Origin of the sequence: Leifsonia aquatica, from assembly GCF_014190775.1 — a bacterium.
Lineage (GTDB): Bacteria > Actinomycetota > Actinomycetes > Actinomycetales > Microbacteriaceae > Leifsonia > Leifsonia aquatica.
In genome coordinates this window covers 113,080-224,882 of the sequence record NZ_JACHVP010000005.1, presented here as the reverse complement: position 1 = coordinate 224,882, position 111,803 = coordinate 113,080, and the positions used below count along the sequence as shown (strand labels likewise).

The following is a 111,803-nucleotide window of genomic DNA, read 5'->3' as shown; positions in this document are numbered from 1 at the left end:
GGTCGCCTTGGCGGCCGGGAGCTCGCGGATCTCGGCGAGCAGCGGCTCCGGGTCCTCGTAGCGGGTCCAGAGACCCTCGAGGTCGAGGACGCCCAGGCCGCCGAGCTGGCCCATCATGATCGCCGTGGTGGGCGAGACGACCGAGTCCATCGGGGCGGCGAGGAACGGGATGGAGAACTGGTAGGCGTCGATGCCCCAGGACACCGAGACGTCCTCGGGGTCGCGGGTGCGCCGGCTGGGCACCACCGCGATGTCGTCGAAGGCGTACACGCGGCGAGCGCGCTTGGCGCGCCCGATCTCAATCTCCATGCTCACCAGCCCAGTCTATGGCCCGCCCCTCGCCCGGCCCACCTGCCGCTTGTCGGGAGGGCCTGGCAGAGTGGAGGGATGACCGTCGACGCCGAGCCCCTGGACCGCCTCCGCCAGCGCACCAGCGAGAAGTGGCGCGCCTACCCCTCCGACGTGCTTCCGCTGTTCGTCGCCGAGATGGACTACCCGCTGGCGGAGCCGATCGCCGCCGCCCTGCACGCCGCGATCGACCGCTCCGACACGGGCTACGTCGGGCCCGAGCGCGGGATGGAGACGGCCTTCACCGAGCACGCCCGCGACGCGTGGGGGTGGGAGGTCGACCAGGCCCGCGTGCGGACCTCGACCGACATCGGCGTCGTGGTGGTCGAGGCCCTGCGCCGGCTGATCGCACCCGGGGACCGGGTCGTCATCACTCCTCCGGTCTATCCACCGTTCTTCTCCTACGTGCCGGAGGCCGGCGGAGTGGTCGCGGAGGTCCCTCTCGTCGACGACGGCACTACCTGGTCGCTCGACCTGCCGGGGCTGGAGCGCGCGTTCGCCGAGGGAGCGCGCGCGCTCCTCCTGTGCAACCCGCACAACCCGCTCGGCCTGGTGCACCCCCGTGAGGACCTCGTGGCGGTCGCCGAGCTCGCGGACCGGTACGGCGTCCGCGTCGTGAGCGACGAGGTGCACGCCTCGCTGACTCACCGCGACGCGACCTTCACCCCGTTCCTGAGCGTGTCGGACGCCGCGCGCCGCGTCGGCATCGCGGCCCACTCGGCCAGCAAGGCCTGGAACCTCGCCGGGCTCAAGTGCGCCTTCTTCGTGACGGCCGGCGACGAGATGGCGGCACTCGTGCGCGAGCTCCCCATCGAGATCGAGGAGCGCACGAGCCTGTTGGGCCGGATCGCGAGCGAGGCCGCCTACCGCGAGGGGATGCCGTGGCTCGACGGCGCGCTCGACGCGATCGAGGGCAACCGCCGCCTCCTCGCCGACCTGCTCGCCGAGCACGTCCCCGAGGCCCGATACCGCGAACCGCGCGCCAGCTATCTCGCCTGGGTCGACCTCAGCGCGCTCGGCTGGGGCGACGACCCCGCCCAGCGCATCCTCACCGAGATGAAGGTGGCGCTGGGCAACGGGCCGGCCTTCGGTAGGCCGGGCATCGGGTACGCACGGATCAACCTGGCGTGCTCCCCCGAGGTGCTGACCGAGGCCGTGACCCGGATCGGGCAGATGCGGGACTAGCGCGCCCGCGCGACCCGGGCCTCGTCCCAGACCGGCTCGTCCGCTTCGTAGACCTCGCCGTCGGCGCCGAACACCAGGAACCGGTCGAAACCGCGCGCGAACCAGCGGTCGTGCGTCACGGCGATGACGGTGCCCTCGTAATCGGCGAGACCCTCTTCGAGCGCCTCCGCCGACACGAGGTCGAGGTTGTCGGTCGGCTCGTCGAGCAGCAGCAAGGTCGCGCCCGACAGCTCGAGCAGGAGGATCTGCAGGCGCGCCTGCTGGCCGCCCGAGAGCGACTCGAAGTTCTGCTCGGCCGACGCCGCGAGTCCGTAGCGGTCGAGCACACGGCTCGCCGCCTCCCGCGGCATCCCGTCGCGGCGGTCGTCGCCGCGGTGCAGGATGTCGAGGAGGCTGCGGCCGACCAGTTCGGGATGCTCGTGCGCCTGGGCGAAGAGCCCCGGCGCCACGCGCGCGCCCAGCTTCGCCGCGCCGGTGTGCGGCACCGGAGCGCCCGCGTACGCCGCCGATGCCAGGTGCCCGGCCCCCGGGTCCGGGTCGGTCCCGCCCGCCGCGAGCAGCCGCAGGAAGTGCGACTTGCCCGAGCCGTTGGAGCCGAGCACGGCGACGCGCTCGCCGAACCAGATCTCGCCGTCGAACGGGCGCATGAGCCCGGTCAGTTCCAGGCGGTGCAACTCGGCGACCCGGCGCCCGGTGCGCGCGCCGGTGAGGCGCATCCGCACGTTCTGCTCGCGCGGGCGTGCCTCGGGCGGTCCTGCGGCCTCGAACTTCGCCAGGCGGGTCTGCGCCGCCTGGTACGCGTTCGCGAGATCGGAGTTGTACTTCGCCTTCTCTTTGAACCGCAGCACGAGCGCCTTCAGCTTGACGTGCTCCTCGTCCCAGCGCCGGCGCAGCTCCTCGAGTCGCGCCATGCGCTCCTCCCGCGCCTGGTGGTAGCCGCCGAAGCCGCCGCCGTGCGTCCACGTGCTGTTGCCCGCCGCGCCGAGCTCCAAGGTCACGATGCGGTCGGCCGCGTTCGCGAGCAGCTCACGGTCGTGCGAGACCAGCAGCACGGTCTTGGGCGTGGCCCGCAGCTGCTCCTCGAGCCATCGCTTCGCGGGCACATCGAGGTAGTTGTCGGGCTCGTCGAGCAGGAGCACCTGCTCAGGGCCGCGCAGCAGCGCCTCCAGCACCAGGCGTTTCTGCTCGCCCCCGGAGAGCGTGCGGACGGACCGGTACTGGGCGCGCTCGAACGGGAGCCCGAGCGCGGTGACCGTGCAGTTGTCCCAGACGACCTCCTGGTCGTAGCCGCCGGCGTCCGCGTACTCGGCGAGCGCGTTCGCGTAGCGCAGCTGGGTGTCGGTCTCGTCGCGCTCGATGATGGCCTCCTCGGCCGCCGTGAGCGCTTCGGCCGCGCGGCGGACCGCCGCCGGCGCGACTCCGACGAGCAGGTCGCGCACGGTGCGATCGTCGCGCACGTGTCCGACGAACTGGTCCATCACGCCGAGGCCGCCGTCGATCACGACGCCCCCGGACTCGGGGCGCAGGTCGCCGCGGATGATGCGCAGGAGCGTGGACTTGCCGGCGCCGTTCGCGCCGATCAGAGCGGAGACGGTGCCGTCGCCGACGCGGAACGAGACGTCGTCGAGCAGCGGCCGCCCGTCGGCGAGTGTGTACGAGACGCCGGAGACGTCGATGTGACCCACGGTGGAACTCCTGGAGGACTGGTGATGATGCGCCTCGCCGGTGGGCAAAGCCTTCCAGGATAGACGAAGCCGCCGCCCGCGTCGAGCGCGGGCGGCGGCTTACGGGGTGTGTCTCAGTGGCGGTAGTTCGGCGCTTCGGCGACCATCTGGATGTCGTGCGGGTGCGACTCCTTCAGACCGGCCGGGGTGATGCGGACGAACTTGCCCTTCTCCTTGAGCTCCGGGATGGTGCGCGCGCCGACGTAGAACATCGACTGGCGCAGCCCGCCGAGCAGCTGGTACGCGACGGCGGAGAGCGGGCCGCGGTACGGCACCTGCCCCTCGATGCCCTCGGCGATCAGCTGCTCGTCGCTCGGCACGTCCGCCTGGAAGTAGCGGTCGCGGGAGTACGAGGTCTTCTTGCCGCGGGTCTGCATCGCACCGAGCGATCCCATGCCGCGGTAGTTCTTGTACTGCTTGCCGTTGACGAAGACCAGGTCGCCGGGCGACTCGGTGGTTCCGGCCAGCAGCGAGCCGAGCATGACGCTGTCCGCACCGGCGACGAGGGCCTTGGCGATGTCACCCGAGTACTGGAGGCCGCCGTCCGCGATGAGCGGTACGCCCGCGGGGCGAGCGGCCAGCGAGGACTCGTAGACCGCAGTGACCTGCGGCACGCCGACACCGGCCACGACGCGGGTCGTGCAGATGGAGCCGGGGCCGACGCCGACCTTGATGGCGTCCGCACCGGCGTCGATCAGGGCCTGCGCGCCGGAGCGCGTCGCGGCCTGGCCGCCGATCACGTCGACGTGGGAAGCGCGCGGCTCGTGCTTGAGCCGGCTGATGATGTCGAGCACACCGCGGCTGTCGCCGTTCGCGGTGTCGACGACGATGACGTCGACCCCCGCGTCGATGAGGGTCATCGCGCGCTCCCAGCCGTCGCCGAAGAAGCCGATGGCCGCGCCGACGCGCAGGCGGCCCTCGTCGTCCTTGGTGGCGAACGGGTACTTCTCGCTCTTGTCGAAGTCCTTCACCGTGATGAGGCCGCGGAGCTTGCCGTCGGCGTCCACCAGGGGGAGCTTCTCGATCTTGTGCTCGGCGAAGATCGCGACCGCGGAGTCCGGGTCGATGCCGACCGGGGCCGTGATGAGCGGCTGCCGCGTCATGACGTCGCGCACGAGGGTCGTGGAGCGCTCGAACGGCGAGACGAACCGCATGTCGCGGTTGGTGATGATGCCGACGAGCGAGCCGTCGCTCTCGATCACCGGGAGACCGCTGACGCGGAACTGACCGCAGAGGATGTCGACCTCTTCGACCGTCGCGTCCGGCGTGGTCGTCACCGGGTTCGTGATCATGCCCGACTCCGAGCGCTTCACCTTGTCGACATGCGCCGCCTGGTCCTCGATGGAGAGGTTGCGGTGGATGATGCCGATGCCGCCCTGACGTGCCATCGCGACCGCCATGCGGGACTCGGTGACGGTGTCCATCGCGCTCGAGAGCAGCGGGGCGGCCAGTGAGATGCGCTTGGTCAGGCGCGTCGAGGTATCAGCCTCGCTCGGGATGACGTCGGTGTGCCCGGGGAGCAGCATGACGTCGTCGTAGGTCAAACCGATGAATCCGAACGGATCCGCCTGGTCCATTTCACCCCTATCAAGATGCGCGTATGTGGATGTCCCATGGTAACGGCTGCGCCTGGTCCTCTATTCCGAATCGGCTGAGCGCGGGCTCAGAGCACGCGGGAGAGGAAGTTGCGCGTGCGCGGGCTCGTCGCTCCGTCGACCGTGAGGCGGTCGGAGGCGCCCGTCTCGACGATGCGTCCCTCCTCCATGAACACGAACCGGTCGCACACCTCGCGGGCGAAGCCGATCTCGTGCGTGACGATCACCAGGGTCATGCCGGTGGACGCCAGACCCTTGATCACGTCGAGGACTTCGCTCACCAGCTCGGGGTCGAGCGCGCTGGTCGGCTCGTCGAAGAGCATGAGCTTGGGGTGCATCGCGAGGGCGCGGGCGATCGCGACGCGCTGCTGCTGACCGCCCGAGAGCTGCGCCGGGTAGGCGTCGGCCTTGTGGTCGAGTCCGACCTGGCGCAGCAGCTCGTGCGCCTCGGCGATCGCCTCCGCCTTCGGGCGTCTCAGCACGCCGACGGGAGCCTCGATCACGTTCTGCAGCACGGTGAGGTGGGCGAACAGGTTGAAGCTCTGGAACACCATCCCGATCTCCTGGCGCTGCCGGGCCTCGGCGCGGCCCGAGAGCTCGCGCATGACGCCCTTGCGAGGCTTCCAGCCGAGCTCCTCGCCGTCGAGCACGATGCGGCCGCGATCGATGCGCTCGAGCATGTTCATGCAGCGCAGGAGGGTGCTCTTGCCGGCACCCGACGGACCGAGCAGCACCACGGTCTCGCCGCGCTCGACCTCCAGGCTCACGTCGTCGATGACGGTCACGTCGTCGTAGCGCTTGGTGACGTCGGTCACCTGCAGGAAGGGGCTCATGCGCGGTTCTCCTTCGGCGTCGCGTCGGTGGGCGTCGCGCTCTCGGCGGCGGTGTCGTCCGGGGTGGCGGAGTCCGGGAGGACCGGCTCCACCTCGATGGTGCGCCGGCCGACGCGCGAGGGCGACGAACGCAGGGCGCGCTCGATGAAGTACTGCCCGACGGACAGGATCGAGACGACGATCATGTACCAGAGCGTCGCCACGATCAGCAGCGGCACGATGCGGAAGTTCGACGAGTAGATCTGCTGGACCGAGTACATCAGGTCGGGCACGGCGATGAAGGCGACGAGGGAGGTCGACTTCAGCAGGTTGATGGTGTCGTTCGCGATCGGCGGGAGTGCGACCCGGAACGCCTGGGGGAAGACGATCTTCATCATGGTGCGGGTGCGCGTCATCCCGAGCGCGACGGCCGCCTCGCGCTGACCGGCGGGCACCGACTGGATGGATGCCCGCAGCACCTCGGACGTGTACGCGGCCTGCTGCAGCGAGAACGTCACGATGGCGGCGACCAGCGGGTTGATGAGCTCCTGCGTGTTGATCGACAGGAACACCGGCCCGTACGGGATGCCGATGTCGATGGTCGGCCAGAGCAACGACAGGTTGAACGTCAGCACCAGCAGCACCAGCAGCGGGATCGACCGGAAGAACCAGACGTACAGCCAGGCGAGCCCGCGCAGCACCGGGTTGTCGGAGAGCCGCATCGTGGCGAGCAGTGCGCCCAGGATGACGGCGACGACGATGGAGATCGCGGTGATGAGCAGCGTGCGGCCGAGACCGGCCAGCACGTCGTAGTTCAGGAAGTACTGCCCGATGGTCGGCCAGTCCAGGGCCTGGTTGAACGCCAGGCCCTGGAGCCAGCCGAGCAGGAGGAGCACGAGCAGGGCGGCGACCACCCAGCGCATGATGTGGCGGTTGGGGATGTGCGGCGCGAGGGCCGCCGATCCCTGTTCGTGTTCGGGCATGAGGGTGCTGTTACTCTCCGACGTTGGGGTCCGGGTTGACTTCTGCCTTGTCGATGGCGTCGCCCTCGACCCCGTACTTCTTGAGGATCTTCGTGTACTCGCCGTTGGCGATGAGCTCGTTGATGGAGTCGGCGAGCGCCTGCGCCATCCCGTTGCCCTTCTTGGTGGCGATGCCGATGAGGACGAACTGGTACTTCGGGCCGCCGATCGAGAACTGGCCGGACGACTGCTTCGAAATGTACCCGAGGTTGGTCAGCGTCGCGGTCGTCGCGTCGACCTGCTTGCTGCTGACCGCGAGGGTCGCAGCGCCCTGGTCGGCGAAGGTCTGGACGTTGATCTCCTTCTTGCCCGCAGCGGTGCACTTCGTGGACTGCTCCTGCAGCACCGGGATGGCGCTGTCGGCCGCGACGACGGAGATCTTCAGGCCGCACAGGTCGTCCATGCTCGTGCCGAGGTCGGCGCCCTTGAGCCCCATGAACTGGTAGTGGTCCTCGAGGAAGGAGACCTGGTCGAACGTCTTCTCGCGCTCGGCGGTGACGTCGGCGCCGAACGCGCCGAAGTAGTTGCCGCTGTTGACGCCGAGGAGCGCGTTCTCGAAGGAGTCCTGCTTGAGGGTCACCTTGGTGCCCCAGGGTCCGCCGACGGCGGTGGCGAGGTCGGTGCTGATGCCGACGATCTTGCCGCCGTCGAGGTAGGCGTACGGCGGGTACCCGGTGACGGCGGGCGCCACCAGGTCCTTGCCCGCGAAGGAGGACGGCAGTTCGACCGTCGCCGTCGAGGGCGTGGAGGAGGCGGAGCCCGACGAGGATGCCGGGGTGCTGCTGCAGCCGGTGAGCAGCGCGGCCGCTGCCGCCGCGATGCCGATGCCCGCCGCGAGGGGGCCGCGGCGGAGGGAACGTGTGATCGTCATTCGATTCTCCCGATGGTGAGTTTCTTCAGTCCGATGGTGCGGGTCTCCTGGCACGCCGCCGCGAACTCCTCGAGTCCGCTGGTGATCGACGCCCAGATGGTGCAGGGGGTCCAGCCGAGCGGGCCGAAGATCCGGCCGCCCTTGCCGTAGAAGATGCCGACCTCCCACAGCTCGAAGTCCAGCCCGGCCATGAGCTCCTTGGGCTGGAAGAACCAGACCAGGTCGCCCGCGGCGGGGATGACCTGCTGGTTCTCCGCCGGGAGGGCGGTCGGGTCGAACGTCTGCGCGCTCTGCGGCAGCCCGAACATGATCTCGGGGCCGGCGTACATCGCGTGCATGACATCGTCGCTCACGGGCGACTCGAGTGCGCTCCAGATCGCCTCGGCGGTCTTCGGCGCGGCGTCGAGCAGCAGGGTCGCTTCGGCGCGCGGGCCGCCCTCGAACTCGAGGAAGATGCGCTTGGGGGTCGTGCTCACACGAACTCCTTGTCTCTAGGGGTGGATGCGGCACGCCGGCGGTATCCGTCGGCGGCCGCGATGAAGGGCGCGAGCAGGCGCGTCGCGTGGGCGCGCCCCTCCACGCCTGGCATCTTCTCCGGGTGCCACTGCACCGCCCGGAGGAAACGCGAGGTGTCGGTCCCGGCCACGGCCTCGATCGTGCCGTCCTCGGCGCGGGCGGCGATGGCCAGCCCGGCGCCGAGGCGGTCGATCGCCTGGTGGTGGATCGAGTTCACGACGCCGTCGTCGGGCAGGGAATCCGCGACCCAGCCGGCACCGTCCACGATCCGGTGCCGGCTGAGCCGCTCCTCCCCGCTCCCGACAGCGGGGTGGTCCGAGGTGTGCGGGAGGTCGGCGACGAGCGTGCCCCCGCGGTGGACGTTGAGGATCTGCAGGCCGCGGCAGATGCCGAAGACGGGCATGCCGATCCGCTGGGCCTCGGTGAGGATCGCGTGCTCGGTCGCGTCGCGGGGGCCGGAGGCCACGTCCTGGCCGCCCGAGAGGAGCACCCCGTCGACACGGGAGAGGAGTGCGCGCACGTCCGGGTCGACGACGTCGGGGACGAGCAGCGGGATGCCGCCGGCGGCCTGGACGCTGTCGGCGTACTCGCCGCCGAGCGTGTAGAGGTCGGTCTGCGCGCCGAGTCCCGTCGCGAGCGCGCGGCGCCAGACCGTGACGGCGATGATCGGGCCGGTCATGCGCCCAGCTCGATCCAGGTGCTCTTCACGTCGGTGTACTTGTCCACCGCGTGGGCGCCCTTGTCTCGGCCGTATCCGCTCGCACCGACACCGCCGAAGGGCATCGACATGTCGCCCTCCTCGTAGCAGTTGACCCAGACGGTCCCGGCCCGCAAGCGTCGGGAGACCAGGTGGGCGGCCGAGAGATCGCGCGTCCAGAGCCCGGCGCCCAACCCGAACGGCGTGCCGTTGGCCACCGCGACCGCCTCGTCGACGCTGTCGACCGCGATGACCGAGAGCACCGGGCCGAACACCTCGACCTGGGCGATCTCCATCTCCGGGCGGACGCCGGTGAGCACGATCGGGGCGATGTAGCTGCCGCGGCCGGTGCCGATGTCGTGGCGGGAGGTGGACCCCGCGGCGAGCGTCGCCCCGTCGGCGAGCGCGCGCTCCACGAAGCCCAGGATGCGCTCGAGCTGCCGCTCGCTCACCACGGCCCCACTCGGCGCCTCCCCGCTGAGCGGGTCGGCCGGCGCCATCGCCGCTGCCTGGGCGACCGCCGCCTCCACCGCCCGGTCGTGCACGTCGCGGAGGACGACCATGCGCGACGACGCACTGCACATCTGCCCCTGGTTGTAGAAGGCGCCCCACGCCGTCGAGCGGCCGGCGGCCTCCACGTCGGCATCGCTCAGGATGACGGAGGCGGACTTGCCGCCGAGCTCCGGCCAGACGCGCTTGCCGTTGGACTCCGCCGAGTAGACGAGGAAGCGGCGGCCGACGCCCACCGACCCGGTGAAGGTGAGCACGTCCACGTCGGGGTGGCGGCCGAGTGCCTCGCCGACCGTGTCGCCCCGGCCCGGGATGACGTTGAGCACCCCGGCGGGCAGTCCCGCCTCGAGCGCGAGCTCGCCGAGCCGGAGTGCCGAGACCGTGGTCTGCTCCGCGGGCTTGAGGACCACGCTGTTGCCGGCGACGAGGGCGGGGCCGAGCTTCCAGGCCGTCATCGTGAGGGGGAAGTTCCAGGGGACGACGGCGCCGACCACGCCGGCGGGCTCGCGGGTCACCAGGGCGAGCGCGTCGGGAGTGGCCTCCGGAGCCTCCCCCGGCAGCTTGTCGGCCAGCTGGCCGTACCAGCGCAGGCACTGGGCGACCGCACGCAGCTCGACGCCGAGGGCGTCCTGCACGGGCTTGCCCATCTCGAGCGAGATCCGCAGCGCGAGCTCGCGGGCGTTCTGCTCGACGAGGTCACCGAAGCGGATCAGCACGCGCCCGCGCTCGATCGCCGACCGCCGCGACCAGGCGCCGCTCTCGAAGGCGGCACGCGCCGAACGGACGGCGGCGTCGACGTCAGAGGCGGTCCCGTCGGCCACGACGGCCAGAACGGAGCCGTCGCGGGGGCTGACGAGGTCGAACCCGGTGGGGGCGTCGGAGAGGAGCCGGCGGCCGCCCACGAGCGGCGCGGTGTCCCAGTTCAGGTTCCCCGCCGCGTGCTGCCAGGTGTCTCGCATTGCCGCCCTCTCTCCATTGGTTGAAGTGAGGTTATGCGTTAACGGCCACTATCGCAATCACAAATTTAGGTTTCGGCCACTTCTGCAACAAGATGTTTACAAATCAGCCACATCCGGCAACTCGGCGACGAGCATCGGACCGCGGCGGACGGGAGCGAGCACGACCGACGTCTGCGCCGCCGTGACGCCCAGAGCGGCGACGTCCTCGGTGAGGAACCGGTACAGGGCGTGCTCGTCCTCGACGACGCAGTCGACCAGCAACTGGGTGGCCCCGGTGCAGGCGGCGCAGAAGCGCACGGAGGGATGCCGCCCGAGCGCCTCCCCCACCGCCTCCACGCGGTCGGGAGAGACCTGCAGCCAGGTGAGCGCCTCGACGCGCAACCCGTGCAGGGCGGGACTGATCTCGGTGCGCACGTGCAGCACGCCGGCGCCGAGCAGGGCGTCGAGCCGCCGCTTCACCGTCGGAGGGGTGACACCGATCCGCTCCGCCACGTCGCTCGCCGTGGCACGGCCGTCCTCGGCGAGCACTGCGACCAGCCGGTCGTCGTCCGCCGAGAGCGCCACACGCCCGCTCGCGCGCGGGGCCGGCTCCTCCCCGTTGCGGAGCTGCGCCAGCACGGCCGGCGGGAGCGGGATGGCCGTCCAGTCGAAGCCGGAGCGGAAGAACTTGAGCACCGTCCCGACGCGCACCGACACCAGGTGGTCGAGCTCGGGGAGCTCCTCCACCACCAGCCGGGCGCTCTCCTCCGGTGTGCGCGGCATGAGCTGGCAGATCACGTCTGCGCCGCTCTCGAGCACAGACACGCTCGACGCGTCGGGGCGCGTGGCGAGCGCCTGCGCAACCGCGACCGCCCGGCCCGGCCGGGTGCCGATCTGGATGACGAGCGGGCGCGCATCCCCCACCATCGTCGTATCGAGATAGGTGGAGACGCGCACGGCGCCCACGTCCAGCAAGCGCTGCCCGCGGCGCGCGATCGTGCGCACCGGAGCGTCGATCACCTTGGCGATGAGCCCCCAGCTGGCGCGCCCGTTCGCCTGGAGCGCCGCCGCGATGCGGGAGTCGAGTTCGTCGAAATCGGTGGAGATGGCCACGCCCCTACGCTAGCCGGGCATCCCGGCGCACGCCGCGAGCGGAGACGATCATGTCCACACTGAGCACGACGAGGGCCAGCCAGACGATCCCGAAGCCGAGCCACCGTTCGGGCGGCATCGCCTCGTGCAGCACGAACACGCCGACCATGAACTGGATGAGCGGCGTGACGTACTGCACGAACCCCATGTAGACGAGCGGGAGGCGCCGGGAGGCCGCGGCGAAGAACAGCAGCGGCACCGCCGTCACGACGCCCGCGCCGGCCAGCGCGATCGTGTGCCACGTGCCGTACGCGCCGAGGGTGATTCCCGTGGTCATCCCCACGATGACCAGCTGCACGATGGCGACCGGGGTGAGCCACATCGTCTCCAGCGTGAGCCCGGAGACCGCGTCGACCGAGGGCCCGACGCGCTTCTTGATGAGCCCGTAGAAGCCGAACGAGAACGCCAGCACCAGCGCGATCCACGGGAAGGCGCCGTAGCCGACCGCGAGGACGATCACGGCCACGGCGCTCAGCGCGACCGCGACCCACTGGGCCGGGCGCAGCCGCTCGCGCTGCACGAGGACGCCGAGGAGGACCGTGACGATCGGGTTGATGAAGTAGCCGAGGGCGGCCTCCACCACGTGCCCGGTCACCGTGGCGAGCACGTACGTCTGCCAGTTGACGTAGATCAGCGCGCCGGCGAGGGCCATCGTGAACAGGATGCGCGGCGAGCGGATCAGCGCGACGAGCGGACGCCACGCCCGCGTCACCGTGATCAGGAGGGCGCAGAACACCAGCGAGAAGACGACGCGCCAGGCGACGATCTCCCACGCCGTCGTGGGTGCCAGGGCGATGAAGTAGAGGGTGAGGACGCCCCACAGGACGTGCGCCGAGAGGGCGAAGACCAGTCCGGAGGTGCGGCGGTCGGTCGTGGGAGCAGGCGGTGTCACCCGACAGACTCTAGCGACCCCGGCCGACAGACGAGAACGGCCCGGATGCCAGAAGGCATCCGGGCCGGACGTGAGACGGGGTGCGTCAGCGGACGACGACCGCGAGCACGTCGCGGGCCGAGAGGACGAGGAGGTCCTCGCCGCCGAACTTGACCTCGGTGCCACCGTACTTGGAGTAGATGACCTTGTCGCCGACGGCGACGTCGAGGGGGATGCGGTTGCCGTTGTCGTCGATGCGGCCGGGGCCCACGGCGACGACTTCGCCCTCCTGCGGCTTCTCCTTGGCGGTGTCGGGGATGACCAGACCGGACGCAGTGGTCTGCTCAGCCTCGACCTGCTTGATGACGATGCGATCTTCGAGCGGCTTGATGGAGACCGACACGTTGACCCCTTTCCTATGACGAACGGTGTCTTGACAGAAGACGTGAGTTAGCAGCCTCGCACTGCGAGTGCTAACGAGAGTCTAGAGGGTGCGTTAGCAGTCACGCAACGTGAGTGCCAAGAGGTAGCGTGTGGGTCATGGAACGGTCCGAATTCGTCGAACTGCTGAGCTCGGAAGGGCTCCGCCTGCTCGACTCCCTGCCCCCGTACCGGACCGAGAAGGACGTGCTGCGTCTCGTCACCGACCTGCGCAAGCAGGGGCACTCCCCCGGCCTGGTCGCCGCCGTCCTCACCCAGTCGAAGCTGCGGCGCAAGGCCGTCGCGAAGTTCGGCGACTTCGCCTCCCGGATGCTCTTCACCGAGGCCGGCTTGGAGCAGGCGACGCGGCTCTCGGTGGCCGCCCGGCACGCCGGCCGCTTCCGCACGGCGGGCATCCGCCGCGTGGCCGACCTCGGCTGCGGGATCGGCGGCGACGCCCTCGCCTTCGCGGCCATCGACCTGGAGGTGACCGCCGTCGAAGCGGACGAGGTCACCGCGGCCATCGCCGCCTACAACCTCGCCCCGTTCCCGTCCGCGACCGTCGTGCACGGTCGCGCCGAGGAGACCGACCTGCGCGCCGTCGACGGCGTCTTCCTCGATCCCGCCCGCCGGACGGCGGGACACGCGCAGACCGAGCGGCTGACCGATCCCGACGACTACACGCCCTCCCTCGGCTTCGCCTACGAGATCGCAACCGGGCGCTCCGTCGGAATCAAGCTCGGTCCCGGATTCGACCGCGACCTCATCCCCTCGAACGCCGAGGCCCAGTGGATCTCGTCCGACGGCCAGGTGGTCGAGCTCGGCCTGTGGTTCGGTGCGCTCGCACGGAGCGGGACGCGCCGAGCGGCACTCGTGCTGCGCGGCGACGACGCCCACGAGCTGACGGCGGAGGCCGACAGCGAGGACGCCGAGACCGGCGACCTCGGCGACTACCTCTACGAGCCGGACGGCGCGGTGATCCGCGCTCGCCTGATCGGCGACCTGGCCCGCTCGCTCGGCGGACGCATGGTCGCCGACGGCATCGCGTACATCACGGCGGACGCCGCGGTGGAGACGCCGTTCGCCGCCGGGTTCCGGGTACTCGAGACCCTCCCGTACGGCGAGCGCGACCTCAAGCGCGCGCTGCGCGACCGCGGCATCGGCACCCTGGAGATCAAGAAGCGCGGCGTGGATGTCGACCCCGCCGCGCTCCGCAAGCGCCTGGCGCTCAGCGGCGACCGCTCGGCGACCCTGATTCTCACCAGGATCGCCGGTCGGCACACCGCGCTGCTGGCCGAGCGGCTCTGAGGCCGCCCGGCGCCGCGACCCGCGTCAGTACGTGTTGTAGTTGGCGGAGAAGCTCGCGAACAGAATCGCCAACCCGATCCAGACGATGATCGCGATCGCAATGCTCACGAAGCCCAGGATGAGGCCGGTGAGCCAGAATCCCTTCGCCTGCGGCTCCTTGCTCCGGCCGAGGAAGCCGAGCACGACCGCCGCGATGCCGAACAGCACGCCGATGCCCCAGGCGATGTTGAGCACGATGCCGACGATGCCGCCGATGAGCGAGAGGATGCTCAGGATGGGCGTCTTCGAGGGCGCCGCGTAGGGCTGGGCGTACCCGGGCGCAGGCTGACCGTAGGCCGGCGCGCCGTAGCCGGGAGCCGGGGGCTGCTGCCCGTACGGCTGCTGCGGCTGACCATACGGCTGCTGCGGCTGGCCGTAGGGCTGCTGGGGCTGTTGGCCGTACTGCGGCTGCTGCCCGTAGGGCTGCTGCGGCTGACCGTACGGCTGCTGCGGCTGCTGCGGCTGCTGGCCGTACGGGGCCTGCGGCTGCTGGCCGTAGGCGGGAGCGGCGGGCGGGGCGACCGGCGGCACGGATCCCGCGTCAGGGGCGGGTGCAGCAGGAGGGGCGGGCGGCGCTGCGGGAGCCGACTCGGTGGCCGGGGCCACGGGCTCCGCGGGCGGGACCGCTCCGTTCTGGGCGTCGGGGTCCGTGGGGCCGGCGGGCGCGTTCGGATCGGTCATGTTCCGCATCTCCTTCTAGCTACGGGAATTTCTGGGAACTCCCTGGGCCATCCCATCGTCCCAGCGGGGCCGCGGGGTGTCAACGACTAGCGGGCCACCTGGATCTCGGTGACGGGCAGCGTCGAGTCGGCGCCGAAGGTGAGCTCGCTCGGCTCGCGTCCGGCCATCACGAGCTGCGCGCCGAGGGCGGCGATCATCGCCCCGTTGTCGGTGCAGAGCGAGAGCGCCGGGATGCGCAGCGCGATGCCCGCCTCGCGGGTCCGTTCCGCCGCCAGCTGGCGCACGCGCGCGTTGGCGACGACGCCCCCGCCGAGCAACAGGCGCGGGACGCCGTGGTCGCGGCAGGCGGCGACGGCCTTGGTCAGCAGCACGTCGACGACGGCCTCGCGGAAGCTGGCGGCCACGTCGGAGACGGGCACCTCCTCCCCCGCGTCCTGCCGCTGCTCGACCCAGCGGGCGACCGCGGTCTTCAGCCCCGAGAACGAGAAGTCGTAGCGGTGCTGCTCGAGGTCCTTGGGCTTCGTGAGCCCGCGGGGGAACCGGATCGCGCGGGGGTCGCCGTCGGCGGCCACCCGGTCGATCTGCGGTCCACCCGGATACGGCAGCCCGAGCACGCGGGCCACCTTGTCGAAGGCCTCGCCCGCCGCGTCGTCGATGGTCTCGCCGAGCAACTGGACGTCCGAGACCAGATCGCGCACGAGGAGCAGGGAGGTGTGACCTCCCGAGACCAAGAGGGCGATCGTCGGCAGCTCCACCGGGTGGCCCGGGCCGCCCGACGCGTCCAGGAGATCGGCGCCGACGTGGCCGACGAGGTGGTTCACCGCGTACAGCGGTTTGCCGAGCGACACGGCGAGCGCCTTCGCCGCGCCGACCCCGACCATCAGCGCGCCCGAGAGGCCCGGTCCGCTGGTCACGGCGATCGCATCGACGTCCGCCAGCTCGATCCCGGCGTCCGCCACGGCCGTGCGGAGGGTCGGCGTCAGGGCCTCCAGGTGGGCGCGCGCAGCGACTTCGGGGACCACGCCGCCGTAGCGCGCGTGCTCGTCCATGGAGGACGCGATGGTGTTGGCGAGCAGCGTCGTGCCGCGCACGATCCCGACGCCGGTCTCGTCGCAGGAGGTCTCGATGCCGAGCACCAGGGGTTCGTCGCGGTTCATGCGATCGTCGTCTCCGGGGTCGGGACGGTGAGGCGCATCACGATGGCGTCCACGCCGTCCGGCTGGTAATACTGCGGCCGCACCCCGATCTCCTCGAAGCCGAGGGAGAGGTACAGCGCCTGCGCGCCCGGGTTGTCGGCGCGCACCTCGAGGAAGATCTCGCGGGCGCCGCGCGAACGCGCCTCGCCGATCAGCGCGTTCATGAGCGTCCGCGCTAGGCCGTGACGGCGGGCGTGGGGTGCGACGGCGATGGTCTGGATGTCGCCCTCGCCCGCGCCGCGCGGCGCCAGGAGCCCGGCGTAGGCGTCGATCTGCTCCGGCTCGCCGGGCGGGAACGCGACGAGGTAGTAGCCGTGCTGGCCGGTGACCTCGGAGCGCATCGACCGCTCGGACCACGCGTCGTTGACGAACAGCGCCCGCTCCAGCTCCATGATCGCCGGGACATCCGTCTCGGCGGCGCGGCGCAGCTCCCAGGCGGTCACGCGCTCACCCGCTTCGGCCCGGCGGAGAGCGTCACATCGGGCGAACGGAGGTAGAGGGGCTCGTCCGCGTCGAACGGCCGCTTGTTGGCGTAGCGGATCTCGGCGATCATCCCGAGCCGTCCCGCGCTCACCACGGTCGCGTCGACGCGGGCGATCCCGGAATGCGGGAGTTCGTCGGGCTTGCCGAGGCCCGGTCCGTCGAGCCGGATGGGGAGGCCGAGCTCGTCGACACCGCTGTAGGCCGTCCAGTACCGCTCGCGCCGGCGGGCGTCGGTCACCACCAGGAGCGGTCCCTCCTGACCCGCGGCGAATCGCTCCGCGGCGATGGCGTCGTGGCTGACGACGGGCACCAGCGGCCGCCCTGCGCCGATCGCGAAGGCCTTCGCCGCGGCGATGCCGACACGCAGGCCCGTGAACGGACCCGGCCCCATCCCCGCCACCACGCCCGAGAGCGCGGACACCGGTACGCCGGAGAGGTCGAGGGCCTCGCGGATCAGGGTGCCGATCACCTCGGCGTGCCGCATCGTGTCGGCCTCGACGACCTCGGACAGCACCCCGGCGTCCCGGTCGACCACGGCGACGCTCGTCCCGGAGGAGGTGTCGATGGCGAGAAGCATGCCTCCAGCCTAGGCGTCCTGCGCCCGCGTCACGCCGTCCAGCGCGGGCCGAACCCGGTGATACGGACGGTGCGAGGCTCGTCGGCATCGAGTTCGTCGTCGTCGAGTTCGTCGTCCTCGTCGTCCGTCGCGTCGACGTCCGACGCGCCCGCGCCGGTCGGCCGCTCGATGACGACCTCCAGCCACGATTCGGCGACGCCGTCGAGCATCCCGCTCCCCCACTCCACGACGACGACCGACCCGGCGAAGTCGATGTCGAGGTCGTCGAGCTCGAGCGCGCTCGACAACCGGTAGGCATCGACGTGGACGAGCGGTACGCCGCCGATCAGGCTGGGGTGCGTGCGGGCGAGCACGAAGGTCGGACTCGTGACGGGCCCGCGGACGTGGAGGCCTTCGCCGATCCCGCGGGTGAGCGTGGTCTTCCCGGCGCCGAGCGGTCCGGTCAGCACCAGGAGGTCACCCGGGCGCAGGATGGACGCCAGCTCGACGCCGAGCGCGTGCATCGCCTCCCGCGTCGCGACGACCCGCGTCGCGGGCGGCTCGACGGATTCGGCGACGGTCATCGTCCGCCCCGGAAGGTGCGCCGGACGCGGCCGTCGAGCCGGGTCACGATCTCCCAGCTGATGGTGCCGCACGCGTCGGCCCAGTCGTAGGCCGACGGGACGCCGGTCGCAGGATCCCCGAACAGCACGACCTCGTCGCCGACCGCGACCTCCAGGTCGCCGACGTCGACGACGAACTGATCCATCGCGACGCGGCCCGAGATGGTGAACGGACGCCCGGCGATCGCGACCGGCGCGACGTTCGAGGCGCTGCGCGGGATGCCTTCGGCATACCCGAGGGGGACGAGGGCGAGCGTGGTCTCGCGCTCCGTGCGATACGTGTAGTCGTAGGAGACGCCCTTGCCCGCGGGGACGCGACGCACGGCCGCGACCCGGCCGCGCACGGTCATCACGGGGCGGAGCCCGAGCGACCGCCCGGACTCGGCGCCGTAGGGCGAGAGGCCGTAGATCGACAGGCCGAGCCGCACGAGGTCGTAGCGGGACTCCGGGAGGGCGATCGCGGCGGCGCTGGCCGCGATGTGGCGCAGCTCCGGCTCGACGCCCGCCGCGGCGGCGCGGGCCAGGCCGCGCTCGAACACCGCGATCGCGGCGCGGTCGTCGTCGTCGGAGGCGTTGGACAGGTGGCTGAAGATGCCGCGGACGCGGATCACGCCCTCCTCCTCCAGCTCGTGCGCGCGCGTGAAGACCGCGTCCCACTCCTCCTCCGCGACGCCGTTGCGGCTGAGGCCGGTCTCGACCTTGATGTGCACGGCGAGCGGAGCGACGGTCCGAGCGGCGTCGGCCGCGACCTCCAACTGCGCCAGCGAGGAGATCCCCACATCCACGCCCGCGTCGGCCGCCAGGCGGAAGTCTTCATCGGGATCGTGCAGCCACGCCAGCACGGGCGCATCGATCCCCGCGTCGCGCAGCTGCAGTGCCTCGGTGAGGTCGGCCACGCCCAGCCAGTCCGCGCCGCCCGCGAGGGCCGCCCGGGCCGATGCGACAGCGCCGTGCCCGTACGCGTTCGCCTTGACCACCGCCATGACGTGCGGTGTGCCGACGTGCACGCGCATCCGCTCGACGTTCGCGGTCAGCGCGTCGAGGTCGACCTCGAGCTCACGGAACGCGCTCACGAGGCCGTCTCCGCGATGACGAACGCCGTCGCGATCCCGGCGTCGTGCGACATCGACACGTGGATGTGCGCGATCCCGCGCTCGCGCACCTGGCGCTCGACCACGTTGTGCAGCACGAATCCCGGGTTCCTCTCCTCGTCGGGCACGATCTCCATGTCGTGCCAGCGCACGCCCTCGGAGCCGCCCAGCGCCTTGATCAGCGCTTCTTTCGCAGCGAAGCGGGCCGCGAGCGAGTGCACGGGGAGCCCGCGCTCCGCCTCGGTGAAGAGGCGTTCGCGCAGCTTCGGCGTGCGCTCGAGCGACCGCGCGAACCGCGCCAGGTCGACGACGTCGACACCGATGCCGGCGATCACGTTGCGACCGCTTCCGCTTACTCGACCGTGACGGACTTGGCGAGGTTGCGCGGCTGGTCGACGTCCAGCCCCTTCGCCGCCGACAGCTCCATCGCGAAGATCTGCAGGGGCACCACCGCGAGCAGCGGCTCGAAGAGCGGCGCGGCCAGCGGGATGCGGATGACCTCGTCGGCGAACGGCAGCACGGCCGCGTCGCCCGCCTCGGCGATCGCGATGACGCGAGCGCCGCGGGCGCGGATCTCCTGGATGTTGGAGACGACCTTCTTGTGCAGCTCGTCCGACCAGCGCGGGCTCGGGACCACGACGAACACCGGCTGCCCCGGCTCGATCAGCGCGATCGGACCGTGCTTCAGTTCACCGGCGGCGAAGCCCTCGGCATGGATGTACGCGAGCTCCTTGAGCTTGAGCGCGCCCTCGAGGGCGATCGGGTAGCCGACGTGGCGACCGAGGAAGAGCACGGAACGGGTGTCCGACATCCAGCGCGCGAGCTGCGCGATGGTCTCGTGGGACTCGAGGACCGTGGCGATCTTCTCGGGGACCGCGCCCAGCTCCTCCACGGCGTCGCGCTGCTGCGCGTCGGAGAGGGTGCCGCGCACGCGCGCCAGGTGCAGGCCGAAGAGGTAGAGGGCCGTGATCTGCGCGACGAACGCTTTGGTCGACGCGACGGCGACCTCCGGGCCGGCATGCGTGTAGAGGGCGGCGTCGGACTCGCGCGGGATGGTCGCACCCTGCGTGTTGCAGACGGAGATGGCCTTGGCTCCCGCCTCACGGGCGTACTTCACCGCCATGAGGGTGTCCATGGTCTCGCCGGACTGGCTGATCGAGATGATCAGGGTGCCGTCGGTGATGACCGGCTCGCGGTAGCGGAACTCGTGGCTGAGCTCGACGGTGACGGGCACGCGCGCCCACTTCTCGATCGCGTAGGAGCCGACGAGGCCGGCGTACGCAGCCGTGCCGCAGGCCACGACGGTGATGCGGTCGATGCCGGTGAAGAAGTCGTCGCCGAGGGCGTCGAGCTCCGGGATGTGCACCTCGCCGTCGACGACGCGTCCGCGCAGCGTGTTGGCGACGGCGTCCGGCTCCTCGGCGATCTCCTTCGCCATGAACGAGGACCAGCCGCCCTTCTCGGCGGCGGAGGCGTCCCAGGCGACCTCGAACGGCTCGACCTCGACCGGGGCACCGGCGAAGTCGGTCACGGTGACGGCGTCGGGGGTGATCGTGACGATCTGGTCCTGGCCGATCGCCATCGCGCGGCGGGTGTGCTCCACGAACGCGGCGACGTCCGAGCCGAGGAAGTTCTCCCCGTCGCCCAGACCGATCACCAGCGGGGAGTTGCGGCGCGCACCGACGACGACATGCGGCTGGTCCTTGTGCAGGGCGAGGAGGGTGAACGCACCCTCGAGCCGCGACACGACGCGCTGGAAGGCCTGGCCCAGGTCACCGGTCGCCCGGTACTCGCGCCCGAGCAGCACGGCCGCGACCTCGGTGTCGGTCTCGGATTCGAACTCGAAGCCGTCGGCGAGCAGCTCGTCCTTGAGGGTCGCGAAGTTCTCGATGATGCCGTTGTGGATGACGGCGAGCTTGCCGTCGTCACCCAGGTGCGGGTGCGCGTTGCGATCGGTCGGTCCGCCGTGGGTCGCCCAGCGGGTGTGGCCGATGCCCGTGCTGCCGTTCGGGATGGGGTGCGCCTCGAGGTCGCCGGCGAGGACCGCCAGCTTGCCGGCCTTCTTGGCCGTGCCCAGACGTCCGTCCGGGCCGATGACGGCGATGCCGGCGGAGTCGTATCCGCGGTACTCCAGACGCTTGAGACCGCCGAGAAGCACCTCGAGGCTCTTATCGGTACCGACGTACCCCACGATTCCACACATGGACCCGATTCTAACCTGGGGCACGGCCTAGACTTGTCGCCTATGCGTGACAACGGCGCCGGTCGCGGCGAACCCACAGGCGGCGACTCCAGCACCCCCTTCGTCGAGTTGGACCGGGCCGATTGGGCCGAGCTCGCGCAGAACACGCAGCTTCCGTTGAAGGAGACCGAGATCGTGCAGCTGCGCGGTCTGGGCGACCCGCTCGACATGCGCGAGGTCGAGCAGGTCTACCTCCCGCTCAGCCGGCTCCTCAACCTCTACGTCGGCGGCGCGCGGCAGCTGCACCGGGTGACGAGCGACTTCCTCGGCGAGCGCTCGCAGCGCACGCCGTTCGTGATCGGGGTGGCGGGCTCCGTCGCGGTGGGCAAGTCGACCATCGCCCGCCTGCTCCGGGAACTCCTCTCCCGCTGGGAGGACACTCCGCGGGTCGAGCTCGTCACGACCGACGGATTCCTGCTGCCGAACGCCGAGCTCGAACGCCGGGGACTGATGGAGCGCAAGGGATTCCCGGAGTCGTACGACCGCCGCTCGCTCCTGCGGTTCGTGACCGAGATCAAGAGCGGTGCGCCCGAGGTGCGCGCGCCCTTCTACTCGCACCTCAGCTACGACATCGTCCCGGACGCGGAGGTCGTCGTGCGCCGACCGGACGTGCTGATCGTCGAAGGACTGAACGTCCTCCAACCGGCGGGTGGCGGCAACAGGCTCGCGGTGAGCGACCTGTTCGACTTCAGCGTCTACGTCGACGCACGCACCCGCGACATCGCCCGCTGGTACCAGGAGCGCTTCCTCAAGCTGCAGCGGGGCGCGTTCGCCAACCCGCAGTCGTACTTCCACCGCTTCGCCGACCTCACCGAGGAGGAGGCGCGGGCTCGTGCCTCCTCGATCTGGTCGCGGATCAACGAGCCGAACCTCCTCCAGAACATCCGGCCGACGCGCTCGCGGGCCAAGCTCGTGCTCCGCAAGGACGCCGACCACACGGTGAGTTCCGTCCTGCTCCGCAAACTCTGACCACGTGCCTGAGGCCCATGGCCCTCAGGCTCTCGAGGCTGACGTGCGGGCACTCTGGTCAGCCAGGGTCGGGTCGCGTAGTCATGAGGTATGGCAGCACCTCGATCACAGGCCGCCCGTCTTTTCGGCGAGCGCGTCCGCGCGGCACGACTCGCGCTCGGCCTGAGCCAGGAGGACATCGCGAACCTCGCCGAGATGCACGTCACCAACTACGGGCGGATCGAGCGCGGCGAAGCCAACTCCGAGCTGCACACCATCGTCCGGCTCGCCACGGCGCTCGACTCCGATCCCGCAGTCCTGCTGGCCGGGCTGTACGGCGACGGGATGCTGCCCGAGCGCGAGCGCGCCTACTCGGTCGCGGACTTCATCGCCGCGCGCCGGGCGCAGGAAAGCTGACCGCGTCGGCATTCGGGCATGAATGCCTCATGCCCACAGGCCTGGCGCGTCCATCCACTGGTCTGCAAGATCAGGGGAGCGGATGCTGAGAGCATGTCACGCGCGCGCTCCGAGGCCTCCCGCGTCTTCGGCGAGCGTCTGCGAGCGCGGCGACTCGAGCTCGGCTGCTCGCAGTACGACATCGCGCACCTGAGCGGCGTGGATCTCGCCAATTACGGGCGCCTCGAGCGCGGTGGCGGCAACCCGACACTGACGACCATCGTCCAGCTCGCGATGACGATGTCGCTCGACCCGGCCGCCCTCATGGCCGGACTCGCCGAGGAGGGGATGCTCCCCGAGAAGGACCGGCCGTACTCGGCGCTCGACTACATCGCCGCACGGCGGCAGCAGGACGGCCGCTGACGCGATCCGTCGTCGGCGGGTCCGATCAGACCGTGAGGCGGTCGCGCACGACGTCGGCGAGCTCGTTCGCCAGGCGCTCGGCGGTCGGCTGGTCGGCCGCCTCCACCATCACGCGCACCAGCGGCTCGGTGCCCGACGGGCGCAGCAGCACGCGGCCGCTCTCCCCCAGGGTCTGCTCGACCGACGCGACGGCGGCGCGCAGCTCTTCGTCGGTGTGGACGGCGTGGTGGTCCACACCCTTCACGTTGATCATCACCTGCGGGTAGATCGTCATGGCCTTCGCCAGCTCCGAGAGCGGCTTGCCCTGGCGCGCCATCTCGCTGAGGATGTGGAGGCCGGTGAGGATGCCGTCGCCGGTGGTGGCGAACTCGCTCATGATGACGTGGCCCGACTGCTCGCCGCCGAGGGAGTAGCCGTTCTTGTTCATCTCCTCGAGCACGTAGCGGTCACCGACCGCGGTCTCGACGACCCGGATGCCGGCGTCGCGCATCGCGAGCTTCAGCCCGAGGTTGCTCATGACGGTGGCGACGAGGGTGTCGTCCTTGAGCTTGCCGCGCTCCTTCATGCCGAGCGCGAGGATCGCCATGATCTGGTCGCCGTCGACCACGTTGCCGTCGGCGTCGATCGCGAGGCAGCGGTCGGCGTCGCCGTCGTGGGCGATGCCGACGTCGGCACCGGCCGCGAGGACCGCCTTGGCGAGGTTGTCGAGGTGGGTGGAGCCGACACCGTCGTTGATGTTCATGCCGTCCGGGGAGTCCCCGATGACGGTGACGCGAGCGCCCGCGTCGGTGAAGACCTCGGGCGAGATGCCGGCGGCGGCGCCGTGCGCGCAGTCGAGCACGACGTGGATGCCGTCGAGGCGGTGCGGGAGGCTGCCGAGCAGGTGGACCACGTACCGGTCCTCCGCGTCGGCGAAGCGGCGGATGCGGCCGACGCCGGCGCCCGTGGGCGTCAGCTTCTCGAGGCCCAGGTGCTCCTCGATGCGGTTCTCGACCTGGTCGGGGAGCTTGGTGCCACCACGAGCGAAGATCTTGATGCCGTTGTCCGGGGCCGGATTGTGCGAGGCCGAGACCATCACACCGAAGTCCGCGTCGAAGTCGGCGATGAGGAAGGCCGTGGCGGGCGTCGGGATGACACCCGCGTCGAACACGTCGATGCCAGAACTGGCGAGGCCCGCGGCGACCGCCGCAGACAGGAATTCGCCCGAGACGCGAGGGTCGCGGGCGACGATCGCCGTCGGCCGTTTGCCGGCGGCACGCCGCTCCTCGGCGCTGCGGCCTCGCGTCAGGACAGCAGCTGCTGCCTGAGCGAGGCCGAGCGCGAGGTCGGCGGTGAGGCTACCGTTGGCGAGTCCACGGACTCCATCGGTTCCGAAAAGACGTGGCATATCGGCAGCCTAAACGCTCGGAGTCGTTAGCGCTTGGAGAACTGCGACGCCTTGCGGGCCTTCTTGAGACCAGCCTTCTTGCGCTCGGTGACGCGGGCGTCACGAGTGAGGAAGCCGGCCTTCTTCAGGTTCGGACGGTTGTTCTCGCGGTCGATCTCGTTGAGAGCGCGCGCGATGGCCAGACGCAGGGCGCCGGCCTGACCCGAGGGGCCGCCGCCGGTGATGCGTGCGACGACGTCGTAGGAGCCGAGCAGGTCGAGAACCTTGAACGGGTCGTTGATCAGCTGCTGGTGCAGCTTGTTCGGGAAGTAGTCGGCGAACGCACGGCCGTTGACCGTGATGGTGCCGGAACCGGGGACCAGGCGCGCACGCGCGATGGCCTCCTTGCGTCGGCCGACGGCCGCGCCCGGAACGGAGAGGACGGCGCGCGGGGCGGCCGGGGCCTCAGTGGCCGGGGTCTCGGTCGAGTAGGACTCGACGTTCTCGGCCGGGGCCGACTCGATGCTGTCTGCGATCTTCGCCACGATGGTGATAATCCTTTGTCTCTGTCAGTCGTGAAGGTCTGGAATCGCCTACTGGGCGACCTGGCCGAGCGTGTACTGCTTCGGCTGCTGGGCGGCGTGCGGGTGCTCGTTTCCGGTGTAGACCTTCAGCTTGCGGAGCTGGGCGCGACCGATGGAGTTCTTCGGGAGCATGCCGCGGACGGCCTTCTCGACGGCGCGGATCGGGTTCTTCTCCAGGAGCTCGGAGTAGGTGGTGGCCTTGAGGCCGCCCGGGTAGCCCGAGTGGCGGTACGCCTTCTTCTGCTCGGCCTTCTGGCCGGTCAGGGCGACCTTGTCCGCGTTGATGATGATGACGAAGTCGCCCGAGTCCAGGTGGGGGGCGAACGTCGCCTTGTGCTTGCCGCGCAGGAGGGCGGCGGTGTGGCTGGCGAGACGGCCGAGCACGACGTCGGTCGCGTCGATGACGACCCAGTCGCGCTGGATCTCGTCTGCCTTCGGGGAATAAGTGCGCGTCACAGTAGTGGCTGCTTTCTGTATCGAACGGAGGAGTTCGTGAATCCCACTCCGATGGGGGTTCTCGTCTCGATGAGAGTCGAACCGTGCCGGTGGAGGGCTCACGTTCGCATGCCGCACCGCAGGAGGCGCGGACACCAAAAGTCAATACTACGCGACACGCCCGGATGCGGTCAAACCGGTGCGCCTTCTGGGCTGCACCGTTCCGCCCTGGGGAGGATTTCGGGCGGTATCGCTCGTCGGGACGCGCCACCGATCCTAGGTTGAGGAGCATGAAGAACGTCATCGTCTCCGCACGGCCGCTGTTCGAGCCTGTGATCGGGATGGTCTGGTTCGCCCTGTGGGCAGTGGGCGAAGTCGGCCGGAACCCGATCGCGGGAGACGAGCCGGCAGCGGTGCTGTTCTGGGCCGTGCTGCTCCTCCAGTCGCTCGCCATCGCGCTCTCCCGGCTACTGCCTCTGACCGCGCTCGCACTGGGCGCGTCGGCGCTCGCGGTGCAGTTCATCCCGCCCATCACTGCTTTCGATCCGGCACTCTACGTCGGCAACGTCATCGTCGTCGTCGTGACCGCGGCGACTCTGCCCGGCAAGCGTCGCCTGTTCCCGCTCGCCTATGCTCTCGGCGGAGGCGCGCTGATCGCCTGGATGCTGTGCTGGGGGTACGGCGTCGATCGGGCGGATCCGGCCATGCGCCCCGTCCTTCTCGTCAGCCTGCCGCTCGCCGGCCTCGCGTCGTGGTCCGTCGGCATCCTGATCGGCGCACGCCGGAGGATCGCCGCGCAGGAGAGGGCCCTCGCCGCGGCGCGGGAGGACGTGCTCCGGGCCGAGACCGAGACGATCGTCGCCGGCGAGCGCGAGCGGATCGCTCAGGATGTGCACGACATCATGGCGCACTCCCTCTCGGTCATCCTGGCGCAGGCGGACGGCTCTCGCGCCCTGTCCGGGGAACGGCCCGAGGCGATGGCGCAATCGCTCGAGACCATCGCCATGTCGGCGCGCTCCTCCCTCACCGAGGTGCGGATGCTGATCGAGACGCTCGTGGCCGAGCCCGACGGTCGGGCCACGCCCGCGGTCGGCGACATCGACGCCCTGGTCGAACGGATGCGCGATGCCGGTCTGTCCACCGAGGTGGAGCGGTTCGCGGAGCCCGCCGGCCTGACCCCGGCGCAAGAGCTCGCCGTCTACCGGATCGTGCAGGAGGCGCTCACGAACGCGCTGAAGCACGGCGGCTCGGGCGCGAGCGCGCGCGTCGTGCTCGACGCCCGGGGCGGGGGGATGATGGTCTCCGTCGCGTCGACCGGCGGCGAGTATGCCGACGCGGCCGCGCCGGAATCCGGGAGCGGCCGCGGAGTGCACGGGATGCGTGAGCGGGCGCGCCTCGCGGGCGGCTGGCTCGACGCCGGACCCGATGAGGAGGAGGGCGGCGGTTTCCTCGTCACCGCCTTCATCCCCGCGGCGCAGGCGGTGCTCGCGTGAGCATCCGTGTCGCCGTCGTCGACGATCAGCCCCTCTTCTGCTCGGGCATCGGGATGCTGCTGGAGTCGCAACCCGACCTGGAGTTCGCGGGTGCGGCGCACGACGGCGAGGCCGGCGTCGCGCTGACCGTGCGGGAACGCCCGGACGTCGTCCTGATGGACCTGCGCATGCCGCTGCTCGACGGCATCGGCGCCACCGCGCGCATCCGCTCGACGCTCACCGGCGACGATGCGCCCCGGATCATCGTGCTCACGACGTTCGAGCGCGACGAGGCAGTGGCCCGCGCGATGCGTGCCGGCGCCGATGGCTTCGTCATGAAGGACACGACGCCCGACTTCCTTCTCGCGGCCATCCGCACCGTGCACGCCGGGCACTCCGTGATCGCACCGAAAGAGACGGCCGCACTGTTCGGCGGCGAGCGCGTCCGACCGCCGCGAACCGAGAGGATCGCGGCCCTCTCCGCGCGAGAGAAGGAGGTCTTCCTCCTCGCCGCGCGCGGGCTGAGCAACGCGGAGGCCGGTCAGGTCGCGTTCATCTCGGAGACCACCGTGAAGAGCCACATGCGCAGCATCCTGCAGAAGCTGGGGCTGGCATCGCGCGTGCAGCTGGTCGCGTTCGCCTACGAGAACGGACTCGTGCGCTGACGTCCACCTGAGCGTCCTCGACGCTGGACGAGCCGGTCAGTTGCGGCGGTCTTCGGCGGCCGGGACGCTGTCGGCGGAGGCGCGGGCGACCTCCAGGAGTGGTGAGTCGTGAATCGCCCGGATGGTTGCGGAACTGGCCCCGACGTAGACGCTACGGGCATAGATGTCGTTCCCGACCGCCCACGCACCGTCCCGGGGACGCCAGTTCATGGGTCGGCGGCCGTGTTGCGGCTGCACCGCGGCGGTGATGGGACCGGAGAAGACAGCAAGATCCGTCCGGTGTCCCGCCCGGATCACCGGAGCGCTGTCGAGCGACTCGACCTCGGCGTATCCGGTCCAGAGGAGGAACGCGCATTCGTCCGGCGTCGTGGTGTGCCGGCCGAGGACGCTGGCGAGTCGAACCGCAACATCGATGTCGAGGTCGCCCATGGTCGGCTCATCGAGCACCGGGTCGACCTGGAGGTCGCTCCATTGCGTGTCGACTGTGACAACCGTCGCCGGAGTGCCGGCTCGTGCCCAGCTTCGGGAGTCGGCGCCTGGGGGCGCCGTCGGATCGTGCGCGGGGTTAAAGACGCGAATGTAGCTCTCGAAATCTCCGAGGAGATCGCGAAGCGTTCCATCGAAGCTGATGCCGCTGAAAGAGCCGACTGCCCAGGCTGAGTCCGCCGTCGACACTCAATCCTCACCGCCTTGAATCAGCCGAACTCCCCAGGACGCGCTATCAAGCGTTAAACCGGCGCTCGCTGGGCTCTCGTCCCAATATCCCACGTGGACGACAACGATCCTGGCGTGGTCCGGCAGAGTCGGCCGCATTTGGATCGACACGGTGGCGATGCTGGTTCGACACGGATCGTCGGGGTGAAGACAATCGAGTTCGTGGGCGTCGGAGTCGGTCGGTGCCCCGCTGAGCGGGTCGAGGTTCGAAAACGATGTGATCACGAGTTGTGAGGGGCGCGCCGAGCTTCCGAGGACTATCAACGGAGTGTTCCCCGGAACGAGAATGTCCTGGAGGTTCACATCGTTCTGGTCAGCCGCTGCTTGAAACTTCTGTGGCTTGCCTCCGATTACCCATTCATAGCTTGCCGGCGCGATTTTCACGTCGTTGATCGCAAGAGACGGCACGGTCGATGGCGCCGGCTCCTTTCTACTGAGCCGTTCACCGGAATCCGTCGCCAGCCCGCCGGTGCATCCGCAGAGGGTGGAAGCAACACAGACGGTGGCTGCCACCCTCGTGGCTTGGCGAATACGCCACCTTCGGCACACCGAATTCCTAACAGGCGAAGCGATTTTCGGCTCCACTAGTCTCCGCCGTATATACCCCGGACGCTTCTCGAGAGTAGTGAGACGAGATTCCTCGATAGTTCTGGCTTCCCCATCCTCCACAGGCCCAGTGGGGATGAGCATCTTGCGAGTTGTTGGAATTCGCACGGCTCGAGCTGTCAGTCTGCACGGTTTCCCAGTAGAGCCACCCTTGCTTCTGTAGAGCAGTGGTGACTCCGAGGGCGGACACGATGCCGCCGCTGCACGTCGTGCGACCATGCACGGAAGCTTCTCGATTGCTCCAATGCGCAGTATCGGTCTTTCCTACGCAGCCCGCTGGGCTGAATCCTGCTCTGCTCCCGCCCGAAGGCACCAATTGTGCACTCGGATGCGACGGTAGCCCCATCTCAGTCGAGGTCGGGACTGGGGCTTTCGGAGGACTTTCCGGATCCGCCGGCCAAGCATCTGCGGCGGCGGCCGGACCACCAAGTGCCAACACCATCACGAGAGCAATCGATGAGGCTGTCCCGGTGATTCGAGCTGATCGGTTCATCGTTGAATCCCTTCAGTAAGTCGATCGGTGTGGGAATTTAAATCGAGAATATAAGATTTTCCATTCATAATCTACCCTCAACAGCGAGGGCATCGCGCGTGCTCTCCGATGCGGGAGGCTCCACCTGAGCGTCCTCGAACGTTCCTGAACGGTTCCACAGCCGGTCGTCCGGCGTTCCCGTCCCGTCCCTCGCCCGGCCATGCGGCGTCCGTAGCGTGCCGGCATGCACTCCCCCGTCCGCGTGGTCGCGGTGATCCCCGCCCGTGCCGGCTCGAAGGGCATCCCGGGCAAGAACCTGGCGCCCGTCGCGGGTCGCAGCCTGGTCGCCCGGGCCGTTCACGCCGCTCTCGCCGCCGAGCTCGTCGACGCGGTCTACGTGAGCACCGACGGCGAGCGCATCGCGGCCGAAGCGACCGCCGCGGGTGCTCGGACGATCGAGCGGCCCGCGGATCTGTCCGGGGACGAGGCGTCGTCGGAGGCCGCCCTGCTTCACGCACTCGGCGTGCTCGCCGCCGACGGGGTGCGGCCGGAGGTGCTCCTCTTCGTGCAGGCGACCTCCCCCTTCATCGTTCCCGCTGATCTGGACGCCGCCGTGATGCGGGTGCTCGAGGGCAGCGCCGATGTCGTGTTCTCCGCGACGGCTTCGCACGCCTTCCTCTGGCGCGTCGGGGACGACGGATCCGCGGTCGCCGTCAATCACGACGCGCGCGTCCGTCCGCGCCGGCAGGACCGTGCCCCGGAGTTCCGCGAGACCGGAGCCTTCTACGCGCTGCGCGCCGACGGCTTCCGGCAGTACCGCCACCGTTTCTTCGGGCGCGTGGAGATCGCGGAGGTCGATCCGCGCGGCGCGATCGACATCGACGACCCGTCCGACCTCGCGGCCGCGGCCGCCCTGGTTCCGTTGCTCGACACGAGCGCCCCCGACATCGACGTGGATGCCGTGGTCACCGACTTCGACGGCGTGCACACCGACGATCGCGCGAGCATCGCGACCGACGGCGCCGAGACGGTCGTCGTCAACCGGCGCGACGGGATGGGCGTGCGGATGCTCCGGGAGGCCGGCGTTCCGCTTCTCATCCTCTCCACCGAGACGAACCCGGTCGTGGCCGCCCGCGCCGCCAAGCTGCGGGTCGACGTACTGCACGGCATCGACGACAAGGCCGCGGCCCTGCGCACCTGGTCGACACGGACCGGCATCCCCCTCGACCGGGTCGCCTACCTCGGCAACGACGTGAACGACCTCGGAGCGCTCGGCGTCGTGGGCTGGCCCGTCGCGGTCGCCGACGCCCACCCCGCCGTCCTCGCCGCCGCCCGGCTCGTGCTCACGCGCCGCGGCGGCGACGGTGCCGTGCGCGAACTCGCAGACCTCGTCCTCACCCAACGGAACGGAGCATCATGACCGTGCAGATCGGCCGCTCGCACATCGGCGACGGCAACCCCGCCTACCTGATCGGCGAGATCGGACTCAACCACAACGGCGACGTCGAGATCGCCAAGCAGCTCATCGACGTGGCCGCCGACGCCGGCATGCAGGCGGTGAAGTTCCAGAAGCGCACGCCCGCGATCTCCACTCCCGAGCACATGAAGTCCGTCCCCCGCAGCACCCCGTGGGGCGACATGACCTACCTGGAGTACCGCTACCGCGTCGAGTTCGACCGCGACCAGTACATCGAGGTGGGCGACTACGCGACCATGCGCGGGCTCGACTGGTTCGCCTCACCCTGGGACGAGCCGGCGGTCGACTTCCTCGAGGATCTCAACGTCGTCGCCTACAAGATCGCGTCGGCGTCGGTCACCGATCTCGGGCTCCTGGGTGCGGTCGCCGCGACCGGCAAGCCCGTCATCCTCTCGACCGGGATGTCGACCCTCGATCAGATCGACCGCGCGGTCGACGCACTCGCCACCGACCGTCTCGTCATCCTGCACGCGACCTCCACCTACCCGCTCCCGGCGGAGGAGGCCAACCTGCGCACGATCGGCACGCTCGCGGCCCGCTACCCCGGCATCCCGATCGGCTACTCGGGGCACGAGCCCGGACTGCAGATCTCTCTGGCGGCGGTCGCGCTCGGCGCCTCGGCGGTCGAACGCCACATCACCCTGGACCGGACCATGTGGGGTTCCGACCACGCGGCGTCGCTGGAGCCGCACGGCGTGAAGACGCTCGCCCGCGACATCCGCATCATCGAGACGGCCCTCGGCGACGGCGTGAAGCGCGTCTTCCCGGGCGAGCTCGCCCCGCTCTCCAAGCTGCGCCGGGTGGGTGCGTGAGGTGACGCGGCGCGTCCTCGGCGTCGTCGACACGGACTCGTTCGCCAAGTGGGGGGCGCACCTGCTGTCGGCGGCTCCCCCGGACTGGCGGCTGGAGCTCGTCACCATCGCCACACCGACGGCGGCGAGCCGCGATCAGCTGCGCGCAGCGTTCCACGGGCTCGACGAACGACTCGAGCACCTCGCCGCCGACCCGCCGGAACCGATCAGCGTCGACGCCGTCGTGGAGCGCGTCCGTGCCGACCCGCCGGACGCCGTCCTGGTCGCGACGCTCGGTCCGGTCGCCGAACTCCTCATCGACCAGCTCCACCGGCGGGTGCGCCGGCGCCCCGTGATCCTCACCGGGCTGCCCGGCATCTCCTACCCGGCGAAGTGGAAGGGCTTGTTCCTGCGCGCGCGGGCGGACCTGTTCGTGCTGCACAGCCGGCGGGAGGTGCGCGAGTACGCCGCGCTCGCGACCGAGGGCGGAGTGGAGCCGCACTTCGCGCTGGCGACCCTGCCGTTCCTGCGCGCCGCCCCCTCCGCAACCCCGACCCGCACGACCGAACCGCTGCACCGCGATGCCGTCGTCTTCGCCGCGCAGCCGAGCGTCCCGTCCGCCGAGGAGGACCGCCGCGCTCTCGTCGGCTGGCTGGCCGACGCGGCCGCTGCGCACCCGGAGTGGCGCGTCGTCATCAAGACGCGCGCCGTGCGCGGCGAGCAGCAGACGCACCGCGAGACGTATCCCTACGCCGACCTCCTCCCGAACGACGCCCCCGCGAACCTGACGGTCGAGACGGGTCCGATGGATGCTCATCTCGACCGCGCGCTGGCGCTCGTCACCGTGAGCTCCACCGCGATGATCGAGGCCGTCGGACGAGGCGTCCCCGCGCTGACCCTCACCGACTTCGGCGTCTCCCGAGGACTGATCAACGAGGTCTTCGCGGGCAGCGGCACCGAGGGGACGGCAGCCGACCTGATCGCCGGACGCTTCGGGTCCGTGCGGCCGGAATGGCGCGACGACAACTACTTCCACCCGGCCGCCGACGACGACTGGGCGGTGCGCGCCGACACGTTCATGACCGCCCGGGATGCGGGCCTCCTCCCGGACCGGCCGGCAGCCCGCCGCAGTCGTGGCGGAGCGCTCCGGCGGGCCTGGGAGCGCAAGGTCGCCCTCGGTGCGCACGACCGCAGCGTGCTCGGCGGGGTGGCGCTCGTCATCGGCACCCCCATCCGCTCGGGCAAGCGGGTGCTCCGGCGGATGCGGCGGCTCAGAGCGAGCGCAGAGCCCGGGTCTGCTCCGCGCGCAGCGACAGCTCCGCCGCTTCCGGGTAGCCGACCTCCAGCAGTGTCAGACCGCGCGCGGGCATGACCTTGAACGCGTTGGTACGGCGCTGGTCGTCCCGGAGGGCGATCAGGTCGCCCGGTTCGAGTTTGCCCTCGCCGACCTCCACGCACCCTCCCACGAGCGCGCGGACCATGCTGTGGCAGAAGGCATCGGCGACGACCTCCCCCGCGAGCACCCCGTCCGCCTCCCTCCGCCAGGAGAACGCCTGGAGGGTGCGGATCGTCGTGGCGCCCTCCCTCGCCTTGCAGTAGCTCGCGAAATCGTGGAGGCCGAGCAGCCCGTGCGCCGCCATGTCCATCCGCGTGTGGTCGAGCTCCGACGACACCCAGGCGATGCGATGACGCTGGAGCGGGTCGCGGAAGGCGTGGCGATCGGCGACGCGGTACTCGTACCGGCGCCACACAGCCGAGAAGCGCGCGTCGAAGCCCGGGAGCGCCTCGCTCGCCTCACGCACGATGACGTCCGCCACCGGGCCGAGCACGCCGTTCAGCCGACGGGCGAGCGCCTCGTGCACCGGCAGCGGAGGGCGCTTGCCGTGGGGCCGCCGCAGCAGCGCGACCTGCGGCACGGTGAGGTCCACGTGGGCGACCTGACCGAGTGCGTGGACGCCCGCGTCGGTGCGGCCCGCGACGGTGAGCGTGGGCGGGTCGCCCGCCCGGCGGAAGATGGTCGCGAGGGCGTCCTCGAGCACGCCCTGCACCGTGCGGAGTCCGGGCTGTCGCCCCCAGCCGTTGAAGTCGGTGCCCTGATAGGCGATGTCGAGCCGGTAGCGCGTCACCACGTCGGTCATCCCTCGATTCTATGGAGCGATCGGAGGGTCGGGCGCGCCGCCCCGGGTGAGCCGACTGTCAGCCGCGATTGCTATCGTGGGCGCTTCCGTGCCCGCTGCGGCGCGGCCTCACCCGCACCCGCCCGCCGACTGCCTCTGTGACTGAATTGCCTCTCCTCACCGTCCAGCCCGCCGTGACCGTCGATCGTCCGGCCGCGCCCGTCTCGGGCCCCTCGCCGTCCCTGCCGGTGCGGTACGCGGGTCTCGACGGGCTGCGTGCCTTCGCGGTCGCCGTCGTGATGATCTACCACCTGTTCCCCGGCGTCCTGCCCGGCGGTTTCATCGGCGTCGACGTGTTCTTCGTGATCAGCGGGTTCCTCATCACGAGCCTGCTCGTGCGGGAGCGCCGCACGACCGACCGCATCGATCTGCGGCGGTTCTGGGTACGACGCGCGCGGCGCCTCCTTCCCGCCATCGCACTGCTGGTGATCGTGTGCTCCACGGTCGCCCTGGCGCTCGGCGGCGACGTGCTGGTCGGCCTGCCGCGACAGATCCTCGGAGCCTTCACCTTCAGCGCCAACTGGCTCTCGATCGCGGCCGACTCCAGCTACTTCGCCCAGGGCGCGCCGGAGCTGTTCCGCAACCTCTGGTCCCTGGCGGTCGAGGAGCAGTTCTACCTGGTCTGGCCGTTGATCCTGCTGGCCCTGGCTCTGATCCGCCACTGGTGGGCGCGGTTCGCGATCGTGCTGGCAGCGGCCGCCGCCTCGGCGATCTGGATGGCCGTGCTCTACGTGCCCGGCGAGGACCCCACGCGCGTCTACTTCGGCTCGGACACCCACAGCTTCGGGCTCGCCCTCGGCGCGGCCCTGGCTCTCCTGGTGGTGCGGATGCGCCCGCTCGACCTCGACGCGGGCGAGAGCGCCCTGCAGACGTTCGTGCGACGCGGCCTGGGGCCCCTGGGCGCGCTCTCCGTCCTGGGACTGGTCGTGTGCGCCTACGCGATGACCTCCGATGCGGACTTCACCTACCGCGGCGGGCTGGCGCTGGTCAGCGTTCTCAGCGCGGTCGCGATCTGGGCGGCCATCGTGCCACGCTCCTCCCTCGGCCGCACCCTCGATCTCGCGCCGCTACGGTTCGTCGGAGCGCGTTCGTACGGTCTTTACCTCTGGCACTGGCCCGTGTTCGTGCTCGCGTGCGCCTTCGTGCCCGACGAGAACGAGCCGATCGCGGCGGTCCTCGTGGGCGTCGGGTCGCTCGCGGTCACCGGCGCTGCAGCCCTCTTGTCGTACCGGTACCTCGAGCAGCCGATCCGGAAGCATGGCCTGCTGGGCGCGCTGCGTCGCGCCCGCGTCCGGATGCAGGGCTCCCGGCCGACCCGGATCGCCGGAATCGCCGGAACGGCTGTCGCCGGCCTCCTGGTCGCGGGCACCGTCGCGGCGATGGCACTGGCCCCGGCCGCCACCAGCGCCCAGCGGATGATCGAGCAGGGTGCCGCGTCCCTCGACGGACCCGGGCACGGCGCCTCCCCGAGCGCCCCGCCCACCCACCTGCGCATCCCGCCCGACCCGCATCCCATCGCGAAGGGTCCCGACATCTCCGCCTTCGGCGACTCGGTGATGCTCGCCTCCGCGCCGGCCCTCCAAGAGACCTACCCCGGGATCGCGGTCGACGCGGTGGTGTCGCGGCAGATGAGCAAGGCTCCAGAGGTGATCGCGGGGGCGGCCGCCTCCGGCGGGCTGCGGGATGTCGTCGTGCTCGGCCTCGGCACCAACGGGTCGATCTCTGCCACCACGCTCGACGCGGTCCTCGACGCGATCGGCCCGCGCCGCCACCTCGTGCTCGTGAACGTCCAGGCGCCTCGGTCGTGGGCGGACGGCGTCAACGCCACGCTCGACCGATACGCCGCCGACCATCCCGGTCGCGTCGTCGTCGCCGACTGGAAGGGTGCCATCGCGGGCCACCTCGACCTGCTCGCCGACGACCAGATCCACCCCGGGCACCGCGGCGGCCTCCTCTACGCCGAAGCGCTCGGCGACGCGCTCCACACACTGGCCGAGCGCTCCACCGTGCGGCCGGCGAATCCCTGGGACAAAGCCGGCCCGCGGCCGCAGTAGCGGCCCTCAGTAGGCGCGCACCAACCCTGTCTCACGCGTCGCCGTCACGAAGCCCAGCCGCGTGTAGAGACCGAGCGCGCCGGTGGGGTTCTCCGCGTCGACGTCGAGCGTCACCTTCTCCCATCCGAGATCGGCACACGCCGCGAGCGTCGCCGACAGCAGCGCCGGAGCGATCCGCTGCCCGCGGTGCGCCCGGGTCGTGCCGAGCATCGCCACGTAGGCCCCGCTGAAGCCCTGCGCGGTCCAGTCCTCCTCGTTCACCTGAGTCAGCACGCACCCCGCGACATGCTCCCCCTCGGCTCCCGGCGCGAGGGCCACGAACGACAGGTCGGGGCGGAAGGTCCCGCCGATGAACGACTCCCACTGCTCGTCGCTCATCGGTTGGCTGCCCCAGTGGTCACGGAACGCCTCGTCGCGCGCGCTGTGTACCGCGTCCGCGAGCTCGGGCGTGTACGGCACGATGCGCACGTCGCCGACCGGCACCACGTCGGGCACCGGCTCGGCGAGATCGCGCTCGAGACCGAGGAAGTAGCGCACCGGGTCGAGCCCGGCGGAGCGCAGGAGGCGCTCCCGATGCGGAGCGCGCTCGTCCGCGTATCCGACCAGCCACCCCGGAAGCCGCGCGTCCAGCGCCGCCAGCTTCTGCTCGCCTCGAGCCAGCTGCCACGCCAGCAGCTCGCGGCCGATCCCGCGACCGGTGAACTCCGGATGCACGCCGCCGTTCAGGAACTCGCGCACCAGCGTCTCCTTGCGCGGCGGCTCGAACACGATGCCCACCGCGACGACCCGCCCGTCCGCCGTCTCGGCGAGCAGCGAGTCCTTCTCCAGATCCACGAAGCTATAGCCGAGATCCTCGGCGACCTCGTCGCGCGTGGTGATGTAGTTCGGGTGGTCGACGGCATCCATCGCCTTCACGACCTCCCACACCGCGTCCACGTCCTCCGGCGTCGCCGCGCGCCACCGGGTGATCAGCGGATGCCGCGGCCTATAGGTCGGCGGCGCCGTCACACGGTCGGACAGCGGTGGCAGGGTCTGGTCGTTCTGCTCCATTCCGCCAGCCTACGCAACGCAGAAGGCCCCGCATCCGAATGGATGCGGGGCCTTCTGAACAGGATGCGAGGGCGTTACGCCTTCTCGGCCTCCGCCTCGGCGGTGGTCTCGTCGGCGCTGACCTCGGCGTCGCCGGTCGACTCCTCGACGACCTCGGCCTCAGCGGCCGTGGTGTCCTCGGTGGTCTCCTCAGCCGGGGTCTCCTCGACCGGAGCGGCCTTGGGGGCGGCGGCCTTCGAGGACTTGGCCGGCTTGGCCTTCGGGGTGACGGGCTCGAGCACGAGCTCGATCTGCGCCATCGGCGCGTTGTCACCCTTGCGGTAGCCGAGCTTCGTGATGCGGGTGTAGCCGCCCTCACGCTCAGCGACCAGCGGCGCGATCTCGGTGAAGAGCTCGTGGACCACGGACTTGTCGCCGATCACGGCGAGCACGCGACGGCGGGCGTGCAGGTCGCCGCGCTTCGCGAACGTGATCAGACGCTCGGCGTAGGGACGCAGACGCTTCGCCTTGGTCTCGGTGGTCTTGATGCTCTTGTGCGTGAACAGCGCGGCAGCCAGGTTGGCGAGCATGAGGCGCTCGTGCGCGGGACCGCCTCCGAGGCGGGGGCCCTTGGTGGGCTTAGGCATGATCGGTTATCTCCAGTTGTGAAACGTCGAAAGGCTTGTCGGGAACGACGAGGCCTCAGATGGTGGTCTCGTCCTCTTCGTACCCGCTGTAGAAGTGGGCACCGTCGAACCCGGGAACCGAGTCCTTCAGCGACAGACCCATCTCCGTCAGCTTGTCCTTGACCTCATCCACCGACTTCTGACCGAAGTTGCGGATGTTCATGAGCTGCGTCTCCGACAGCGAGACGAGCTCGCTCACGGTGTTGATGCCCTCGCGCTTGAGGCAGTTGTACGAACGGACCGACAGGTCGAGGTCCTCGATGGGCATCGAGAGCTCGGAGCTGAGGACCTGGTCGACCGGCGCGGGGCCGATCTCGATGCCCTCGGCGGCGCTGTTGAGCTCGCGCGCCAGACCGAACAGCTCGACCAGCGTGCGGCCGGCCGACGCGATCGCGTCACGCGGGGTGATCGCGGGCTTGCTCTCGACGTCGACCACGAGGCGGTCGAAGTCGGTGCGCTCGCCGGCACGGGTGGCCTCGACGCGGTAGGTGACCTTCAGGACCGGGGAGTAGATCGAGTCGATCGGGATCTGGCCCGCCTCGCTGTACTCGTTGCGGTTCTGCTGGGCCGACACGTAGCCGCGGCCGCGCTCGATGGTGAGCTCGACCTCGAACTTCGCCTTGTCGTTGAGGGTCGCGATGACCAGCTCGGGGTTGTGGATCTCCACACCGGCCGGAGCCGAGATGTCCGCCGCGGTGACCTGGCCGGAGCCGGTCTTGCGCAGGTAGGCGGTGATCGGCTCGTCGTGCTCGCTCGACACCACGAGACCCTTGATGTTCAGGATGATCTCGGTGACGTCTTCCTTCACACCCGGGACGGTGCTGAACTCGTGCAGCACGCCGTCGATGCGGATGCTGGTGACAGCGGCACCGGGGATGGACGAGAGCAGGGTGCGGCGAAGCGAGTTGCCGAGGGTGTATCCGAAGCCGGGCTCCAGGGGCTCGATGACGAACCGCGAGCGGAACTCGGAGATGTTCTCTTCGGTGAGCGTAGGACGCTGTGCAATGAGCACTGTTGATTCCTTTCGGCTAAGTGTCCGCTATATGACACTTGCGTTGAGTGAGGTGGGGTTCGTCACGCCGACAGGCGGCGGCCCGGTCGGACCGCCGCCTGACGGGCGACGTGAAGAGAACTAGACGCGGCGACGCTTGGGCGGGCGGCAACCGTTGTGCGCCTGCGGCGTGACGTCGTTGATCGAGCCCACCTCGAGGCCAGCGGCCTGGAGCGAGCGGATCGCCGTCTCGCGTCCCGAGCCCGGGCCCTTGACGAAGACGTCGACCTTCTTCATCCCGTGCTCCTGCGCCTGGCGGGCGGCCGACTCGGCGGCCAGCTGCGCGGCGAACGGGGTCGACTTGCGCGAGCCCTTGAACCCGACGCCGCCGGACGAAGCCCAGCTGATGACCGCACCGGTGGTGTCGGTGATCGAGACGATCGTGTTGTTGAAGGTGCTCTTGATGTGGGCCTGGCCCACAGCGATGTTCTTCTTTTCCTTTTTGCGCGGCTTGCGAGCGGCCGACTTGGGTGCTGCCATTTTTTCTCCTGAATCCTAGAGCTGCGGGCCGCGGGCCTTAGCGCGCCTTCTTCTTGCCGGCCACGGTGCGCTTCGGGCCCTTGCGGGTACGAGCGTTCGTCTTGGTGCGCTGGCCGCGGACCGGGAGGCCCTTGCGGTGGCGGATACCCTCGTAGCTGCCGATCTCGACCTTGCGGCGGATGTCGGCGGCGACCTCGCGGCGGAGGTCACCCTCCACCTTGTAGTTGCCCTCGATGTAGTCGCGGAGTGCGACGAGCTGCTCGTCGGTCAGGTCCTTGACGCGGATGTCGCCCGAGATCTCGGTCTCGGCGAGCGTCTTGAGCGCACGCGTGCGCCCGACGCCGTAGATGTAGGTGAGTGCGACCTCCACGCGCTTCTCGCGCGGGATGTCGACGCCTGCTAGACGTGCCATGTGTTGGCTTCTCCTGTGATGAGTGGAGGTCTGCAGCGATCCCGGTGCCCCGGCCTCCTCCGAGGGTGTCCCCCGCACCGGCTCGCGGTGTGGGATCTGGGATCGCCTGTATTCGTTATTCGGTTATGCGAGCTGCGATCAGCCCTGGCGCTGCTTGTGGCGCGGGTTCTCGCAGATGACCATGACCCGTCCGTTGCGACGGATGACCTTGCACTTGTCGCAGATCTTCTTGACGGAAGGCTTGACCTTCATGTTTCTTTACCTTTGTTCGCTGTCCTCGTACTCCACCAGGGGCTACCCGATGGTGGAGCCGTTACTTACAGCAGACCCTTACTTGTAGCGGTAGACGATCCGGCCGCGGGTCAGATCGTAAGGACTCAGCTCCACGATCACGCGGTCCTCGGGGAGGATGCGGATGTAGTGCTGACGCATCTTGCCGGAGATGTGGGCAAGAACCTTGTGGCCGTTGGTCAGCTCGACGCGGAACATCGCGTTGGGCAGCGCTTCGACAACAGATCCTTCGATCTCGATGACACCGTCTTTTTTGGCCATAGCCTCACTGTCGCTAAAAGTAGTGGTTTGCTGGTCGTGCGTTGAATGGAGTCAGGCATGCAAAAAACGTGCCCAAGACACCAAGGATCAATCTTATGGGATGAGCGCCCGTTTCGCCAACTCTGGGCTATCATCTGCGCCCGCTCTGAGCGAACGCCGGGTCACGCGATGGGCGTAGGCGTGATGCCGAACGGAGCGAGGCCGGCTGCGCCGCCGTCCGCCGCCGTGAGCACCCAGATGCCGCCCGCGTGGACGGCGACGCTGTGCTCCCAGTGGGCGGCAGCGGTCCCGTCCTCGGTGGCGACGGTCCAGCCGTCGTCCTTCACGTACGTCTCCTGGTCGCCCAGCACCACCATCGGCTCGATGGCGACGACGAGTCCGGGCTTGACCTCCGGACCCTTCGCGCGGACGCGGTAGTTGAAGACGGGCGGATCCTCGTGCATCCGGCGCCCGATCCCGTGGCCGATGTAGTCGGTGAGGATCCCGTAATCGCCCTGCGAGACGATGTAGTCCTCGACGGCCTCGCCGACCTCGTTCAGGTACCGCGCAGTCGCGAGCCGGGCGATGCCGTGCCACAGCGACTGCTCGGTGACGTCGGAGAGGGTCTGGCGCTCGGCCACGACCTGCGGGCGGGTGGGATCCGGGATGACGAACGTCCGAGCCGAATCGCCGTTCCAACCGTCGAGGATGGCACCGCTGTCGACCGACACGATGTCACCCGGCTGCAGCACGCGCGCCCCGGGGATGCCGTGCACGACCTCGTCGTTGACCGAGGCGCAGATCGTGTGGTGGTAGCCCTGCTCGAGCTTGAAGTTCGGCTTTCCGCCGGCGGCCTCGATCGCCTGCTCGGCGAGGGCGTCCAGCTCCAGCGTGGTGACGCCGGCGGCCACTGCGGCTGCGACGGCGTCCAGAGACGCGGACGTCGCCCGGCCCGGCGCCACCATCAGGCGGAGCTGGGCGGGCGACTTGTAGAGCGACCGCTTGAAGACCATCGGTGGACCGCTACGCGACCGACTCGTCGGCCGAACGTTCGGCCGGCTCGATGCCGCGCTCGGCCAGGGCGGCGCGCACGCGCTCCGCGACCTCGTCGATCTCGCCGAGACCGTCGACCTCCACGAGCAGACCACGCTTGCTGTACACGTCGACGAGCGGCGAGGTCTCGCGCACGTAGACGTCCTGGCGGTGCCGGATGGCCTCCTCGGAGTCGTCCGCGCGGCCCTGCTCGAGAGCACGCTTCGTCAGACGGGCCACGATCTCGTCCTGGTCGGCGACGAGCTGGATCACGGCGTCGAGCTTCTGACCCTTGGACGCGAGCATCTCATCCAGGTAGTCGACCTGGGCGAGGGTGCGGGGGTACCCGTCGAGCAGGAACCCGTTCGCCGCGTCATCCTCCGCGAGCCGGTCCGTGACCAGCTCGTTGGTGAGGCTGTCCGGAACGTAGTCGCCCGCGTCGACGATGGCCTTGACCTGCTTGCCGAGCGGCGTCTCGTTCTTGATGTTGGCCCGGAAGATGTCGCCCGTCGAGATGTCGGGGATCCCGTACGCGGTGGTGATGCGGGAGGCCTGAGTGCCCTTGCCCGCTCCGGGAGGTCCGACGATCAGTAGACGGGTCAACGCAGAAGCCCTTCGTAGTGTCGCTGCTGGAGTTGCGAGTCGATCTGCTTGACCGTCTCGAGACCGACACCGACGATGATCAGGATGGACGTGCCGCCGAACATGAAGTTCTGACTCGCCCCGATCAACGCGAACGCCGCGAGAGGTATCAGGGCGATGAGGCCCAGGTAGATCGAGCCGGGCAGGGTCACGCGGGTCAGCACGTAGTCGAGGTACTCGGCGGTCGGGCGTCCTGCGCGGATGCCCGGGATGAAGCCGCCGTACTTCTTCATGTTGTCCGCGACCTCCTCCGGGTTGAAGGTGATCGCCACGTAGAAGTACGTGAAGCCCACGATGAGGAGGAAGTACAGGAGCATGTAGAGCGGGTGGTCACCCTTGGTCAGGTAGTTCGTGATCCAGGTGACCCACGGCGCCGGAGCCTTGCCGGCCGCGGGCTGGTTGAACTGCGCGATCAGCGCGGGCAGGTACAACAGCGACGACGCGAAGATGACGGGCACGACGCCGGCCATGTTCACCTTGATCGGGATGTACGTGTTGTTGCCGCCGTACGTCCGCCTGCCCACCATGCGCTTGGCGTACTGGACCGGGATGCGGCGCTGCGACTGCTCGACGAACACGACGGCCGCCACGATGAGCAGTCCGATCGCGATCACGACGATGAGGATCTCGACGCCCTGCGCCTGGGCGATGGCCCAGAGCGAGTTCGGGAACTGCGCGGCGATCGAGGTGAAGATGAGGAGCGACATGCCGTTGCCGATGCCGCGCTCGGTGACGAGCTCGCCCATCCACATGATGAGGCCGGTACCGGCGGTCATGGTGATGACCATGAGCATGATCGCGTACCACGAGTCGTCCGTGATGAGCTGCGTGCACTGCGAGACCGAGGTCGTGCCGAACAGCGCGCCGGAACGGGCGACGGTGATGAGGGTCGTCGACTGGAGGACGCCCAGTGCGATGGTGAGGTAGCGCGTGTACTGCGTCAGCTTGGCCTGTCCGGCCTGGCCCTCCTTGTAGAGGGTCTCGAAGCGCGGGATGACCACGCGCAGGAGCTGCACGATGATCGACGCGGTGATGTACGGCATGATGCCGAGCGCGAAGACCGAGAGTTGGAGCAGGGCACCGCCCGAGAACAGGTTCACGAGGGAGTAGAGGCCCGAGGTGTCCTGGTTCGCGTTCAGGCAGGTCTGCACGTTGCCGAAGTCGACGAACGGCGCGGGGATGAACGACCCCAGCCGGAACAGGGCGATGATGCCCAGGGTGAAAGCGATCTTCCGGCGGAGGTCCGGGGTGCGGAAGATCCGCGCGACGGCGCTAAACAAAGTGCGTCCTGCTTCCTGTAAGAGTCAGTCGGGTGGCCGGTCCCCCGGCCACCCGACTGCGCTGCTTTACGGGTGGTTACTTGATGGATCCACCAGCGGCGACGATCTTCTGCTCAGCAGAGCCGGAGACCTTGTCGACCGCAACGTTCAGCTTAACCGCAATGTCCCCGTTACCGAGAACCTTGACCTTCTCGTTCTTGCGAACGGCACCCTTGGCGACCAGGTCGGCGACGGTGACGTCACCGCCCGAGGGGTAGAGCTCGGCGAGCTTCTCCAGGTTCACGACCTGGTACTCGACCCGGAACGGGTTCTTGAAGCCGCGCAGCTTCGGCGTCCGCATGTGGAACGGAAGCTGGCCACCCTGGAAGCCGGGGCGGACCGAGTAGCGGGCCTTCGTACCCTTGGTACCGCGACCGGCCGTCTTACCCTTGGAACCCTCACCGCGTCCGACGCGGGTCTTGTCCTTCTTGGAACCGGCGGCCGGACGGAGGTGGTGCACCTTCAGGACCTGCTCGCGGGGAGCCGCGACGTCCTTCTTGGGCGCAGCCTTCTTCGCGGCGGGCTTGGCGGCGACGGTGTCGTCGCTCTTGGCAGCAGCGGTCTTGTCGGCAGCGGCCTTCGCCGGAGCCTTCTTGGCCGGAGCCTTCTTCTCGGCGGCCGGCTTGTCGGCGGCAGCCTTGGTGGTCGCCGCCTTGGTGGCGGGCTTCTTGGCGGCCGGCTTCTCGGCAGCCTCGTTCTTCGGCTTGTCGTCAGCCATTAGTCAATCTCCTCGACCTTCACCAGGTGAGCGACGGTGTTGACGTACCCGCGGTTCTGCGGGGTGTCCTCGCGGACGACGACGTCACCGATTCGCTTGAGTCCCAGACTGCGCAGCGTGTCGCGCTGGTACTGCTTCTCGCTCACTTTCGACTTGATCTGCGTGATCTTCAGACGCGCAGCCATCAGGCACCTGCCTTCGCGGTAGCGGCGGCCTCAGCCGCACGGGCCTCGATCTGCAGCAGCTTCTCGGGGGCCACACGGTCGTAGTCCAGACCACGACGGGCGGCGACCGCACGCGGCTCTTCGAGCTGCTTGAGGGCCTCCACCGTCGCGTGGACGATGTTGATCGTGTTCGACGAGCCGAGCGACTTGCTGAGGACGTCGTGGATGCCGGCGCACTCCAGGACGGCGCGCACCGGACCACCGGCGATAACACCGGTACCGGCGGCGGCCGGACGGAGGAGGACCACACCGGCGGCCGCCTCACCCTGCACGGGGTGCGGGATGGTGCTGCCGACGCGCGGGACGCGGAAGAAGTTCTTCTTCGCCTCCTCGACACCCTTCGAGATCGCGAGCGGAACCTCGCGGGCCTTGCCGTAGCCGACGCCCACCAGACCGTTGCCGTCGCCGACGACGACGAGAGCGGTGAAGCTGAAGCGACGACCACCCTTGACGACCTTCGACACGCGGTTGATGGTCACGACGCGCTCGAGGAACTGGCTCTTGTCCGCGTCGCGGCTACCGCGGTCGCGGTTCGGGTTGCGCTCCCGGCCACCCCGACGAGGCTCACGCTCGTTCGAGTTCTTGGTCGAGGCTGCGGTCTCGACCGGCTGCGCGGTCTCCACGGCCTGCTCTGCCACGGTCTGCTCCTTGTTGTTTTCGTCGCTCACAGGTTCAATCCACCCTCTCGAGCTCCCTCGGCGACAGCAGCGACGCGACCCGCGTACTTGCTGCCACCACGGTCGAACACGACGGCTTCGACACCGGCGCTCTTCGCGCGCTCGGCGACGAGCTCACCGACCTTGCGGGCCTTGGCGGTCTTGTCACCGTCGAAGCCGCGCAGGTCCTGCTCCATGGTCGACGCGGACGCGAGGGTGTGACCCTGCGCGTCGTCGACGATCTGGACGAAGACGTGGCGAGCGGAACGCGTCACGACCAGGCGCGGACGAGCCGCGGTGCCCTCGATCTTCTTGCGAAGGCGGGTGTGACGGCGGTCGCGAGCGGCCGCCTTGCTCTTTCCTCTGGTACCCAGAGCCATGATTACTTACCAGCCTTTCCGGCCTTGCGACGCACGACCTCGCCGGCGTAGCGCACACCCTTGCCCTTGTAGGGCTCGGGCTTGCGGATCTTGCGGATGTTGGCGGCGACCTCACCGACGGCCTGCTTGTCGATGCCGGTGACCGTCAGCTTGTTGTTGCCCTCGACCGTGAACGTGATGCCGGTCGGCGGCTCGACCGTCACCGGGTGCGAGAAGCCGAGCGCGAACTCGACGGCCGCACCCTTCTGCGCGACGCGGTAACCGGTGCCGACGATCTCGAGGCCCTTGGAGTAGCCCTCGGTGACGCCGATGATGTTGTTGTTGATCAGGGTGCGGGTCAGGCCGTGGAGCGAACGCGATGCGCGCTCGTCGTCCGGACGGGTGACCAGGACCTGGCCATCCTCGAGCTTGACCTCGATCGGGGTGGCGACGGTGAGGCTGAGCTCGCCCTTCGGCCCCTTGACGGTGACGGCCTGGCCGTCGATCTTCACATCAACGCCCGCGGGGACGTCGATGGGCAGTCTTCCAATACGCGACATGGCGGGTTACCACACGTAGGCGAGGACTTCCCCACCCACGCCCTTCTTCTCAGCCTCACGGTCGGTCAGAAGACCGGAGGAGGTGGACAGGATGGCGACGCCGAGCCCGCCGAGCACCTTGGGGAGCTCCGTGGACTTCGCGTAGACGCGAAGGCCGGGCTTCGAGACGCGCTTGATACCGGCGATGGAACGCTCGCGGTTCGGACCGAACTTCAGCTGAAGGGTCAGGGTCTTGCCGACGCGGGCGTCAGCGATGTCCCAGCCGGAGATGTAGCCCTCGGTGGTGAGGATCTCGGCGATGTGGGCCTTGAGCTTGGAGTGCGGCATCGACACGGTGTCGTGGTGCGCCGAGTTCGCGTTGCGCAGTCTGGTCAGCATGTCTGCGACCGGATCTGTCATTGTCATTGCGGTTTTCCTTCGTACACCAGGTTTCGTTCAGCCGTTACACGACTGACGACCTGTGGTGGAAGTGGGCCGGCCGGGACGGCCGGCCCACAAAGAGACAAGGCTACTAGGTTTTTACTAGTTGGCCGTCTCGGCCGAACGGAAGGGGAAGCCGAGCTGCTTCAGGAGCGCGCGACCCTCCTCGTCGTTCTTGGCGGTGGTCACGACCGTGATGTCCATACCGCGGACGCGGTCGATCCGGTCCTGGTTGATCTCGTGGAACATCGACTGCTCCGTGAGACCGAACGTGTAGTTGCCGTTGCCGTCGAACTGCTTGTCCGAGAGACCGCGGAAGTCGCGGATACGGGGCAGGGCGAGCGAGAGCAGGCGGTCGAGGAACTCCCACATGCGGTCGCCGCGCAGCGTGACGTGCGCGCCGATCGGCTGACCCTCGCGCAGCTTGAACTGCGCGATGGACTTGCGGGCCTTGGTGACCTGAGGCTTCTGGCCGGTGATGAGGGTGAGGTCTGCGACCGCACCATCGATGACCTTGCCGTCACGAGCCGCCTCGCCGACACCCATGTTGACGACGATCTTCACCAGTCCGGGCACCTGGTGCACGTTGGTGAAACCGAAGTCGCCCTGGAGCTGCTTGGAGATCTCGTTCTTGTACTTCTGCTTCAGGCGCGGCTGGATTTTGCCAGCAGCGGTTGCAGTGTCCGTCATTACAGGTCCTTACCAGACTTCTTGGCGTAACGAACGCGGACCGTCTTGGTGACGCCGTCCTTCGTAACGGTCTCGGTGCGGAAGCCGACGCGGGTCGGCTTCTTGGTCTCGGGGTCGACCAGGGCCACGTTCGAGACGTGGATCGAGGCCTCGTGGGTCTCGATGCCGCCGGTCTTCGTGCCACGCTGCGTCTGGCCGACGCGCACGTGCTTGGTGACGAAGTTGACGCCCTCGACGATCACGCGGTTCTTCTCGACCAGGACCTCGATGACACGACCCTGCTTGCCGCGGTCGCCACCGCGGGCCTGCGAGCGGCCCGTGATGACCTCGACGAGGTCGCCCTTCTTGATGTTCGCCATGGCTTACAGCACCTCCGGAGCGAGCGAGATGATCTTCATGAACTTCTTGTCGCGGAGCTCGCGACCGACCGGTCCGAAGATGCGGGTTCCACGGGGGTCGCCGTCGTTCTTCAGAATGACGGCGGCGTTCTCGTCGAACTTGATGTAGGAGCCGTCCGGGCGGCGGGTGTTCTTCCGCACGCGGACGACGACCGCCTTGACGACGTCGCCCTTCTTGACGTTGCCGCCGGGGATCGCGTCCTTGACCGTGGCGACGATGACGTCACCCAAGCCGGCGTAGCGACGGCTCGAACCGCCGAGAACACGGATGGTGAGGAGCTCCTTGGCACCCGTGTTGTCGGCGACCTTGAGTCGGGATTCCTGCTGAATCACTTGGCCTTCTCCAGAATCTCAACCAGGCGCCACCGCTTGCTGGCGCTCAGGGGGCGGGTCTCGTTGATGAGAACCAGGTCGCCGATGCCGGCGGAGTTGTTCTCGTCGTGCGCCTTCACCTTGGAGGTGCGGCGGAGGACCTTGCCGTACAGGGGGTGCTTCACGCGGTCCTCGACCTCGACGACGATGGTCTTGTCCATCTTGTCGCTGGTCACGTAACCACGGCGGGCCTTGCGGTACCCGCGGACGAGGGCCTCGTCGGCCGCCGTCTCCTCGGCCTTGGCGGCCTTGGTGGACTCAGCCATTACTTGGCCTCCTCAGTCTCGTTCTCGGCGACCTCGGCGGCCGCGGGGGCCTCCTTCTTCGCCTTCGTCTTCTTGGCGGCCTTCGCGTCAGCGACCTCGGCCGGAGCCGGGGTGGCGCGGATGCCGAGCTCGCGCTCGCGGATGACCGTGTAGATGCGAGCGATGTCGCGCTTCACGGCACGCAGGCGGCCGTGGCTCTCGAGCTGGCCGGTGGCCGACTGGAAGCGCAGGTTGAACAGCTCTTCCTTGGCCTTCTTCAGCTCGTCGACCAGACGCTCGTCTTCGAAAGTGTCGAGCTCGCTCGAGGCGAGCTCCTTGGAACCGATCGCCATTACGCGTCGCCCTCCTCGCGCTTGATGATGCGTGCCTTGAGGGGCAGCTTGTGAATTGCACGGGTCATCGCCTCACGGGCGAGGTCCTCGGAAACGCCCGAGACCTCGAAGAGGACGCGACCCGGCTTGACGTTGGCGACCCACCACTCGGGCGAACCCTTACCGGAACCCATTCGGGTCTCGGCCGGCTTCTTGGTGAGCGGACGGTCGGGGTAGATGTTGATCCACACCTTGCCGCCACGCTTGATGTGACGCGTCATGGCGATACGAGCGGACTCGATCTGACGGTTGGTCACATAAGCGGGGGTCAGGGCCTGGATGCCGAACTCGCCGAACGACACCTTCGTGCCACCGGTCGCCTGGCCGCTACGGCCGGGGTGGTGCTGCTTGCGGTGCTTGACTCTACGTGGGATCAACATGGTTATGCCTCAACTCCTGCTGCGGCCGGCGCGGTCTCCGCGGCAGGGGCGTTGCCCCGGCCACCGCGACGCGGACGGTCGTTGCGCTCGCGCGACGGCTTGGCGTTCGCCTGCTCGCGAGCGAGTTCCTTGTTCGTGATGTCGCCCTTGTAGATCCACACCTTGACACCGATGCGACCGAAGGTGGTCTTGGCCTCGTAGAAGCCGTAGTCGATGTTGGCGCGGAGCGTGTGGAGCGGCACACGACCTTCGCGGTAGAACTCCGAGCGGCTCATCTCAGCGCCGCCGAGACGGCCGGACACCTGGATGCGGACACCCTTGGCGCCGGCGCGCTGGGCGCCCTGCAGGCCCTTGCGCATCGCGCGGCGGAACGCCACACGTGCGGCGAGCTGCTCGGCGATGCCCTGGGCGACGAGCTGAGCGTCGGCCTCGGGGTTCTTGACCTCGAGGATGTTCAGCTGGATCTGCTTGCCCGAGAGCTTCTCGAGGTCGGCGCGGATGCGCTCGGCCTCGGCGCCACGACGACCGATCACGATGCCCGGGCGGGCGGTGTGGATGTCGACGCGGACGCGGTCGCGGGTGCGCTCGATCTCGATGCGGGACACGCCCGCGCGGTCGAGCGACGTCTTGAGCAGCGTGCGGATCTTGACGTCCTCAGCGAGGTAGTCGCTGTAACGCTGACCCTTCTTCGTGCTGTCGGAGAACCAGCGCGACACGTGGTCGGTCGTGATTCCCAGACGGAAGCCGTACGGGTTGACTTTCTGACCCATTAGTTGCTCGCCTTCTTCGTAGCCTTGGCGTCCTCGACCTCATCCGGCGTCGCGAGGACGATCGTGATGTGGCTGGTGCGCTTGTTGATGCGGAAGGCCCGACCCTGTGCTCGCGGCTGGAACCGCTTGAGGGTGGTGCCCTCGTCGACGAAGGCGCGGCTCACGTAGAGGTCCTGCTCGTCCAGGTAGGTGTTCGACTGGTCGGCCTTGACCCGCGCGTTCGCGATCGCCGAGGCGACCAGCTTGTACACGGGCTCGCTCGCGCTCTGCGGCGCGAACTTCAGGATGGCCAGGGCCTCCTGGGCCTGCTTGCCGCGGATCAGGTTGACGACGCGGCGGGCCTTCATGGGGGTGACGCGGATGTGTCGCACGCGTGCGATCGACTCCACCATTTCTCTCCTCCTTTTCGCCTCCGCGTTAGCGGCGGCGACCCTTCTTGTCGTCCTTCACGTGGCCGCGGAAGGTACGGGTCGGCGCGAACTCGCCGAGCTTGTGACCGACCATGGTCTCGGTGACGAACACCGGGATGTGCTTGCGACCGTCGTGCACCGCGATGGTGTGACCCAGCATGGCCGGGACGATCATCGAGCGGCGCGACCAGGTCTTGATCACGTTCTTGCTGTTGGCCTCGTTCGCGGCGACCACCTTGCGAAACAGGTGCTCGTCGACGAAGGGGCCCTTCTTGAGACTGCGTGGCATCTTCTCGAACTCCTACTTGCGCTTCTTGCCGGCGTTGCGGCGGCGAACGATGAGCTTGTCGCTCTCCTTGTTGGGGTGACGCGTGCGGCCTTCCTTCTGGCCCCACGGGCTGACCGGGTGGCGACCACCGGAGGTCTTGCCCTCACCACCACCGTGCGGGTGGTCGATCGGGTTCATCGCGACACCACGCACGGTCGGGCGGACGCCCTTCCAGCGCATGCGGCCGGCCTTGCCCCAGTTGATGTTCGACTGCTCGGCGTTGCCGACCTCGCCGATGGTCGCGCGGCAGCGCGCATCGACGTTGCGGACCTCGCCCGAGGGGAGGCGCAGCTGGGCGTAGGGGCCGTCCTTCGCGACGAGACGCACCGAAGCGCCCGCCGAACGCGCCATCTTCGCGCCGCCGCCCGGCTTCAGCTCGATCGCGTGGATGACCGTACCGGTGGGGATGTTGCGAAGGGGCATGTTGTTGCCCGGCTTGATGTCCGAACCGGCGCCCGACTCGACGATGTCACCCTGCTTGAGGCCCTGCGGCGCCAGGATGTAGCGCTTGGTGCCGTCGAGGAAGTGGAGCAGCGCGATGCGAGCGGTGCGGTTGGGGTCGTACTCGATGTGAGCGACCTTGGCGTTCACGCCGTCCTTGTCATTGCGACGGAAGTCGATGACGCGGTACTGGCGCTTGTGGCCACCACCGATGTGACGGGTCGTGATGCGGCCCTGGTTGTTACGGCCACCGGTCTTCGACAGCGGACGGAGAAGGGACTTCTCCGGCGTCGAGCGGGTGATCTCGGCGAAGTCAGCGACCGAGGAGCCGCGACGACCCGGGGTCGTGGGCTTGTAATTGCGAATAGCCATGTCTGTTTTCCTCTAGTCCTTCGCTCAGCCGACGGCCGTGAAGATGTCGATGGAACCGGACTTCAGCGTGACGATGGCACGCTTCGTGTCCTTGCGCTTGCCGAGACCGAACTTGGTGCGGCGGGTCTTGCCCTGACGGTTCAGGGTGTTGATCGACGCGACCTCGACCTTGAAGATCGACTCGATGGCGAGCTTGATCTCGGTCTTGTTCGAACGCGGGTCGACGAGGAAGGTGTACTTGCCCTCGTCGATCAGGCCGTAGCTCTTCTCAGAGACGACCGGGGCGATGATGACGTCGCGCGGGTCCTTGTTCAGGGCGGCCATTACGCGTCCACCTCTTCCTTCTTCGGCGCCGTCTTCGCGGCGATGAAGCCCTCGAGCGCGGCCTGGGTGAAGACGATGTCGTCGCTCACCAGCACGTCGTAGGCGTTCAGCTGGTCGTAGGTCAGCACGTGCACGTTCGGCACGTTGCGGACGCTCTTGAAGCCGTTCAGGTCGTCACGCTCGAGCACGATGAGCACGTGCTTCGAGGTCGCGACGCCGTTCAGCAGCTCCACGACGGCCTTGGTCGAGGGGACCTCGCCGACGGTGAGCGCCTGGAGGGCGTGGATGCGGCTGCCGCGGGCGCGGTCCGAGAGAGCACCGAGCAGAGCAGCGGCGATCATCTTCTTCGGGGTGCGCTGCGAGTAGTCGCGCGGGTTCGGTCCGTGGACGATGCCACCGCCGGTCATCTGAGGGGCGCGGATCGAGCCCTGACGAGCGCGACCGGTTCCCTTCTGCTTGAACGGCTTGCGGCCGGCGCCGGAGACCTCGCCACGGCTCTTCACCTTGTGGGTGCCCTGACGCGCTGCGGCGAGCTGGGCGGTGACCACCTGGTGGATCAGCGGGATGTTGGTCTGGACGTCGAACAGGGCCTCGGGGAGCTCGATGGAGCCGGCCTTCTTGCCCTGGAGGTCGAGGACGTCAATCGAGGTAGCCATCTAACTAGGCCCCCTTCACTGCGTTGCGGACGAAAACGATGCGGCCACGAGCACCGGGAACGGCGCCCTTGACCAGCAGCAGGCCCTTCTCGGCGTCGACGGCCTGCACCTTGAGGTTCAGGACGGTGACGCGCTCGCCACCCATGCGACCGGCCATGCGCATGCCCTTGAAGACACGGCTCGGGGTCGAGGAGGCGCCGATGGAGCCCGGCTTGCGGTGGTTGCGGTGCGCACCGTGCGAAGCGGAGACGCCCTGGAAGTTGTGGCGCTTCATGACACCGGCGAAGCCCTTGCCCTTCGAGGTGCCGACGACGTCGACCAGCTGGCCGGCCTCGAACGTGCCCTCGACGGTGAGCTCCTGGCCGGCGCTGTAGTCGGCCGCGTCCGCGGTGCGGACCTCGGTGAGGTGACGGCGCGGCGTGACGCCGGCCCTGTCGAAGTGGCCGGCGGCCGGCTTGTTCACCTTGCGCGGGTCGATCTGGCCGTAGGCGATCTGGACGGCGTTGTAGCCGTCGGCCTCGGGGGTGCGGACCTGGGTCACGACGTTCGGCGTGATCTCGATGACGGTCACGGGGATGAGCTTGTTGTTCTCGTCCCAGACCTGGGTCATCCCGAGCTTCTTGCCGAGGAGGCCCTTGGAGGACGTGCGCTCAGCGGCTGCTTTGTTGACGTTAGGCATGGCACTCCCCCTTAGAGCTTGATCTCGATGTTGACGTCCGCCGGCAGGTCGAGACGCATGAGCGAGTCGACGGCCTTCGGGGTCGGGTCGATGATGTCGATCAGCCGCTTGTGCGTGCGCATCTCGAAGTGCTCGCGGCTGTCCTTGTACTTGTGGGGCGAACGGATGACGCACACCACGTTCTTCTCGGTGGGAAGGGGCACCGGGCCGACGACGGTCGCGCCGGCACGGGTCACCGTGTCGACGATCTTGCGCGCCGAGGTGTCGATGACCTCGTGGTCGTACGACTTAAGCCGAATGCGGATCTTCTGTCCCGCCATGTCTGACTCTCTCTCTTGTTATGGCGTCGTACGAGTCGGATCCTCTCGGAGCCGATTCGCATTGGACGCGGTGCGACGAACGCAGGGGAACGCCACTATTCTTCTGTCAACTCTCCGACCCCCGCGCTCGGGCGTGTCGCCCGAATCGAGGACAGAGAAAGCCCCTGGTCCCCGAGGGTGGTCGATTTGAGCGTGTCCTGCTGCCTGCGGCCTAACCATCTGCCCGCCGGCCTCGAGAGGCCTCGCGGTGGGCTATGCACTGCCTGGCAGTGATCCGGCCGGGACGCGCGTGAGCGCAGCCGTCCGGAATGTTGAACTAGACAAGTTTGCCAGATCCCCGCCCAAGCTGCAACCCGGGCGTGTCGCACGGCGTGGCGCGCCTCGCGCCGCGCTTCGCGGCGAGGCAATTGCGGCCCTCCGGTACGTCTGCGCACGCTCGCCGCACCGCAATCGTACCTAGGCGCAGCACTCACTCCATAGGGTGCGATGGTCGATGGGGAGACCTGCGGCGGCCAGGTGGGCCGCGAGTGCTTCGGGGTCGATCGCGGTGGTCCAGCGCCAGCGGACGACCCGCAGTCCGAGCGCCCGCAGCCGGTCCTCCCTCACCTTCTCGTCGAGCACGACGCGCTCTGCCGAGCGGCCACCGCGAAGATCGGCGTCGAGATACTTGGCATCACCGTCCGCCTCGCCGACCACCCCGAACGCCGGCCATGCGAAGTCGACGCGGCCGATCAGACCGGCGCTGTCCGAATACGGCACCTGAAGGGCGGGCTGCGGCACTCCCCCGGCGTGCATGCTGACTCGGCTCACGGACTCGAGGGGCGACTCCGCCCGCGCATCGGCGAAGGCGATGACCTCCTGGGCTCGCCGATGACCGCGCATCGGCTGGGCGCGGAGCCACGCCTCGAGCAGGGCGAGTCGGGGCGACCCGTTGCGAACGACGGCGTCGGCCACGACGACCGCATCGGGCCGGGGTGCCGTGGCAGCGAGGTCGATGGCCGTGCGCGGGAGCGAAGTGGTTCGGAGGCCGTCCACCTCCACGATGTCCTCGAGCACCACTTCGCGCGAGTGTGCGACCACGGCGCGCGCCGAGCGACCGCCAGCCGTGCTCCCGACGCTCACGTGAATGCGCTCCGGAACGGAGCCGATCATCGGAAGGCCGTGCAGCACCGCTGCCGATTGATGAGAGAACACTGGCGGTCGCTTCCGGGTGCGAGCGAAAGCGACCATCCGCAGGCGGTAACGATCGAGAGCATCGAGCTCGTCCCAGTCCTCTCGACGGACGTACACGCCGCGCCCGACTCGGACCTCGCTGCCCGCGAGGGCGGCCCGCGCGTGCTGGTGGCGAGTGTCCGCCAGGTCGCGCAGATCGCGGGTCAAGACAAGAGGGGCGTGCGTACGGTCGATCGTCATCGGTCCGGTCTACCCGGGGACGGGGACGCACGGGCCCTGCTGGCGCGTTCTGTGGAGGGGCGCTCCTCCGAAGTGCCCTGTGAGCGATTCGGTATCTGCTGCGCCGCGGTAGGTTTGCGCGGCGGCGAACGGGAGCAAACGTACCGGGGAGGCGCACTCACCCGGAAACGAGGGAGCGGGGCCGGCGTATCGCCGGCCCCGCTCGAGCAGCGCCTCGCGCCGCTGCTCCATTGGTTTCAAGACCGCTTACGCGGTGTCCGAACTCTCCGTCCGTGATCCGGTCAGCGGCTTGGGCTGGTTTGCGAGGTCTTGGATTGCCATAGGCGTCTCCCTCCATCGACGGATCCGTCCGGTTGGAACGGTGAATCCATACTGCGCCTCCGGAGCGCCGAGGTAAAGCCCGGGTTAACGAAAGAAGGGCCGGGCCCGAAGGCCCGACCCTCTTCCGAGTCAGTCGAAGAGATCGACTACTTGATGATCTTGGTCACCGTACCGGCGCCCACGGTGCGGCCACCCTCACGGATGGCGAAGCCGAGGCCCTCCTCCATGGCGATCGGCTGGATCAGCTCGACCGTCATGTCGGTGGTGTCGCCGGGCATGACCATCTCGGTGCCCTCGGGCAGCGAGATGACGCCGGTGACGTCGGTGGTCCGGAAGTAGAACTGCGGACGGTAGTTCGTGTAGAAGGGGTTGTGACGGCCACCCTCCTCCTTCGAGAGGATGTAGGCAGTGCCCTCGAAGTTGGTGTGCGGCGTGACCGAACCCGGCTTCACGACGACCTGACCGCGCTCGACGTCCTCGCGCTTGGTGCCACGGAGGAGCAGACCACAGTTCTCGCCGGCCCAGGCCTCGTCGAGCTGCTTGTGGAACATCTCGATACCCGTGACGGTGGTCTTCTGCGTCGGGCGGATGCCGACGATCTCGACCTCGGAGTTGATGGCCAGCGTGCCACGCTCAGCGCGGCCCGTGACGACGGTTCCACGACCGGTGATCGTGAAGACGTCCTCGATCGGCATCAGGAACGGCTTGTCCTTGTCGCGCACCGGGTCCGGGATGGACTCGTCGACGGCCTCCATGAGCTCGACGATCGACTGCACCCACTTCTCGTCGCCCTCGAGAGCCTTGAGGCCCGAGACGCGGACGACCGGAGCGTCGTCACCCGGGAAGTCCTGGCTCGAGAGGAGCTCGCGGACCTCGAGCTCGACGAGCTCCAGGATCTCCTCGTCGTCGACCATGTCGGACTTGTTCAGCGCGACGAGCAGGTACGGCACGCCGACCTGCTTGGCGAGCAGAACGTGCTCACGGGTCTGAGCCATCGGACCGTCGGTGGCGGCGACCACGAGGATCGCACCGTCCATCTGAGCGGCGCCGGTGATCATGTTCTTGATGTAGTCGGCGTGACCCGGGGCGTCAACGTGCGCGTAGTGGCGCTTCGGCGTCTCGTACTCGACGTGCGAGATGTTGATCGTGATACCACGCTGACGCTCTTCCGGAGCCGAGTCGATCGACGCGAAGTCGCGCTGAACGTTGGTCGCCGACGGGTACTTGTCAGCAAGCACCTTGGAGATCGCCGCGGTGAGCGTCGTCTTGCCGTGGTCGACGTGACCGATGGTTCCGATGTTGACGTGCGGCTTAGTCCGCTCGAACTTGGCCTTAGCCACTGGGTCCTCCTCAGGACTCTCGTGTAGATGTCCCGGTCGATGGATTTCGACCGGCAGACCTACGGGATTGGTTTCTTATGTTACGGGATGTTCCGAAAGGGAGCGACCGAGGTCACTCGCCCTTGCTCTTCTGAACGATCTCGTCAGCGACGGCCTTCGGGACCTCCGCGTAGCTGTCGAAGGTCATCGAGTACACCGCGCGGCCCGACGTCTTGGAACGCAGGTCGCCGATGTATCCGAACATCTCCGACAGGGGGACGTTGGCGCGGATGACCTTGACGCCACTCGCCTCCTCCATCGACTGGATCTGACCACGACGGGAGTTGAGGTCACCGATCACATCGCCCATGTACTCCTCGGGCGTGCGCACCTCGACCGCCATGAGCGGCTCGAGGAGCACGGGGTTCGCCTTGCGAGCGGCCTCCTTGTAGGCCATCGATCCGGCGATCTTGAACGCCATCTCCGAGGAGTCGACGTCGTGCGAGGCACCGTCGACGAGCGTCGCCTTGACGCCCACCGTCGGGAAGCCGGCGAGCACGCCGACCTGCATCGCGTCCTGGATGCCCGCGTCGACCGAGGGGATGTACTCGCGCGGAACGCGACCACCCGTCACGGCGTTGACGAACTCGTAGGACGTCTCGGGGGTGACCTCCATCGGCTCGAGGGAGATCTGCACCTTTGCGAACTGGCCGGATCCACCGGTCTGCTTCTTGTGGGTGTAGTCGTACTTCTCGACCGGGCGACGCAGGGTCTCGCGGTAGGCCACCTGCGGCTTGCCGACGTTGGCCTCGACGTTGAACTCGCGCTTCATGCGGTCCACGAGGATGTCGAGGTGCAGCTCGCCCATGCCCTTGATGACCGTCTGACCGGTCTCCTGGTTCTGCTCGGTGCGGAACGTCGGGTCCTCTTCGGCGAGCTTCTGGATCGCGGTGCCCAGCTTCTCCTGGTCGGCCTTGGTCTTCGGCTCGATGGCGACCTCGATGACCGGCTCCGGGAACGTCATCGACTCGAGGACGACCTGGTTGTCCGGGTCGCACAGGGTGTCGCCGGTGGTGGTGTCCTTGAGGCCGATGACCGCGTAGATGTTGCCGGCGGTGACGAAGTCGACCGGGTTCTCCTTGTTGGCGTGCATCTGGAAGATCTTGCCGATGCGCTCCTTGCGGCCCTTGGTCGAGTTCACGACCGCGGCACCGGAGTCGACACGGCCCGAGTACACGCGCACGTAGGTCAGACGACCGAAGAACGGGTGGACCGCGACCTTGAACGCCAGAGCCGAGAACGGCTCGCTGGCGTCGGCGTGACGGAGGATGACCTTCTCCTCGTCGCGCGGGTCGTGCGCCTCGATGGCGGGCACGTCGAGCGGCGACGGGAGGTAGTCGATCACGGCGTCGAGCATCGGCTGCACACCGCGGTTCTTGAACGCCGAGCCGCAGAGGACCGGGTAGATCTCGCTGTTGACGGTGAGCTTGCGGATGGCGCCCTTGATCTCGGCGACCGTGAGCTCCTCGCCACCGAAGAACTTCTCGAGCAGCGCGTCGTCGGACTCGGCGACGGTCTCGAGGAGGGCCTGACGGTACTCCTCGGCCTTCTCGACGAGGTCGGCGGGGATCTCCTCGATGGCGTACTTCGCGCCCATCTGCACGTCACCCTTGGCGTCTCCACGCCAGGTGAGCGCGCGCATCTCGACCAGGTCGACGACGCCCTCGAAGGACGACTCGGAGCCGATCGGGAGCTGGAGGACCAGCGGCTTGGCGCCGAGGCGCTTCACGATGGTGTCGACGGTGAAGTAGAAGTCGGCGCCGAGCTTGTCCATCTTGTTGACGAAGCAGATGCGCGGGACGTTGTACTTGTCGGCCTGGCGCCAGACGGTCTCGGACTGGGGCTCGACGCCCTCCTTGCCGTCGAAGACGGCGACGGCGCCGTCGAGGACGCGGAGCGAACGCTCCACCTCGACGGTGAAGTCCACGTGACCGGGGGTGTCGATGATGTTGATCTGGTTCTTGTTCCAGAAGCAGGTCACGGCCGCGGACGTGATGGTGATGCCGCGCTCCTTCTCCTGCTCCATCCAGTCGGTGGTCGACGCGCCGTCGTGCGTCTCACCGATCTTGTGGTTGACGCCCGTGTAGAACAGGATGCGCTCGGTCGTGGTGGTCTTGCCGGCATCGATGTGGGCCATGATGCCGATGTTGCGGACCTTTGTCAGGTCGGTGAGCACGTCCTGTGCCACAGGGTTCCTCCGAAAGAGTAGAGAGTGGAAGGGGCGCCGGCCGGGCGCAGCCCCAGAGGGTGCAACGCCCAGCCGACGGAAATCATTACCAGCGGTAGTGCGCGAAGGCCTTGTTCGACTCGGCCATCTTGTGCGTGTCCTCGCGACGCTTCACAGCGGCGCCGAGGCCGTTCGATGCGTCGAGGATCTCGTTGGTGAGACGCTCGGTCATCGTCTTCTCGCGACGACCCTTGGCGTAGCTGGTGAGCCAGCGCAGCGCGAGGGTGTTCGCGCGGTGCGGCTTGACCTCGACCGGCACCTGGTAGGTCGAGCCACCGACGCGGCGGCTGCGGACCTCGAGGGTCGGGCGGATGTTGTCGAGAGCCTTCTTGAGCGTGGTGACCGCGTCATTGCCCGACTTGGAGGAGACACCCTCGAGCGCGTCGTAGACGATGCGCTCGGCGAGGCCCTTCTTGCCGTCGAGGAGGATCTTGTTGACGAGCTGGCTGACGACCGGCGAACCGTAGACCGGGTCGGCGACGACGGGACGCTTCGGAGCGGGACCCTTGCGAGGCATTACTTCTTCTCCATCTTCGCGCCGTAGCGGCTGCGAGCCTGCTTGCGGTTCTTGACGGCCTGGGTGTCCAGGGCGCCGCGGACGATCTTGTAACGGACGCCGGGGAGGTCCTTCACACGGCCGCCGCGGACGAGCACCATCGAGTGCTCCTGCAGGTTGTGGCCCTCACCGGGGATGTACGCGGTGACCTCGGTCCCGTTGGAGAGCTTGACGCGCGCGACCTTGCGGAGCGCGGAGTTCGGCTTCTTCGGGGTGGTGGTGTAGACGCGGGTGCACACGCCGCGCTGCTGGGGGTTGGCCTTCAGGGCGGGAGCCTTGGTCTTGGTGACCTTCGGCGTCCGGCCCTTTCGAACCAACTGCTGAATGGTAGGCACTGAACTTCTCCTTTTATGGACTGCACGGTGACAGTTGTTGCTTGTCCCATGACCGATCAACCCGTCTCCGGGCGTCTCAGTCGTCTGGGGAATCGACCGACGATCGAAATCTCGCCGCCGATATGCCGTGGGGGCCGGAATCCCGTGCGGTCTTCCTGCCCATCGGATGAGTACGTGCCAGCTCGCTCGCTCCTCCATCGCTGGTCCCATTTCTGGGCACGGAACGAGCGCGCAGCAGAGCGCACACCCGATAAATGTTATCGTCCGCGCCCCTCCCGGTCAAATGAACGGGGCTGTGCTAGGGCGCCGTCCGCGCAGGGCGAAACGGCGACGGGTGCTCACTCGTCGTCATCCCCCTCCCAGGGCCAGCGCGGTCTGCCCCGCTGGGCGAAGCGGCCGACCAGCACCAGCTGGTAGAGCAGGGTGACGACGAAGGCCGCGATCCCGACGAGCACGGCGTACCAGCTGCCGAACTGGCCCGCGGCGAAGAGCACGGCGCGCAGGGACTGCGACGGGTCCCCCGCGATGCCGGCGACCGCTCCCGCGACCACGTAGACGAGGTAGCAGACAAGCCCGATGAGGAGGGCGTTCCCCGGGGAGACGCGCTGGCGATCGGCGGGCACGCGCGTCCCCCGGGCGATCAATGCGAGGAGGAGCGCGAGCACCGCGGCGCCGACCATGATCGGCCCGACGAGCGTTCCGATGGCGGGATCGGCGACGACCTCGGTGTTGGTCGCGAGGGAGAGCAGGCCGAAGCCCGCGACGATCAGCGCGAGGTAGAGACCCGCGGCGAACAACGCCACGATGGTCGCATACGCGCGTTCGTCACGCATGACCGCCGGCTCAGTACCCCTGCTGCGTGGCGTAGGCGGCGACGGCCTGGTTCTGGGCGTCGGCGACCTGCTGCTCGTAGTCCGCCTGCGCCTCAGCGTTGCGGGCCTTCAGCTTGCGGCCGCGCGCGGCGAGCCAGGCGCCCGTCCAGACCGAGATCTCGCGGGCGATGACGCCGGCGAGAACGGCGAACGGGTTCAGCCAGGCGCTGCGGAGCAGGATGGCGAACTCGGCCGGCGTGCGCTCCCAGTAGTGCGCGTCGACCAGGTAGGCGCCGACGTAGGTGAAGTAGACGAAGACCGCCACGACGAGGCCGCCGAGGATGTACGCCCACCAGCGCGAGCGGTTCACGATCTGCACCAGGACGACCATGCCAACGAAGAACGCGACGACCGGCACCCAGCCCGAGATCTGCTGCGTGTAGTACTCGAGGAGCGCCTGCAGGTACTCGTTGCTGGGCGTCAGCAGGGCGCCCACCACGACGACCGCGACGCTCCAGAGCAGGGCGAACGCGACCGTCCCGACCAGGACGATCAGGATGCCCGTGCCGCGGTTGCTCTTGCGCTTCGGCGGCTCGGGACGCTGCAGGAAGATCGGCGCCACCGGCTGCGGCTGCAGCGGGACGGGCGCTCCGGTCTGCTCCGGCGCCCACGCGGTCCCGGCCACCGGCGCGGTGCCGTAGGCGGCGGTCGCGGCCGGAGCGGTCTGCGCTTCCGCCGCGGCGGCGGCGGCGACGATCGGTGCGGCGGCCTCCGCCGGCGACGCGGTGTCGACCGTGGCGGAGCCGGCTGCGGTGGCCCCGGCCTCCCCCGGCTGGGCCGCGGTCCGGGCGACGGCTGCGGCGATGTCGTCCTCGGTGCTGACGACGGGCTCCGGCTCGGTGACGGCGGCGGGCGCCTGCGCTGCCGGAGCGGGCGTGACGGCGGGCGCGGGCGCTGCGCTCCGGGCCGACTCATCGGTCGCGGACTCGGCGGCCGGGCGGTTCACGTGGCCGCGAGCGGACACCGGGCTCGACGGCGGGTCGACGACCTCGGGGTCGCTGTCATGCGCCTCTGCGGCGGCCGATGCGGCCGCACCCGTCGCGGGCTCGACGGGCGTGGCCCGCTGCTCGCCCGTGACCGCGGACGCGGGATCGGGTGTCGTGTCGCTCATCATGGCACCTCCAGAGGCCCGGCGGGCCCGTCGTGAGGCCCACTGTAGCAACGGGGCGGTGGATGTCGAGGGAGGCGGAGCGGGGCTCGGTCAGCTCATTTCGACGCTTGGGCGGGCGCGTCCGTGCTCGTGCCCGGGGTCGCCGGCGCCCCGCCGTCCTGGCCTTCGGGTGTGAGCGAGAAGACGTACCCGGAGACTTTCGCATCCAGTGTCCCCGCCGGAGCAGCGGTGTCGGCGGCAGGAACGGTACTGAATGACGTGACGAGGAAGAGTCGTGCGCCCGACTGCAGACCGCTGACGAAGTTCAGGATGTCGCCGTACTGACCACGCACCGTCACGGATACCGGGCGGGCCGCGAAGTTCGTCGCCGTGATCAGCGAGCTCACGACCGGGGGCACCCCGGCTGCCGTCGGCGCCGTCGTCGGAGTGGGGGCGGGTGTCGCGCCCGATGTCGGTGCCGGCGTGCTCGCCGGCGCGGCGGCGGGCGGTGCGACCGGAGAGTAGGCGACGGCGTCGGAGAAGGCCTGGTCGACGCAGACGACATTCGACGCCGTGTAGAGCGCATTCAATTGGTCGATGAAGGCGGGGATGTCGGACCCTTCGGGCACCGAGGCCGCCAGGGACGCGAGCTTGGCCTTCAGCGCCGGCAGGTCCTCGGAGTCCTTCTTCAGTTTCGCGAGCGCCTGCGCATACGTGTCGTTGGTCTGCTGCACGGATGCGGTCTGGGACTCGGCGTCGGCGATGGCCGCGAGCTGCGGCTGCACCCCGAGGAACCAGCCGCCCGCGACGACGAGCGCCATGACGAGGACGCTGCAGATGATCCAGAGCCGGTTCTTGTCCACGATCACTTCTCCTGGGGGTCGAACCGCCGGTCGAAGGCGGTCTCGTTGATGTGCATCGTGATGTCGACCGCGTAGGTCGCGGTCGTCGGATCGAGCGTGACCGACCCCGGCGTCGCATCGGCGAAGCCCGGGAGCGTGGCCAGCGACTTCAGCCACGTGGGCACGACCGGGAGGGTCGGACTCGATGCCTGGAAGGTCAACGTGGCGACGCGGGACCCTTGCAACGGGACGGTCGGCTGGGCGTAGGTCGCGAGCGGGGTCGCGGAATCGATGGTCACGGTCGCGAGTGTGACGTCCGCCGGGAGGGTGGCCTGCACCTTCTGCAGGTAGTCCTTCCAATCGATCTCGGTGGACGCCCCGACCTGTTGTGCGGCTTCCACGAGAGTGACCTGGTCCTGGACGGTGCGGACCTCCCGGAAGCGGGTCTGTTCCGCGAGCAGCTCAGCCGTATGCGCCTGCGCCGCTGCGAGATCCAGCTGCGCCCGGAAGCCGAGCGCCGCCGTCCCTCCGACGGCCGCGAGGACGAGGAGCACCACACCGAGCACACCCCAGAGGAGTGAGCGACGCATGCGCTTGGCGCGCCTCCCGACGAGAACCTCCGGCGGCATCAGCGAGACGCGCGGCTCGCCGCCGACGAGGATCGGCGAGACCGGGGTCTTCGGACCGGCCTGCTTCGCGCCTCCCGTCGCCTGATCCGGCTCGACCGTCGAAGGCGGAGGCGCGTCCGGCGCTCCCGCGGTCCGCTTCTGCTTCTGCTTCGCCGATCCACCGATCGGCCTGGTCAGCCAGCTCGACTTGGGCGCGGGCGTTCCGGCGCCGGACGACGAGGCCGCTCCTGCGGCGCTCACGCCGCACGCCCGATCGCGAGTCCGAGAGCCACCGTCAGGCTCGTGCGCCTCGCCCTGAGCTCGTCCGCGTCGAGAGTGCGCGACAGCCCGACCGCGAGATACGGATCTCCGACCGCGACCGGCAACCGCGTCATCTCGCCCAGAGCCTCCGCGAAGCCGGGGAGCTGGGCGCCTCCGCCGGTGAGGACCACCCGCTCGAAGCGTGCGTCCGGCCGTGTGTTCACGAAGTAGTTGATCGTGTTCCGCAGGCTCGAGAGCAGTTCGCCGGCCGTCTGATAGATGATCTCGACGGCTCGTTGGTCCTCGATCGTCGAAACCTGTGTCGCCAGGCCGAGCGATCGTTTCAGCTCCTCGGCCTGATGCGGAGCGATCTCCAGCCCGTCTCGCAGCGCCTGCGTCATGTCGGCACCACCCGTCGGGACGATGCGCACGAATTGCGGGACCCCGGCGGCCGCGATCACCACCGTCGTCGTGTTCGCTCCGATGTCGATCACGGCGGAGAAGCCCGTGAGGCCAGACCGGGCTCCGAACACACGGCTGAGTGCGAACGGGATCAGATCGACGTCGACGGGCGTGAGACCGGCCAGCTCGGCAGCGCGCACGTTGGCGAGCACCGCCTCCTTCACCGCGGCGATCAGGAGCCCGTTGACCGTCGGCCCGCTGTCGCCCTGGCCGTAGGAGACCGGGTAGAAGTCGAGCAGCGCCTCCGCCACCGGGACGGGGAGCATGTCTTGGACGTGGAACGGCAGCGATTCGCGGATGCGCTCCAACGACATGAGCGGCATGCTCAGGTCGCGGGCGAGCACCCGCTGGTTTCCCATCCCGAGCACGACGTTCCTCGTCTTGAAGCCGCCTTTTCGCCAGAGTTCGCGGAGGGACGCGGCGACGGTGTTCGGCTCGATCACCTCGCCACGGCTCACCGCGCCTTCGGGCAGCGGCATCTCCGCGTGCCGCAGGATCGTGGGCTTCGGTTTGGCCGGATCCGCGACTTCGACGGCGCGGAGCATCCCGTTGCCGATGTCCACACCAACGATGCTGGTCGCCATCTTCTCCTCCTCCCCGGCCTCAGCCGAGTCCGATCAGTTGCAGGTAGCCCGCCCAGAGCGGCCCGCCTGCGAGAATTCCGAGCCACGCGCCCGCGAGCATCCATGGACCGAAGGGGATGCCGCTCGTGCGCGTCGCACGCCTGGTCACCGTGAGCGCGATGCCGAACACGCCGCCGAGCACGAAGGCCGCGAACACGCCGATGGCGAGCTGAGCCCAGCCGAGCGATCCGAGATAGAGGCCGAGCACGCCCGCGAGCTTGACGTCCCCGAATCCCATCCCCCCGGGACGCGCGAGCGCGAGCACCAGATAGAGGAGGAACGCCCCGGCGCAACCCACGGCGGCGGAGAGCAGTCGTGTCCACTCGCCGTCGATCGCGAGCGCCGTGCCCAGGAGCACGCCGCCGATGATGTACGCGGGGAGCACGATCCGGTTCGGGAGCGTGTGCGTGTCGATGTCGATCACGGCCAGTACGACGGTGATGGCCGCCAGATAGAGGAAGGCGATCAGCCTGAGGGCCGACGGAAGAGGGGCGTGCGTCGAGAACTCCGGCAGGAAGGCGACCGCGACCACGACGAACAGGACGCCGGTCGCCCCTTCGACCAGCGGGTAGCGCCAGCTGATCGGTTCGCGGCAGTCCCGGCATCGGCCGCGCAGCACCAACCACGAGAGGAGCGGGATGTTGTCGTACGGCCGGATGGCGGAGCCGCAACCCGGGCACGCGCTCGGCGGGCTCACGAGTGAACCGCCGATGGGCAGCCGATAGGCGACCACGTTGAGGAACGAGCCGACGGCGAGCCCGAGCGCCCCGCCGAGGACGACGAGGAACCCGAGCAGTGCCGGTGTGACGGTCGCGCTCATCCGGCCGCGCTCCCGTCAGGGTTGAACGCCTTCGGTACCTCGACCAGCGTGCTCACGCCGTAGCTCGTGGAGACCGGCGACAGGAACTTGGGCGGAGCAGTGTATTTGAAGCGCGGGTCGTAGCTGTAATTCTTGTCGTAACCGGTGCCGGGCGACCCGGCCGTCCCGACGGTCCCGCGATATTCCTGGGCGATGGCTCCGTAGATGTTGAGCGTGCCGCGTTTGGCTGTGCCCTTGTCGTAGTTCTGCACCATGAAGGTGTGCGCGACGGAGAGGATCGCGGCGTAGATGGTGCGGTCCTTCGCGAGCATCGGGGTGTTTCCGTTGAAGGGGTTCCAGACCCAGACGGCGTTGTTGCCGACAAGGCCGAGGATGTCCTTGGTGCCGTCCTGGTAGGTGATGTCTCCCGTGATGTAGATGTAGTTCTGTGCGGCCACGGTGATCTGGCCGTGCACCGTGCCCTGCACGTAGACGTCGCCCTTCAGGCAGTTGTAGTGCGAGGGGTTCGCCGCGGGGACGGTCTCGTTCGTCAGCGGATACTGAACGGACCCGATCTTCCATCCGGTCCCGGTCGTCGGCGAGTTGGTGCAGGTGAAGTTGGCCGGCCACGTGTTCGGCGCCCACCCGTTCGCGTCCGTCGTGCCGGAAGGGACGTCCTGCACGTAGACCAGGTTCTGCGGGATGACGTCGATGGTCGCACCGTCCACCGAGCCGAGTTGTCCGGCCCCGGTGCCCGGGATCCCGCACATCGGATTGTCCTTGGTGGACAAGGTCTTGCTCGCCGGGTCGCCCGAGATCTGCGTGAACTGCGTGAACGGCGATTTCACGTTCATCTTCCCGTTCGACGTGAAGGTGATCACGGTCGGCCCGGTGTACAGGCACCCGGGGCGCTTGACCGAGTCGACGTCGAGCCGCGTCTCCAGCTTCATCTGACCGTTCGTCTGCGGCATCCCGATCGTCGCGTCCAGCGTGGGGGTGCCCTTGTTGAACGTGGGGTTGGAGCATCCCGAGGCTTTGGAGTAGAAGGGCGCCTTGGGGTTGGAGGTCGTGACCGGCCCGTTGAAGGTCGAACCGCAGATCAGCAAGGTGTCGTTGGAGTGCAGCGGACCGTTGATGGTGTCGTTCGCCCCGAACTGGATCTCGGTGCAGTCGCTGTCGTGCGTGTTGGTCGAGTAGTACCAGGCGTAGTTCGGTTTGCCGCTCGACGTCTCGCACGCGGTGTTCGACTGGTCGGGGTCCTTCACCTCGAAGTCGGTGAAGTAGAGGAAGTCGATGAAACCGGTCTGGCGGACGTTGACGACGATCGTCCGGACCTCTGTCCCCACCTTGCCCGTCGAGCGCAGTCGTACGACGCCGGTCGTCGCATACTGCGAGTTGTCCACGTCGTACCGGAAGTAGCTGCGGGACGGGCTGCTCGGATCGCCCGACGGCACCTGTGCCCACCCGCTGAAGGCAGGGTTCGACGTCGGCGGAAGGACTCCGGTGCTCGTGGAGGAGAAGGGCGAGGACGGGTTGCGGTACTGCACGTACGTGTTGTCGTTCGCCAGGCGCGCCTTGTAGTCCTCGAGACCGGCGTACGCGGCGGCCATCGCCGCGTTCCAGTCGTCGTCGGTGCGGGACTTCATGGCGCCGCTCCCAGCGAACGCCGCAGCCGTCGCCACCAGCATGACGAGCACCGTCCCGAAGATCACGACGGTGATCAGCGCCATCCCATCGTCACGTCCGCGACGGATCGCCCGGAACCAGGCATCGATCCTGAGCATCATGAGATCGTCCTGTTCTGCCCGAGGTTCGGGAGGCCGACGGTGTTCTGGAGCGTCACGGAGTGGTCCGTCACACCGGTCTTGGTGAGCACGGTGAGCGTGACCTGGACGGCGGCGATCGTGGCGAGCGTGGTCTTGACGTTGGCGACGCCGCCGGTGGCGCCGACGCTCGTGGCGATCGCCGTGTTGGTGGAATCCAGGTAGGTGAAGGTCCAGGGAGCGGTGCCGGCGCGCGGGGCGATGGCGTCGGCCAGGATGCGCGTGCGCTGGGGGGTCGTCGTCTCGGCCGGGAACGACCAGTAGCCGTTGCCCAGGCTCGTCGAGGGCCAGATGTCCTCGACGAGCTTCCGCGTGGTCTGGTCGACCCGGATGCGGACCTGGATCGGCTGCTGCGTGGTGCCGGTCAGGTTCACGAAGGCATAGAAGAGCACGGCTTCGTTGCGTGCGTAGACGAAGGCGGGATCGTTGGGCGGGGGCGTGCCGAAGCCGGTCGCCTGCACCGGGTTGTCCGTCCCTGCGCGCAGCATCCTGGCCGTCTCGTTCATCGCATTCGATGCCGACCGGGTGTTCTGGTTCGTGTTCTGCGCGTTGTCCATCGCGCGGGTGGTGCTGACATACAGGTTCGCGATGAGGGTGATGACGATGCCGAAGACGAACATCGCGACGATCCACTCGATGAGGCTGATACCGCTCTCGTCGTCACGGAGTCGGATGGTGTGTCGTCCGCGGCTCACGGCTGCACCACCCGGGGGTCGAGGGTGAACGCTCCCGAGGCTCCGATGGTCACGCCGGTCGCTCCGGTGGGGATGGAGAGCCACGACGACGGCATCGCCGTCGACGGTGTCGTCGACGTCCCGTACTTGAGCGTCCACGCCCCGTAGGGAAGGACGATCGTCACCTTGCTGTTCGCGGACTTGCCGAGAACCCCGAGGGCGAAGTCGATGGTCTGCGGTTTTCCCGTGCACCCTGGGTCCCCCGAGACGAACGGCGTCGTGCTGACCGCCCGGAGGTTGAGGTTCGCGCTCTGGTTGTTCGGGTTCGTGACGGTGATCGATCCCATCGGCAATTTCCCGACGTTCGCAGCGGGTGTAGTCACTCCTGGACTCACGGACGTCACGGGTGCGGCGGGCGCGAGGTAGGTCCGGCCCGCGGAGGTGTACTGGGGCCAGTCGCCCGGATTCGGGGAACGGCAGCCCGGATTCGCCTCGGTGTAGGGCGCGTAGGCGCCTGCGACGACGCTGTAGGCGGTCGACGGGAAGAGCAGCGCACTCGTCGGCGAGGTCGCCGCGGTGGTCCAGACGCCGTAGGTGCTGAGGACGCTCACGGCGGCTGTGCTCGGCACCGTGACGCTGCCGCTGCTCGGCCACGCCCAGGCGACGGCGCCCGCGCGGTCGTAGGTGAATCCCGCCGAGGTGCTCTGCCCCGCCTTGACCGTGACGATCTTGCTGGGCGCCTGGTTCTGAAAGGGGTCGATGTAGCCCGTCTTGGACGCGGTGACGGTGTAGGTGCCCGGCGGGACCTTGAGCACGTAGCTGCACCCCATCGAGTCGGTGGCCGACGGGACCGAACCCGGGTCCGGTGAGACGGTGACGCCGATGCCGGCGACGGGCGCCCCTGCGGCCGACTTCGTGGAGACGAGGATGGTGCCGAGGGTGTCGACGCTGATCTTGGTGCTCGGTGCGAGCACCGTGTCGGAGACGACGGGCTGACCGATCATCTTCGGCCAGCTGATCTGCACACGCACGCGCTTGTAGAGGATCGAGGACGCGGCCGAGGCGTTGCAGTCGACGTCGCCGCCGGAGCCGTAGACCCAGCTGACGGTGCGCTTGATCGAGTACACCGCGCCCGTCCCGGCCGGGACCTGCACCTGCTTGTCGGCGGTCGTGCTGTAGAGCGAGAAGAGGTCGCCGCTGGATCGGTCGAGGTCGATCTCCTGAGCGGCGAGGTTGGTCGCGACGGCGCGTGCGCGGGAGTCGCCAGTGATGGTGAACGCGGACAGCAGGGAGTAAGCGACGCCGACGGAGATGATGGCGAAGATCATCATCGCGACGATCACCTCGATGAGGCTGACGCCGGATTCGGAGGTCCGGATGCTGCGGAGCCGGGCGAGCAGTGCTGGCATTGCGTTCACCTCCCCTGGGTCGGGTTCGGGATGGTGGTGGAGCCGGGGGACGAGCCGGGATGGGACGCCGCACACGCTGCGCCCCATCCCGGCTGGAGCACTCAGCTGCCGAGCTTGGTGTCTCCGTCGGCGCCGCACGCGGCGCCCTTCTTGGTGCCGGTCGAGTCAGTGATGTTGAAGTTCAACCCACCCGAGCTCTTGCTAACGCCGACGATGCAGAAGCCGGTGGTGCTGGTGGAAGCCGCGATCGTGTTCAGCGACGCCGTGTTGTCGCTGAGGGTGACCCCATACTTCTTCTGGACGTCGCTGAGGGTGGTGGTGCCCGTGGCCGGGACCAGGGCGGCGGTCGCTGTCGTGTAGGTCGCCGTCGGGTTGTCGTTCATGTAGCCGATGACAGCCGTCTTGATGTTCGTGAGGTCGGACTTCACGGCCGAGTCCTTGGCGTTGTCCTGGATGCCCAGGTACACGGGGATCGCGATCGCGGCGAGGATGCCGATGATGATCACGACGACGAGGAGCTCGATCAGGGTGAAGCCCTTCTCGCCCTCTTCGAGGAGGCCCTTGCGGCGGGCGTTCAGCTTGCCCATGAGACGGAAGTACATTGCGGTGTCCATTCGGTCGGGGAATGCGGGGTGCGGATGGGAGCGAGACCCGTCCGATGCGCTGATGGTATTTCCGAGCAAATTCTCGGCAGAATCCCACAAAAGGGGGCAATTTCTTTGATAAACCACCCCAGTTATGGGGAGCCCTCGTTCAGGGGATGTACAGCGTGTGAACGCTCACTTGACGAGGCTGGAAATCTGGAAGATGGGCATGTACAGGGCGATCACCATGCCGCCGATGACGACGCCGAGGAAGGCGATCATGAGCGGCTCGATCATCGCCGTCAGCTGCTCGGTCGCCGACGCCACCTCCTGGTCGTAGAAGTCGGCGATCTTGTTCAGCATGGTCTCCAGTGAGCCCGAGTCCTCGCCGACCGCGATCATCTGGGTGACCATGGCGGGGAAGACCGGCTGCTGGGCCAGCGGCCCGGCGATCGACTCGCCCTGCCTCACCGACTCGGCGACCTTCACCAGCGCGTTCTCGATCACCCAGTTCCCGGAGGTCTCCCCCACGATCTTGAGCGCCTGCAGGATCGGCACCCCGGCGCCGATCATGTTCGCGAAATTCCGGCTGAAGCGCGCGACCGCGATCTTCTTCAGCAGCTGTCCGAAGACGGGCATCTTGAGCTTGACCGGATCGACCCGCATCCGCACCTTCTCGGTGTTCTTGTTGCGGGACCACCAGATGCCCCCCGCAACACCGCCCACGAGCAGCACGGGGGCTATCCACACCATCGCGTGCGACAGCTCCACCAGGATCATCGTGGGCAGCGGCAGCTGCCCACCGAGGCCTTTGAACATGTTCTCGAAGACCGGGACGATGAACAGCAGCATCGCGATCACGGCGACGAGGGACATGATCAACACGATCACCGGATAAGTGAGCGCCGATTTGATGGTGCCGCGGAGCTTCACCTCCTTCTCGAAGTTGAGCGCCACCGCCTCCAACGAGGAGTCCAGGAATCCACCGGTCTCACCGGCACGGATCATGTTGACCATCAGCGGCGGGAAGACATCGCCGTACTTCCGCATCGCGTCGGAGATCGCGACGCCGGCCTCCACGTCATCGCTGACCTTGCCCATGATCGTGGCGAGCTTCTTGTTCTCGGTCTGCTCGGCGATGATGTTCAAGGTCCGGAGGATCGACAGGCCCGAGCCGATCATGGTCGCCATCTGCCGGCTCATGATCGCCAGGTCCTTGAGCTTGACGCCGCTGCCGAACCCGATGTTGATCTCGCGGTTGAGGCCCGTGGCCTCGGCGGACTCCTCGATCGAGATCGGCGAGATGCCCATGGTCCTCAGACGCGACGCCACGGCCGCCTCGCCTGGCGCGTCGATGCGGCCTTTGACGACCTTGCCGTCGCCGTTCCGCCCACGGTAGGCGAAGGTGGTCGCCCCGGCCATCAGCGCACCTGCCCGGAGAAGCTGTCACCGAAGTCGGGTTCGCTGGCGGCGATGGCCTGCGACGACGAGTCGGTCAGAGTGTCGACCCGTTGTATGAGCCTTGTGATGCTCTCGAGGTCGTGCGCCTTCTCCAGGGCTGCCTTGCGCGTGATCGCCCCCACGTTGACCAGTTCCGCCAGATGCTGGTCCATCGTGTGCATCCCGTCGCCGCGGCCAGCCTGCATGGATGACGCGATCTGGTAGGTCTTGCCCTCGCGGATGAGGTTGGCGATGGCGGGGGTCATCATGAGGACCTCGGTGGCGACGACGCGGCCGCGGCCGGAGGCGCGTTTGACGAGGGTCTGGCAGACGACGCCCTGCAGGGTTGCGGCGAGCTGGGCGCGCACCTGGTCCTGCTGGTGGGGCGGGAAGACGTCGATGACGCGGTCGATCGTCTGCGGGGCGTCCTGGGTGTGCAGGGTGGCGAAGACGAGGTGGCCGGTCTCGGCGGCCGTCAGGGCCACCGAGATCGTCTCGAGGTCGCGGAGCTCGCCGATGAGGATGACGTCGGGGTCCTGACGCAGCACGTGCTTGAGCGCGTTGTTGAAGCTGTGGGTGTCGTGGCCGACCTCGCGCTGGTTCACGATGGACCGCTTGTGGGTGTGCATGAACTCGATCGGGTCCTCGACCGTCACGATGTGGTCGGCGCGCGTCGAGTTCACGAGGTCGATGAGGGCGGCGAGGGTCGTCGACTTGCCGGAACCGGTCGGGCCGGTCACCAGCACGAGGCCGCGCGGGAGGGTGGAGAACCCGCCGATCTGCTCCGGGACGCCGAGCTCCCGTAGCTGCTTGATCTCGGTCGGGATGATACGGAACGCGGCGCCGACGGAACCGCGCTGCTGGTAGAAGTTGACGCGGAAGCGGGAGTTCGCCGAGATGGTGAAGGCGAAATCCAGCTCCAGCTCGCGCTTGAAGATCTCGGCCTGGCGCTCGGTCAGGAGGCTGCTGAGCGCGGCGAGGGTCCGCTCGTGCCCCCAGGGCTCGGCCGGCCCGGCCGGAGTGAGCGCGCCGTCGATACGGACCATCGGGGGCGCTCCCACGGTGACATGGAGGTCGGAGGCGCGCTGCAGGACGACCTCCCGCAGGGCGGCCACGAGCTCGGGGTCCGCTTTGGCGAGCGCCTCCCGCTCCGGGGCGGTGAGCGTGGCGACCTCCGCCTCGTAGTCGGTGGGCGGGAGCGGCGCGCTGTGGGAGGTCGGCGTCGGATCCGGCTGCACCGCCGCACGCCGCCCGGCGGGGACGAGACGCGGGGCGGGCGTGAGGTCGTCGAGGGAGTAGACGGGGACGGAGGGTGCGGCCGGAGGCACGTCGTCGAGCGAGTACACGGGACCGGCCGGGGGCTGCGGCTCGACCGGCGGTGCGACGTACACAGGCGGCACGACAGGCGGCTCGACCGGCGCCACCGGCTGCGGCACCGGCGCCACCGGCGGCGCGAACGTCGGTGGCTGCAGCCCGGCTTCCCCCAGCGGCACCCCCGCTCCCGGCGCCCAGCCGTCCGCGGTCGACCCCGGCGGGATCACCGGGATCTCGTAGAGCGGCTTCGCCGTCGGCGCGGGGTACCCGCCCCAGGCGTTGTCGTCGATCGTCATGTGCCCTCCTAGGCGACCACTCGCAGGATCTCTTCCACGGATGTGAGGCCGAGCTTGGCCTTCTCCCAGCCGTCCGCGCGCAGCGTGAGCATGCCCTGCTCCTGCGCGGCGCGGGCGATCTCGGCGCTCGACGCGCGCTGCACGGCGAGGCGCTCGATCTCCTCGGTGACGGCCATGACCTCGTGCACGGCGATGCGGCCGCGGTAGCCGGTGTTCGAGCAGGTCGGGCAGCCGACCGGCATGAAGACCGACGGGACCGGCTCGTCGGCCGGGACGGCGAAGCGCAGGCGACGCAGGTCGTCGGCGCTGTAGGTCGCCGGCTGCTTGCAGCGGTCGCAGAGGCGGCGGGCGAGCCGCTGGGCGACGACGCAGTCGAGGGCGGACCCGACGAGGAACGGCTCGATGTCCATCTCGGTCAGTCGCGTGACGGCGCTGGGAGCGTCGTTCGTGTGCAGGGTGGAGAGCACGAGGTGGCCGGTCAGGGACGCCTCGATGGCGATCTGAGCAGTTTCATGGTCGCGGATCTCGCCCAGCAGAACGACGTCGGGGTCGCTGCGCAGGATGCTGCGGAGCGCGCTCGCGAACGTCAGGCCGGCCTTGGGGTTCACCTGCACCTGGTTGACGCCCGGCATCCGGTACTCGACCGGGTCCTCCACCGTGATCACGTTGATCTCGGGCCGGGCGACGGCGTTGAGCGTCGTGTACAGGGTGGTGGACTTGCCGGAGCCGGTCGGGCCGGTGACCAGGATCATCCCGTACGGCTTCGAGTACGAGGCGCGGTAGGTCTCGAAGTTGTGCTCCAGGAGGTTGAGGTCGCGCAGGGTCATCCCGGTGTTCGTGTTGTCCAGGATGCGCATGACGACCTTCTCGCCCCACACTGTCGGCAGCGTGGCGACGCGCAGGTCGATCTGGCGGCCGCCGTGCACGACCGACATGCGGCCGTCCTGCGGTTTGCGCCGCTCGGCGATGTCGATGTCGCTCATGATCTTCAGTCGCGAGATCACGCCGTTCTGGATCGCCTTGGGCGCGCTCTGCATCGCGTGCAGCACGCCGTCGATGCGGTAGCGGACGCGCACGTCGTGCTCGGCCGGCTCGATGTGGATGTCGGAGGCGTGGTCCTGGATGGCCTGGCTGACGAGCAGGTTCACGAACCGCACGATCGGGGCGTCGTCGTCCCCGGACTCGGCGATCGCGGTGTCCTGGACGGGCGCGCTCTCCTCCTCGAGCGTCGTCGTCAGGTCGCTCAGCTCGTCGTCCGCGCGTACGTAGCGGTCGATCGCGGCGAGCAGGTCCGGCATGTCGGCCACGGCCGGGGCCACGCTCATCCGGGAGGCGGCGCGCACGTCGTCGATGGCGAACACATTGCCGGGGTCGGCCATCGCGAGGATCACGGTGCCGTCCTGCACGCCGATCGGCAGCACCACGTGCCGACGGCAGAGCGGGCCGGGGATGAGCCCCACGGCCGCACGGTCGACGGGGTAGTCGCCGAGCTCGACGAACGGCAGACCCGACTGTGCGGCGCGCGCCCGCGCGACCTGGCCAGGCGTGATGGCGCCGCGCGCGAGCAGCTCGCGGACCGTCGACTCGTCGGCGGCGGGCTCGCCGGACACCGAGTCCAGGTACTCGATCGGCAGATGGCCGTGGAGGATCAGGATCTCTGTCATGGACGCCACGGGGACCTCCTCGTGCGGGGGCTACCGTCGACCGGGTCGGGCACGTCGGCGGACCGCGCCGTCACCGGGCGAGATCCGGAGGCGGCGAAGCGATGTCACCGTATTCCCGCCGGTCGGGCGGGTGACAGCCCCGCTTACAGGTGCCCCGCGCAGGGGTGCCACGCACGCGGGGGTCAGACGCGAGCCGGGAGACTCAGCGGCGGCGCAGGTCTCCGCGGCGGCTGGCGAGGTAGATGAGCACGCCGGCGATCACCGCGCACCCCATCGTCGTCAGCCAGTACGGGAGGGAGCCCGCGGCGTTGCCGGAGGTCGCCTGCACGATGCCGAGGACGAAGCTGACGATGGCGATCACGAACACGACACCGGCGCAGCCGACCATCGCACGGCCGGTCGAATCGGTGTACTCGAGGAGCTGACGCCACATGCTCCCATTCTCCCCTACCGGCGGCGGCCGGGGTGACGCACGCCGGAAACGAGGAAGGCCCCCGGCGCGATGCGCCGAGGGCCTTCGATCGTACGGAACCGTTAGTTGTAGGTGCCGGGGGTGTAGTCGTCCGAGCTGAAGCTGTCGAAGTCGACGAAGCTCAGGTCGTTCTCGCTGAACGCGGAGTCGTCGGCGAAGATGCGGTTGGGGTACCGCTCCGCCTTGGCCTCCTCCGTCGCCTCCACGGTGACGTTCCGGTAGCGCGACAGGCCGGTGCCGGCCGGGATGAGCTTACCGATGATGACGTTCTCCTTGAGACCGATCAGCGGGTCGGACTTGCCCTCCATGGCCGCCTGCGTCAGGACGCGGGTGGTCTCCTGGAAGGACGCGGCCGACAGCCACGACTCGGTCGCCAGCGACGCCTTGGTGATACCCATGACCTCCTGACGCGCCGAGGCCGTCTTCTTGCCCTCCTGAAGCGTCGCACGGTTGATCTCGTTGTACTTCGACCGGTCGACGAGCTCACCCGGGAGCAGGTCGGTGTCGCCGTGGTCGACGACGGTGACCTTGCGGAGCATCTGTCGGACGATGACCTCGATGTGCTTGTCGTGGATCGGCACACCCTGCGAGCGGTAGACGCCCTGCACGCCGCCCACCAGGTGCTTCTGCACCTCGCGGACGCCCTTGACCCGGAGGACCTCCTTCGGGTCGACCGTGCCGACGATCAGCTGCTGCCCGAGCTCGACGCGCTGTCCGTCCTCCACCAGGAGGGTCGAACGCTTCAGCACCGGGTAGATGTGCGGCTCGTCGCCGTTGTCGGGGGTCAGGACGACCTTGCGGGACTTGTCCGTCTCCTCGATGACGATGCGACCTGCGGCCTCGGCGATCGGGGACGCACCCTTGGGGGTACGGGCCTCGAACAGCTCCTGGACGCGCGGCAGACCCTGGGTGATGTCGTCCGCGGAGGCCGAACCACCGGTGTGGAAGGTACGCATGGTCAGCTGGGTACCGGGCTCACCGATCGACTGGGCGGCGATGATGCCGACCGCCTCGCCGATGTCCACCAGCTTGCCGGTCGCGAGAGAACGGCCGTAGCAGGCGGCGCAGACGCCGACCGCGGACTCGCAGGTCAGGACGGAGCGGACCTTGATGTCGGTCACACCGGCCGCGACCAGCTTGTCGATGAGCACGTCGCCCACGTCGTCACCGGCAGCGGCGACCACGGTGCCGTCGGGCGAGACCGCGTCAGCGGCCAGCGTCCGGGCGAACACCGAGTTCTCCACGTTCGGGTCACGGGTGAGGGTACCGTCCTCGCCGACCGTCGCGATCGGGAGGTCGAGGCCCTTGGTCGTGCCGCAGTCGTCCTCGCGGATGATGACATCCTGCGAGACGTCCACCAGACGTCGGGTCAGGTAACCCGAGTCGGCCGTACGGAGAGCCGTGTCGGCCAGACCCTTACGGGCACCGTGCGTCGCGATGAAGTACTCCGCCACCGACAGACCCTCGCGGTACGAGGAGATGATCGGGCGCGGGATGATCTCACCCTTCGGGTTGTTCACCAGACCACGCATACCGGCGATGTTGCGCACCTGCAGCCAGTTTCCACGGGCACCGGAGGTGACCATGCGGTTGATGGTGTTGTCGGCCGGGAAGTTGGCGCGCATGGCCTCGGCCACCTCGTTGGTCGCCTCGGTCCACAGCTTCACCAGCTCCTGGCGACGCTCGAGGTCGGTCGTGAGACCCTTCTCGAACTCCGCGGTGATCTTGGCGGCCTTCTTCTCGTAGCCGGCCACGATCTGGGGCTTGTTCGGCGGCGTGAGGATGTCGCTCAGCGCGACGGTCACACCGGAACGGGTGCCCCAGTAGAAGCCGGCGTCCTTGATCCGGTCGAGCGCCGCGGCGACCTCCACCTTCGGGTATCGCTCGGCGAGGGCGTTCACGATCGACGAGATCATGCCCTTGTCGGCGACGGCCTCCACGTAGGGGTAGTCGGCCGGGAGCGTCTCGTTGAAGAGGGCGCGGCCCAGCGTGGTCTCGACGATCGCGGTGATCGGCTCGGCACCCGTGTCCGCCGCGTCGGACGGCACGTAGTTGTCGAGACGGATCTTCACGGTCGCGTTCAGGTGCAGCGAGCCCTGGTCCTTCGCGAGGATCGCCTCGGAGACCGAGGAGAACGCGCGACCCTCGCCCACAGCGCCCTCGCGGACGGTGGTGAGGTGGTGCAGACCGATGATCATGTCCTGCGAGGGCAGGGTGACCGGGCGGCCGTCGGACGGCTTCAGGATGTTGTTCGAGGCGAGCATCAGGATGCGGGCCTCGGCCTGGGCCTCCACCGACAGGGGGAGGTGGACAGCCATCTGGTCGCCGTCGAAGTCCGCGTTGAACGCGGCGCAGACGAGCGGGTGCAGCTGGATGGCCTTGCCCTCGACGAGCTGGGGCTCGAACGCCTGGATGCCGAGACGGTGCAGCGTGGGCGCACGGTTCAGCAGCACGGGGCGCTCGCGGATGATCTCCTCGAGCACGTCCCACACCTGCGGACGCGAACGCTCCACCATGCGCTTGGCGGCCTTGATGTTCTGAGCGTGGCTCAGGTCGATCAGGCGCTTGATCACGAACGGCTTGAACAGCTCCAGCGCCATCTGCTTGGGCAGACCGCACTGGTGCAGCTTGAGCTGCGGACCGACGATGATGACCGAACGGCCCGAGTAGTCGACGCGCTTTCCGAGCAGGTTCTGGCGGAAGCGACCCTGCTTGCCCTTCAGCATGTCGCTGAGGGACTTGAGGGCGCGGTTGCCGGTACCGGTGACGGGGCGACCACGACGGCCGTTGTCGAACAGGGCGTCGACGGCCTCCTGCAGCATCCGCTTCTCGTTGTTCACGATGATCTCGGGGGCTCCGAGGTCGAGCAGACGGCGCAGACGGTTGTTGCGGTTGATCACGCGACGGTAGAGGTCGTTCAGGTCGCTGGTCGCGAAGCGGCCACCGTCGAGCTGCACCATCGGGCGCAGCTCCGGCGGGATGACCGGGACGACGTCGAGCACCATCGCGGCCGGCGAGTTGCCGGTCGCGAGGAACGACGAGACCACGCGCAGGCGCTTGATCGCGCGGATCTTCTTCTGGCCCTTGCCGTTGGCGATCTGCTCGCGGAGCAGCTCGGCCTCGGCGGCCAGGTCGAAGGCCAGCAGACGGCGCTTGATCGACTCGGCGCCCATGTAGGCCTCGAAGTACAGGCCGTACCGGTCGACGAGCTCGTTGAAGTCCGCGTCCTCGGGCTTGAGGTCGCCGACCTTGAGGGTGCGGAAGGACTCCCACACGCGCTCCAGACGGGCGATGTCCTCGTCGAAGGACTTGCGGATCTGGCCCATCTCCTTCTCCGCCGCGTCCTTGACGCGACGCTTCTGGTCGGCCTTGGCGCCCTCCTCCTCGAGCGCTGCGAGGTCGACCTCGAGGCGCTGGAGGCGCTCGGCGACCCGGGAGTCGCGCTGGTCGGACAGCGTCTTGACCTCGAGGCGGAGCTCGTTCTCGAGTCCGGGCATGTCGGAGTGACGGCCCTCCTCGTCGACGTCGATCACCATGTAGGCGGCGAAGTAGATGACCTTCTCGAGGTCCTTCGGCGCCATGTCGAGCAGGTAGCCGAGACGGCTGGGCACGCCCTTGAAGTACCAGATGTGCGTGACCGGGGCCGCGAGCTCGATGTGGCCCATGCGCTCACGACGGACGGAGGACTTGGTGACCTCCACGCCGCAGCGCTCGCACACGATGCCCTTGAAGCGGACGCGCTTGTACTTGCCGCACGAGCACTCCCAGTCGCGCGACGGTCCGAAGATCTGCTCTCCGAAGAGACCGTCCTTCTCCGGCTTCAGCGTGCGGTAGTTGATGGTCTCCGGCTTCTTGACCTCGCCGTAGCTCCAGCGACGGATGTCGTCAGCGGTGGCCAGTCCGATACGCAGCTCATCAAAAGTTGTTGCGTCGAGCAATGTTCACTCTCTCCTGTAAAGAATTCGTCAGGTGGGTCTGGCTACCGGGTCAGATCTCGTCGATGGACGAGGACTCGAAGCGGGAGGAGATGTTGATGCCGAGCTCTTCCGCTGCGCGGAAGGCCTCGTCGTCCGCGTCCCGCAGGCTGACCTGCTGGCCGTCGGCCGAGAGCACCTCCACGTTCAGGCAGAGCGACTGCATCTCCTTGATGAGGACCTTGAAGGACTCGGGGATGCCCGGCTCCTGGATGTTCTCACCCTTGACGATGGCCTCGTAGACCTTGACGCGGCCGAGGATGTCATCCGACTTGATGGTCAGGAGCTCCTGCAGCGCGTACGCGGCACCGTAGGCCTCGAGGGCCCACACCTCCATCTCACCGAATCGCTGTCCACCGAACTGCGCCTTACCACCGAGCGGCTGCTGGGTGATCATCGAGTACGGACCGGTCGAACGGGCGTGGATCTTGTCGTCGACCAGGTGGTGCAGCTTCAGGATGTACATGTAGCCGACCGAGATCGGGTCCGGGTACGGCTCGCCGGAGCGGCCGTCGAAGAGCTGCGTCTTGCCGGAGGATCCGATCAGGCGGTCGCCGTCGCGGGTCGGGAAGGTCGAGTCGAGCAGACCTGCGATCTCCTCCTCCTTCGCACCGTCGAACACCGGGGTCGCGACCTTGGTGCCGGGGGCTGCGCTGAACGCGGCCTCGGGCAGCTCGGCGGCCCACTTGGGCTTGCCCTTGACCTCCCAGCCGTTCTGGGCGATCCACCCGAGGTGGATCTCGAGCACCTGGCCGAAGTTCATTCGACCGGGCACGCCCAGCGGGTTGAGGATCACGTCGACCGGGGTGCCGTCCGCGAGGAACGGCATGTCCTCGACGGGCAGGATCTTCGAGATGACGCCCTTGTTGCCGTGACGGCCGGCGAGCTTGTCGCCCGCGGTGATCTTGCGCTTCTGGGCGATGTAGACCACGACGCGCTGGTTGACGCCCGAGCCGAGCTCGTCGTCGCCGTCCTGCGAGTCGAAGACCTTGACACCGATGATCGTGCCCTCTTCACCGTGGGGAACCTTGAGCGAGGTGTCGCGCACCTCGCGGCTCTTCTCGTTGAAGATCGCGCGGAGCAGGCGCTCCTCGGCCGACAGCTCGGTCTCGCCCTTCGGCGTGACCTTGCCGACGAGGATGTCGCCGGGGCGGACCTCGGCGCCGATGCGGATGATGCCGCGCTCGTCGAGGTCGGCCAGGAGGTCCGGGCTGACGTTCGGGAGGTCGCGGGTGATCTCCTCCTTGCCGAGCTTGGTGTCGCGGGCGTCGACCTCGTACTCCTCGATGTGGATCGAGGAGAGGGTGTCGTCCTTCACCAGGTTCTGGCTGAGGATGATCGCGTCCTCGAAGTTGTGACCCTCCCACGGCATGAACGCGATGAGCAGGTTCTTGCCGAGCGCGAGCTCGCCGTTCTCGGTCGCGGGGCCGTCGGCGACGACCTCTCCGACCTCGATGCGGTCGCCCTCGTCCACGATCACGCGGTGGTTGTACGACGTGCCCTGGTTGGAGCGGTCGAACTTGCGCAGGTAGTAGGTCTTGATCGTGCCGTCGTCCGCCTGGACGGTGACCGCGTCGGCCGAGACCTCGGTGACGACACCGGACTTCTCGGCCGTGACCACGTCACCGGCGTCGATGGCCGCGAAGCCCTCCATACCGGTACCGACGACCGGGCTCTCCGAGCGGAGCAGCGGCACCGCCTGGCGCTGCATGTTCGCACCCATGAGGGCTCGGTTGGCGTCGTCGTGCTCGAGGAACGGGATCAGGGAGGTACCCACCGACACCATCTGGCGCGGGGAGACGTCCATGTAGCCGATCTCGTCGGCGGGGACGAGGTCGACCTCGCCGCCCTTCTGCCGGGCGAGGACGCGCTCCTCGGTGAAGTGGCCGCTCGGGTCGAGCGGGGCGTTGGCCTGCGCGACGACGAAGTCGTCCTCCTCGGAGGCGGTCAGGTAGTCGATCTGGTCGGTGACCCGGCCCTCGACGACCTTGCGGTACGGCGTCTCGATGAAGCCGAACGAGTTGATGCGCGCGAACGACGCGAGCGAGCCGATCAGGCCGATGTTCGGGCCTTCCGGGGTCTCGATCGGGCACATGCGGCCGTAGTGCGACGGGTGGACGTCGCGGACCTCGACGCCGGCGCGCTCACGGCTCAGACCACCCGGGCCGAGGGCCGAGAGGCGGCGCTTGTGGGTCAGACCCGCGAGCGGGTTGTTCTGGTCCATGAACTGCGACAGCTGCGACGTTCCGAAGAACTCCTTGATCGCTGCGACGACGGGACGCACGTTGATCAGGGTCTGCGGCGTGATCGCCTCGATGTCCTGCGTGGTCATGCGCTCGCGGACGACGCGCTCCATGCGGGAGAGACCGGTGCGGACCTGGTTCTGGATGAGCTCGCCGACGGCGCGGATACGACGGTTGCCGAAGTGGTCGATGTCGTCGACGTCGAGACGGATCTCGGCGGGCTGGCCGTTGCGGAGACCCTTGAACGTGGTCTGGCCGTCGTGCAGGGAGACCAGGTACTTGATCGTCGCGATGATGTCCTGGACGGTCAGCACCGAGTCCGACAGCGGAGCCTCGAGGCCCAGCTTGCGGTTGATCTTGTACCGGCCGACCTTCGCGAGGTCGTAGCGCTTCGGGTTGAAGTAGAAGTTGTCGAGGAGCGCACGCGCGGCCTCGGCGGCGACCTGCTCACCCGGACGCAGCTTGCGGTAGATGTCCTTGAGCGCCTCCTCCTTGGTGAGGATGGCGTCCTTCTCGAGGGTCAGCTCGATCGACTGGAAGCCCGCGAACTCGGAGAGGATCTCCTCGCTGGTCAGACCGAGCGCCTTGAGGAAGACGGTGACGGACTGCTTGCGCTTGCGGTCGATGCGCACGCCCACCTGGTCGCGCTTGTCGATCTCGAACTCGAGCCACGCACCGCGGCTCGGGATGACGCGCGCCGAGTAGATGTCCTTGTCGCTGGTCTTGTCGGCCGTGGCCTCGAAGTAGACGCCCGGCGAGCGGACGAGCTGCGACACGACGACACGCTCGGTGCCGTTGATGATGAAGGTGCCTCGCTCCGTCATGAGCGGGAAGTCGCCCATGAAGACCGTCTGAGTCTTGATCTCACCGGTGAGGTGGTTCATGAACTCGGCCTCGACGTAGAGCGGGGCGGCGTAGGTCTTGCCCTTCTCCTTGCACTCGTCGATCGAGTACTTCTTCTCCTCGAGGAACGGGTTGGTGAACGAGAGCTGCATGGTCTCGCCGAGGTCCTCGATGGGGGAGATCTCCTCGAAGATCTCCTCGAGGCCGGTGCTACCGGGCAGATCCTGGCGACCCTGGGCATCGGCCTCGGCGACGCGGGCCTTCCACGCGTCGTTGCCGACCAGCCAGTCGAAGCTCTCGGTCTGCAAAGCGAGCAGATCGGGAACCGTCAGGGTGTCCGTGATCTTGGCGAACGAGAGACGGGATGCGCCTCGTCCGTTCTTGGGTGTCTTGTCAGTGTTGGTTGCGTTGCGCGCAGCAGCCAAGGAAATAACCTCCGTGGACCCCGCCGGGCCCGTTACTGTCGGTCAGTGATGATGTCGGTGTGAGGACGAGTGTTGAATGAACAACCACTCCCAGCAGTCGCGGACGCCGTATCTGACCCGGATGAAGGGGCCCAGACGCGCGCGGGGAAAGACGAAGCCGACCGCAATATGAAGGCGAAAGATCTGACTGGGAGCGCAAAGAACAACTATATGTCAAAAGGGCGCGCCGTGTCCAGTCTTTTCTTGACCGGGAGTGGGAATGTGCTGTATAACCCCGCGCGGACCCTTCCTATTCCGCCGGGATCCGCGGAATCCCGGGCTTCTCAGCGCCGCGCCGGGAGGGTGTCGACCGTCGCGGCGAGCGCCGTCTCGCGCGATCGGGGCTCCCAGCCGAGCAGCGTCCGCGCCTTTTCGGAGGTCGCGCGGCGCCGCACGCCGATGTCGGGCAGCGCGTCGCGGACGGTCCGGCTGAGCGGCGCGGCGACGCGCAGCATCCACTCGGGCATGACCTTCGTCGGGACGCGCCGGCCGGCGTCCTCCCCGAGGCGGCCCCGGATGAACCGCGCGACCTGCGGGGCGCTCATCACCTCCCCCGCGATGGCGAGGAAGCGCTGCCCGGCCGCTTCGGGCCGGGTCATGGCGAGCACGTGGAGGGCCGCGACGTCGCGCACGTCGACGATCCCGAACCAGACGTCCGGGAGCCGCGGGAGGCGGCCGTCGCGCACCAGGCGGATCAGCTCGATCGAGCTGGAGACGTCGGGCCCGAGCACCGGGCCGAGGATCCCCACGGGATTGACCGTCGCCAGCTGCAGCGCGCCTCCCTCGCGCTCGACGAAGGTCCAGGCCGCGCGCTCGGCGATCGTCTTCGACCGCGCGTAGGGGCTGACCGGCCGGCCGCTGTCGAGCTCGGTCCAGTCCTCCTCGGTGAAGGCGCGCTCCGTCGGCGGGTGGCCGTAGCCGATCGCCGCGAACGATGACGTCTGCACGACGCGCTCCACACCCGCGTCCCGTGCGGCGCGCAGCACCCGCAGGGCGCCGTCACGGGCGGGCACGATCAGCTCGTCCGGATCCTTGGGCTGGCGCGTGGGGAACGGGGAGGCGACGTGGAGCACGTACCGGCATCCCTCCACCGCCTCGTCCCAGCCGGTGTCGGCGGTCAGGTCCGCGATCGCGAAGGTCAGGCGCTCGTCCGGCTCGTCGATGCCCGCGACGGCGAGCTGCGCGCGCACGTCGGCGGCGCGTGCCGGGGACCGCACGGTGGCGCGGACGTCGTACCCGGCTTCGAGCAGCGTCGTCGTGCAGTGGGCGCCGACGAAGCCCGACCCGCCCGTCACCAGCACCCGGTCCGCCATGGGCCCATCCTCCTCCCCCGCCGCGGCGTGCGGTAGACGCGGGCGGAGGAGCCGGGAGCGGGAGCGGGAGCGTCAGGAACGGACGAGGGCGATCGCCTGGGCGCGGTCGCGGACCGCGAGCTTCGCGAAGATCGCGTTGATGTGGGTCTTCACGGTCGCCACGCTGACGAAAAGGGCCGCCGCGATCTCGGGGTTGCTCCTGCCGTCGCCGACGAGCGCGAGGACCTCCGCCTCCCGCGGGGTGAGGGCGGGGAAGCGGGCGACGAGAGCGGCCGCGGGCGAGACGGCGGCAGGAGCGGCGGCCGGAGCGGAGGTGAGGGAGTTGACGATGCGCGCGCCGACCTCCGGCGCGAAGGTGGACTGCCCGCTCGCGACGGCGCGGACAGCGGCGGCGAGCTCGGCCCGGCCCGCGTCCTTCGTCAGGTAGCCGCGCGCGCCCGCACGGAGCGCGGAGAGGATGGACTCGTCGTCGGCGAACGTCGTGAGCACGAGCACGGCGGTGCCCGGAGCGTCCCGGGCGATGCGCTCGGTGGCCGCGACGCCGTCCACGCCGGGCATCCGCAGGTCCATGAGGGCGACATCCGGACGCTGCGCCACGGCGAGCGCGACCGCCTGCTCGCCGTCCGCGGCCTCCCCCACCACCTCGATGTCGGGCAGCAGCCCGAGCACGGTGACGAGGCCGTCGCGGATGATCGCCTGGTCGTCCGCGACGATCACCCGGATCATGCGCTGCGGGTCGCTCATGCGAGCCTCGCCTCGGCCGTCACGGCGAACCGCTCGCCGTCGGATCCGGCGGTGGCCGTTCCACCGAGTGGGAGGGCGGCGAAGCGCTCCCGCATCCCCTCGAGGCCGTGGCCGCCGCCGCTGCGGGCCAGCGCGCCTCCGGACGCGGCGGGGAGCGGGTTGGAGATACGGAGGGTCACCCGGTCATCCTGCCAGGCGAGGTCTGCGCGCACCGGCTGGCCGGGCGCGTGTTTGCGGGCGTTGCTCAGCGCCTCCTGCAGCGCACGGCGGAGCGCGGCCGCCTGTGCGGCGGAGAGCGGCCTCGGTGCACCCGAGACGGTCAGCTCGGCCGCGCCGCCGAGGGCGCGATGCGCGCCGATCAGATCGTCCAGCGCCACGGCGAACGCCGCCGGCGCGACCGGGGCGGCGACGACGGAGTCCGGATCGCGCAGCGCCGCGACCGCGCGTCGTGCGTCGGCGAGGCCGTCGGCGGCGAGGCCGCGGGCGTCCACCACCCGGCGGCGGGCCCGGTCCACCTCCCCCGCCTCGAGGAGTGCGTCCACCGCGTCGAGCTGGACGACCAGGCCGCCCAGGCTGTGCGCGAGCACGTCGTGGAGGTCGCGGGCGAGGGTGATCCTGGCCGCCTCCTCGCGCATCGTGGCGTCCCGTTCGCGCAGCAGCGAGGCCTGCTCCTCCGAGCGGCGGAATTGCCGGCGGCTGAGCCCGGCGAATACCGCGAGCAGCACGCCGGCCAGCTCGCCGAGGAGGGCGGCCACGGGGGTGTCGAAGGGGAGCGCCCCCGCGACGACCAGCACCACGCTGCCGGCGGCCACCGCGATCCCGAGCAGGAGCGGGCGGCGGAGGTCACCGACGAGCGCCAGGATCGCGACGATCACCGGCACGACGGCGATCCCGTCGGTGGCCGGCGTCACGATCGCACCTGCAGCCGCGGAGACCAGAGCGAGCACCAGGGCGGTCCGGCGGGCATCGAGCACGGCGCACACGCTCCGCGCCACCCAGGCGGCGACCGCGAGGAGGCCGACCACGAGCGCCCACGTCGGCTGCTCACCCGCGTGCGGTCCGGCGATCGAGTACGCGACGAAGCCGGCGCCCACGACGTTGAGCGTGAGCGCCAGCCAGCCGGGCCAGGTCGAAGAGGTCACAGCACCATCATGCTGCGAGCGCCCGGTGCCGATCGAGACGCGCGGCGAAGACCGCGGTCCGTGCGGCGCGGTTCGCCGCGAAGACCAGCAGGATCATCCCGGTCGCGGCGGCCAGGTGCGAGCCCGCCTGTGCGGCCACGACGTCCACCCCGACCCGGACCGCGATGACCGCCACCCACAGCAGGAGGCCCAGCACACCGGTCCGCGACTCGTACTCGGCGATGTCGCGGCCGTCCTTGCCCGTCGCCATCGGCTGCGCGAGCGGACGGAAGTGCGCGATCGCGCCCATCCACGCGCCGACGCCCAGCGACAGTAGGAGCTCGCCGACGACGATGGCCAGATCGAGCGCGCTCAGCTCCGTGGGCTTCACCTGCTGCACGAGCAGCACGGCGCCGACGACAGCGAGGATGCCGGGCCCTCGCCACATGCGCGCCACGACGACCGGCCGCCACACGAGCTGCTTGTATCCCACCCATCCGATGAGCAGCAGGATGAGCACCGCGTTCCCGAGCGTCTGAACCGTCATGACGAGCCTTCCCGGCCGGAGCCTCCGACCTACCCCTCCAGCGTGCCGCCGCGCTGCCTGCGGCGGCACCGCCCTGGGGTGGAGAGCGGGTGGAGATCGCGAGGGTGGAGGGCACTCCCTTGCATGCTGGTATTTAACCTTCCCGATCCTGGACTTCGCATGCGGACTTTTGCATATTGGAAGAGCAGGCAACGAGGCCTGCGCGAATCACGAGAGGGGTAATCGTGAAGAAACGAATCAAAGTCGCCATCGGAATCAGCTTGGCGGCGGTGTTCGCGGCAGTCGGATCGACGGCCGCGAGCGCGACGACCTCCTACCCGGAGGGCGGGGTGTGGAACTACGGAGTCAAGTGGGGCGGGGGTGGCACGGACTTCGTGTACTCGGACTACTTCCACGGGTCCCGCAGTCACAAGGCATCCGCCTGCAACACCGGCGGATGCAACGCAACCGGCTGGATCAACGGCGGCTCCTGGGCGAATGCCCCGTGGCGCGTAGCCGGCACGTGGGGAAACACCTCGTACTACGACGTCCGCTGAGAAGGCTGCGGTAGCGCCGCGAGCCAGTCGCGGCGCTACCGCACTCCCGAGAAGGAGGATCGAATGCCATCACGTGCAACTCGCGCGGTCGAGGTCGGGACGACGTTCATGGCCTGCCTTGCTCTGACGGCCTGCTCCGCGACTCAGGACGCTCCGCCGCAGCGGGCGTCCGGATTCCGCGCCAGCGGGCCGTGGGCCGCAGAGATCGAGCGCGAGTACGACAAGGCGACGTCGCCGGAGGTGCGGCGCGCCCTGGAGGACGGTGTGGTGTCCGACCGGGAGTACGAGGAGATGAAGACGCGCTACGTCGATTGCCTGGCATCCGCGGGGGTCACCATGGTGACGTACGGCCCGACAGGGAGCGAGTACACCTTCGCACCGCCCGTCACCGCCGACATCGCTCATCAGAAGGACCGCGAGTGCTCGGCCAGCTCGGGTGAATATCCGATCGGGTACTTCTACACGCAGATGAGGGTGAACCCCGCCAACGAGGACGTCGTCCCACACATCGTCGAGTGCCTCAAGCGCGAGGGCCTGGTCGAGAAGAGCTACACGGTGAAGGACTACGCGGCCGGTGACTTCTCGTTCGCCGAGGATGGCGACGCGAGGGCGACCTTCGACTCCTGCAACTCCGACCCGATGGGTCGCCTCGGTGGTTAGCATCACGCGGGGCGCGCTGCTGTCCTGGGCGGCGGCCGGGCTGGCCGTCGCCGCGTGCTGCGGGGCCGCGGTCGCGGCGGCCGCACTCGCATCGGCGCCGAGCGATCTGCGCACGGCCACGCCCATCCGATCGATCCCGGTGGGGCACGCGGAATTCGACGACGGTCGGGCCGTCACGCTCGCGGTCCGGAGCTCGACCGAGTACGCCCTGAGCGCTCCCGCCACGGGACGGATCACGGCATTCGACTGCACGGAGGGTGCCGAGATCGCATCCGGCACCTCCCCTCTTGCCATCGACGACGGCCCTCGTCTGGCGCTCGCCACGGCGACGCCCCCGTGGCGCGACCTCGCGCCGCGCACGCGCGGAGCCGACGTGCGCGCCCTTCAAGACGAGCTCGACCGGCTCGGGTTCTCCGTCGCGAGCGATGGAGTCGTCGGCCCGCGAACAATCGCCGCATTCGCGGACGCACTCGAGAACGTGGGCGGCGTGCCCGACCGCTCGATGATCCGGCTGGACTCGCTGATCTGGCTGCCGAGCGCACACGCCTCGATCGCGGACTGCACGGCAGCGGCCGGCCAGGACGTCCAACCGGGGACACCTCTCGCGACCTTCACTGGGGTCCCTCCCTCGGCATCGGTGCTCGACCTCCCCACGAACCTCGTGCCCGGTGAGCGGGTCCTCGTGGTCGGCCCCGACCGTATCCCGGTCGACGAGGAGGGGACCGTGCACGATCCTCCGATCCTCGTCGCGCTCGGACGCACGGCAGCCGGAAAGACCGAGGGAGCGACCGCACCACAGCCGATCGACGCCCGCCTCGTCCTCTCGGCTCCCCTCGCGGTCGCCGTCGTACCGCCGAGCGCGGTCTACGGCGTCTCGGGCGAGGAGGGCTGCGTCACGACGGACGGGACCACCCGTCGTGTGCGCATCCACGGCTCGCAGCTCGGCCAGACGATGGTCACCTTCGCGGACGGTCCGCCACCGGAGGCCGTTGACGTCAGACCACCCCGAACCGCATGCGGGTAGAGCTCTCGAACGTCGGACACCGGTTCGCCGGAGGCGATTGGCTTTTCCGCGACATCACCCTCGGACTGGACGGTGGCGAGGTCTACTCGCTGACCGGCCCCTCCGGCTCGGGCAAGAGCACCTTCCTCTCGCTGCTTGCCGGCTGGCTCGAGCCTGCCGAAGGCACCGTCTCGCATTCGGAGGGAGGTCGTGTCGCGTGGGTGTTCCAGAACCCGCACGGGTCGCCCCTCCGAAGCGCGCGGGACCACGTCGCCCTCCCGATCGCCGCGCGCGGTCTCTCGCCGCAGGACGCGGATGCGGAAGCCGAGCGGATGCTCGTGCGCGTCGGTCTGGCCCACCTCGCCGATCGGTCGTTCCGCGATCTCTCGGGCGGGGAGGCCCAACGACTCATGCTCGCGAGGGGTCTGGCCGCACGCCCCCGTCTGCTCCTCATCGACGAGCCGACCGCCCAGCTCGACCCGGCGACAGCGGAGACCGTGAATGCTGTACTGAGCAGCCTCGCCGCCGACGGGACGATCGCCGTCGTCGCCACCCATGACCCGCGAACGCGCGACGCTTGCACCCGCCACATCGTCCTCGGCGCTCCCAGCGGCCCGTCCCGCGGCGAGGTGGGGAGGTGAAGCCGCGCGCCATCGTCCGTGAAGCGTGGCGCAACACCGTCAGCGGCAGCGCGAGGTCGCTGACGCTCGCGCTGTCGCTGGGTGTGCTGGTGATGCTGCTCGCCGCCGCGGACATCGGCGCCGTCGCCCACCTGCTCCGTCAGGCCGCCGACTACCGCTCGAAGGGGGCGTCGGTCACCATCCTGATCGCCGAAGGGCTCGTGGACGGCCGCCGATGCGACCGCCTCGCCGACCTCCCCGGGGTGCGTGCCGCTGGAGCGATCCGGGCGACATCCGACCGCATCACCGGCACGGTCCTCCCCACGGCCCCGATCCCCGTGAGCGAATCCACGGCGGGCTTCCTCGAGATCGTGCGGGAGGCGCCACGAGCATCCGGCGCCCTCCTGGGACCCGAGGCGGCGGACGCGTTCGGGATCGACGCGGCAGACGAGATCGTGACGGCGTCCGGCACGACGCCCGTGGCGGGCACCTACGACTATCCGGACGACGGGCGCCGGCGCGGACTGTCCTACGCGGCGATCGCGCCCACCGCCGACAGCGCCTCCTTCGACGAATGCTGGGTCGACGCGTGGCCCCGGGACGACGGGATCGCCGCTGCCCTCCTCACGACGACCCGGCCGGCGACCGAGGATCGAGCGAAGCCGGAGATCGCCCAGCTCAACTCGACCCTCGGGCGGAGCTTCGACGGTGCCGCTGCCTTCGCGTCGCGGCCGACGCGCTTCGCCGCCGGCGCCGCTGCCGCGGGCGGGCTGGCGCTCGGCCTCCTGGGCGTCCGTCTGCGGAGACTCCAGCTCGCGTCCGCCCTCCACGCCGGGGTCTCCCGCCGCGCCCTGCTCGCGATCTCGGTGCTCGAGGCCTGCGGCTGGGTCGGGCTGTGCGGTGCCGTCGTCGTCCCTGGCACGGTGATCGCCGCGAACGCTCTCGGCGGATCGGCCGAGAGCTACACCCTCGGCTGGGGAGTATTCGTGGCCGGGGCCGCCGGTGCGTTCGCCGGCACGTGCGCCGGCGTGGCGACGACCCACGAGCGGCACCTCTTCCGCTACTTCAAGGCCCGCTAGGCAGCATCGGGCATCGGGCACCGGGACCCCGACTACGCTGGAGCGCGTGCCAGAGAACCCGTCGGTCGTCCTGTCGGAGAGCGGCTTCACCGCCAGCGTGGAGCCGGACCGGTTCGTGCCCGGCGCCTATCAGCTCGTGGTGGACGGGACGCCGCAGTCGCACGTGAACCTCGACGATCCGTCGCAGCTGTTCTTCGAGTACGTGCAGCGGATGGGCAACGTGATCGACCTGATCGGCGAGCCCGGCGAGCCCATCACGGCCGTGCACCTGGGAGCGGGGGCGCTGACTCTGCCGCGGTACGTCGCGTACACGCGGCCGGGGTCGCGCCAGCAGGTGGTGGAGCTGGAGAGCAAGCTGGTGGAGCTGGTGCGCGAGGAACTGCCGCTCCCCCGCTACGCGCAGATCCGCATCCGGCACGGCGACGCCCGCGAGGTGGTCGGCAAGCTCCCGGCCGGACTGCGCGGCGAGGTGGACCTGCTGGTCATCGACATCTTCAGCGGCGCGCGGACCCCCGCGCACGTGACGAGCATCGAGTTCTACCGGTCGGCGGTCGCCCTGCTGAAGCCGGGCGGAATCGTGCTGGTGAACGTCGCCGATGGGCCGCCGCTCGCGTTCGCGCGCAGCCAGGTCGCGACGCTGGGAGCGGCGGTGGAGCATGTCGCCGCACTGGCGGAGACGCAGGTGTTGAAGGGCCGGCGCTTCGGCAACGTGGTGCTGGTCGGGTCGAACACCGCGCTGCCGATGGAGTGGCTGCCGCGCCTGCTCGCGAGCGGACCGCACCCGGCGAAGGCGGTCGCGGGCAGCGAGCTGCGCGCGTTCGCGGCGAGCGCGCCGATCGTGACGGATGCGACCAGCGTGCCGTCCCCTCCCCCCGCGCGGAGCATCTTCCAGACGGGCAACCGCCGCGACTGACCCTCCCGAGCCGAGCCGGCCGCCTACGCGCGGCGGAAGGTCACAGGCTGGCCGGGCCGCGCCTGGGCCAGGAGATCGAGCGACGCCTCGGCGACGACCGCGATGACGGGGTAGCCGCCTGTCACGGGATGGTCGGCGAGCAGCACGGTCGGGCGCCCGTCCGGCGAGACCTGCACCGAGCCGGCCACCATCGGCTCGCTCGGCAGTTCGGCCGTGACGCGGCGCTCCAGCAGCGGTGCCGCATGGCGGCCGGCGGCCGGTGGATCCAGGCGCACGCCGACCCGGTTGCTCTCGGCGCTGACGGTCCACTCCGTGTCGTGGAAGGCCTCGACCGCGGCGTCGGTGAACCAGTCGGCGCGGGGCCCGTGGTGGGCGCGCAGCTCGACGGAGCCGAGGGTAGGCGCGGACACGGGCACGAAGTCGACGGGAGGCACCGGTCCGGCCGGGTCGCCGAGCGGGACGTCCTCGCCAGCGCGGAGCGGCTCCGGTCCGAGACCGGAGAGCACGTCGCGCGAGCGCGAGCCGAGCACCGCCGGCACGGCGAGGCCGCCGCGCATCGTCAGGTAGGAGCGCATCCCGTGCGCGGGTCGCCCGATGCGGAGGACCGCGCCGCTCGGCGCGTGCACGGCACGGTGCATGTCGACCGGATGTCCGTCGAGGTCGGCCGGACCGTCGGCCCCGGTCAGCGCGAACCAGGCCTCGCTCTCGAAGCGCGCGGCGAACCCGCCGAGCAGCAGCTCCAGCCCGGCGCACCCCTCGTCGTTGCCGAGGAGGCGGTTGCCGAGCCGCAGTGCCGCCCGGTCGAGCGCTCCCGACGGGCTGACGCCGAGCGCCGCCCATCCCGGGCGGCCGAGATCCTCGACGAGCGCGAGCGCGCCGGGGTCGAGCACGTGGAGGCTCATGTCGCCTCCCGGAACCGCACGAGCGCGCCGGGTCGCAGCAGCGCGGGCGGGTCGGCGGCGGCATCCCACAACACCGCATCGGTCGTGCCGATCAGCTGCCAGCCTCCCGGGCTCGAGCGCGGATACACCCCGCTGAACTCGCCCGCGAGGCCGACCGACCCTGCGGGGACGGCGGTGCGCGGCGTCGCGCGGCGCGGCACCCGCAACCGGTCGTGGTCGGTGACCAGGTAGCCGAAGCCGGGAGCGAACCCGCCGAACGCGACGCGCCACGACGAGGACGTGTGGAGGTCGACCACCTCGCGCGCGCCGATGCCCAGGAGCCCGGCGACCGCGTCGAGATCCTCCCCGTCGTAGTGCACGAGGATCTCGACGGCGTGTTCGTCCGGCGGCGCCGCCAGAACCGGCTGGGTGCGCTCGACCCACGCCTGCGCGACGCTGAGCGGGAGGACGTCGGGATCGACGACGACGCCGATCGTGCGCGCCGCGGGGACGAGGTCGACGACGCCGGCGGGACGCTCGGCGTCGAGGGCGCGATAGAGGGCCAGCACCTCGTCGAGCCCGTCGAGCTCGGCCAGCAGCGCGTGATCGCCGGAGGGGAGGATGCGCAGGCTCACGCGAACGCCTCCACCGCGATCCCGGCCGCATCCAGGCGTCGGCGCACCGCCCGCGCCATGACCACGGCGTCGGGCGAATCCCCGTGCACGCAGAGGGAGTCGACCTCGACCGGGATGTCCGTGCCGTCGTCCGCGACCACCCGGCCCTCGGTGACGAGACGGAGCGCACGCTCGGCGATGTCGTCATCGCCGTGCAGCACGGCCCCGGGCTCGCTGCGCGGGACGAGCGTCCCGTCGGCGCGGTAGGCGCGGTCGACGAAGGCCTCCCGCACGAACCGCAGTCCGGCCGCACCGGCTTCGCGCTCGATCTCGGACCCGGCGAGGCCGAGCAGCGCGAGCGACGCGTCGAACGCGGCGACCGCCTCGGCCACCGCCCGGGCCTGCACGGTGTCGCGGACGATGCGGTTGTAGAGGGCGCCGTGCGGCTTGACGTAGGACACGCGGGTTCCTGCGACACGAGCGATGCCGTCGAGGGCGGCCAGCTGATAGAGCGTCTCGGCCTGGAGTTCGTCGGCCGGGACCTCCATCGACCGCCGCCCGAACCCGGCCAGGTCACGATAGGAGACATGCGCTCCGACGGCGACGCCGCGCTCGGCGGCCGTGCGGCACGTCGCGAGCATCGTCACGGGATCGCCGGCATGGAAGCCGCAGGCGACGTTCGCGCTGGTCACGACGGACAGCAGAGCGTCGTCATCGCCCATCGTCCAGGCGCCGAACGACTCGCCGAGGTCGCTGTTGAGGTCGACGGAGCGTGCCATCCCCCTATTGTGGCGTGCGCGCTCCCGCACGCGCGCGATGCGCACGCACCTTGGCCCGGTTGCCGCACCGCTGCATCGAGCACCAGCGCCGGTTGCCGCTGCGGGAGGTGTCCAGGTACACGAGGTCGCAGTCGTCGGCGGAGCACTCGCGGATGCGGCCGTCGGCCTCCGGTCCGAACAGGCGGACGGCGTCGCGGGCGATCGTGCCGAGCGCCTGGTGCGGGCGCGCGTTGGTGCGGCCCGCCTGGCGGCCACCGCCCGGAAGCACCGGCGGGATGTCGGGAGTCGCGGCGAAGAGGTTGACGACGTCCACGTCGTCGGGCGCGAGGGTCTCGCCGCGGCTGGCCTGACGGGCGAGGCGGCCGATGGCGGAGCGCAGACCGGTCGCGTCTCGGAACTCGCGCTCGCCGGCGGTGGGAGCGACATCCGGGAAGCGCTCGACCAGCCAGTCGTTCAGAGCGGCGGCGTCGGCGACGGGCTGGGACTCCTCGGGGCGGTCGAGGCCGCCGCTGTAGGCGAAGTCGAGGGCGAGGGAGCCGGAGTCGAACCACCAGCGCGGACCCTCGGCGTCCTCCATCCACTGTCCGGTACCGCGGGGGAGGATCGAGTCGGTGGCCATGTAACCAATATAGTCGGTTAGCTCATCGGCTCCCGCCGATGCCCGTCGGCGCGAGACCTCCGAAACCCTATCGCACGCGGTGCCTGCAATACTGGCCGGATGACCGCTCGCCGTCCCGATCCCGCCGCCGTGCTCGAGGGGACCACCGTGCGTCTCCGCGCGCTCACGCTCGACGACCTGCCCGACCTCTTCGACGCCATCGGGCATCCCGAGGTCTTCGCCGGCGGCTGGGGAGGCGGCCCCGCCGCGTACCGCGACACCTACGAGGAGTGGCGCGCGTTCATGCTGGAGTACCTCGCGTGGGACGCGGGCAACGTCTACGCCGTGACCCTGCGCGACGGCGACCGGATCGTCGGGACCACCACCCTGGGCGATTTCGACCTGGCGAACGGCTCCGCCCACATCGGCTGGACCGCCTATGCGCCGGAGGTCTGGGGCACGCGGGTCAACGCGGAGGCCAAGCGCCTGCTCCTCGGCGCCGCCTTCGACCACGGGCTCGAGCGGGTGAAGCTGCAGGCGGACGTGCTCAACGAGCGCTCCCGGGCGGCCATCCTGCGCCTCGGCGCGCAGTTCGAGGGCGTCCTGCGGCACACCCAGCCCCGCGCCGACGGCAGCTGGCGCGATACCGCCGTGTACTCCGTCCTCAGCGAAGAGTGGCCGGCCGTGCGCGCGGGCCTCGACGAGCGGTTGGCCGCCCAGACGGCCTGAGCCGCGCCGTCCCCTACCGCAGCGCGCGGGTGGACGACTCCTCGGCCGCGCTCGCTGCCGCCGTGCGTCGCTGAGCGGGCGTGACCTCCCGGTGCTGCCACGAGATGAGGTTCGCCGCGTCGAACCGGCGGCTGCACGCCCCGCACGCCAGCGCCCGGGCGGGCTTGCGGTAGCGGTAGTGCGTGTGCCCGTTCGGGCAGGTGCCGACCCACGGCGCCAGCTCGTCGGCGATGGCGCCGCCGTGCAGCCGCTTGCCCTCGTAGCCGAGGTCGAGCGCGATCGCACGCCAGCGCGGGCCGTGCCCGGCGCGCGACCCGGCGAGCGCGTGCGCCACCTCGTGCAGGAGCACCTGGTGGATCTCGTCGTCGTCGTACCGCGTCGCCAGGTAGCGCGACACCGTGATCGTCTTGGTCGTGTAGTTGCACAGCCCGGCACGGGTCTTCGCGTTGTCGAAGCCGAAGCTCCACACGGCCGGGTCGAGGTGCAGGGCGATGAGGGCGTCTGCCCACCGGCGCACGCGGTCCAGTTCCGCCATCAGTGCGCGACTCCTCCGAGGGCGACTCCCCCGGCGGTGGAGTGGGCGGCGCATCCGGTCATGCCCGGAATCCTACGCGGGCCCGGGCGAGCCTTCCAGGTATCGGCGCGAGGGTCATCCCTGCTCGTCGTGGCGCTGCTCGTCGCGCGTCGGCTGATCGCGCTGCGCCTCCGACAGGGACTGCACGACGGCGACGGCGAGGAGGGCGCCCTCGATCTCCGCGGGGGACGCACCGAGCTTCTCCCGCAGGAACACCGCGGCGGTCATGTCGGAGAGGGCGTTGTCGTAGTCCTTCATGTCGAAGTAGACCTTGCCGCGGCTCTGGATGGCGAACGCCTCCAGCGCGGTCCACTCGCGGCCCCGGGTCTCGGTGACGCAGTCGCTCAGCTCGACGACGGCCTCGTCGTACTTTCCGAGGTACTGCAGCACCTGGGCACGGCGGATGCGGGCGCCGATCAGCTGTTCGCGGTCGCCGGTGAAACGGGCCTGACGCACGGCCTCGGTGCCGATCGTGAGCGCCTCGTCGAGCCGGCCGAGGAGACGGAGCAGCACGGTCTTCTCGTTGAGCGCGCTCATGCTGCGCAGGTTGCCGAGTTCGTCCAACCGGGCGCCGGCAGCGCGAAGGTCGACGCGCTCGCGCAAGGTGGACGGATCGTATCCGAGGATGATGTTCAGGGTTCTGCTCCCGAATCGTGCGGTTCGGGATCCAGACTACCTGTCGCGGCGCCGCCCGCGGCCCTCCGACGGTCCGGTTCAGCCCGGGAGCCGTGCGGGATCAGCAGGCGCGAGCGCGACCTCCAGTAGCCGATCGTCCCCGGATCGGGGATCGCCGCGCCCGTCGGTGTTGTTCGTCAGCACCCAGAGGCGGTCACCGCGCGAGACGACGTCACGGAGCCGGCCGTACGTGCCGTCGAAGAACGCCTCCGCCGTCACCGGCGCGCCGCCCGCGGTGGACCACACGGTCCAGAGCCGCTCGCCGCGGAGGGCGGCGATGAAGATCGTGTCGCCGACCACGGCCAGCCCGCTCGGGCTCGCCTCGGACGTGCGCCACTGCTGCACGGGGTCGGTGTACTTCGGATCGCCGGCGATGCCCTCGACGACCGGCCAGCCGTAGTCCGCGCCGGGACGGATGATGTTCAGCTCGTCCCAGGTGTCCTGCCCGAACTCGCTCGCCCACATCGTGCCGCGCGAGTCCCAGCCGATGCCCTGCGGGTTGCGGTGCCCGTAGCTCCACACCGGCGAGCCCGGGAACGGGTTGTCGGCGGGCACCTGGCCGTCGGGCGTCACACGCAGGATCTTGCCGCCGAGGGACGAGAGGTCCTGGGCGCGATCCGTGTCGCCGGCGTCGCCGACCGTGACGTAGAGCATCCCGTCCGGCCCGAAGGCGATGCGGCCGCCGTTGTGGTTCGAGCCTTTCGGGAGGCCTGCGATCACCGTCTCGGGGGCGCCGATCGTGTAGCTGCCGGGCACGCCGGTGAGCGGGAGGCGGACGACCCGGTTGTCGTCCGCGGTCGTCTCGTAGGCGTAGAGCCGGGCCGGCTCGGACCCGGCGGGGACGGCGAGGCCGAGCAGTCCGCCCTCCCCCGCGTGCACGACGCCGGGGACGGTGCGCACATCGCGCAGGCCGCCCTGCGGCAGCCGTTCGCGGATCAGCCCGGAGTCGCGCTCGCTGATCAGCGCCGATCCGCTCGGGAGGGGGACGATCGACCAGGGCGCGTCGAGCCCGGTCTCGAGCACCGTCGCATCCCCCGCGGGCTGCAACGGCACGGCCGCCACCGCCGAGGACGTTCCCGTCGGGCGCGGCTGTGGAGTGGAGGTGGCCGTGCGGGACGCGGTCGGCGACGGAGCCGGTGGCGCGCAGGCGGCCAGCACCGCGAGGACGGTCGCGGCGACCGCCGCGACGCCCGCCGCTCGCGCTGCCCGAGATCCGCTCATGCCGATCGCGTCCCGTCGCGGGTCAGGTCACTCGACGACCTGGACTTCCTTCCAGAAGGCCACGTAGTCGCTGAAGTCCTTGCCCACGCGGTCGAACGCGGTCGGGTACGGCGTGGGGTATGACCACGCGCGGTCCTGCAGGAGCGCGCCGCCGTCCTTCACGGAGAAGTACTGGCACTCGCCCTTCCAGGGACAGGTGTACGGAGTGGCGCTCTCGACCAGGTACTCCGTGTTGACGCTCGCGGGCGGGAAGTACCAGTTGCCCTCGATGCGGATCAGCTCCTCCTCGGGAGCCTCGGCGATGACAGTGTCGTTCAGGACTGCTTTCATGATGCAACCTCCTCGCAGAGCGGAACGCGTCGTGCGGACCGATCATTCCGGGAGGGTACTCCCCTCCGCCGCGAGGTCGCCTGTCAGTCGGCGGGGGCGCGCAGCACCTCGACCGCGTCGACCGTGCCGAGCCGTCCGGCGGGGGCGATGTCGGCCGGGGCGACGCCGGCCGCCACGAGCTCCTGGCCCGAGACGGAGGCGGTGAGGAGGTGCGCGACGGCTCCGCGCAGGCCCGTGAACGCGGCGCACGCGGCGGCCGCCTCCGGGGAGCTGTAGTCGATGCCGAGAGCGGCGAGCGCGTCGATCACGGCACCGGCGGCGAGGAGGTCCTCGACGGCGAATCGCGTCGATCCGCTCGCGGTCGAGCCGCCGGCCGCGACGACCGCGATCATCGCGCGACGGCCGAGGCGCACTTGCTCCGCGAGCGCCCAGGACGCGACGGCCGCGGGATTGGTGAGACCGGCGGCCACGACGGCGCCCCGGCCGGGGACGGCCGCGAGGTCGGGTGCCGCAGCGGCGATCGCGCCGTCGCCGAGCGTGTCGACCCAGATCACGATGTCGGCGTCGCCGGCGACCGCCCGTGCGCCGTCGGCGGCCCAGTCGAAGCGCACCTGGTACTTGGCCTGGCGGTGCGCGGCGGGGGTGTCGGGAGTGTCGGAGGCGGTCGTGGTCGGGAGGGTGGTCGGCTCGGTCACCGGGCCATCGTAATGCGGGGCGCCGGCCGCGACGGCCGTGTTTCGCCGGGTGACGGCCTCATCTGGCGGCGGATCAGCTCGAAGTCGTGCCGGCTGATCTCGATCACCCCGCGGCGCAGCTGGTAGCCCCAGTCGCGGTTGTCGCGGGTGAAGTCGAGCGACGGGAGCAAGGGCCGGATCGGGGTGGGGATGGCATCGTGGTCCCACTCGATCCGCCGCCGCCACGGGCGGAAGTCGCCGGCCGGACCGCGCATCGACTCCCCCTGCGTGACCTGGAACGCCTCCCCGTCGGCGACGCGGCCGACGGCGGTGAACTCCTTGAGCGGGTCACCGTCGGGGTAGGTGGTCTTCGGCGAGTAGTAGACGAACCCGTCGGCCGGGCCCATCCACTCGAGCGGACCGCGCGCGCCGTGGTTGACCTGCGCGAAACCGCCCGCGACGCCACGGAGCACGTGGTCGCGCTGCACCACGCCCAGCCAGTAGCGGATCGCCATGCTCCCGTTCTAGCGCATCCCACCGACACCGTGCGCCAGGCGGAGTCGGGAATGCGCCGGGAAACCTGCCCGGCCGGCTCCGCACGGGACGACACTGGGAGGATGCGCGTGCTGCTCAAGTTCCTCCTCGATTGCGATCCCGACGCCGCCTGGCGCGCCCTGCAGAGCCCGACCGCGTTCCGGGAGGTGGCGCTGCCGTGGCTCGACTTCCGGCCCGACGGCGACTCCTCATTCCCCACGGTGTGGGGCGATGGCGAGCACCGCGTGCGGGTGCGAGCGCTCGGCGCGTTCACCGTCGGGACGCAGGCCATCCGGCTCGACACGCTGCGACCGGCCGGAGCGGCCGAGCACGCCACCCGCATCCTGCGCGACAGCGGGGGTGGCACGGGCGGAGTGCTCTCCGCGATCCCGCACCTGGACCACCGCATGGCGATCGCCCCCGACCCGGCCGGGCCGGACGCGGACGGGCGCTTGCGCACCCTCTACCGCGACCAGCTGATCGTGCGGGCCGGCGCGCTCACGCCCGTCGCCTGGTACACGCTGTGGGCGTTCTGGCAGTGGCGCGGGCACCGTCTGCGCCGCCTCGCGCCGACCTGGGCCTACGACCCGCCAGCCGCTAGCGTGGCGGAAGAACCGGACGAGCCCGGCCGAACCGAGGAGTGAGCATGAGCACCGTCGAAGACGACCCGGCCACCGGAGCCGGCGAGGCACCCGCCGCCTCCCGCGCGGTCACCGCCGTGCAGACCGCCGACTGGCGACGGCGCGTCTTCGCCCTGTACGCCTCGGTCCGCCGGCTCGCCGGCACGGATCCGGTCGCGGCGCACGCCCACTGGATCTCGTGCCGCGACGACCTGTTCTCGTCGCATCCGGCCTCCCCGCTGCTCGAAGAGGACCGCGCGCGCTTCACCGGGCTGCCGGTCGCGGCCTACGACCCGGAGTGGCGGTTCGAGCTGCCGATCCACGCGCCCGCCGAACCGCGGCGGATGGATGTCGAGACCGGCACCGACGGCGTCGTGCCGTTCGAGCTGCTCGGCACGGTGCGCATCCCGCTCGCCGGCACGCTCGACGTCTGGCGCCTCTCGTCGTACGGCGGCGGGATCTTCGTGCCGGTGAAGGATGCGCTCGCCGGGCGTCCCGGGGGCACCTACGGGGGCGGCCGCTACCTCATCGACACGATCAAGGGCGCCGACCTGGGGCTCGACGCGGACGGCGACGAGGCCACCATCGTGCTCGACTTCAACTTCGCGTACAACCCGTCGTGCGCGTACGACCCGGCATGGGCCTGCCCGCTCGCACAGGCGGGCAACACGCTCGCGACCGAGGTGCCGGTCGGCGAGCGGTACTCCGGGACGTACGCGTAGCTCAGCCCGGCCGGTCCCCGTCAGCGCGCGACGAGCGTCAGTCGCTGGGTCGGCCGGGTCATCGCGACGTACAGGGTCGCCGCCCCACGGGCGGTCTCCGCGGCGAGCGCACCGGGATCGGCGAGCACGACGGCGTCGAACTCGAGCCCCTTGGCCTCGTAGCCGCTGAGCACCGCGATCGGGCGGTTCAGACCAGCGGCGCCGCGGCCCGCGTGCTCGCCGTAGCGCGCCGTGATCGCCGCCGCGACCGCCTCCACCTCCCGCACCGGAGCGATCACCGCGAGCGTGCCCTGGGTATCGATGCCCCGATCGTGCTCGACCGCCGCCACCACCGCGTCGGGCAGAGTGGCGCCGTCCGCGCTCACGCGACGGATGGGCCAGTCGCCCTCGCGCACGGAGCGCGTCGGGGTGATCGGGAGGCCCGCGCTCTGCGCCATGCGCTCCGCCTCCTGGGCGATCTGGGCCGGCGTGCGGTAGTTGACCGTGAGCTCCTCGAGCCGCCAGGAGTCCTTGAAGTACGGCTGCAGCGCAGCGGCCCAGCTGGTCGCGCCGGCCGGCGACGACACCTGCGCGATATCGCCGACGATGGTGAACGACCGCATCGGGCACCGGCGGACGAGCACGCGCCACTGCATCGGCGAGAGCTCCTGGGCCTCGTCGACCACCACGTGCCCGTAGGTCCACGACCGGTCGGCGGAGGCGCGCTCGGCCGTGGTGCCGCGGTCCTCCTGCTCGGCGAACCCGTCGGCCAGCTGCTCGGCGCTGACCAGGCCCTCCACCCCCATGTTGCGGATGGCGGCCTTGGCGTTCTCGATGTCGCGCTTGCGCTGCCGGTCGCGCTCGCGGGCGGCGGGATCGGGCCGGCCCGGGAAGTCGCCGAGCAGTTCGGCGGCCTCGTCGAGCAGGGGCACGTCGGAGACGGTGAACGGCGCGGAGCGCTCACGCAGCAGGGCGGCGCGCTGCTCGGCGCTCCACCGCGGGGTCAGTTCCGTGAGCCAGGCGGGACGCGCGTACAGGTCCTGCAGGAGCTTCTGCGGGGTGAGCGGCAGCCAGGCCGTGTTGAGCAGGACGCGGATGTCGTAGGAGGTGCGCAGGTCCTCCCGCAGCACCTTCAGATCCGCCTCGTCCAACGTGGAGCCGGAGGCCCGCAGCTGGGCGGCGAGCTGATCCGTCAGCTCGCCGAGGGCGTGCTTGACGAACGTGACGCGCGCGACGTTGTGCGGCTTGCCGGAGCGCTGGGCCTTGGCGATGGCGCGCTGGACCAGGTCGGGCTGCACCACGAGGCGCTCGTTGTCGACGACCACGGTCTGCGGCGCATCCGGCGCCTTCTGCCGCGACCGCACGGCCCGCGAGAGCAACCGCGCCATCTGCGCCGACCCCTTCAGGCGCGCGGCCTCGGCCTCGTCGTCGGTCGTCGCCTCCACCCCGGGGAACAGCTCGCCGAGCGTCTGCAGCACGACGCCGGTCTCGCCGAGCGAGGGCAGCACGGCCTCGATATAGCGCAGGAACGCGGTCGACGGGCCCACCACCAGCACACCGGACGAACCCAGCCGCTGCCGGTTCGCGTAGAGCAGGTACGCGGCGCGGTGCAGCGCGACGGCGGTCTTGCCGGTGCCGGGGCCGCCCTGCACGACGAGCGCACCGCGCAGGTCGGAGCGGATGATGCGGTCCTGCTCGGCCTGGATGGTCGCGACGATGTCGCCCATGCGGCCGGTGCGCTGCGCGCTGAGCGCGGCGAGGAGCGCGCCCTCGCCCTGCACGCTCTCGCCCGCGGCCCGGTCGCCGGACAGCAGGGCCTCGTCGAAGACCTCGTCGTCGATCCGGACGACTTCCCGGCCGGTCATGGTCAGGTGGCGGCGGGCGCGCACGCCCATCCGCTCGTTCGCCGTCGCCTGATAGAAGGCGCCGGCCTGCTGCGCACGCCAGTCGATCAGCAGCGAGCGCTGGTCGTCGTCGCGCAGGCCGATGCGTCCGATGTACCGGTGGGCCGAGCCGTCGACGGTCTCCTCCAGCAGGAGGCGGCCGAAGACCAGGCGGGCATCCACGTCGCGCAGCTGGATGAGTTGATCCTCATAGAGCCGGGCGAACGCGTCCCGCTCGCTGCGGGCCTGGTGGTTTCCGCCCACCGATTCGCGGCGCACCCGGGTCAGGCGTTCGGCCGTTTCGGCGCGCAGGGCGTCCAGACGCTCGTACAGGCCCTCGACGACCGCGCGTTCGCGATCGAGCTCCGATTCGTGCACCCGATGACCGCCTCTCGATTCCGGGCCGAAAGTCTACGACCTCCACCCGGGACTGCGCTCCCAGCCAGACACGGTAGGATGGTGTCACTGCGAGCCATCCGACGGCTCCTGCGTCGTAGAACGCACCGCGCAAGCGACGGGCACCGCCCCGCCTGCGCCACTTTCTCACGGCGAACGAAACGTGCATCCCGCACCTTCGCCATTACGTCCCGTGCGTCCGAAAAACCCGCGCCGGGGCCTTATGCCCGAAAGGCACCAGTGACCACCACGACCTTCGCCGATCTCGGCGTGCCCGCTCCTCTCGTCGCCGTTCTCGCGGCCGACGGCAAGACCGAGGCGTTCCCCATCCAGGCCGACACCCTGCCCGACACCCTGTCGGGCCGCGACGTCCTCGGACGCGGCAAGACCGGCTCCGGCAAGACCATCGCCTTCAGCCTCCCCCTCGTCGCCCGGCTCTCCGACGGCGCGCCCAGCCGCGGCCGCAGCAGCCGCCCGCGCGGCCTCGTGCTCGCCCCGACCCGCGAGCTCGCCACGCAGATCGCCGCGACCCTGAAGCCGCTCGCCGACTCGGCCGGCCTCGCCATCACCACGATCTTCGGCGGCGTCTCGCAGAGCCGTCAGGTCGCGGCCCTCCGTGCCGGCGTCGACATCGTCGTCGCCTGCCCCGGCCGCCTCGACGACCTGATGAAGCAGGGCGAGATCTCGCTCGACCGGATCGAGATCACCGTGCTCGACGAGGCCGACCACATGGCCGACCTCGGCTTCCTGCCCGTCGTCACGCGCATCATGGACAAGACCCCCACCGGCGGCCAGCGCATGCTGTTCTCCGCCACGCTCGACAACGGCGTGGACAAGCTCGTGAAGCGGTTCCTGCAGAACGAGGCGATGCACTCCGTCGACGAGGCCACCAGCCACGTCGCGGCGATGACCCACCACGTCTTCGAGGTGCGGGACGCCGACGCCAAGAAGGACCTCGTGACGGCCCTCGCCTCGGGGCGCGGCCGCCGCATCCTCTTCACCCGCACCAAGCACCAGGCCAAGCGCCTCGCCAAGCAGCTCACCTCGTCGGGCGTGCCCGCGGTCGACCTGCACGGCAACCTCTCCCAGCCCGCCCGCGACCGCAACCTGGCCGCGTTCGGCTCGGGCGAGGTGCGCGTGCTCGTCGCCACGGACGTCGCCGCGCGCGGCGTGCACGTGGACGACGTCGAGCTCGTCGTGCACGTGGATCCGCCGGCGGAGCACAAGGCGTACCTCCACCGCTCCGGCCGCACCGCTCGTGCGGGCAGCGCGGGCGACGTGGTCACCGTGATGCTCACCGAGCAGGCCGGCGATGTGAAGGTCCTCCTGCGCAACGCCGCCATCACTGTGACCCCGCAGAAGGTCACCGCCGACTCCCCGGCCGTCACCGAGCTCGTCGGCGAGCCGGCCGAGCGCATCGCCCCCACCGACGCCCCCGCGGCATCGGGCGGCGGACGCCAGGGCGGCGCACAGGCCGGCGGCGGACGCTCCGGCGCGCAGAAGTCGGGCGGCCAGCGCCGCACGCAGGCCCCCTCCGGCGAGTCGGCCGGCGGCGGACGCCGTCGCCGCGGACGCGGGAACGGCTCGGCCGGTGACGGCGCGGGCGCGAGCCAGCGCGACGGTCAGCAGCGCGATGGTCAGCAGCAGAACGGCCAGGGGCGTCGCCGCGGCCAGGGCGGCCAGGGCGGCCAGGGCCAGAACGGCCAGGGCGGTCAGGGTCGCGGCGGCCAGGCCGGCAGCGGCTCGCACGGCGGTCGCGGACGCGACGCGGTCGAGGGCGGTCGCCACGGCACCGAGCGCTCGTCGGCGAAGCAGTCGCCGTCGCGCGGCGGTGACAACCGTCGCTCGGGCGGACAGATCCGCATGGGCGACCTGGTCAACGGCAGCACCAGCCGCGGCCTCGGCTCGCGCCGCGCGCGCGGCTGAGCCCGGCACCCGGCACTCCACGCAGAGCGGGGTCGCGACACGCCATCCGGTCATCACGGCCGGGGCGCGTCGCGGCCCCGCTCTCGTTTCGCGGGCCACCGCATAGGATCGCGGTGATGCGAAGCGCCGGACTCAGACTCCGGCACCGATGCGAGGGGGAGATCGGGATGTTCGGTTCGAAGAAGAAGCGCAGTCTCAGCGATCTGGTGGAGCAGCTCCGGCCCGACCTCAGCCGGGAATCGCTGGGCGTCGGGCCCGACTTCCCGGGCGTCGTCCCGAACCCGTACCTGAGCAGTGCTGCCCGCAAGCGCAAGGCGGAACTGCGCACGGGGACGCTTGCGCTCGGAGTCCTCGTCGACTGGCGCGAGGTCAGCAGCGACGGCAGCCCACGTGTGGTCCTGATGCTCGACGTGGAGACGGCCGACGGTATCTCGTTCCGCGGTATCGCTGACGAAGACCTCACCATCACCGAGCTCACGCGGCTCTCGCCCGGACAGACGCTGCCCGTGCGCTACCGGCCGGCGGTCATGGACCACTACGTCGCCCTCGCCCGGGACGCGGATCCCGCCGAGGTGCAGCGGCTCTCCGACGACATCGCGAGCCGCGAGCGGCCCTAGGCGGGGCGAGACTCCAGGATCTCTTCCGCGCCCTGCGCCGCCATCGCCTCCAGTCCCGCAATGACCACGGCGACCAGGCGGTCGAAGGTGCGATCGAGGTCGTCCGGGAGGCCGAAGCCACCACCCAGCTCCAGGCTGATGAAGCCGTGGAGCGAACTGCGGAGGATGCGGATGGCGTCCACGTTCGCGTCGTCCGGCAGCCCGAAGGCGCGAAGGGCGGCGGACAGCACCTGCACGGTCTCCCCTGCACGTGCCGCCAGCTCAGCGTCGGCCGACTCGGCCAGGTGCGGAGCGACCTGCGTGGACGCGTAGCGCCCGGGATGCATGTGCGCGTAGCCGCGGAGGGCGACCGCCGCCGCTCGCACGGCCTCCTCCCCCGACCGGCCGATGGTCGCCGCCGCGAGGGCCCTGGTGAGCTCGGCCACGGCCTCCGTGGCGACCAGGCGGCGCAGATCCACGAGCGACGCGACGTGCTTGTAGAGGCTCGGGACGGCGACGCCGGCGCGCGCTGCGACGGCGGCGAGGGTGAGGCGATCGAAGCCGCTCACCCCGCCCTCGTCGACGAGTTCGAGCGCGACGTCCGTGACCGACGCCCGGCTGAGGCCCGCCCTAGGCACGCGTACCCGCCCATCCCGCCGCACGGCGCTCCTGGAGGAACTCGAGCGTCGCCGGGACCGTGACGTCCGGGCGCTGCGCGTGCGGGTAGTGGGCGGCATCGGAGACGCGGACGACGCGAGCGCCGAGCGACTCGATCCAGTCGGCCTCCGCCGCGGCGTCGGGGAAGTCGGGGTCGAACTCGCCGACGAACGCGATCATCGGCGCCTGCACCTCGGGCAGCCGCGGCTCCACGACGGAGTGCGTCAGCTGAAGCGCCAGGCGCCGGAAGTCGCGCAGCCGGCCGGGCTCACGCAGATTCGCGCGGATGGCGGTGACGTGCTCGTCGAGCCACGGTGCCGCGTGTCCCTTGTTGAGCGGCTTCTTGTAGTAGCCCGCCCAGAACGCGGCGCCCCAGGGGCGGGCGAGGACCACGCCGAACAGCGCCTTCTGGAAGGCGGCCGTCGCGCGGCTCGCAGCGGGATCCCGCAGCAGCGGTCCGTAGAGCGCCAGCCCGGCGATGGCGTCTGGTCGCTCGGCCGCGGCCCAGGCGGCTGCCGCCGCGCCCATGGAGTTGCCGAGCACGACGGCCGGGCCGCCGAGCTCGTCGATCAGCGCGATCAGGTCTTCCCCCGTGGCGATGTCGCCGAAGGTGGTGAAGCCCGTGTCGGAGTCGCCGTGGGAGCGGAGGTCGGTGACCGCCACGCAGTACCCGGCGTCGACCAGAGGGCCGACGAGCTCGCGATAGCTGGAGCGGAGGTCGCCCATCCCCGGGACGGCGACCACGAGCGGGCCGGAGCCCTCGACGGTGTAGCTGATGCGTCCCTCGGGGCGCTGCAGGAAGTGGACCTGCGAGGCGATGGAAGTGTTCATAGCCGTAAAGCTAATACCATTAGCTTCTTTGCGCAAGGACTTTTCTCACACTCCTCGCCGGAGTGTCAGTCCGCGTCGACCGGGAGCGCGACGGGGTACTCCTCGCCGCTGTCGGCGGAGATGCTGACGGCGCTCCAGGTGCGCGCCTCCTCCAGCTGCCGCTCGGAGTAGTCGATCGCCATGGCCTGGGCGGTGCGGCCGAGCAGGAGATGCGACGGCTGCTCGTCCGCGTGCGCGACACGCACCAGGATCTCCGCCGCGCGCGCCGGATCACCCGCCATGACCCGCGTGCCGCGCATCGCCCCCATCGCTCCCACGGTCTGCTCGTACTCGGCGGGGATGTCGCCGACGCCCATGGACGAACCCGCCCAGTCGGTCGCGAAACCGCTCGGTTCGACGACCATCACCCGCACGCCGAACGGCGCCGTCTCCGCCGCGAGCACGCGGCTGAAGCCGTCGACCGCGAACTTCGCCGCCTGGTAGGAGCCGATGCCCGGCGAGCCGCCGACCCGGCCGCCCACCGACGAGAACTGCACGATGAGGCCGCCGCCCTGCTCGCGGAGGAGAGGGATGGCCGCGGTCGAGACGGTGTACACACCCCAGAAGTTGGTCTCGAACTGTGTGCGGAAGTCGCTGGGAGAGCCCGTCTCGATCGGCGCGACGTTGGCGTAGCCGGCGTTGTTGACCAGCACATCGATGCGGCCGAAACGGTCGCGGGCAGCGGCGAGCGCGGACGCGGCGGCGCCGGGATCGGTGACGTCGAGCGGCAGGGCGACGACGCGGTCCGCGCCGTATTCGGCGATCAGGTCGTCGAGTTGCTCGGGGGTGCGTGCCGTGGCGGCGACGCGGTCGCCGTGGCGCAGGGCCGCCTCGGCGAGGGCGCGGCCGAAACCGCGCGACGAACCGGTGATGAACCAGGTGAACTCAGTCATGCGAGTTAGTACAACACTGTTTCGTTAATAACGCAACCTCGTTGCACTAGAATGGACCCATGACGACGGCACCGTTCGAACGAGCGCGCTCCGCCGACGCCAAGCTGGCGCGCGAGGAGGCGATCCTGGCCGCAGCACGCGCAGAGGCGGAGCGTCGCGGCACCCGGGAGGTCACCCTCACCGACATCGCAGACGCGGTCGGCATGCACAAGTCGGGCCTGCTGCGGTATTTCGAGACGCGGGAGCAGATCTTCCTGCGCCTCACGGCGGAGGAGTGGCGGTCGTGGGCGGGCTGGCTCCTGCCGCTCCTGTCGTCGTGGCGCACCGCATCACCCCTGCGGCTGGCCTCGGCCCTGAGCGACACGCTCGTGGCGCGGCCGCTGTTCTGCGACCTCCTGGCCCACACCCCGCTCAACCTCGAACGGAACGTGTCGGTCGAGACGGTGCGCGGCTTCAAGCTCGACGTGCACGTGCACGTCGAGGTGATCGCCGGCGAGCTGCGCCGACTGCGGCCGGGGCTCACCGAACTGCAGGCGATCGACGTGATCGCCACGGCGACGAGCATGGCCGGGGCGCAATGGCAGATGGCGACGCCCGGGCCGGAGCTGGAGGCCGTCTACCGCAGCGACCCGCGGCTGCGCCACGCGATCGTCGAGGTCGGGCCGAGACTCACGCGGGTGCTCACGGCCCTGCTGGCGGGGATGGACGCGGAGGATAAGTAGCCAGGACGGCTAGGGCGCGACGCACCCGACCGACGCCATGGCGGTCTTGACCAGAGCGCCGCGACCGCCCTCCATCTCTTCGGCGACCGTCGGGGAGACGGCCTCCTCCGGCGTCATCCACGTGAGCTCCAGCGCATCCTGACGCGGCTCGCAGGTGCCGGTGACGGGGACCACGTACGCCAGGGAGACGGCGTGCTGACGCTCATCGGTGTAGGCCGTGACGCCCGGCATCGGGAAGTACTCGGCGACCTGGAACGGCACCGGGCTCGCGGGGAGCAGCGGGAAAGCCATGGGGCCGAGATCCTTCTCGAGGTGGCGGAACAGCGCCTCACGCAGGGTCTCGCCGTACATCACCCGGCCGGAGACGAGCGTGCGCGTCATCTCCCCCACCGCGTTGGCGCGGAGCAGGATGCCGACCTGCGTCACCTGGCCGAGGCCGTCGACGCGCACCGGGACCGCCTCCACGTACAGCAGCGGCAGTCGGCGCCGGATCTGCTCCAACTCGATGTCGCTCAGCCACGCCGGACCGGGCTGGCCGCCGTTGCCGGGCAGCGGGTCGGGGGTCGGATCGGGATCCGGGGTGCGAACGCTCATGGGTCGATAGTACGGAACGCGCGCCCGCGAGACCCCCAGGGACCCGGAGATCTGTGGACAAGCGGCACGCGATCGGGGGCTGTGAAGCGGTTCGGCAGGGGGACAGAATGGTCGGTGTGCCGTTCCCCACACCCGACCTCCACATCGACCGCGATGCCGTGCTCTGGTCAGCCGGCGAGAAGGACCGGGCAGGCCGGCCGCTGCTGGTGCTCCTGCACGGCTACGGGTCGGACGAGGCGGACCTCTTCGGGATCGCGGCATACCTCCCCCTGGAGCCGGTGATCGCGTCGCTGCGCGCGCCCATCCCCGAAGGGCCGGGCTTCGCCTGGTTCTCCCGCTTCACGAACGTGCCGAGCGACCCCCTCGCCGGCAACGCCGACGCCGCCGCCCGCGCGGTGCTCACGTGGCTCGACGAGCAACCGGCCGCGCCGACCGGTCTGCTCGGGTTCTCCCAGGGCGGCGCGATGGCCCTCCAGCTGCTGCGGCTCGCGCCGGAGCGCTTCGACTACGCCGTGCAGCTCTCGGGCTTCGTCGTGCAGGGCGAGCAGGAGGGCGACGCCGCGCTCACGCGCGACCCGGTGCCGGTGTTCTGGGGGCGCGGGACGATGGACGACACCATCCCGGCCGCCTCCATCGACCGCACGGCGGAGTGGCTGCCCGGGCATTCGGCGCTCGACGCGCGCATCTACGAGGGGCTCGGCCACGGCATCTCGCCGCTGGAGCTGGGCGACATCTCCACCTTCATCCGCGCGCGGCTGCCCCGCTGAGGCTCACCCCTCCCGCGACATTCGGCACGAATCGCGGGATACGGCACCCCAAAGTCGACATTCGGCACGAATCGCGGCGGGCGGTTACGGGTGTCGGAGGTCGGGGGCAGGATGGTGTGGATGGGCGATGTGCTCGAGCGGTTCTCCCCCGCGACCCGTGAGTGGTTCCGTGGGGCGTTCGCCGCGCCCACTCCCGCACAGGAGGGCGCCTGGGAGGCGATCTCGCACGGACGGCACGCCCTCGTCATCGCGCCGACCGGTTCGGGCAAGACCCTGGCGTCGTTCCTCTGGGCGATCGACCGGCTCGCGAGCGAGCAGCGCGCTCCCGACGCCCCGAAGGGCACGCGGGTCCTGTACATCTCGCCGCTGAAGGCGCTGGGCGTCGACGTGGAGCGCAACCTGCGCGCGCCGCTCGTCGGCGTGACGCAGACGGCCAAGCGGCTCGGCGCGGAGCCGCCGCACGTGACGGTCGGCGTGCGCTCGGGCGACACCCCGTCGTCCGACCGGCGCGCGCTCGTGACGAACCCGCCGGACATCCTGATCACGACGCCCGAGTCGCTGTTCCTCATGCTCACGTCGCAGGCGCGCGAGACGCTGACCTCGGTCGAGACGGTGATCGTCGACGAGGTGCACGCCGTCGCGTCGACCAAGCGCGGCGCGCACCTCGCGCTCTCCCTGGAGCGGCTGGATGCACTGCTGCCGAAGCCGGCGCAGCGCATCGGGCTCTCCGCGACGGTCCGCCCTCCCGAGGAGGTCGCGCGCTTCCTCGGCGGCCGCGGCCCAGTGGAGGTCGTGGCGCCGCCGTCGGGCAAGCGGTTCGACCTGCGCGTGGTCGTGCCGGTCGAGGACATGAGCGAGCTCGGCACCTCCACCTTCGCCAGCGGCAACGACGACGGCTCGCCGCCGCAGGCCGGATCGATCTGGCCGCACGTGGAGGAGGCGATCGTCGACCGGGTCGTCGAGCACCGCTCCTCGATCGTCTTCACCAACTCGCGTCGGCTGGCCGAGCGGCTGACGGCACGGCTCAACGAGATCTACGAGGAGCGCGTGCTCGGCGGCGAACTCGACGCGGGAGCGCAACGACGCCCGCCGGCCGAGCTGATGGGCGGCTCCGGGCAGACGCGCGGCGCGCAAGCCGTGGCGGACGACGCCGACGCCCTCGTGCTCGCGCGCGCGCACCACGGCTCGGTCAGCAAGGAGCAGCGCGCGCTCATCGAGGACGACCTCAAGACCGGACGCCTGCGCTGCGTCGTGGCGACCTCCAGCCTCGAGCTGGGCATCGACATGGGCGCGGTCGACCTGGTCATCCAGGTGGAGGCGCCGCCGTCGGTCGCGAGCGGGCTGCAGCGCGTCGGCCGCGCCGGCCACCAGGTGGGCGAGGTGAGCCGCGGCGTCGTCTTCCCGAAGCACCGTGCCGACCTCATCCACTCCGCCGTCGCCACCGAGCGGATGACCGCGGGGCTGATCGAGACGCTCCGGGTGCCGGCGAACCCGCTCGACATCCTGGCCCAGCAGACGGTCGCGGCCTGCGCCCTCGAGCCGATCGACGCGGACGACTGGTTCGACATGGTCCGCCGGAGCGCACCGTTCGCGACGCTCCCCCGCAGCGCCTACGACGCGACGCTCGACCTGCTGGCCGGGCGCTACCCGTCCGACGAGTTCGCCGAGCTGCGGCCGCGCGTGGTCTGGGACCGCGACACCGGAGCGATCACCGGACGTCCCGGCGCGCAGCGGCTCGCGGTGACGAGCGGCGGCACCATCCCGGACCGCGGCCTCTTCGGCGTGTACATGGTGGGCGAGAAGGCCAGCCGTGTCGGCGAGCTCGACGAGGAGATGGTCTACGAGTCGCGCGTCGGGGACGTGTTCGCGCTCGGCTCGACAAGCTGGCGCATCCAGGAGATCACCCACGACCGCGTGCTGGTGACGCCCGCCTTCGGCGAGCCGGGCCGCCTGCCGTTCTGGAAGGGCGACGGGCTCGGTCGCCCGGTGGAGCTAGGGCGCGCGGTCGGCGCCTTCCAGCGCGAGCTGAGCACGGCCTCCCCCGCCGACGCCGAGCTGCGCTGCGTGGAGGCGGGGCTCGACGCGTGGGCGACGAACAACCTCCTGTCGTTCCTCGCCGAGCAGAAGACCGCGACGGGATACGTTCCGACCGATCGCACGCTGGTCGTCGAACGCTTCCGCGACGAGCTCGGCGACTGGCGCGTCATCCTGCATTCCCCGTACGGCATGCAGATCCACTCGCCGTGGGCGCTGGCGGTGCAGGCGCGCGTGCGGGAACGCTACGGGATCGATGCGGGCGCCATGGCGGCGGACGACGGCATCATCGTGCGTATTCCCGACACGGAATCCCAGCCTCCCGGCGGCGAGCTCTTCGTCTTCGAGCCGCAGGAGCTGGACGAGCTGGTGACGAACGAGGTCGGCGGCTCGGCGCTGTTCGCCTCGCGGTTCCGCGAGTGCGCGGCACGCGCCCTGCTGCTGCCCAAGTACAACCCGGGCAAGCGGTCGCCGCTCTGGCAGCAGCGGCAGAAGGCGTCGCAACTGCTGGATGTGGCGCGCAAGTATCCGAGCTTCCCGATCATCCTCGAGACCATCCGCGAGTGCCTGCAAGACGTCTACGACCTCCCCGCGCTGGACGAGATCGCCAAGCAGATCGAGCAGCGGAGCATCCGCATCGTGGAGGCCGCGACCGAGACGGCCTCGCCGTTCGCGCGGTCCCTGCTCTTCGGCTACGTGGCGGCGTTCATGTACGAGGGCGACAGCCCGCTCGCCGAGCGCCGGGCCGCGGCGCTGTCGCTCGACACCGGTCTGCTCGCCGAGCTGCTCGGACGCGCCGAGCTGCGGGAACTGCTCGACCCCGCGGTGATCGAGCGCGTCGAGCTGCAACTGCAGCGACTCGACCCCGAGCGCCGCGTGCGAGGCCTGGAGGGCGTCGCCGATCTGCTGCGCCTGCTCGGACCGCTCAACGCGGAGGAGGTCGCGGCGCGATCCGAGAACGAGGACGTCGCCGAGGCGGCGGGCCACCTCGCCGCGCTGGTCGACGCGAAGCGCGCCCTCGCCGTGACGATCGCCGGCGTCGAGCGCTTCTCGGCGATCGAGGACGCCAGCCGGTTGCGGGACGCGCTGGGCGTGCCCCTGCCCATCGGCGTCCCGGTCGCCTTCATCGAGCCGGTCGACGACCCGCTCGGGGACCTCGTCAGTCGCTTCGCGCGCACCCACGGACCGTTCGAGACCGCGGACGTCGCGTCGCGGTTCGGCCTCGGCACCGCCATCGTGCACGACGCGCTGCGGCGGCTCGCGCACGACGGCCGCGTGGTCGAGGGCGAGTTCCGGCCGCACGCGCACGGCAGCGAGTGGAGCGACGCCGAGGTGCTCCGACGGTTGCGGCGGATGTCGCTCGCCGCCCTGCGCCACGAGGTCGAGCCGGTCGACACCGCGACCTTCGCGCGGTTCCTCCCCGACTGGCAGCACGTCGGCTCGACGCTGCGCGGCGTGGATGCGGTGGCCTCGGTCATCGAGCAGCTCGCCGGCGCGCGCATCCCGGCGTCCGCGTGGGAATCGCTGATCCTGCCGAGCCGCGTCGCCGACTACAGCCCGACCATGCTCGACGAGCTCACCGCCACCGGCGAGGTCATCTGGGCGGGCGACGGCTCGCTGCCCGGCTCGGACGGATGGATGAGCCTCCACCTCAC

121 protein-coding genes (2 of these 121 only partly in view) are annotated in these 111,803 nt (G+C 69.8%); 25 read left to right on the top strand and 96 right to left on the bottom strand.

Annotation, left to right across the window (positions count from 1 at the left end):
- On the bottom strand, positions 1-309 hold the start of the coding sequence (locus FHX33_RS19325; protein WP_179702665.1) for a GuaB3 family IMP dehydrogenase-related protein. It extends 810 nt beyond the left edge of the window; 309 of the gene's 1,119 nt are visible here — the first part of the coding sequence; the start codon lies at positions 307-309; its stop codon lies off the left edge, out of view.
- 78 nt (positions 310-387) lie between these two features.
- Between FHX33_RS19325 and FHX33_RS19320 the strand changes: the two genes are divergently transcribed.
- Complete coding sequence (locus FHX33_RS19320; protein WP_021762469.1) at positions 388-1,533, top strand: MalY/PatB family protein; 1,146 nt, start codon at positions 388-390, stop codon at positions 1,531-1,533.
- Here FHX33_RS19320 and FHX33_RS19315 read toward each other — a convergent pair.
- The 11 genes from FHX33_RS19315 to groES all read right to left on the bottom strand — a co-directional run bounded on the left by FHX33_RS19315 (position 1,530) and on the right by groES (position 12,644).
- The gene (locus tag FHX33_RS19315) at positions 1,530-3,218 is read right to left on the bottom strand and encodes an ATP-binding cassette domain-containing protein (protein WP_183428871.1); all 1,689 of its coding nucleotides are present in this window, start codon (positions 3,216-3,218) and stop codon (positions 1,530-1,532) included. The genes FHX33_RS19320 and FHX33_RS19315 overlap by 4 nt on opposite strands.
- A 113-nt stretch (positions 3,219-3,331) precedes the next feature.
- Positions 3,332-4,834 (bottom strand): IMP dehydrogenase, encoded by a 1,503-nt coding sequence (gene guaB, locus FHX33_RS19310; RefSeq protein WP_021763080.1) that lies wholly within the window; start codon positions 4,832-4,834, stop codon positions 3,332-3,334.
- Between the two features lie 86 nt (positions 4,835-4,920).
- The gene (locus FHX33_RS19305) at positions 4,921-5,685 is read right to left on the bottom strand and encodes an amino acid ABC transporter ATP-binding protein (RefSeq protein WP_021763079.1); all 765 of its coding nucleotides are present in this window, start codon (positions 5,683-5,685) and stop codon (positions 4,921-4,923) included.
- Entirely contained in the window at positions 5,682-6,647 is a 966-nt protein-coding gene (locus FHX33_RS19300; protein WP_021763078.1) for an amino acid ABC transporter permease, read from the bottom strand. The genes FHX33_RS19305 and FHX33_RS19300 overlap by 4 nt, the downstream gene beginning before the upstream one ends.
- A 10-nt stretch (positions 6,648-6,657) precedes the next feature.
- The gene (locus FHX33_RS19295; protein WP_021763077.1) at positions 6,658-7,557 is read right to left on the bottom strand and encodes a transporter substrate-binding domain-containing protein; all 900 of its coding nucleotides are present in this window, start codon (positions 7,555-7,557) and stop codon (positions 6,658-6,660) included.
- Positions 7,554-8,033 (bottom strand): DUF3830 family protein, encoded by a 480-nt coding sequence (locus tag FHX33_RS19290; protein WP_021763076.1) that lies wholly within the window; start codon positions 8,031-8,033, stop codon positions 7,554-7,556. The genes FHX33_RS19295 and FHX33_RS19290 overlap by 4 nt, the downstream gene beginning before the upstream one ends.
- On the bottom strand, positions 8,030-8,752 hold the full coding sequence (locus FHX33_RS19285; protein ID WP_021763075.1) for a gamma-glutamyl-gamma-aminobutyrate hydrolase family protein: 723 nt from the start codon (positions 8,750-8,752) through the stop codon (positions 8,030-8,032). Before FHX33_RS19285 ends, FHX33_RS19290 begins: the two co-directional genes overlap by 4 nt.
- Positions 8,749-10,239 (bottom strand): aldehyde dehydrogenase family protein, encoded by a 1,491-nt coding sequence (locus FHX33_RS19280; protein WP_021763074.1) that lies wholly within the window; start codon positions 10,237-10,239, stop codon positions 8,749-8,751. Before FHX33_RS19280 ends, FHX33_RS19285 begins: the two co-directional genes overlap by 4 nt.
- Positions 10,240-10,335: 96 nt before the next feature.
- Positions 10,336-11,331, bottom strand: a complete 996-nt coding sequence (locus tag FHX33_RS19275; RefSeq protein WP_021763073.1) for an Lrp/AsnC family transcriptional regulator — start codon at positions 11,329-11,331, stop codon at positions 10,336-10,338.
- Between the two features lie 4 nt (positions 11,332-11,335).
- Positions 11,336-12,262, bottom strand: coding sequence for an EamA family transporter RarD (gene rarD / locus FHX33_RS19270; RefSeq protein WP_021763072.1), 927 nt, complete (start codon positions 12,260-12,262; stop codon positions 11,336-11,338).
- Positions 12,263-12,347: 85 nt separating this feature from the next.
- Positions 12,348-12,644: a co-chaperone GroES gene (gene groES, locus FHX33_RS19265; protein WP_021763071.1), complete on the bottom strand. Its 297-nt coding sequence runs from the start codon at positions 12,642-12,644 to the stop codon at positions 12,348-12,350.
- 137 nt (positions 12,645-12,781) lie between these two features.
- Between groES and FHX33_RS19260 the strand changes: the two genes are divergently transcribed.
- Positions 12,782-13,969, top strand: a complete 1,188-nt coding sequence (locus tag FHX33_RS19260) for a THUMP-like domain-containing protein (protein ID WP_183428870.1) — start codon at positions 12,782-12,784, stop codon at positions 13,967-13,969.
- A 24-nt stretch (positions 13,970-13,993) separates the two neighbouring features.
- Here the strand turns inward: FHX33_RS19260 and FHX33_RS19255 are convergent, their stop codons facing one another.
- The 8 genes from FHX33_RS19255 to glmS all read right to left on the bottom strand — a co-directional run bounded on the left by FHX33_RS19255 (position 13,994) and on the right by glmS (position 20,841).
- A complete protein-coding gene (locus FHX33_RS19255; protein ID WP_183428869.1) occupies positions 13,994-14,689 on the bottom strand; it encodes a DUF4190 domain-containing protein in 696 nt (231 codons plus the stop codon).
- An 86-nt stretch (positions 14,690-14,775) separates the two neighbouring features.
- Entirely contained in the window at positions 14,776-15,846 is a 1,071-nt protein-coding gene (gene tsaD, locus FHX33_RS19250; RefSeq protein ID WP_183428868.1) for a tRNA (adenosine(37)-N6)-threonylcarbamoyltransferase complex transferase subunit TsaD, read from the bottom strand.
- Positions 15,843-16,328 (bottom strand): ribosomal protein S18-alanine N-acetyltransferase, encoded by a 486-nt coding sequence (gene rimI, locus FHX33_RS19245; protein WP_021764369.1) that lies wholly within the window; start codon positions 16,326-16,328, stop codon positions 15,843-15,845. Before rimI ends, tsaD begins: the two co-directional genes overlap by 4 nt.
- Complete coding sequence (tsaB, locus tag FHX33_RS19240) at positions 16,325-16,945, bottom strand: tRNA (adenosine(37)-N6)-threonylcarbamoyltransferase complex dimerization subunit type 1 TsaB (protein WP_021764368.1); 621 nt, start codon at positions 16,943-16,945, stop codon at positions 16,325-16,327. The genes rimI and tsaB overlap by 4 nt, the downstream gene beginning before the upstream one ends.
- 29 nt (positions 16,946-16,974) lie before the next feature.
- Positions 16,975-17,508, bottom strand: coding sequence for a tRNA (adenosine(37)-N6)-threonylcarbamoyltransferase complex ATPase subunit type 1 TsaE (gene tsaE, locus FHX33_RS19235; protein ID WP_021764367.1), 534 nt, complete (start codon positions 17,506-17,508; stop codon positions 16,975-16,977).
- The gene (gene alr, locus FHX33_RS19230) at positions 17,505-18,560 is read right to left on the bottom strand and encodes an alanine racemase (RefSeq protein ID WP_183428896.1); all 1,056 of its coding nucleotides are present in this window, start codon (positions 18,558-18,560) and stop codon (positions 17,505-17,507) included. The genes tsaE and alr overlap by 4 nt, the downstream gene beginning before the upstream one ends.
- Positions 18,561-18,616: 56 nt before the next feature.
- Positions 18,617-18,973 (bottom strand): holo-ACP synthase, encoded by a 357-nt coding sequence (locus FHX33_RS19225; RefSeq protein ID WP_021763741.1) that lies wholly within the window; start codon positions 18,971-18,973, stop codon positions 18,617-18,619.
- A 17-nt stretch (positions 18,974-18,990) separates the two neighbouring features.
- Positions 18,991-20,841, bottom strand: coding sequence for a glutamine--fructose-6-phosphate transaminase (isomerizing) (glmS, locus tag FHX33_RS19220; protein WP_021763740.1), 1,851 nt, complete (start codon positions 20,839-20,841; stop codon positions 18,991-18,993).
- A 42-nt stretch (positions 20,842-20,883) separates the two neighbouring features.
- On the opposite strand from glmS, the gene coaA reads away from it, so the two are divergent.
- The 3 genes from coaA to FHX33_RS19205 all read left to right on the top strand — a co-directional run bounded on the left by coaA (position 20,884) and on the right by FHX33_RS19205 (position 22,647).
- Positions 20,884-21,849, top strand: coding sequence for a type I pantothenate kinase (gene coaA, locus FHX33_RS19215; RefSeq protein ID WP_021763739.1), 966 nt, complete (start codon positions 20,884-20,886; stop codon positions 21,847-21,849).
- A gap of 90 nt (positions 21,850-21,939) precedes the next feature.
- Positions 21,940-22,245 (top strand): helix-turn-helix domain-containing protein, encoded by a 306-nt coding sequence (locus tag FHX33_RS19210; protein WP_021763738.1) that lies wholly within the window; start codon positions 21,940-21,942, stop codon positions 22,243-22,245.
- 93 nt (positions 22,246-22,338) lie between these two features.
- The gene (locus FHX33_RS19205) at positions 22,339-22,647 is read left to right on the top strand and encodes a helix-turn-helix domain-containing protein (protein WP_021763737.1); all 309 of its coding nucleotides are present in this window, start codon (positions 22,339-22,341) and stop codon (positions 22,645-22,647) included.
- 25 nt (positions 22,648-22,672) lie between these two features.
- Here FHX33_RS19205 and glmM read toward each other — a convergent pair whose 3' ends face one another.
- Genes glmM through rplM form a run of 3 tightly spaced genes read right to left on the bottom strand, consistent with a single transcriptional unit; the run spans position 22,673 to position 25,053 of the window.
- Positions 22,673-24,034 carry a phosphoglucosamine mutase gene (gene glmM, locus FHX33_RS19200; RefSeq protein WP_021763736.1) on the bottom strand — a complete coding sequence of 454 codons (1,362 nt, stop codon included), beginning with the start codon at positions 24,032-24,034 and terminating at the stop codon, positions 22,673-22,675.
- A gap of 26 nt (positions 24,035-24,060) precedes the next feature.
- Positions 24,061-24,558 carry a 30S ribosomal protein S9 gene (gene rpsI / locus FHX33_RS19195; protein ID WP_021763735.1) on the bottom strand — a complete coding sequence of 166 codons (498 nt, stop codon included), beginning with the start codon at positions 24,556-24,558 and terminating at the stop codon, positions 24,061-24,063.
- A 48-nt stretch (positions 24,559-24,606) separates the two neighbouring features.
- Positions 24,607-25,053, bottom strand: coding sequence for a 50S ribosomal protein L13 (gene rplM / locus FHX33_RS19190; protein WP_021763734.1), 447 nt, complete (start codon positions 25,051-25,053; stop codon positions 24,607-24,609).
- A 269-nt stretch (positions 25,054-25,322) separates the two neighbouring features.
- Here rplM and FHX33_RS19185 point away from each other — a divergent pair, with 269 nt between their 5' ends.
- The gene (locus FHX33_RS19185) at positions 25,323-26,525 is read left to right on the top strand and encodes a sensor histidine kinase (protein WP_021763733.1); all 1,203 of its coding nucleotides are present in this window, start codon (positions 25,323-25,325) and stop codon (positions 26,523-26,525) included.
- Complete coding sequence (locus FHX33_RS19180; protein ID WP_021763732.1) at positions 26,522-27,169, top strand: response regulator; 648 nt, start codon at positions 26,522-26,524, stop codon at positions 27,167-27,169. Before FHX33_RS19185 ends, FHX33_RS19180 begins: the two co-directional genes overlap by 4 nt.
- Positions 27,170-27,205: 36 nt before the next feature.
- On the opposite strand, the gene FHX33_RS19175 is transcribed toward FHX33_RS19180, so the two are convergent.
- Together FHX33_RS19175 and FHX33_RS19170 are read right to left on the bottom strand one after the other, a co-directional pair.
- The gene (locus tag FHX33_RS19175; protein ID WP_021763731.1) at positions 27,206-27,844 is read right to left on the bottom strand and encodes a hypothetical protein; all 639 of its coding nucleotides are present in this window, start codon (positions 27,842-27,844) and stop codon (positions 27,206-27,208) included.
- Positions 27,845-28,396 (bottom strand): hypothetical protein, encoded by a 552-nt coding sequence (locus FHX33_RS19170; RefSeq protein ID WP_155829052.1) that lies wholly within the window; start codon positions 28,394-28,396, stop codon positions 27,845-27,847. It lies immediately after the preceding gene.
- An 809-nt stretch (positions 28,397-29,205) separates the two neighbouring features.
- Between FHX33_RS19170 and FHX33_RS19165 the strand changes: the two genes are divergently transcribed.
- From FHX33_RS19165 to FHX33_RS19155, 3 genes are read left to right on the top strand one after another with little or no spacing between them, the layout of a single operon-like run.
- On the top strand, positions 29,206-30,381 hold the full coding sequence (locus tag FHX33_RS19165; RefSeq protein ID WP_021763729.1) for an acylneuraminate cytidylyltransferase: 1,176 nt from the start codon (positions 29,206-29,208) through the stop codon (positions 30,379-30,381).
- Positions 30,378-31,250 carry an N-acetylneuraminate synthase family protein gene (locus FHX33_RS19160; protein ID WP_021763728.1) on the top strand — a complete coding sequence of 291 codons (873 nt, stop codon included), beginning with the start codon at positions 30,378-30,380 and terminating at the stop codon, positions 31,248-31,250. Before FHX33_RS19165 ends, FHX33_RS19160 begins: the two co-directional genes overlap by 4 nt.
- A gap of 1 nt (position 31,251) precedes the next feature.
- Positions 31,252-32,601, top strand: coding sequence for a DUF6716 putative glycosyltransferase (locus FHX33_RS19155; protein WP_183428867.1), 1,350 nt, complete (start codon positions 31,252-31,254; stop codon positions 32,599-32,601).
- On the opposite strand, the gene truA is transcribed toward FHX33_RS19155, so the two are convergent.
- Positions 32,501-33,367, bottom strand: a complete 867-nt coding sequence (truA, locus tag FHX33_RS19150; RefSeq protein ID WP_021759535.1) for a tRNA pseudouridine(38-40) synthase TruA — start codon at positions 33,365-33,367, stop codon at positions 32,501-32,503. The genes FHX33_RS19155 and truA overlap by 101 nt on opposite strands.
- 137 nt (positions 33,368-33,504) lie before the next feature.
- Here truA and FHX33_RS19145 point away from each other — a divergent pair, with 137 nt between their 5' ends.
- Complete coding sequence (locus FHX33_RS19145; RefSeq protein WP_248616228.1) at positions 33,505-35,460, top strand: acyltransferase family protein; 1,956 nt, start codon at positions 33,505-33,507, stop codon at positions 35,458-35,460.
- 6 nt (positions 35,461-35,466) lie between these two features.
- On the opposite strand, the gene FHX33_RS19140 is transcribed toward FHX33_RS19145, so the two are convergent.
- The 55 genes from FHX33_RS19140 to FHX33_RS18870 all read right to left on the bottom strand — a co-directional run bounded on the left by FHX33_RS19140 (position 35,467) and on the right by FHX33_RS18870 (position 85,069).
- Positions 35,467-36,510, bottom strand: a complete 1,044-nt coding sequence (locus tag FHX33_RS19140) for a GNAT family N-acetyltransferase (protein ID WP_021759539.1) — start codon at positions 36,508-36,510, stop codon at positions 35,467-35,469.
- A gap of 74 nt (positions 36,511-36,584) precedes the next feature.
- On the bottom strand, positions 36,585-37,136 hold the full coding sequence (gene rplQ / locus FHX33_RS19135; protein ID WP_039921398.1) for a 50S ribosomal protein L17: 552 nt from the start codon (positions 37,134-37,136) through the stop codon (positions 36,585-36,587).
- A gap of 55 nt (positions 37,137-37,191) precedes the next feature.
- Entirely contained in the window at positions 37,192-38,187 is a 996-nt protein-coding gene (locus tag FHX33_RS19130; RefSeq protein ID WP_021759543.1) for a DNA-directed RNA polymerase subunit alpha, read from the bottom strand.
- A 120-nt stretch (positions 38,188-38,307) separates the two neighbouring features.
- Positions 38,308-38,706, bottom strand: coding sequence for a 30S ribosomal protein S11 (gene rpsK, locus FHX33_RS19125; RefSeq protein WP_018191944.1), 399 nt, complete (start codon positions 38,704-38,706; stop codon positions 38,308-38,310).
- A 37-nt stretch (positions 38,707-38,743) separates the two neighbouring features.
- On the bottom strand, positions 38,744-39,118 hold the full coding sequence (rpsM, locus tag FHX33_RS19120; protein ID WP_021759547.1) for a 30S ribosomal protein S13: 375 nt from the start codon (positions 39,116-39,118) through the stop codon (positions 38,744-38,746).
- Between the two features lie 138 nt (positions 39,119-39,256).
- Positions 39,257-39,370, bottom strand: a complete 114-nt coding sequence (gene rpmJ / locus FHX33_RS19115; RefSeq protein ID WP_021759549.1) for a 50S ribosomal protein L36 — start codon at positions 39,368-39,370, stop codon at positions 39,257-39,259.
- A 78-nt stretch (positions 39,371-39,448) separates the two neighbouring features.
- Positions 39,449-39,670 carry a translation initiation factor IF-1 gene (gene infA, locus FHX33_RS19110; RefSeq protein ID WP_021759551.1) on the bottom strand — a complete coding sequence of 74 codons (222 nt, stop codon included), beginning with the start codon at positions 39,668-39,670 and terminating at the stop codon, positions 39,449-39,451.
- Positions 39,671-39,831: 161 nt separating this feature from the next.
- The gene (map, locus tag FHX33_RS19105; protein WP_021759553.1) at positions 39,832-40,662 is read right to left on the bottom strand and encodes a type I methionyl aminopeptidase; all 831 of its coding nucleotides are present in this window, start codon (positions 40,660-40,662) and stop codon (positions 39,832-39,834) included.
- 10 nt (positions 40,663-40,672) lie between these two features.
- A complete protein-coding gene (locus FHX33_RS19100; protein WP_021759555.1) occupies positions 40,673-41,284 on the bottom strand; it encodes an adenylate kinase in 612 nt (203 codons plus the stop codon).
- Positions 41,281-42,603 (bottom strand): preprotein translocase subunit SecY, encoded by a 1,323-nt coding sequence (gene secY / locus FHX33_RS19095; protein WP_021759557.1) that lies wholly within the window; start codon positions 42,601-42,603, stop codon positions 41,281-41,283. The genes FHX33_RS19100 and secY overlap by 4 nt, the downstream gene beginning before the upstream one ends.
- A 76-nt stretch (positions 42,604-42,679) precedes the next feature.
- Complete coding sequence (gene rplO, locus FHX33_RS21385) at positions 42,680-43,360, bottom strand: 50S ribosomal protein L15 (protein WP_021759559.1); 681 nt, start codon at positions 43,358-43,360, stop codon at positions 42,680-42,682.
- Positions 43,360-43,545, bottom strand: a complete 186-nt coding sequence (rpmD, locus tag FHX33_RS19085) for a 50S ribosomal protein L30 (RefSeq protein ID WP_021759561.1) — start codon at positions 43,543-43,545, stop codon at positions 43,360-43,362. The genes rplO and rpmD overlap by 1 nt, the downstream gene beginning before the upstream one ends.
- Complete coding sequence (rpsE, locus tag FHX33_RS19080) at positions 43,545-44,252, bottom strand: 30S ribosomal protein S5 (RefSeq protein ID WP_021759563.1); 708 nt, start codon at positions 44,250-44,252, stop codon at positions 43,545-43,547. Before rpsE ends, rpmD begins: the two co-directional genes overlap by 1 nt.
- The gene (gene rplR / locus FHX33_RS19075; RefSeq protein ID WP_021759565.1) at positions 44,249-44,620 is read right to left on the bottom strand and encodes a 50S ribosomal protein L18; all 372 of its coding nucleotides are present in this window, start codon (positions 44,618-44,620) and stop codon (positions 44,249-44,251) included. The genes rpsE and rplR overlap by 4 nt, the downstream gene beginning before the upstream one ends.
- A 2-nt stretch (positions 44,621-44,622) precedes the next feature.
- Positions 44,623-45,159 carry a 50S ribosomal protein L6 gene (gene rplF, locus FHX33_RS19070; RefSeq protein ID WP_021759567.1) on the bottom strand — a complete coding sequence of 179 codons (537 nt, stop codon included), beginning with the start codon at positions 45,157-45,159 and terminating at the stop codon, positions 44,623-44,625.
- 6 nt (positions 45,160-45,165) lie between these two features.
- Entirely contained in the window at positions 45,166-45,564 is a 399-nt protein-coding gene (gene rpsH / locus FHX33_RS19065; RefSeq protein ID WP_021759569.1) for a 30S ribosomal protein S8, read from the bottom strand.
- A gap of 117 nt (positions 45,565-45,681) precedes the next feature.
- Positions 45,682-46,269: a 50S ribosomal protein L5 gene (gene rplE, locus FHX33_RS19060; protein ID WP_021759571.1), complete on the bottom strand. Its 588-nt coding sequence runs from the start codon at positions 46,267-46,269 to the stop codon at positions 45,682-45,684.
- Positions 46,269-46,628, bottom strand: a complete 360-nt coding sequence (rplX, locus tag FHX33_RS19055; protein ID WP_021755778.1) for a 50S ribosomal protein L24 — start codon at positions 46,626-46,628, stop codon at positions 46,269-46,271. The genes rplE and rplX overlap by 1 nt, the downstream gene beginning before the upstream one ends.
- Positions 46,629-46,631: 3 nt before the next feature.
- The gene (rplN, locus tag FHX33_RS19050) at positions 46,632-47,000 is read right to left on the bottom strand and encodes a 50S ribosomal protein L14 (protein ID WP_021759574.1); all 369 of its coding nucleotides are present in this window, start codon (positions 46,998-47,000) and stop codon (positions 46,632-46,634) included.
- The gene (rpsQ, locus tag FHX33_RS19045) at positions 46,997-47,305 is read right to left on the bottom strand and encodes a 30S ribosomal protein S17 (RefSeq protein WP_021759576.1); all 309 of its coding nucleotides are present in this window, start codon (positions 47,303-47,305) and stop codon (positions 46,997-46,999) included. Before rpsQ ends, rplN begins: the two co-directional genes overlap by 4 nt.
- Positions 47,305-47,637, bottom strand: coding sequence for a 50S ribosomal protein L29 (rpmC, locus tag FHX33_RS19040; protein ID WP_021759578.1), 333 nt, complete (start codon positions 47,635-47,637; stop codon positions 47,305-47,307). Before rpmC ends, rpsQ begins: the two co-directional genes overlap by 1 nt.
- Positions 47,637-48,056, bottom strand: coding sequence for a 50S ribosomal protein L16 (gene rplP / locus FHX33_RS19035; protein ID WP_021755781.1), 420 nt, complete (start codon positions 48,054-48,056; stop codon positions 47,637-47,639). Before rplP ends, rpmC begins: the two co-directional genes overlap by 1 nt.
- A 2-nt stretch (positions 48,057-48,058) precedes the next feature.
- Positions 48,059-48,826: a 30S ribosomal protein S3 gene (gene rpsC, locus FHX33_RS19030; RefSeq protein WP_021759580.1), complete on the bottom strand. Its 768-nt coding sequence runs from the start codon at positions 48,824-48,826 to the stop codon at positions 48,059-48,061.
- The gene (gene rplV / locus FHX33_RS19025; protein ID WP_021759582.1) at positions 48,826-49,218 is read right to left on the bottom strand and encodes a 50S ribosomal protein L22; all 393 of its coding nucleotides are present in this window, start codon (positions 49,216-49,218) and stop codon (positions 48,826-48,828) included. Before rplV ends, rpsC begins: the two co-directional genes overlap by 1 nt.
- 25 nt (positions 49,219-49,243) lie before the next feature.
- Positions 49,244-49,525 carry a 30S ribosomal protein S19 gene (rpsS, locus tag FHX33_RS19020; RefSeq protein WP_018191964.1) on the bottom strand — a complete coding sequence of 94 codons (282 nt, stop codon included), beginning with the start codon at positions 49,523-49,525 and terminating at the stop codon, positions 49,244-49,246.
- 12 nt (positions 49,526-49,537) lie between these two features.
- Positions 49,538-50,377: a 50S ribosomal protein L2 gene (rplB, locus tag FHX33_RS19015; RefSeq protein WP_021759585.1), complete on the bottom strand. Its 840-nt coding sequence runs from the start codon at positions 50,375-50,377 to the stop codon at positions 49,538-49,540.
- 24 nt (positions 50,378-50,401) lie between these two features.
- Positions 50,402-50,701 carry a 50S ribosomal protein L23 gene (gene rplW, locus FHX33_RS19010; RefSeq protein ID WP_021759587.1) on the bottom strand — a complete coding sequence of 100 codons (300 nt, stop codon included), beginning with the start codon at positions 50,699-50,701 and terminating at the stop codon, positions 50,402-50,404.
- A complete protein-coding gene (rplD, locus tag FHX33_RS19005) occupies positions 50,701-51,357 on the bottom strand; it encodes a 50S ribosomal protein L4 (RefSeq protein ID WP_021759589.1) in 657 nt (218 codons plus the stop codon). Before rplD ends, rplW begins: the two co-directional genes overlap by 1 nt.
- Before the next feature lie 4 nt (positions 51,358-51,361).
- The gene (rplC, locus tag FHX33_RS19000; protein WP_021759591.1) at positions 51,362-52,036 is read right to left on the bottom strand and encodes a 50S ribosomal protein L3; all 675 of its coding nucleotides are present in this window, start codon (positions 52,034-52,036) and stop codon (positions 51,362-51,364) included.
- Positions 52,037-52,047: 11 nt separating this feature from the next.
- Entirely contained in the window at positions 52,048-52,356 is a 309-nt protein-coding gene (gene rpsJ, locus FHX33_RS18995) for a 30S ribosomal protein S10 (protein ID WP_005050520.1), read from the bottom strand.
- 456 nt (positions 52,357-52,812) lie between these two features.
- Positions 52,813-53,436: a hypothetical protein gene (locus FHX33_RS18990; RefSeq protein WP_155828977.1), complete on the bottom strand. Its 624-nt coding sequence runs from the start codon at positions 53,434-53,436 to the stop codon at positions 52,813-52,815.
- A gap of 800 nt (positions 53,437-54,236) precedes the next feature.
- The gene (gene tuf / locus FHX33_RS18985; RefSeq protein WP_021759595.1) at positions 54,237-55,430 is read right to left on the bottom strand and encodes an elongation factor Tu; all 1,194 of its coding nucleotides are present in this window, start codon (positions 55,428-55,430) and stop codon (positions 54,237-54,239) included.
- A 112-nt stretch (positions 55,431-55,542) separates the two neighbouring features.
- Positions 55,543-57,657, bottom strand: coding sequence for an elongation factor G (gene fusA / locus FHX33_RS18980; protein ID WP_021759596.1), 2,115 nt, complete (start codon positions 57,655-57,657; stop codon positions 55,543-55,545).
- An 85-nt stretch (positions 57,658-57,742) separates the two neighbouring features.
- Complete coding sequence (gene rpsG, locus FHX33_RS18975; RefSeq protein ID WP_021759597.1) at positions 57,743-58,213, bottom strand: 30S ribosomal protein S7; 471 nt, start codon at positions 58,211-58,213, stop codon at positions 57,743-57,745.
- Positions 58,213-58,587, bottom strand: a complete 375-nt coding sequence (rpsL, locus tag FHX33_RS18970) for a 30S ribosomal protein S12 (RefSeq protein ID WP_011186743.1) — start codon at positions 58,585-58,587, stop codon at positions 58,213-58,215. The genes rpsG and rpsL overlap by 1 nt, the downstream gene beginning before the upstream one ends.
- Before the next feature lie 338 nt (positions 58,588-58,925).
- Positions 58,926-59,420, bottom strand: coding sequence for a DUF6121 family protein (locus FHX33_RS18965; protein WP_021759599.1), 495 nt, complete (start codon positions 59,418-59,420; stop codon positions 58,926-58,928).
- Between the two features lie 10 nt (positions 59,421-59,430).
- Positions 59,431-60,570 (bottom strand): hypothetical protein, encoded by a 1,140-nt coding sequence (locus FHX33_RS18960; protein ID WP_183428866.1) that lies wholly within the window; start codon positions 60,568-60,570, stop codon positions 59,431-59,433.
- A 95-nt stretch (positions 60,571-60,665) separates the two neighbouring features.
- On the bottom strand, positions 60,666-61,412 hold the full coding sequence (locus tag FHX33_RS18955) for a type IV pilus inner membrane component PilO (protein WP_155829184.1): 747 nt from the start codon (positions 61,410-61,412) through the stop codon (positions 60,666-60,668).
- A gap of 2 nt (positions 61,413-61,414) precedes the next feature.
- Complete coding sequence (locus FHX33_RS18950; protein ID WP_051337075.1) at positions 61,415-62,260, bottom strand: hypothetical protein; 846 nt, start codon at positions 62,258-62,260, stop codon at positions 61,415-61,417.
- The gene (gene pilM, locus FHX33_RS18945) at positions 62,257-63,306 is read right to left on the bottom strand and encodes a type IV pilus assembly protein PilM (protein WP_021765474.1); all 1,050 of its coding nucleotides are present in this window, start codon (positions 63,304-63,306) and stop codon (positions 62,257-62,259) included. The genes FHX33_RS18950 and pilM overlap by 4 nt, the downstream gene beginning before the upstream one ends.
- 19 nt (positions 63,307-63,325) lie before the next feature.
- Entirely contained in the window at positions 63,326-64,165 is an 840-nt protein-coding gene (locus FHX33_RS18940; RefSeq protein ID WP_021765475.1) for a prepilin peptidase, read from the bottom strand.
- Entirely contained in the window at positions 64,162-65,928 is a 1,767-nt protein-coding gene (locus FHX33_RS18935) for a hypothetical protein (protein ID WP_039924191.1), read from the bottom strand. The genes FHX33_RS18940 and FHX33_RS18935 overlap by 4 nt, the downstream gene beginning before the upstream one ends.
- Entirely contained in the window at positions 65,928-66,662 is a 735-nt protein-coding gene (locus tag FHX33_RS18930; RefSeq protein WP_021765477.1) for a prepilin-type N-terminal cleavage/methylation domain-containing protein, read from the bottom strand. Before FHX33_RS18930 ends, FHX33_RS18935 begins: the two co-directional genes overlap by 1 nt.
- Positions 66,659-68,050, bottom strand: a complete 1,392-nt coding sequence (locus FHX33_RS18925; RefSeq protein WP_021765478.1) for a prepilin-type N-terminal cleavage/methylation domain-containing protein — start codon at positions 68,048-68,050, stop codon at positions 66,659-66,661. Before FHX33_RS18925 ends, FHX33_RS18930 begins: the two co-directional genes overlap by 4 nt.
- Before the next feature lie 101 nt (positions 68,051-68,151).
- On the bottom strand, positions 68,152-68,652 hold the full coding sequence (locus FHX33_RS22005; RefSeq protein ID WP_081704126.1) for a type II secretion system protein: 501 nt from the start codon (positions 68,650-68,652) through the stop codon (positions 68,152-68,154).
- A 177-nt stretch (positions 68,653-68,829) separates the two neighbouring features.
- Positions 68,830-70,056 carry a type II secretion system F family protein gene (locus FHX33_RS18915; protein ID WP_021765480.1) on the bottom strand — a complete coding sequence of 409 codons (1,227 nt, stop codon included), beginning with the start codon at positions 70,054-70,056 and terminating at the stop codon, positions 68,830-68,832.
- Positions 70,056-71,684, bottom strand: a complete 1,629-nt coding sequence (locus FHX33_RS18910) for a type IV pilus twitching motility protein PilT (RefSeq protein ID WP_021765481.1) — start codon at positions 71,682-71,684, stop codon at positions 70,056-70,058. The genes FHX33_RS18915 and FHX33_RS18910 overlap by 1 nt, the downstream gene beginning before the upstream one ends.
- A gap of 8 nt (positions 71,685-71,692) precedes the next feature.
- A complete protein-coding gene (locus FHX33_RS18905) occupies positions 71,693-73,357 on the bottom strand; it encodes a GspE/PulE family protein (RefSeq protein WP_338092053.1) in 1,665 nt (554 codons plus the stop codon).
- A 193-nt stretch (positions 73,358-73,550) separates the two neighbouring features.
- The gene (locus FHX33_RS18900; protein ID WP_021762453.1) at positions 73,551-73,781 is read right to left on the bottom strand and encodes a hypothetical protein; all 231 of its coding nucleotides are present in this window, start codon (positions 73,779-73,781) and stop codon (positions 73,551-73,553) included.
- A 101-nt stretch (positions 73,782-73,882) separates the two neighbouring features.
- The gene (gene rpoC / locus FHX33_RS18895) at positions 73,883-77,758 is read right to left on the bottom strand and encodes a DNA-directed RNA polymerase subunit beta' (protein ID WP_021762454.1); all 3,876 of its coding nucleotides are present in this window, start codon (positions 77,756-77,758) and stop codon (positions 73,883-73,885) included.
- Positions 77,759-77,807: 49 nt separating this feature from the next.
- Entirely contained in the window at positions 77,808-81,305 is a 3,498-nt protein-coding gene (gene rpoB / locus FHX33_RS18890) for a DNA-directed RNA polymerase subunit beta (RefSeq protein ID WP_039921783.1), read from the bottom strand.
- A gap of 323 nt (positions 81,306-81,628) precedes the next feature.
- Complete coding sequence (locus FHX33_RS18885; protein ID WP_183428865.1) at positions 81,629-82,657, bottom strand: SDR family oxidoreductase; 1,029 nt, start codon at positions 82,655-82,657, stop codon at positions 81,629-81,631.
- A gap of 72 nt (positions 82,658-82,729) precedes the next feature.
- Positions 82,730-83,401, bottom strand: coding sequence for a response regulator transcription factor (locus FHX33_RS18880; protein WP_276511757.1), 672 nt, complete (start codon positions 83,399-83,401; stop codon positions 82,730-82,732).
- Positions 83,398-84,543: a histidine kinase gene (locus FHX33_RS18875; protein ID WP_183428864.1), complete on the bottom strand. Its 1,146-nt coding sequence runs from the start codon at positions 84,541-84,543 to the stop codon at positions 83,398-83,400. The genes FHX33_RS18880 and FHX33_RS18875 overlap by 4 nt, the downstream gene beginning before the upstream one ends.
- 7 nt (positions 84,544-84,550) lie before the next feature.
- The gene (locus FHX33_RS18870) at positions 84,551-85,069 is read right to left on the bottom strand and encodes a hypothetical protein (protein WP_021765567.1); all 519 of its coding nucleotides are present in this window, start codon (positions 85,067-85,069) and stop codon (positions 84,551-84,553) included.
- A 224-nt stretch (positions 85,070-85,293) separates the two neighbouring features.
- Between FHX33_RS18870 and FHX33_RS18865 the strand changes: the two genes are divergently transcribed.
- The 6 genes from FHX33_RS18865 to FHX33_RS18840 all read left to right on the top strand — a co-directional run bounded on the left by FHX33_RS18865 (position 85,294) and on the right by FHX33_RS18840 (position 89,880).
- Complete coding sequence (locus FHX33_RS18865) at positions 85,294-85,605, top strand: lactococcin 972 family bacteriocin (RefSeq protein WP_039924296.1); 312 nt, start codon at positions 85,294-85,296, stop codon at positions 85,603-85,605.
- Positions 85,606-85,668: 63 nt separating this feature from the next.
- Positions 85,669-86,265, top strand: a complete 597-nt coding sequence (locus tag FHX33_RS18860) for a hypothetical protein (protein ID WP_039924297.1) — start codon at positions 85,669-85,671, stop codon at positions 86,263-86,265.
- Positions 86,258-87,289 (top strand): peptidoglycan-binding domain-containing protein, encoded by a 1,032-nt coding sequence (locus tag FHX33_RS18855; protein WP_183428863.1) that lies wholly within the window; start codon positions 86,258-86,260, stop codon positions 87,287-87,289. Before FHX33_RS18860 ends, FHX33_RS18855 begins: the two co-directional genes overlap by 8 nt.
- Positions 87,280-87,909: an ATP-binding cassette domain-containing protein gene (locus tag FHX33_RS18850; RefSeq protein WP_021762567.1), complete on the top strand. Its 630-nt coding sequence runs from the start codon at positions 87,280-87,282 to the stop codon at positions 87,907-87,909. The genes FHX33_RS18855 and FHX33_RS18850 overlap by 10 nt, the downstream gene beginning before the upstream one ends.
- Positions 87,906-88,967: a hypothetical protein gene (locus tag FHX33_RS18845; protein WP_183428862.1), complete on the top strand. Its 1,062-nt coding sequence runs from the start codon at positions 87,906-87,908 to the stop codon at positions 88,965-88,967. Before FHX33_RS18850 ends, FHX33_RS18845 begins: the two co-directional genes overlap by 4 nt.
- Before the next feature lie 46 nt (positions 88,968-89,013).
- Positions 89,014-89,880, top strand: coding sequence for a spermidine synthase (locus FHX33_RS18840; protein ID WP_021763813.1), 867 nt, complete (start codon positions 89,014-89,016; stop codon positions 89,878-89,880).
- A gap of 23 nt (positions 89,881-89,903) precedes the next feature.
- On the opposite strand, the gene FHX33_RS18835 is transcribed toward FHX33_RS18840, so the two are convergent.
- From FHX33_RS18835 to FHX33_RS18820, 4 genes are read right to left on the bottom strand one after another with little or no spacing between them, the layout of a single operon-like run.
- Positions 89,904-90,782 carry a 5-oxoprolinase subunit C family protein gene (locus FHX33_RS18835; RefSeq protein ID WP_183428861.1) on the bottom strand — a complete coding sequence of 293 codons (879 nt, stop codon included), beginning with the start codon at positions 90,780-90,782 and terminating at the stop codon, positions 89,904-89,906.
- A complete protein-coding gene (gene pxpB / locus FHX33_RS18830) occupies positions 90,779-91,396 on the bottom strand; it encodes a 5-oxoprolinase subunit PxpB (protein WP_183428860.1) in 618 nt (205 codons plus the stop codon). Before pxpB ends, FHX33_RS18835 begins: the two co-directional genes overlap by 4 nt.
- On the bottom strand, positions 91,393-92,154 hold the full coding sequence (locus FHX33_RS18825; RefSeq protein ID WP_021759965.1) for a LamB/YcsF family protein: 762 nt from the start codon (positions 92,152-92,154) through the stop codon (positions 91,393-91,395). Before FHX33_RS18825 ends, pxpB begins: the two co-directional genes overlap by 4 nt.
- Before the next feature lie 4 nt (positions 92,155-92,158).
- On the bottom strand, positions 92,159-92,773 hold the full coding sequence (locus FHX33_RS18820) for a CGNR zinc finger domain-containing protein (RefSeq protein WP_246311570.1): 615 nt from the start codon (positions 92,771-92,773) through the stop codon (positions 92,159-92,161).
- A gap of 99 nt (positions 92,774-92,872) precedes the next feature.
- Between FHX33_RS18820 and FHX33_RS18815 the strand changes: the two genes are divergently transcribed.
- Positions 92,873-93,481, top strand: a complete 609-nt coding sequence (locus FHX33_RS18815; protein ID WP_183428859.1) for a GNAT family N-acetyltransferase — start codon at positions 92,873-92,875, stop codon at positions 93,479-93,481.
- A 13-nt stretch (positions 93,482-93,494) separates the two neighbouring features.
- Here FHX33_RS18815 and FHX33_RS18810 read toward each other — a convergent pair whose 3' ends face one another.
- The 6 genes from FHX33_RS18810 to FHX33_RS18785 all read right to left on the bottom strand — a co-directional run bounded on the left by FHX33_RS18810 (position 93,495) and on the right by FHX33_RS18785 (position 97,470).
- Complete coding sequence (locus FHX33_RS18810; RefSeq protein WP_179701410.1) at positions 93,495-94,016, bottom strand: SprT-like domain-containing protein; 522 nt, start codon at positions 94,014-94,016, stop codon at positions 93,495-93,497.
- Between the two features lie 114 nt (positions 94,017-94,130).
- Positions 94,131-94,658, bottom strand: a complete 528-nt coding sequence (locus FHX33_RS18805; RefSeq protein ID WP_021758117.1) for a tetratricopeptide repeat protein — start codon at positions 94,656-94,658, stop codon at positions 94,131-94,133.
- Between the two features lie 111 nt (positions 94,659-94,769).
- A complete protein-coding gene (locus FHX33_RS18800; RefSeq protein ID WP_183428858.1) occupies positions 94,770-95,951 on the bottom strand; it encodes a PQQ-dependent sugar dehydrogenase in 1,182 nt (393 codons plus the stop codon).
- Positions 95,952-95,978: 27 nt separating this feature from the next.
- Entirely contained in the window at positions 95,979-96,281 is a 303-nt protein-coding gene (locus tag FHX33_RS18795; protein ID WP_021765634.1) for a DUF427 domain-containing protein, read from the bottom strand.
- An 83-nt stretch (positions 96,282-96,364) separates the two neighbouring features.
- Complete coding sequence (locus FHX33_RS22225; protein WP_183428857.1) at positions 96,365-96,976, bottom strand: 2-phosphosulfolactate phosphatase; 612 nt, start codon at positions 96,974-96,976, stop codon at positions 96,365-96,367.
- Positions 96,973-97,470, bottom strand: a complete 498-nt coding sequence (locus FHX33_RS18785) for an EVE domain-containing protein (protein ID WP_021764023.1) — start codon at positions 97,468-97,470, stop codon at positions 96,973-96,975. The genes FHX33_RS22225 and FHX33_RS18785 overlap by 4 nt, the downstream gene beginning before the upstream one ends.
- Before the next feature lie 102 nt (positions 97,471-97,572).
- Here FHX33_RS18785 and FHX33_RS18780 point away from each other — a divergent pair, with 102 nt between their 5' ends.
- The gene (locus FHX33_RS18780; protein WP_021764022.1) at positions 97,573-98,133 is read left to right on the top strand and encodes a hypothetical protein; all 561 of its coding nucleotides are present in this window, start codon (positions 97,573-97,575) and stop codon (positions 98,131-98,133) included.
- Between the two features lie 2 nt (positions 98,134-98,135).
- The gene (locus FHX33_RS18775) at positions 98,136-98,831 is read left to right on the top strand and encodes a DUF1684 domain-containing protein (protein ID WP_021764021.1); all 696 of its coding nucleotides are present in this window, start codon (positions 98,136-98,138) and stop codon (positions 98,829-98,831) included.
- 20 nt (positions 98,832-98,851) lie between these two features.
- On the opposite strand, the gene FHX33_RS18770 is transcribed toward FHX33_RS18775, so the two are convergent.
- A complete protein-coding gene (locus FHX33_RS18770) occupies positions 98,852-101,071 on the bottom strand; it encodes a HelD family protein (RefSeq protein ID WP_021764020.1) in 2,220 nt (739 codons plus the stop codon).
- Between the two features lie 258 nt (positions 101,072-101,329).
- On the opposite strand from FHX33_RS18770, the gene FHX33_RS18765 reads away from it, so the two are divergent.
- Both FHX33_RS18765 and FHX33_RS18760 read left to right on the top strand, forming a co-directional pair.
- Positions 101,330-103,015, top strand: a complete 1,686-nt coding sequence (locus FHX33_RS18765) for a DEAD/DEAH box helicase (protein WP_183428856.1) — start codon at positions 101,330-101,332, stop codon at positions 103,013-103,015.
- Positions 103,016-103,182: 167 nt separating this feature from the next.
- Complete coding sequence (locus tag FHX33_RS18760) at positions 103,183-103,632, top strand: hypothetical protein (protein ID WP_021765181.1); 450 nt, start codon at positions 103,183-103,185, stop codon at positions 103,630-103,632.
- Here FHX33_RS18760 and FHX33_RS18755 read toward each other — a convergent pair.
- The 3 genes from FHX33_RS18755 to FHX33_RS18745 all read right to left on the bottom strand — a co-directional run bounded on the left by FHX33_RS18755 (position 103,629) and on the right by FHX33_RS18745 (position 106,031).
- Positions 103,629-104,249, bottom strand: coding sequence for a TetR/AcrR family transcriptional regulator (locus FHX33_RS18755; RefSeq protein ID WP_021765182.1), 621 nt, complete (start codon positions 104,247-104,249; stop codon positions 103,629-103,631). The genes FHX33_RS18760 and FHX33_RS18755 overlap by 4 nt on opposite strands.
- The gene (locus FHX33_RS18750) at positions 104,242-105,099 is read right to left on the bottom strand and encodes an alpha/beta fold hydrolase (RefSeq protein WP_183428855.1); all 858 of its coding nucleotides are present in this window, start codon (positions 105,097-105,099) and stop codon (positions 104,242-104,244) included. Before FHX33_RS18750 ends, FHX33_RS18755 begins: the two co-directional genes overlap by 8 nt.
- Positions 105,100-105,164: 65 nt before the next feature.
- The gene (locus FHX33_RS18745; RefSeq protein WP_183428854.1) at positions 105,165-106,031 is read right to left on the bottom strand and encodes an SDR family NAD(P)-dependent oxidoreductase; all 867 of its coding nucleotides are present in this window, start codon (positions 106,029-106,031) and stop codon (positions 105,165-105,167) included.
- Positions 106,032-106,090: 59 nt separating this feature from the next.
- Here FHX33_RS18745 and FHX33_RS18740 point away from each other — a divergent pair, with 59 nt between their 5' ends.
- Complete coding sequence (locus tag FHX33_RS18740) at positions 106,091-106,753, top strand: TetR family transcriptional regulator (protein WP_021764904.1); 663 nt, start codon at positions 106,091-106,093, stop codon at positions 106,751-106,753.
- Positions 106,754-106,762: 9 nt separating this feature from the next.
- Here the strand turns inward: FHX33_RS18740 and FHX33_RS18735 are convergent, their stop codons facing one another.
- Complete coding sequence (locus FHX33_RS18735) at positions 106,763-107,347, bottom strand: NUDIX hydrolase family protein (RefSeq protein ID WP_021764903.1); 585 nt, start codon at positions 107,345-107,347, stop codon at positions 106,763-106,765.
- A 116-nt stretch (positions 107,348-107,463) separates the two neighbouring features.
- Between FHX33_RS18735 and FHX33_RS18730 the strand changes: the two genes are divergently transcribed.
- Both FHX33_RS18730 and FHX33_RS18725 read left to right on the top strand, forming a co-directional pair.
- Entirely contained in the window at positions 107,464-108,114 is a 651-nt protein-coding gene (locus FHX33_RS18730; RefSeq protein ID WP_039923636.1) for an alpha/beta hydrolase, read from the top strand.
- A 120-nt stretch (positions 108,115-108,234) separates the two neighbouring features.
- Positions 108,235-111,803, top strand: the 5' portion of a protein-coding gene (locus tag FHX33_RS18725; protein WP_183428853.1) for an ATP-dependent helicase. Its footprint extends 1,033 nt past the window's final position; the window shows 3,569 of its 4,602 coding nt (coding positions 1-3,569); it begins with the start codon at positions 108,235-108,237; the stop codon falls past the right edge of the window.

Coding starts and splice junctions, on each gene's coding strand:
- FHX33_RS18870 (WP_021765567.1), bottom strand. CDS start 85,069: ATGACGGTTCAGACGCTCGGGAACGCGGTGCTCATCCTGCTGCTCATC.
- rplP (WP_021755781.1), bottom strand. CDS start 48,056: ATGTTGATCCCACGTAGAGTCAAGCACCGCAAGCAGCACCACCCCGGC.
- rplD (WP_021759589.1), bottom strand. CDS start 51,357: ATGGCTACCTCGATTGACGTCCTCGACCTCCAGGGCAAGAAGGCCGGC.
- FHX33_RS19140 (WP_021759539.1), bottom strand. CDS start 36,510: ATGGAGCAGAACGACCAGACCCTGCCACCGCTGTCCGACCGTGTGACG.
- FHX33_RS19260 (WP_183428870.1), top strand. CDS start 12,782: ATGGAACGGTCCGAATTCGTCGAACTGCTGAGCTCGGAAGGGCTCCGC.
- infA (WP_021759551.1), bottom strand. CDS start 39,670: ATGGCCAAAAAAGACGGTGTCATCGAGATCGAAGGATCTGTTGTCGAA.
- rpsG (WP_021759597.1), bottom strand. CDS start 58,213: ATGCCTCGCAAGGGTCCCGCTCCGAAGCGTCCCGTCGTCGCCGACCCG.
- tsaD (WP_183428868.1), bottom strand. CDS start 15,846: ATGAACCGCGACGAACCCCTGGTGCTCGGCATCGAGACCTCCTGCGAC.
- FHX33_RS18900 (WP_021762453.1), bottom strand. CDS start 73,781: ATGTGGCGTCAGCTCCTCGAGTACACCGATTCGACCGGCCGTGCGATG.
- tsaE (WP_021764367.1), bottom strand. CDS start 17,508: ATGACCGTCGCCGAATCCGTCGAGCCGCCCGCGACGCGGGTCGTCGCG.
- rpsJ (WP_005050520.1), bottom strand. CDS start 52,356: ATGGCGGGACAGAAGATCCGCATTCGGCTTAAGTCGTACGACCACGAG.
- rpsS (WP_018191964.1), bottom strand. CDS start 49,525: ATGCCACGCAGTCTCAAGAAGGGCCCCTTCGTCGACGAGCACCTGTTT.
- FHX33_RS18780 (WP_021764022.1), top strand. CDS start 97,573: ATGCGCGTGCTGCTCAAGTTCCTCCTCGATTGCGATCCCGACGCCGCC.
- rpsQ (WP_021759576.1), bottom strand. CDS start 47,305: ATGGCTGAGTCCACCAAGGCCGCCAAGGCCGAGGAGACGGCGGCCGAC.
- FHX33_RS18750 (WP_183428855.1), bottom strand. CDS start 105,099: ATGAACACTTCCATCGCCTCGCAGGTCCACTTCCTGCAGCGCCCCGAG.
- FHX33_RS18940 (WP_021765475.1), bottom strand. CDS start 64,165: ATGAGCGCGACCGTCACACCGGCACTGCTCGGGTTCCTCGTCGTCCTC.
- FHX33_RS18960 (WP_183428866.1), bottom strand. CDS start 60,570: ATGAGCGACACGACACCCGATCCCGCGTCCGCGGTCACGGGCGAGCAG.
- FHX33_RS18850 (WP_021762567.1), top strand. CDS start 87,280: ATGCGGGTAGAGCTCTCGAACGTCGGACACCGGTTCGCCGGAGGCGAT.
- FHX33_RS18910 (WP_021765481.1), bottom strand. CDS start 71,684: ATGACGATCGACGACAACGCCTGGGGCGGGTACCCCGCGCCGACGGCG.
- rplO (WP_021759559.1), bottom strand. CDS start 43,360: ATGGCTGACGACAAGCCGAAGAACGAGGCTGCCGAGAAGCCGGCCGCC.
- rplR (WP_021759565.1), bottom strand. CDS start 44,620: ATGGCTCTGGGTACCAGAGGAAAGAGCAAGGCGGCCGCTCGCGACCGC.
- FHX33_RS19280 (WP_021763074.1), bottom strand. CDS start 10,239: ATGCGAGACACCTGGCAGCACGCGGCGGGGAACCTGAACTGGGACACC.
- FHX33_RS18815 (WP_183428859.1), top strand. CDS start 92,873: ATGACCGCTCGCCGTCCCGATCCCGCCGCCGTGCTCGAGGGGACCACC.
- rplV (WP_021759582.1), bottom strand. CDS start 49,218: ATGGTGGAGTCGATCGCACGCGTGCGACACATCCGCGTCACCCCCATG.
- FHX33_RS18880 (WP_276511757.1), bottom strand. CDS start 83,401: ATGAGCGACCCGCAGCGCATGATCCGGGTGATCGTCGCGGACGACCAG.
- alr (WP_183428896.1), bottom strand. CDS start 18,560: ATGCGCGTGCACGTCGGCACACCGCACGTCATGGCGGTGGTCAAGGCG.
- rpmD (WP_021759561.1), bottom strand. CDS start 43,545: ATGGCTGCGCGTCTGAAGATCACGCAGATCAAGTCGAAAGTGAGCGAG.
- FHX33_RS19160 (WP_021763728.1), top strand. CDS start 30,378: ATGACCGTGCAGATCGGCCGCTCGCACATCGGCGACGGCAACCCCGCC.
- rpsH (WP_021759569.1), bottom strand. CDS start 45,564: ATGACAATGACAGATCCGGTCGCAGACATGCTGACCAGACTGCGCAAC.
- rpsC (WP_021759580.1), bottom strand. CDS start 48,826: ATGGGTCAGAAAGTCAACCCGTACGGCTTCCGTCTGGGAATCACGACC.
- FHX33_RS19205 (WP_021763737.1), top strand. CDS start 22,339: ATGTCACGCGCGCGCTCCGAGGCCTCCCGCGTCTTCGGCGAGCGTCTG.
- FHX33_RS22005 (WP_081704126.1), bottom strand. CDS start 68,652: ATGTACTTCCGTCTCATGGGCAAGCTGAACGCCCGCCGCAAGGGCCTC.
- FHX33_RS19210 (WP_021763738.1), top strand. CDS start 21,940: ATGGCAGCACCTCGATCACAGGCCGCCCGTCTTTTCGGCGAGCGCGTC.
- pilM (WP_021765474.1), bottom strand. CDS start 63,306: ATGGCGACCAGCATCGTTGGTGTGGACATCGGCAACGGGATGCTCCGC.
- rpsK (WP_018191944.1), bottom strand. CDS start 38,706: ATGGCAGCACCCAAGTCGGCCGCTCGCAAGCCGCGCAAAAAGGAAAAG.
- guaB (WP_021763080.1), bottom strand. CDS start 4,834: ATGGACCAGGCGGATCCGTTCGGATTCATCGGTTTGACCTACGACGAC.
- FHX33_RS19255 (WP_183428869.1), bottom strand. CDS start 14,689: ATGACCGATCCGAACGCGCCCGCCGGCCCCACGGACCCCGACGCCCAG.
- FHX33_RS18795 (WP_021765634.1), bottom strand. CDS start 96,281: ATGAAAGCAGTCCTGAACGACACTGTCATCGCCGAGGCTCCCGAGGAG.
- FHX33_RS18825 (WP_021759965.1), bottom strand. CDS start 92,154: ATGGCACGCTCCGTCGACCTCAACAGCGACCTCGGCGAGTCGTTCGGC.
- FHX33_RS18860 (WP_039924297.1), top strand. CDS start 85,669: ATGCCATCACGTGCAACTCGCGCGGTCGAGGTCGGGACGACGTTCATG.
- rpmJ (WP_021759549.1), bottom strand. CDS start 39,370: ATGAAGGTCAAGCCTTCCGTCAAGAAGATCTGCGACAAGTGCAAGGTC.
- rplQ (WP_039921398.1), bottom strand. CDS start 37,136: ATGCCTAAGCCCACCAAGGGCCCCCGCCTCGGAGGCGGTCCCGCGCAC.
- FHX33_RS19285 (WP_021763075.1), bottom strand. CDS start 8,752: ATGACCGGCCCGATCATCGCCGTCACGGTCTGGCGCCGCGCGCTCGCG.
- FHX33_RS19320 (WP_021762469.1), top strand. CDS start 388: ATGACCGTCGACGCCGAGCCCCTGGACCGCCTCCGCCAGCGCACCAGC.
- FHX33_RS18740 (WP_021764904.1), top strand. CDS start 106,091: ATGACGACGGCACCGTTCGAACGAGCGCGCTCCGCCGACGCCAAGCTG.
- FHX33_RS18965 (WP_021759599.1), bottom strand. CDS start 59,420: ATGCGTGACGAACGCGCGTATGCGACCATCGTGGCGTTGTTCGCCGCG.
- FHX33_RS18735 (WP_021764903.1), bottom strand. CDS start 107,347: ATGAGCGTTCGCACCCCGGATCCCGATCCGACCCCCGACCCGCTGCCC.
- rplE (WP_021759571.1), bottom strand. CDS start 46,269: ATGACGGACACTGCAACCGCTGCTGGCAAAATCCAGCCGCGCCTGAAG.
- rpmC (WP_021759578.1), bottom strand. CDS start 47,637: ATGGCGATCGGTTCCAAGGAGCTCGCCTCGAGCGAGCTCGACACTTTC.
- FHX33_RS18915 (WP_021765480.1), bottom strand. CDS start 70,056: ATGGCCGGGGCGACCACCTTCGCCTACCGTGGGCGGAACGGCGACGGC.
- FHX33_RS19300 (WP_021763078.1), bottom strand. CDS start 6,647: ATGCCCGAACACGAACAGGGATCGGCGGCCCTCGCGCCGCACATCCCC.
- FHX33_RS18775 (WP_021764021.1), top strand. CDS start 98,136: ATGAGCACCGTCGAAGACGACCCGGCCACCGGAGCCGGCGAGGCACCC.
- glmM (WP_021763736.1), bottom strand. CDS start 24,034: ATGCCACGTCTTTTCGGAACCGATGGAGTCCGTGGACTCGCCAACGGT.
- rplW (WP_021759587.1), bottom strand. CDS start 50,701: ATGGCCGCCCTGAACAAGGACCCGCGCGACGTCATCATCGCCCCGGTC.
- FHX33_RS19165 (WP_021763729.1), top strand. CDS start 29,206: ATGCACTCCCCCGTCCGCGTGGTCGCGGTGATCCCCGCCCGTGCCGGC.
- FHX33_RS18800 (WP_183428858.1), bottom strand. CDS start 95,951: ATGAGCGGATCTCGGGCAGCGCGAGCGGCGGGCGTCGCGGCGGTCGCC.
- FHX33_RS18820 (WP_246311570.1), bottom strand. CDS start 92,773: ATGGCCACCGACTCGATCCTCCCCCGCGGTACCGGACAGTGGATGGAG.
- FHX33_RS18745 (WP_183428854.1), bottom strand. CDS start 106,031: ATGACTGAGTTCACCTGGTTCATCACCGGTTCGTCGCGCGGTTTCGGC.
- FHX33_RS19305 (WP_021763079.1), bottom strand. CDS start 5,685: ATGAGCCCCTTCCTGCAGGTGACCGACGTCACCAAGCGCTACGACGAC.
- FHX33_RS18925 (WP_021765478.1), bottom strand. CDS start 68,050: ATGCCAGCACTGCTCGCCCGGCTCCGCAGCATCCGGACCTCCGAATCC.
- FHX33_RS19295 (WP_021763077.1), bottom strand. CDS start 7,557: ATGACGATCACACGTTCCCTCCGCCGCGGCCCCCTCGCGGCGGGCATC.
- rplC (WP_021759591.1), bottom strand. CDS start 52,036: ATGCCTAACGTCAACAAAGCAGCCGCTGAGCGCACGTCCTCCAAGGGC.
- FHX33_RS18885 (WP_183428865.1), bottom strand. CDS start 82,657: ATGGCGGACCGGGTGCTGGTGACGGGCGGGTCGGGCTTCGTCGGCGCC.
- rplF (WP_021759567.1), bottom strand. CDS start 45,159: ATGTCGCGTATTGGAAGACTGCCCATCGACGTCCCCGCGGGCGTTGAT.
- FHX33_RS19185 (WP_021763733.1), top strand. CDS start 25,323: ATGAAGAACGTCATCGTCTCCGCACGGCCGCTGTTCGAGCCTGTGATC.
- truA (WP_021759535.1), bottom strand. CDS start 33,367: ATGACCGACGTGGTGACGCGCTACCGGCTCGACATCGCCTATCAGGGC.
- FHX33_RS18760 (WP_021765181.1), top strand. CDS start 103,183: ATGTTCGGTTCGAAGAAGAAGCGCAGTCTCAGCGATCTGGTGGAGCAG.
- rplX (WP_021755778.1), bottom strand. CDS start 46,628: ATGGCGAACATCAAGAAGGGCGACCTCGTCGAGGTCATCACGGGCCGC.
- coaA (WP_021763739.1), top strand. CDS start 20,884: ATGCGTGACAACGGCGCCGGTCGCGGCGAACCCACAGGCGGCGACTCC.
- glmS (WP_021763740.1), bottom strand. CDS start 20,841: ATGTGTGGAATCGTGGGGTACGTCGGTACCGATAAGAGCCTCGAGGTG.
- tsaB (WP_021764368.1), bottom strand. CDS start 16,945: ATGCTTCTCGCCATCGACACCTCCTCCGGGACGAGCGTCGCCGTGGTC.
- FHX33_RS18935 (WP_039924191.1), bottom strand. CDS start 65,928: ATGCTCAGGATCGATGCCTGGTTCCGGGCGATCCGTCGCGGACGTGAC.
- rpsM (WP_021759547.1), bottom strand. CDS start 39,118: ATGGCACGTCTAGCAGGCGTCGACATCCCGCGCGAGAAGCGCGTGGAG.
- rplB (WP_021759585.1), bottom strand. CDS start 50,377: ATGGCTATTCGCAATTACAAGCCCACGACCCCGGGTCGTCGCGGCTCC.
- map (WP_021759553.1), bottom strand. CDS start 40,662: ATGGTCTTCAAGCGGTCGCTCTACAAGTCGCCCGCCCAGCTCCGCCTG.
- FHX33_RS18785 (WP_021764023.1), bottom strand. CDS start 97,470: ATGGCGATCCGCTACTGGCTGGGCGTGGTGCAGCGCGACCACGTGCTC.
- FHX33_RS18810 (WP_179701410.1), bottom strand. CDS start 94,016: ATGGCGGAACTGGACCGCGTGCGCCGGTGGGCAGACGCCCTCATCGCC.
- FHX33_RS18835 (WP_183428861.1), bottom strand. CDS start 90,782: ATGAGCCTCCACGTGCTCGACCCCGGCGCGCTCGCGCTCGTCGAGGAT.